This is a genomic window from Streptomyces sp. NPDC006512, from assembly GCF_040611935.1.
GTDB lineage: Bacteria > Actinomycetota > Actinomycetes > Streptomycetales > Streptomycetaceae > Streptomyces.
The window spans coordinates 1-111,779 of the sequence record NZ_JBEXPG010000017.1 but is presented as its reverse complement, the minus strand read 5'-3'; the positions used below and the strand labels follow the sequence as shown (position 1 = coordinate 111,779).

Annotated in this window: 109 protein-coding genes and 1 tRNA gene (1 of these 110 running past the window's edge); 71 read left to right on the top strand and 39 right to left on the bottom strand. The window is 72.1% G+C overall.

Annotated features, from left to right (window positions below):
- The 4 genes from ABZZ17_RS14525 to ABZZ17_RS14510 all read right to left on the bottom strand — a co-directional run.
- Positions 1-2,595, bottom strand: the 5' portion of a protein-coding gene (locus tag ABZZ17_RS14525) for a multifunctional oxoglutarate decarboxylase/oxoglutarate dehydrogenase thiamine pyrophosphate-binding subunit/dihydrolipoyllysine-residue succinyltransferase subunit (protein ID WP_356875694.1). It extends 1,305 nt beyond the left edge of the window; 2,595 of the gene's 3,900 nt are visible here — the first part of the coding sequence; the start codon lies at positions 2,593-2,595; the stop codon falls past the left edge of the window.
- Positions 2,596-2,853: 258 nt separating this feature from the next.
- On the bottom strand, positions 2,854-3,984 hold the full coding sequence (locus ABZZ17_RS14520; protein WP_356875692.1) for a HAMP domain-containing sensor histidine kinase: 1,131 nt from the start codon (positions 3,982-3,984) through the stop codon (positions 2,854-2,856).
- Positions 3,981-4,721: a response regulator transcription factor gene (locus tag ABZZ17_RS14515; RefSeq protein WP_356875690.1), complete on the bottom strand. Its 741-nt coding sequence runs from the start codon at positions 4,719-4,721 to the stop codon at positions 3,981-3,983. Before ABZZ17_RS14515 ends, ABZZ17_RS14520 begins: the two co-directional genes overlap by 4 nt.
- Positions 4,722-4,935: 214 nt before the next feature.
- Positions 4,936-5,556 (bottom strand): hypothetical protein, encoded by a 621-nt coding sequence (locus tag ABZZ17_RS14510; protein WP_356875688.1) that lies wholly within the window; start codon positions 5,554-5,556, stop codon positions 4,936-4,938.
- Between the two features lie 117 nt (positions 5,557-5,673).
- On the opposite strand from ABZZ17_RS14510, the gene ABZZ17_RS14505 reads away from it, so the two are divergent.
- The 5 genes from ABZZ17_RS14505 to ABZZ17_RS14485 all read left to right on the top strand — a co-directional run bounded on the left by ABZZ17_RS14505 (position 5,674) and on the right by ABZZ17_RS14485 (position 12,009).
- The gene (locus tag ABZZ17_RS14505) at positions 5,674-6,993 is read left to right on the top strand and encodes a hypothetical protein (protein ID WP_356875686.1); all 1,320 of its coding nucleotides are present in this window, start codon (positions 5,674-5,676) and stop codon (positions 6,991-6,993) included.
- A gap of 138 nt (positions 6,994-7,131) precedes the next feature.
- Positions 7,132-8,034: a sulfurtransferase gene (locus tag ABZZ17_RS14500; RefSeq protein WP_356875684.1), complete on the top strand. Its 903-nt coding sequence runs from the start codon at positions 7,132-7,134 to the stop codon at positions 8,032-8,034.
- A gap of 96 nt (positions 8,035-8,130) precedes the next feature.
- Entirely contained in the window at positions 8,131-8,895 is a 765-nt protein-coding gene (locus tag ABZZ17_RS14495) for a DUF4097 family beta strand repeat-containing protein (protein ID WP_356875682.1), read from the top strand.
- A 138-nt stretch (positions 8,896-9,033) separates the two neighbouring features.
- Positions 9,034-11,430: an endopeptidase La gene (lon, locus tag ABZZ17_RS14490; RefSeq protein WP_356875680.1), complete on the top strand. Its 2,397-nt coding sequence runs from the start codon at positions 9,034-9,036 to the stop codon at positions 11,428-11,430.
- A 138-nt stretch (positions 11,431-11,568) separates the two neighbouring features.
- Entirely contained in the window at positions 11,569-12,009 is a 441-nt protein-coding gene (locus ABZZ17_RS14485) for a MarR family transcriptional regulator (protein ID WP_356875678.1), read from the top strand.
- 55 nt (positions 12,010-12,064) lie between these two features.
- Here ABZZ17_RS14485 and ABZZ17_RS14480 read toward each other — a convergent pair whose 3' ends face one another.
- A complete protein-coding gene (locus ABZZ17_RS14480; RefSeq protein ID WP_356875676.1) occupies positions 12,065-12,838 on the bottom strand; it encodes a protein phosphatase 2C domain-containing protein in 774 nt (257 codons plus the stop codon).
- Between the two features lie 377 nt (positions 12,839-13,215).
- Between ABZZ17_RS14480 and ABZZ17_RS14475 the strand changes: the two genes are divergently transcribed.
- From ABZZ17_RS14475 to ABZZ17_RS14455, 5 genes are all read left to right on the top strand, one after another.
- Positions 13,216-16,422 carry a nitrate- and nitrite sensing domain-containing protein gene (locus tag ABZZ17_RS14475; protein WP_356875674.1) on the top strand — a complete coding sequence of 1,069 codons (3,207 nt, stop codon included), beginning with the start codon at positions 13,216-13,218 and terminating at the stop codon, positions 16,420-16,422.
- Complete coding sequence (locus tag ABZZ17_RS14470) at positions 16,419-16,895, top strand: roadblock/LC7 domain-containing protein (RefSeq protein ID WP_356875672.1); 477 nt, start codon at positions 16,419-16,421, stop codon at positions 16,893-16,895. Before ABZZ17_RS14475 ends, ABZZ17_RS14470 begins: the two co-directional genes overlap by 4 nt.
- Positions 16,892-17,275, top strand: a complete 384-nt coding sequence (locus ABZZ17_RS14465; protein WP_356875670.1) for a DUF742 domain-containing protein — start codon at positions 16,892-16,894, stop codon at positions 17,273-17,275. Before ABZZ17_RS14470 ends, ABZZ17_RS14465 begins: the two co-directional genes overlap by 4 nt.
- Complete coding sequence (locus ABZZ17_RS14460; protein WP_356875668.1) at positions 17,256-17,879, top strand: ATP/GTP-binding protein; 624 nt, start codon at positions 17,256-17,258, stop codon at positions 17,877-17,879. The genes ABZZ17_RS14465 and ABZZ17_RS14460 overlap by 20 nt, the downstream gene beginning before the upstream one ends.
- 104 nt (positions 17,880-17,983) lie before the next feature.
- Entirely contained in the window at positions 17,984-19,228 is a 1,245-nt protein-coding gene (locus ABZZ17_RS14455) for a styrene monooxygenase/indole monooxygenase family protein (RefSeq protein WP_356875666.1), read from the top strand.
- Here ABZZ17_RS14455 and ABZZ17_RS14450 read toward each other — a convergent pair.
- From ABZZ17_RS14450 to ABZZ17_RS14440, 3 genes are all read right to left on the bottom strand, one after another.
- Entirely contained in the window at positions 19,195-20,433 is a 1,239-nt protein-coding gene (locus ABZZ17_RS14450) for an NlpC/P60 family protein (RefSeq protein ID WP_356875664.1), read from the bottom strand. The genes ABZZ17_RS14455 and ABZZ17_RS14450 overlap by 34 nt on opposite strands.
- A gap of 1,195 nt (positions 20,434-21,628) precedes the next feature.
- A complete protein-coding gene (locus tag ABZZ17_RS14445) occupies positions 21,629-22,078 on the bottom strand; it encodes a hypothetical protein (RefSeq protein WP_356875662.1) in 450 nt (149 codons plus the stop codon).
- Complete coding sequence (locus ABZZ17_RS14440) at positions 22,078-22,467, bottom strand: DUF6325 family protein (RefSeq protein ID WP_356875660.1); 390 nt, start codon at positions 22,465-22,467, stop codon at positions 22,078-22,080. The genes ABZZ17_RS14445 and ABZZ17_RS14440 overlap by 1 nt, the downstream gene beginning before the upstream one ends.
- A 113-nt stretch (positions 22,468-22,580) precedes the next feature.
- Here ABZZ17_RS14440 and ABZZ17_RS14435 point away from each other — a divergent pair, with 113 nt between their 5' ends.
- Together ABZZ17_RS14435 and ABZZ17_RS14430 are read left to right on the top strand one after the other, a co-directional pair.
- Positions 22,581-23,948: an FtsW/RodA/SpoVE family cell cycle protein gene (locus ABZZ17_RS14435; RefSeq protein ID WP_356875658.1), complete on the top strand. Its 1,368-nt coding sequence runs from the start codon at positions 22,581-22,583 to the stop codon at positions 23,946-23,948.
- The gene (locus tag ABZZ17_RS14430) at positions 23,945-25,405 is read left to right on the top strand and encodes a penicillin-binding transpeptidase domain-containing protein (RefSeq protein ID WP_356875656.1); all 1,461 of its coding nucleotides are present in this window, start codon (positions 23,945-23,947) and stop codon (positions 25,403-25,405) included. Before ABZZ17_RS14435 ends, ABZZ17_RS14430 begins: the two co-directional genes overlap by 4 nt.
- A 46-nt stretch (positions 25,406-25,451) precedes the next feature.
- Here the strand turns inward: ABZZ17_RS14430 and ABZZ17_RS14425 are convergent, their stop codons facing one another.
- On the bottom strand, positions 25,452-26,558 hold the full coding sequence (locus ABZZ17_RS14425) for a ferritin-like domain-containing protein (protein ID WP_356875654.1): 1,107 nt from the start codon (positions 26,556-26,558) through the stop codon (positions 25,452-25,454).
- A 169-nt stretch (positions 26,559-26,727) separates the two neighbouring features.
- Between ABZZ17_RS14425 and ABZZ17_RS14420 the strand changes: the two genes are divergently transcribed.
- Genes ABZZ17_RS14420 through ABZZ17_RS14410 form a run of 3 tightly spaced genes read left to right on the top strand, consistent with a single transcriptional unit; the run spans position 26,728 to position 28,671 of the window.
- On the top strand, positions 26,728-27,657 hold the full coding sequence (locus ABZZ17_RS14420; RefSeq protein ID WP_356875652.1) for a diiron oxygenase: 930 nt from the start codon (positions 26,728-26,730) through the stop codon (positions 27,655-27,657).
- Positions 27,658-27,680: 23 nt separating this feature from the next.
- The gene (locus tag ABZZ17_RS14415; RefSeq protein ID WP_356875650.1) at positions 27,681-28,394 is read left to right on the top strand and encodes a helix-turn-helix domain-containing protein; all 714 of its coding nucleotides are present in this window, start codon (positions 27,681-27,683) and stop codon (positions 28,392-28,394) included.
- Positions 28,395-28,404: 10 nt separating this feature from the next.
- Positions 28,405-28,671, top strand: coding sequence for a hypothetical protein (locus tag ABZZ17_RS14410; protein ID WP_356875648.1), 267 nt, complete (start codon positions 28,405-28,407; stop codon positions 28,669-28,671).
- Between the two features lie 276 nt (positions 28,672-28,947).
- Here ABZZ17_RS14410 and ABZZ17_RS14405 read toward each other — a convergent pair whose 3' ends face one another.
- The 3 genes from ABZZ17_RS14405 to ABZZ17_RS14395 all read right to left on the bottom strand — a co-directional run bounded on the left by ABZZ17_RS14405 (position 28,948) and on the right by ABZZ17_RS14395 (position 31,665).
- Positions 28,948-30,222 (bottom strand): HAMP domain-containing sensor histidine kinase, encoded by a 1,275-nt coding sequence (locus ABZZ17_RS14405; RefSeq protein WP_356875646.1) that lies wholly within the window; start codon positions 30,220-30,222, stop codon positions 28,948-28,950.
- Positions 30,219-30,935: a hypothetical protein gene (locus tag ABZZ17_RS14400; protein WP_356875644.1), complete on the bottom strand. Its 717-nt coding sequence runs from the start codon at positions 30,933-30,935 to the stop codon at positions 30,219-30,221. Before ABZZ17_RS14400 ends, ABZZ17_RS14405 begins: the two co-directional genes overlap by 4 nt.
- A 106-nt stretch (positions 30,936-31,041) precedes the next feature.
- Complete coding sequence (locus ABZZ17_RS14395) at positions 31,042-31,665, bottom strand: hypothetical protein (protein WP_356875642.1); 624 nt, start codon at positions 31,663-31,665, stop codon at positions 31,042-31,044.
- A gap of 534 nt (positions 31,666-32,199) precedes the next feature.
- Here ABZZ17_RS14395 and ABZZ17_RS14390 point away from each other — a divergent pair.
- Complete coding sequence (locus tag ABZZ17_RS14390; RefSeq protein WP_356875640.1) at positions 32,200-32,691, top strand: nuclease-related domain-containing protein; 492 nt, start codon at positions 32,200-32,202, stop codon at positions 32,689-32,691.
- A 248-nt stretch (positions 32,692-32,939) separates the two neighbouring features.
- Here the strand turns inward: ABZZ17_RS14390 and ABZZ17_RS14385 are convergent, their stop codons facing one another.
- A complete protein-coding gene (locus ABZZ17_RS14385; RefSeq protein WP_356875638.1) occupies positions 32,940-34,088 on the bottom strand; it encodes a Ku protein in 1,149 nt (382 codons plus the stop codon).
- Positions 34,089-34,119: 31 nt separating this feature from the next.
- On the opposite strand from ABZZ17_RS14385, the gene ligD reads away from it, so the two are divergent.
- Complete coding sequence (gene ligD, locus ABZZ17_RS14380; protein ID WP_356875636.1) at positions 34,120-35,004, top strand: non-homologous end-joining DNA ligase; 885 nt, start codon at positions 34,120-34,122, stop codon at positions 35,002-35,004.
- A complete protein-coding gene (locus tag ABZZ17_RS14375) occupies positions 35,001-35,912 on the top strand; it encodes an ATP-dependent DNA ligase (protein WP_356875634.1) in 912 nt (303 codons plus the stop codon). Before ligD ends, ABZZ17_RS14375 begins: the two co-directional genes overlap by 4 nt.
- A 133-nt stretch (positions 35,913-36,045) precedes the next feature.
- Here ABZZ17_RS14375 and ABZZ17_RS14370 read toward each other — a convergent pair whose 3' ends face one another.
- On the bottom strand, positions 36,046-36,441 hold the full coding sequence (locus ABZZ17_RS14370) for a DUF6479 family protein (protein WP_356875632.1): 396 nt from the start codon (positions 36,439-36,441) through the stop codon (positions 36,046-36,048).
- Positions 36,442-36,673: 232 nt separating this feature from the next.
- A complete protein-coding gene (locus tag ABZZ17_RS14365; RefSeq protein ID WP_356875630.1) occupies positions 36,674-37,660 on the bottom strand; it encodes an XdhC family protein in 987 nt (328 codons plus the stop codon).
- A gap of 421 nt (positions 37,661-38,081) precedes the next feature.
- Between ABZZ17_RS14365 and ABZZ17_RS14360 the strand changes: the two genes are divergently transcribed.
- A complete protein-coding gene (locus ABZZ17_RS14360; protein WP_356875628.1) occupies positions 38,082-38,357 on the top strand; it encodes a hypothetical protein in 276 nt (91 codons plus the stop codon).
- Positions 38,358-38,701: 344 nt separating this feature from the next.
- Here the strand turns inward: ABZZ17_RS14360 and ABZZ17_RS14355 are convergent, their stop codons facing one another.
- Positions 38,702-39,295: a DUF3223 domain-containing protein gene (locus ABZZ17_RS14355; RefSeq protein ID WP_356875626.1), complete on the bottom strand. Its 594-nt coding sequence runs from the start codon at positions 39,293-39,295 to the stop codon at positions 38,702-38,704.
- Between the two features lie 529 nt (positions 39,296-39,824).
- On the opposite strand from ABZZ17_RS14355, the gene ABZZ17_RS14350 reads away from it, so the two are divergent.
- On the top strand, positions 39,825-40,613 hold the full coding sequence (locus tag ABZZ17_RS14350) for a hypothetical protein (RefSeq protein ID WP_356875624.1): 789 nt from the start codon (positions 39,825-39,827) through the stop codon (positions 40,611-40,613).
- Between the two features lie 475 nt (positions 40,614-41,088).
- Here the strand turns inward: ABZZ17_RS14350 and ABZZ17_RS14345 are convergent, their stop codons facing one another.
- Complete coding sequence (locus ABZZ17_RS14345; protein WP_356875620.1) at positions 41,089-41,298, bottom strand: e9imm peptide; 210 nt, start codon at positions 41,296-41,298, stop codon at positions 41,089-41,091.
- Positions 41,295-41,759, bottom strand: a complete 465-nt coding sequence (locus ABZZ17_RS14340) for an NUDIX domain-containing protein (RefSeq protein ID WP_356875618.1) — start codon at positions 41,757-41,759, stop codon at positions 41,295-41,297. The genes ABZZ17_RS14345 and ABZZ17_RS14340 overlap by 4 nt, the downstream gene beginning before the upstream one ends.
- Positions 41,760-41,777: 18 nt before the next feature.
- Here ABZZ17_RS14340 and ABZZ17_RS14335 point away from each other — a divergent pair, with 18 nt between their 5' ends.
- From ABZZ17_RS14335 to ABZZ17_RS14275, 13 genes are all read left to right on the top strand, one after another.
- Positions 41,778-42,557: a GntR family transcriptional regulator gene (locus ABZZ17_RS14335; protein WP_356875616.1), complete on the top strand. Its 780-nt coding sequence runs from the start codon at positions 41,778-41,780 to the stop codon at positions 42,555-42,557.
- A 138-nt stretch (positions 42,558-42,695) separates the two neighbouring features.
- Positions 42,696-43,034 carry a hypothetical protein gene (locus ABZZ17_RS14330; RefSeq protein WP_356875614.1) on the top strand — a complete coding sequence of 113 codons (339 nt, stop codon included), beginning with the start codon at positions 42,696-42,698 and terminating at the stop codon, positions 43,032-43,034.
- Between the two features lie 2 nt (positions 43,035-43,036).
- Positions 43,037-44,395, top strand: a complete 1,359-nt coding sequence (locus ABZZ17_RS14325; protein ID WP_356875612.1) for an FtsK/SpoIIIE domain-containing protein — start codon at positions 43,037-43,039, stop codon at positions 44,393-44,395.
- 77 nt (positions 44,396-44,472) lie between these two features.
- Positions 44,473-45,192 carry a DUF2637 domain-containing protein gene (locus ABZZ17_RS14320; protein WP_356875609.1) on the top strand — a complete coding sequence of 240 codons (720 nt, stop codon included), beginning with the start codon at positions 44,473-44,475 and terminating at the stop codon, positions 45,190-45,192.
- Positions 45,159-45,350 carry a mobile element transfer protein gene (locus ABZZ17_RS14315; RefSeq protein WP_356875607.1) on the top strand — a complete coding sequence of 64 codons (192 nt, stop codon included), beginning with the start codon at positions 45,159-45,161 and terminating at the stop codon, positions 45,348-45,350. The genes ABZZ17_RS14320 and ABZZ17_RS14315 overlap by 34 nt, the downstream gene beginning before the upstream one ends.
- 16 nt (positions 45,351-45,366) lie before the next feature.
- The gene (locus tag ABZZ17_RS14310; protein ID WP_319194286.1) at positions 45,367-45,525 is read left to right on the top strand and encodes a hypothetical protein; all 159 of its coding nucleotides are present in this window, start codon (positions 45,367-45,369) and stop codon (positions 45,523-45,525) included.
- Between the two features lie 23 nt (positions 45,526-45,548).
- Positions 45,549-45,854, top strand: a complete 306-nt coding sequence (locus tag ABZZ17_RS14305) for a SpdD protein (RefSeq protein ID WP_356875605.1) — start codon at positions 45,549-45,551, stop codon at positions 45,852-45,854.
- Positions 45,855-45,940: 86 nt separating this feature from the next.
- Positions 45,941-46,471, top strand: coding sequence for a GGDEF domain-containing protein (locus tag ABZZ17_RS14300; RefSeq protein ID WP_356875603.1), 531 nt, complete (start codon positions 45,941-45,943; stop codon positions 46,469-46,471).
- Positions 46,472-46,581: 110 nt separating this feature from the next.
- Positions 46,582-46,764 (top strand): hypothetical protein, encoded by a 183-nt coding sequence (locus ABZZ17_RS14295; RefSeq protein ID WP_356875601.1) that lies wholly within the window; start codon positions 46,582-46,584, stop codon positions 46,762-46,764.
- Positions 46,764-46,991 (top strand): hypothetical protein, encoded by a 228-nt coding sequence (locus ABZZ17_RS14290; protein ID WP_356875599.1) that lies wholly within the window; start codon positions 46,764-46,766, stop codon positions 46,989-46,991. Before ABZZ17_RS14295 ends, ABZZ17_RS14290 begins: the two co-directional genes overlap by 1 nt.
- Before the next feature lie 47 nt (positions 46,992-47,038).
- The gene (locus ABZZ17_RS14285) at positions 47,039-48,469 is read left to right on the top strand and encodes a replication initiator (RefSeq protein ID WP_356875748.1); all 1,431 of its coding nucleotides are present in this window, start codon (positions 47,039-47,041) and stop codon (positions 48,467-48,469) included.
- Positions 48,470-48,480: 11 nt separating this feature from the next.
- Positions 48,481-48,654 carry a helix-turn-helix domain-containing protein gene (locus ABZZ17_RS14280; RefSeq protein ID WP_356875746.1) on the top strand — a complete coding sequence of 58 codons (174 nt, stop codon included), beginning with the start codon at positions 48,481-48,483 and terminating at the stop codon, positions 48,652-48,654.
- A complete protein-coding gene (locus tag ABZZ17_RS14275; RefSeq protein WP_356875597.1) occupies positions 48,651-50,024 on the top strand; it encodes a tyrosine-type recombinase/integrase in 1,374 nt (457 codons plus the stop codon). Before ABZZ17_RS14280 ends, ABZZ17_RS14275 begins: the two co-directional genes overlap by 4 nt.
- Positions 50,025-50,242: 218 nt before the next feature.
- Here ABZZ17_RS14275 and ABZZ17_RS14270 read toward each other — a convergent pair.
- A tRNA-Arg gene (locus ABZZ17_RS14270) sits at positions 50,243-50,314 on the bottom strand.
- A 106-nt stretch (positions 50,315-50,420) separates the two neighbouring features.
- On the opposite strand from ABZZ17_RS14270, the gene ABZZ17_RS14265 reads away from it, so the two are divergent.
- The 25 genes from ABZZ17_RS14265 (at position 50,421) to ABZZ17_RS14145 (ending at position 76,636) form a co-directional block, all read left to right on the top strand.
- Entirely contained in the window at positions 50,421-50,894 is a 474-nt protein-coding gene (locus ABZZ17_RS14265; protein WP_356875595.1) for a response regulator, read from the top strand.
- Positions 50,895-51,006: 112 nt separating this feature from the next.
- Positions 51,007-51,942 carry an ArgS-related anticodon-binding protein NrtL gene (gene nrtL, locus ABZZ17_RS14260; protein WP_356875593.1) on the top strand — a complete coding sequence of 312 codons (936 nt, stop codon included), beginning with the start codon at positions 51,007-51,009 and terminating at the stop codon, positions 51,940-51,942.
- 19 nt (positions 51,943-51,961) lie between these two features.
- Entirely contained in the window at positions 51,962-53,353 is a 1,392-nt protein-coding gene (gene lysA / locus ABZZ17_RS14255; protein ID WP_356875591.1) for a diaminopimelate decarboxylase, read from the top strand.
- A gap of 160 nt (positions 53,354-53,513) precedes the next feature.
- A complete protein-coding gene (locus ABZZ17_RS14250) occupies positions 53,514-54,803 on the top strand; it encodes a homoserine dehydrogenase (RefSeq protein WP_356875744.1) in 1,290 nt (429 codons plus the stop codon).
- A gap of 6 nt (positions 54,804-54,809) precedes the next feature.
- Positions 54,810-55,880, top strand: coding sequence for a threonine synthase (gene thrC, locus ABZZ17_RS14245; protein ID WP_356875589.1), 1,071 nt, complete (start codon positions 54,810-54,812; stop codon positions 55,878-55,880).
- Between the two features lie 307 nt (positions 55,881-56,187).
- Positions 56,188-57,126 (top strand): homoserine kinase, encoded by a 939-nt coding sequence (gene thrB / locus ABZZ17_RS14240; RefSeq protein WP_356875587.1) that lies wholly within the window; start codon positions 56,188-56,190, stop codon positions 57,124-57,126.
- 428 nt (positions 57,127-57,554) lie between these two features.
- Positions 57,555-59,699 carry a transcription termination factor Rho gene (gene rho, locus ABZZ17_RS14235; RefSeq protein ID WP_356875585.1) on the top strand — a complete coding sequence of 715 codons (2,145 nt, stop codon included), beginning with the start codon at positions 57,555-57,557 and terminating at the stop codon, positions 59,697-59,699.
- A gap of 365 nt (positions 59,700-60,064) precedes the next feature.
- On the top strand, positions 60,065-61,165 hold the full coding sequence (locus ABZZ17_RS14230; protein WP_356875583.1) for an LCP family protein: 1,101 nt from the start codon (positions 60,065-60,067) through the stop codon (positions 61,163-61,165).
- 205 nt (positions 61,166-61,370) lie between these two features.
- A complete protein-coding gene (gene rpmE / locus ABZZ17_RS14225) occupies positions 61,371-61,589 on the top strand; it encodes a 50S ribosomal protein L31 (protein WP_007266580.1) in 219 nt (72 codons plus the stop codon).
- Between the two features lie 118 nt (positions 61,590-61,707).
- Positions 61,708-62,787, top strand: a complete 1,080-nt coding sequence (gene prfA / locus ABZZ17_RS14220; RefSeq protein ID WP_356875581.1) for a peptide chain release factor 1 — start codon at positions 61,708-61,710, stop codon at positions 62,785-62,787.
- Between the two features lie 54 nt (positions 62,788-62,841).
- Entirely contained in the window at positions 62,842-63,687 is an 846-nt protein-coding gene (gene prmC / locus ABZZ17_RS14215; RefSeq protein ID WP_356875579.1) for a peptide chain release factor N(5)-glutamine methyltransferase, read from the top strand.
- A 52-nt stretch (positions 63,688-63,739) separates the two neighbouring features.
- Positions 63,740-64,387 (top strand): L-threonylcarbamoyladenylate synthase, encoded by a 648-nt coding sequence (locus tag ABZZ17_RS14210; RefSeq protein ID WP_356875577.1) that lies wholly within the window; start codon positions 63,740-63,742, stop codon positions 64,385-64,387.
- Positions 64,388-64,404: 17 nt separating this feature from the next.
- A complete protein-coding gene (locus ABZZ17_RS14205; protein WP_356875742.1) occupies positions 64,405-65,043 on the top strand; it encodes a protein-tyrosine-phosphatase in 639 nt (212 codons plus the stop codon).
- A gap of 174 nt (positions 65,044-65,217) precedes the next feature.
- Positions 65,218-66,450, top strand: coding sequence for a serine hydroxymethyltransferase (gene glyA, locus ABZZ17_RS14200; RefSeq protein WP_356875575.1), 1,233 nt, complete (start codon positions 65,218-65,220; stop codon positions 66,448-66,450).
- A 101-nt stretch (positions 66,451-66,551) separates the two neighbouring features.
- Positions 66,552-67,898, top strand: a complete 1,347-nt coding sequence (locus ABZZ17_RS14195; protein WP_356875740.1) for an MraY family glycosyltransferase — start codon at positions 66,552-66,554, stop codon at positions 67,896-67,898.
- A gap of 275 nt (positions 67,899-68,173) precedes the next feature.
- Positions 68,174-68,620 (top strand): hypothetical protein, encoded by a 447-nt coding sequence (locus tag ABZZ17_RS14190; RefSeq protein WP_356875573.1) that lies wholly within the window; start codon positions 68,174-68,176, stop codon positions 68,618-68,620.
- A gap of 210 nt (positions 68,621-68,830) precedes the next feature.
- Complete coding sequence (gene atpB / locus ABZZ17_RS14185; protein ID WP_356875738.1) at positions 68,831-69,667, top strand: F0F1 ATP synthase subunit A; 837 nt, start codon at positions 68,831-68,833, stop codon at positions 69,665-69,667.
- A gap of 74 nt (positions 69,668-69,741) precedes the next feature.
- Positions 69,742-69,990, top strand: coding sequence for an ATP synthase subunit C (locus tag ABZZ17_RS14180; protein ID WP_030008695.1), 249 nt, complete (start codon positions 69,742-69,744; stop codon positions 69,988-69,990).
- Positions 69,991-70,030: 40 nt separating this feature from the next.
- On the top strand, positions 70,031-70,576 hold the full coding sequence (locus ABZZ17_RS14175; RefSeq protein ID WP_356875571.1) for a F0F1 ATP synthase subunit B: 546 nt from the start codon (positions 70,031-70,033) through the stop codon (positions 70,574-70,576).
- Entirely contained in the window at positions 70,573-71,388 is an 816-nt protein-coding gene (locus ABZZ17_RS14170; RefSeq protein ID WP_356875569.1) for a F0F1 ATP synthase subunit delta, read from the top strand. Before ABZZ17_RS14175 ends, ABZZ17_RS14170 begins: the two co-directional genes overlap by 4 nt.
- A 129-nt stretch (positions 71,389-71,517) precedes the next feature.
- Positions 71,518-73,113 carry a F0F1 ATP synthase subunit alpha gene (gene atpA, locus ABZZ17_RS14165; protein ID WP_356875567.1) on the top strand — a complete coding sequence of 532 codons (1,596 nt, stop codon included), beginning with the start codon at positions 71,518-71,520 and terminating at the stop codon, positions 73,111-73,113.
- A 20-nt stretch (positions 73,114-73,133) separates the two neighbouring features.
- Positions 73,134-74,051: a F0F1 ATP synthase subunit gamma gene (locus ABZZ17_RS14160; protein ID WP_356875565.1), complete on the top strand. Its 918-nt coding sequence runs from the start codon at positions 73,134-73,136 to the stop codon at positions 74,049-74,051.
- On the top strand, positions 74,051-75,493 hold the full coding sequence (gene atpD / locus ABZZ17_RS14155) for a F0F1 ATP synthase subunit beta (protein WP_356875563.1): 1,443 nt from the start codon (positions 74,051-74,053) through the stop codon (positions 75,491-75,493). Before ABZZ17_RS14160 ends, atpD begins: the two co-directional genes overlap by 1 nt.
- 136 nt (positions 75,494-75,629) lie before the next feature.
- Entirely contained in the window at positions 75,630-76,001 is a 372-nt protein-coding gene (locus tag ABZZ17_RS14150; RefSeq protein ID WP_281209075.1) for a F0F1 ATP synthase subunit epsilon, read from the top strand.
- A gap of 188 nt (positions 76,002-76,189) precedes the next feature.
- Positions 76,190-76,636, top strand: a complete 447-nt coding sequence (locus ABZZ17_RS14145; RefSeq protein WP_136215121.1) for a DUF2550 domain-containing protein — start codon at positions 76,190-76,192, stop codon at positions 76,634-76,636.
- A 94-nt stretch (positions 76,637-76,730) separates the two neighbouring features.
- Here the strand turns inward: ABZZ17_RS14145 and ABZZ17_RS14140 are convergent, their stop codons facing one another.
- From ABZZ17_RS14140 to ABZZ17_RS14130, 3 genes are all read right to left on the bottom strand, one after another.
- Positions 76,731-78,626, bottom strand: a complete 1,896-nt coding sequence (locus ABZZ17_RS14140) for a glycoside hydrolase family 18 chitinase (protein WP_356875560.1) — start codon at positions 78,624-78,626, stop codon at positions 76,731-76,733.
- Positions 78,627-78,762: 136 nt separating this feature from the next.
- A complete protein-coding gene (locus ABZZ17_RS14135; protein WP_356875558.1) occupies positions 78,763-79,428 on the bottom strand; it encodes a response regulator transcription factor in 666 nt (221 codons plus the stop codon).
- Positions 79,425-80,609, bottom strand: coding sequence for a histidine kinase (locus ABZZ17_RS14130; RefSeq protein ID WP_356875556.1), 1,185 nt, complete (start codon positions 80,607-80,609; stop codon positions 79,425-79,427). The genes ABZZ17_RS14135 and ABZZ17_RS14130 overlap by 4 nt, the downstream gene beginning before the upstream one ends.
- A gap of 170 nt (positions 80,610-80,779) precedes the next feature.
- On the opposite strand from ABZZ17_RS14130, the gene ABZZ17_RS14125 reads away from it, so the two are divergent.
- Entirely contained in the window at positions 80,780-81,346 is a 567-nt protein-coding gene (locus ABZZ17_RS14125; RefSeq protein WP_356875554.1) for a hypothetical protein, read from the top strand.
- On the opposite strand, the gene ABZZ17_RS14120 is transcribed toward ABZZ17_RS14125, so the two are convergent.
- Positions 81,343-81,915, bottom strand: a complete 573-nt coding sequence (locus ABZZ17_RS14120) for a cob(I)yrinic acid a,c-diamide adenosyltransferase (protein ID WP_356875552.1) — start codon at positions 81,913-81,915, stop codon at positions 81,343-81,345. The genes ABZZ17_RS14125 and ABZZ17_RS14120 overlap by 4 nt on opposite strands.
- A gap of 237 nt (positions 81,916-82,152) precedes the next feature.
- On the opposite strand from ABZZ17_RS14120, the gene ABZZ17_RS14115 reads away from it, so the two are divergent.
- The 4 genes from ABZZ17_RS14115 (at position 82,153) to ABZZ17_RS14100 (ending at position 87,272) form a co-directional block, all read left to right on the top strand.
- The gene (locus ABZZ17_RS14115; RefSeq protein ID WP_356875550.1) at positions 82,153-83,001 is read left to right on the top strand and encodes a 3-hydroxyacyl-CoA dehydrogenase family protein; all 849 of its coding nucleotides are present in this window, start codon (positions 82,153-82,155) and stop codon (positions 82,999-83,001) included.
- 157 nt (positions 83,002-83,158) lie between these two features.
- The gene (locus tag ABZZ17_RS14110) at positions 83,159-83,482 is read left to right on the top strand and encodes an STAS domain-containing protein (protein WP_281209083.1); all 324 of its coding nucleotides are present in this window, start codon (positions 83,159-83,161) and stop codon (positions 83,480-83,482) included.
- 109 nt (positions 83,483-83,591) lie between these two features.
- A complete protein-coding gene (locus ABZZ17_RS14105; protein WP_356875547.1) occupies positions 83,592-84,233 on the top strand; it encodes a LysE family translocator in 642 nt (213 codons plus the stop codon).
- 258 nt (positions 84,234-84,491) lie between these two features.
- Positions 84,492-87,272, top strand: a complete 2,781-nt coding sequence (locus ABZZ17_RS14100; RefSeq protein WP_356875736.1) for an ATP-binding protein — start codon at positions 84,492-84,494, stop codon at positions 87,270-87,272.
- Between the two features lie 67 nt (positions 87,273-87,339).
- On the opposite strand, the gene nucS is transcribed toward ABZZ17_RS14100, so the two are convergent.
- Positions 87,340-88,011, bottom strand: coding sequence for an endonuclease NucS (nucS, locus tag ABZZ17_RS14095; protein ID WP_356875545.1), 672 nt, complete (start codon positions 88,009-88,011; stop codon positions 87,340-87,342).
- A 220-nt stretch (positions 88,012-88,231) separates the two neighbouring features.
- Between nucS and ABZZ17_RS14090 the strand changes: the two genes are divergently transcribed.
- Positions 88,232-88,624, top strand: a complete 393-nt coding sequence (locus ABZZ17_RS14090; protein WP_356875543.1) for an SCO5389 family protein — start codon at positions 88,232-88,234, stop codon at positions 88,622-88,624.
- Positions 88,625-88,761: 137 nt separating this feature from the next.
- Here ABZZ17_RS14090 and ABZZ17_RS14085 read toward each other — a convergent pair whose 3' ends face one another.
- A complete protein-coding gene (locus ABZZ17_RS14085; RefSeq protein ID WP_356875541.1) occupies positions 88,762-89,805 on the bottom strand; it encodes an LLM class flavin-dependent oxidoreductase in 1,044 nt (347 codons plus the stop codon).
- Between the two features lie 245 nt (positions 89,806-90,050).
- Between ABZZ17_RS14085 and ABZZ17_RS14080 the strand changes: the two genes are divergently transcribed.
- On the top strand, positions 90,051-90,377 hold the full coding sequence (locus ABZZ17_RS14080; RefSeq protein WP_356875539.1) for an ATP/GTP-binding protein: 327 nt from the start codon (positions 90,051-90,053) through the stop codon (positions 90,375-90,377).
- A 12-nt stretch (positions 90,378-90,389) separates the two neighbouring features.
- Here ABZZ17_RS14080 and ABZZ17_RS14075 read toward each other — a convergent pair whose 3' ends face one another.
- The 7 genes from ABZZ17_RS14075 to mce all read right to left on the bottom strand — a co-directional run bounded on the left by ABZZ17_RS14075 (position 90,390) and on the right by mce (position 100,748).
- The gene (locus ABZZ17_RS14075; protein ID WP_356875537.1) at positions 90,390-91,223 is read right to left on the bottom strand and encodes an ABC transporter permease; all 834 of its coding nucleotides are present in this window, start codon (positions 91,221-91,223) and stop codon (positions 90,390-90,392) included.
- Entirely contained in the window at positions 91,220-92,392 is a 1,173-nt protein-coding gene (locus ABZZ17_RS14070; RefSeq protein ID WP_356875535.1) for an ABC transporter ATP-binding protein, read from the bottom strand. Before ABZZ17_RS14070 ends, ABZZ17_RS14075 begins: the two co-directional genes overlap by 4 nt.
- Positions 92,393-92,571: 179 nt before the next feature.
- A complete protein-coding gene (locus tag ABZZ17_RS14065; RefSeq protein WP_356875734.1) occupies positions 92,572-93,351 on the bottom strand; it encodes an ABC transporter permease subunit in 780 nt (259 codons plus the stop codon).
- Positions 93,351-94,355, bottom strand: coding sequence for an ABC transporter ATP-binding protein (locus ABZZ17_RS14060; RefSeq protein WP_356875533.1), 1,005 nt, complete (start codon positions 94,353-94,355; stop codon positions 93,351-93,353). The genes ABZZ17_RS14065 and ABZZ17_RS14060 overlap by 1 nt, the downstream gene beginning before the upstream one ends.
- 113 nt (positions 94,356-94,468) lie before the next feature.
- On the bottom strand, positions 94,469-95,407 hold the full coding sequence (locus tag ABZZ17_RS14055; RefSeq protein WP_267032604.1) for a cellulose-binding protein: 939 nt from the start codon (positions 95,405-95,407) through the stop codon (positions 94,469-94,471).
- Positions 95,408-95,602: 195 nt separating this feature from the next.
- Positions 95,603-100,138 (bottom strand): polarized growth protein Scy, encoded by a 4,536-nt coding sequence (gene scy / locus ABZZ17_RS14050; protein ID WP_356875530.1) that lies wholly within the window; start codon positions 100,136-100,138, stop codon positions 95,603-95,605.
- 181 nt (positions 100,139-100,319) lie between these two features.
- The gene (mce, locus tag ABZZ17_RS14045; RefSeq protein WP_100862853.1) at positions 100,320-100,748 is read right to left on the bottom strand and encodes a methylmalonyl-CoA epimerase; all 429 of its coding nucleotides are present in this window, start codon (positions 100,746-100,748) and stop codon (positions 100,320-100,322) included.
- Positions 100,749-100,883: 135 nt separating this feature from the next.
- On the opposite strand from mce, the gene ABZZ17_RS14040 reads away from it, so the two are divergent.
- Together ABZZ17_RS14040 and meaB are read left to right on the top strand one after the other, a co-directional pair.
- Positions 100,884-102,086: an acetyl-CoA C-acetyltransferase gene (locus ABZZ17_RS14040; protein ID WP_356875528.1), complete on the top strand. Its 1,203-nt coding sequence runs from the start codon at positions 100,884-100,886 to the stop codon at positions 102,084-102,086.
- Between the two features lie 8 nt (positions 102,087-102,094).
- Positions 102,095-103,057 carry a methylmalonyl Co-A mutase-associated GTPase MeaB gene (gene meaB, locus ABZZ17_RS14035; RefSeq protein WP_356875526.1) on the top strand — a complete coding sequence of 321 codons (963 nt, stop codon included), beginning with the start codon at positions 102,095-102,097 and terminating at the stop codon, positions 103,055-103,057.
- Between the two features lie 69 nt (positions 103,058-103,126).
- On the opposite strand, the gene ABZZ17_RS14030 is transcribed toward meaB, so the two are convergent.
- From ABZZ17_RS14030 to ABZZ17_RS14010, 5 genes are all read right to left on the bottom strand, one after another.
- Positions 103,127-103,735 carry a PepSY domain-containing protein gene (locus tag ABZZ17_RS14030; protein WP_356875524.1) on the bottom strand — a complete coding sequence of 203 codons (609 nt, stop codon included), beginning with the start codon at positions 103,733-103,735 and terminating at the stop codon, positions 103,127-103,129.
- Between the two features lie 123 nt (positions 103,736-103,858).
- Positions 103,859-104,335, bottom strand: coding sequence for a MarR family transcriptional regulator (locus ABZZ17_RS14025; RefSeq protein ID WP_356875732.1), 477 nt, complete (start codon positions 104,333-104,335; stop codon positions 103,859-103,861).
- A 67-nt stretch (positions 104,336-104,402) separates the two neighbouring features.
- On the bottom strand, positions 104,403-105,206 hold the full coding sequence (locus tag ABZZ17_RS14020; protein ID WP_356875730.1) for an AIM24 family protein: 804 nt from the start codon (positions 105,204-105,206) through the stop codon (positions 104,403-104,405).
- A gap of 11 nt (positions 105,207-105,217) precedes the next feature.
- Entirely contained in the window at positions 105,218-105,868 is a 651-nt protein-coding gene (locus tag ABZZ17_RS14015) for an AIM24 family protein (protein WP_356875522.1), read from the bottom strand.
- Entirely contained in the window at positions 105,868-106,506 is a 639-nt protein-coding gene (locus ABZZ17_RS14010; protein WP_356875520.1) for an AIM24 family protein, read from the bottom strand. The genes ABZZ17_RS14015 and ABZZ17_RS14010 overlap by 1 nt, the downstream gene beginning before the upstream one ends.
- Positions 106,507-106,659: 153 nt before the next feature.
- On the opposite strand from ABZZ17_RS14010, the gene ABZZ17_RS14005 reads away from it, so the two are divergent.
- Positions 106,660-107,004 carry a DUF3817 domain-containing protein gene (locus ABZZ17_RS14005; protein WP_356875518.1) on the top strand — a complete coding sequence of 115 codons (345 nt, stop codon included), beginning with the start codon at positions 106,660-106,662 and terminating at the stop codon, positions 107,002-107,004.
- Complete coding sequence (locus ABZZ17_RS14000) at positions 107,001-107,297, top strand: MTH1187 family thiamine-binding protein (protein ID WP_266573898.1); 297 nt, start codon at positions 107,001-107,003, stop codon at positions 107,295-107,297. Before ABZZ17_RS14005 ends, ABZZ17_RS14000 begins: the two co-directional genes overlap by 4 nt.
- Before the next feature lie 72 nt (positions 107,298-107,369).
- Here the strand turns inward: ABZZ17_RS14000 and ABZZ17_RS13995 are convergent, their stop codons facing one another.
- The gene (locus tag ABZZ17_RS13995; RefSeq protein ID WP_356875515.1) at positions 107,370-108,392 is read right to left on the bottom strand and encodes a glycoside hydrolase family 6 protein; all 1,023 of its coding nucleotides are present in this window, start codon (positions 108,390-108,392) and stop codon (positions 107,370-107,372) included.
- Positions 108,393-108,790: 398 nt separating this feature from the next.
- Positions 108,791-109,783 (bottom strand): DUF5937 family protein, encoded by a 993-nt coding sequence (locus ABZZ17_RS13990; RefSeq protein ID WP_356875513.1) that lies wholly within the window; start codon positions 109,781-109,783, stop codon positions 108,791-108,793.
- A gap of 129 nt (positions 109,784-109,912) precedes the next feature.
- On the opposite strand from ABZZ17_RS13990, the gene ABZZ17_RS13985 reads away from it, so the two are divergent.
- Together ABZZ17_RS13985 and ABZZ17_RS13980 are read left to right on the top strand one after the other, a co-directional pair.
- Positions 109,913-111,136 (top strand): MFS transporter, encoded by a 1,224-nt coding sequence (locus ABZZ17_RS13985; protein ID WP_356875511.1) that lies wholly within the window; start codon positions 109,913-109,915, stop codon positions 111,134-111,136.
- 43 nt (positions 111,137-111,179) lie between these two features.
- A complete protein-coding gene (locus ABZZ17_RS13980; RefSeq protein ID WP_356875509.1) occupies positions 111,180-111,689 on the top strand; it encodes a MarR family transcriptional regulator in 510 nt (169 codons plus the stop codon).
- Positions 111,690-111,779 lie beyond the last annotated feature (90 nt).

The following is a 111,779-nucleotide window of genomic DNA, read 5'->3' as shown; positions in this document are numbered from 1 at the left end:
CGCCTGCTCGGCCTCTTCCAGCGTGATGTCGCCGCGACCGATGAGGGACTCGGTGTACAGCTTGCGCACCGAGCGCTTCTTGTCGATCAGGTCGTACATCAGCGGCTGCGTGAACGCCGGGTTGTCCGACTCGTTGTGACCGCGGCGGCGGTAGCAGATGAGGTCGATGACGACGTCCTTGTTGAACGCCTGGCGGAACTCGAAGGCGAGCCGCGCGACGCGGACCACGGCCTCCGGGTCGTCACCGTTCACGTGGAAGATCGGCGCCTCGATCATGCGGGCCACGTCGGTCGCGTACATCGACGAACGCGAGGACTCCGGGGCGGCGGTGAAGCCGACCTGGTTGTTGATGACCACGTGCACGGTGCCGCCGGTGCGGTAGCCGCGCAGCTGCGACATGTTCAGCGTCTCGGCGACCACACCCTGGCCCGCGAAGGCCGCGTCACCGTGGAGGGCCAGCGGAAGGACGGTGAAGTCCGTGCCGCCCTTGTTGATGACGTCCTGCTTGGCGCGGGCGACACCCTCCAGGACCGGGTCGACCGCCTCCAGGTGCGAGGGGTTCGCGACGAGCGAGACCTTGATCTGCTCGCCGTCCAGGCCGGTGAAGGTGCCCTCGGCGCCCAGGTGGTACTTGACGTCGCCGGAGCCGTGCATCGACTTCGGGTCGAGGTTGCCCTCGAACTCGCGGAAGATCTGCGCGTACGACTTCCCGACGATGTTCGCCAGCACGTTCAGGCGGCCGCGGTGGGCCATGCCGATGACGACCTCTTCGAGGCGGGCCTCGGCGGCCGAGTCGATGACGGCGTCGAGCAGCGGGATGACGGACTCGCCGCCCTCCAGCGAGAACCGCTTCTGGCCGACGTACTTCGTCTGCAGGAAGGTCTCGAAGGCCTCCGCCGCGTTCAGGCGGCGCAGGATCCGCAGCTGCTCCTCGCGCTCCGGCTTGGAGTGCGGGCGCTCGATGCGGTCCTGGATCCAGCGGCGCTGCTTCGGGTCCTGGATGTGCATGAACTCGACGCCGGTGGTGCGGCAGTACGAGTCGCGCAGCACGCCGAGGATGTCGCGGAGCTTCATCATCGACTTGCCGGAGAAGCCGCCGACCGCGAACTCGCGCTCCAGGTCCCACAGGGTGAGGCCGTGCTCGGTGATGTCGAGGTCGGGGTGCTTGCGCTGCTTGTACTCCAGCGGGTCGGTGTCGGCCATGACGTGGCCGCGGACCCGGTAGGAGTGGATCAGCTCGAAGACGCGGGCGGCCTTCGTGACGTCGTCGTCGTGCGAGGCGTCGATGTCACGGAGCCAGCGGACCGGCTCGTAGGGGATCCGCAGCGCCTCGAAGACGTCGTCGTAGAAGCCGTTCTCGCCGAGCAGCAGGTTCGCGACGATGCGCAGGAACTCGCCGGAGGCCGCGCCCTGGATGACCCGGTGGTCGTAGGTCGAGGTCAGGGTCATGACCTTGGAGATGCCCAGCTTGTTCAGGGTGTCCTGCGAGGTGCCCTGGAACTCGGCGGGGTAGTCCATGGAGCCGACGCCCATGATGACCGACTGTCCGGGCATCAGACGGGGCACGGAGTGCACGGTGCCCAGGCCGCCGGGGTTCGTCAGCGAGACGGTGACGCCGGTGAAGTCGTCCATCGTCAGCTTGCCGACGCGGGCCCGGCGGACGATGTCCTCGTACGCCTGCCAGAACTCGAAGAAGTTGAGGGTCTCGGCCTTCTTGATGCCGGCGACGACGAGCTGGCGGTCGCCGTTGGGCTTCACCAGGTCGATCGCGAGACCGAAGTTGATGTGCTCCGGCTTGACCAGGGTCGGCTTGCCGTCCTTCTCCGCGAAGGAGTGGTTCATGGCCGGCATGGCCTTGATGGCCTGCACCATCGCGTAGCCGATCAGGTGCGTGAAGGAGATCTTCCCGCCCCGGGCGCGCTTGAGGTGGTTGTTGATGACGATGCGGTTGTCGAACAGCAGCTTCACCGGGACGGCGCGGACGGACGTGGCCGTCGGCACTTCCAGGGAGGCGTTCATGTTCTTGGCGACGGCAGCAGCCGGGCCGCGGAGCGTCACCAGTTCGGGGCCCGCGGGGGCCTCGGTGGCGGGCGCGGCCTTCTGGGCGGCTACGGGAGCGGCGGGAGCGGCAGCCGGGGCGGCCGGGGCCTGAGCAGGCGCGGCCGGTGCGGCGGCCGGGGCCTGAGGGGTGACAGTCACAGCAGGGGCACCAGAGGGGGTGGCAGGAGCAGGGGCAGGAGCGGACACAGGCGTGGGCGCGGCGGAGGTCGCGGGCGCGGCGCCCGCCGCCCCCGTGGCGGCGGCGTCGGTGGCCTGCGGGACCCCGGCGGCGGGCGTGGCGGCCTGTGCGGAGGCGCCACCCGTCGTCGCGGGCTTCTCGGGACTGTCCGACTTCACCGGAGCGACAGCGCCCCCCGGCTTGTAGTCGGCGAAGAAGTCCCACCAGGCCCGGTCGACCGAGTTCGGGTCCTGGAGGTACTGCTGATAGATCTCGTCGACGAGCCACTCATTCGCGCCGAAGCCTGAGGCAGGGGTCTTCCCGCCCTCTGCTGCTTCGGTCGTGGTGCTCGGGTTACTGGGGGACTGTGGCGACACGGCGGCAACCGCCCTCTTCCGCTTCACAAGGTATGGACAGCGGGAATAAAGGCTACGCCTCCCTGGCCGCGCAATGCAGGCCGGGCGGGACTTCCGTCGTGCAGGTCACACCGAACGGCGGGTTTCGCCGCCTGGAATGGCGGGAAACAAGCGTGGTTCGGGTAGCCGACAACCAGGTTGCGGCCCCCTTGGCTTCGCACCCCTGACGACCCCGGGCACGTGTGGCCGAGATCATGTCCTTCCCACTCGAACCCTACGTCAAGACGGAGCCGGTGAGCTGCCCGGAAGAGTGACAAGGATTCGGCAACCTCGTGACGATTCGGCCACGCCGATGCCCCCTCCGTGCAGGCCGACGGCCCACTGGGCGATGGCCAGCCCCAGCCCCGTGCCCCCGTCGCCGCCCCGCGCCGCCCCCCGGTTGAACCGCTCGAAGACCCGGTGCCGCTCGGCCTCCGGAATCCCGGGCCCCTCGTCGAGGACCTCCAGCGCCAGGCTCCCGGGAGCCTCCCCGGCCCGGGCCCGCACCGTGACCCGGCCGTGCGGCGGACTGTGCTTGACCGCGTTGTCGATCAGGTTCGCCACCACCTGGTGCAGCCGCTCCGCGTCCGCGTGCGCCGTCAGGTCCGGCGGGAACACGTCCAGGTGGAGGTGCACGTCGTTGCGGGTGTGCCCGCCCGAACCGGTGGTCAGCCCCGGACGCCCGGCCGCCGCCAGCCCCGACTCCTTCAGCACCCCCGACAGGTACGGCCACACCTCGAAGCGGCGCGCCCGCAGCGGCACCACCCCGTTGTCCACCCGGGACAGGTCCAGCAGCGTCTCCACCAGCCGGCCCAGGCGCTCCGTCTGCTTCAGCATCGTCCGCATGGTCTCCGGATCGGCGGCCGACACCCCGTCCACCACGTTCTCCAGCACCGCCCGCAGCGCCGCGATCGGCGTGCGGAGCTCGTGCGAGACGTTCGCGACCAGTTCTTTACGGTGCCTGTCCACCGCCTCCAGGTCGTCCGCCATCAGGTTGATCGTCGAGGCCAGATCGCCCAGCTCGTCCCGGCGCCCCGCCCCGCGCACCCGGCGCGTGTAGTCCCCCTCGGAGATCGCCCGCGCCACCCGCGTCATGTCGTCCAGCGGCGCCGTCAGACCGTGCGCCACGAACTGGGTGATCAGCATCGACGCGATCACCGAGAAGACCGTGATGAACCGCAGCTCGGTGTCCGTGCGCAACGCCACCAGCAGCAGGCCCGTGGTGATGAACACCGAGACCACGACGAGCGTGCCGAGCTTCGTCTTGATCGAGAACGGCGAGTACGGGCGCAGCCCGCCCGCGGGTCGCTGGGCGGGAACCCGCTGACCCGCACGCCGACCCGGCTCGCGCGGCGAGCTGCCCGTGCTCATGCCTGGGCCGGGGTCTCCAGGGCGTACCCGACGCCGTGGACCGTACGGATCCGCTCCGCCCCGATCTTCCGGCGCAGGGCCTTGATGTGGCTGTCGACCGTACGGGTCCCGGACGCGTCGGCCCAGTCCCACACCTCGGCCAGCAGCTGCTCCCGCGAGAGCACCGCGCGCGGCGTCCCCGCCAGGCACACCAGCAGGTCGAACTCGGTCGGCGTCAGGTGCACGTCCTCCGCCTGCACCCGGACCCGGCGCTGCGCGTGGTCGATCTCCAGGTCGCCGAGGCGCAGGGTGGCCCCGCGCGGGGCGTGCGCGGCCAGCGTGGCCCGCTCCACCCGCCGCAGCAGTACGTGGACCCGCGCGGCCAGCTCCCGCATCGAGAACGGCTTCGTCATGTAGTCGTCGGCGCCGACCCCGAGGCCCACCAGCATGTCGGTCTCGTCGTCACGCGCGGTGAGCATCAGCACCGGGACCGGCCGCTGCGCCTGGACCCGGCGGCACACCTCCAGCCCGTCGAAGCCGGGCAGCATGACGTCCAGTACCAGCAGCTCGGGCAGCCAGCTCTCGGCCGCCGCCACGGCGGCGGGACCGTCGTACGCCGCCTGGACCTGGAAGCCCTCGGCGCGCAGCCGGGCCGCGATGGCGTCGGCGATGGTGCGGTCGTCCTCGACCACGAGCACGCGCCGCTGGGCGCCTGGGGTGGCCGCGGCGCCGCTGTGGGTGGTGTGTGTCTGTTCCATGTCCCGCCCCTGAAGATCCCGCGTGATGGGGTGCAGCGTAGAGGAGCCCACGGCCTGCGGCTATGCGGGGTTCGGACAGGGACCGCCGGGTTCCGCGTCCCGGCGCGGCCCGCCGCGGGCGCGCCCGTGCAGCGCACACCGTCCTTCCGCCCTTCCGCGGGGTCCGGCCCGGCGGGCGGGCTCCGGTGACGCACCTCACCGACCTGTCCGTACGTCAGGTCTCCGGGTCGAAGCGGGGGAGGGAGTCCAGGACCCCCGTCAGGCCCGGAGTCAGCGAGGACTGGTCGCAGGCCACCTCGGTGCCGTCGTGCGTGAAGGCGTACACGAAACCGTCGAAAACGGGCCGGTCGGACATCGTGACCCGGGGTAGACGGGGGAGTCCGGCCTCGCGGAGCGCGGTGCGCAGCGCCTCCAGCCCCTCCGCCGGCAGCTTCCCGGAGCCCTCGGGGCGGGCCCCGCCGTCCAGCCGGGTCCAGGAGCCGTCGCCCTTGACGATCAGGGTGTGGGTGCGGCCCGCGTAGCCGCCGGTGCGCGACACCCGGACGAGGGTCTCGCCGTCCGCCGGGGGCGTCGTGGGCGTGGGCGTGGGCGTGCCGGGGGGAAGGGTCCGGGCCGGGCCGGTGGGGGAGGCGGGTCCGGTCGGGGAAGCCGGTCCGGGGGAGGGCGTCGCCGTGGCCGCCGGGACGCCCGGGCCCGGCGCGGGGCCGGCGCCGTCGGGCGGCCGCCCGCCGCCGGAGCCGCACCCGGCCAGGACCACCGCAGCGGCCGCCACGGCCGCCGCGGCCGTCACCGCCGCGCTCGCCCTCGCCGTCGCCGTCGCACGGAACGTTCGCACACCCACCTCCGCGGGGTTCGGGCCGAACCCCGAGTATGGAGTCCCCCGCCCCCCGTCGGAAAGCATCCGGAGGCCGTCATCCGCCGCATCGCCCCCTGGCGCGTCGTCCCCGCGGCCGTGGCCCTGCTCCTCGGTGCGTGGGGCCTGGAACGGGGTCCCGGCGGCGGCAGCATGTGGCGCGACGAATCCGTCACCTGGCAGGTCGCCCACCGTCCCCCGGCCGGGCTGTGGGAACTCCTCGGGCAGGTCGACGCCGTGCACGGCCTCTACTACCTGCTGATGCACGCGGTGTTCGGCCTGTGGGACGGCGGCCTGTGGGCACTGCGGCTCCCCTCCGTCGCCGCGACGGCCCTCGCGGCGGCCGGAGTGGCCGCGGTGGCGCACCGGCTGGCGGGGGAGCGGGCCGCGCTGTGGGCCGGCACCGCCTACGCCGTACTGCCGCCCGTACAGGCGTACGCCCAGGAGGGACGTTCGTACGCACTGGTCGCGGCCGCCGTGGTCTGGGCGACGTACCTGATGCTGCGGGGGCGGTGGGCGGCGTACGCGCCGGTGCTGCTGCTGGGCTGCTGGCTGCACGAGTTCGCCGTACTGGCCCTGCTCGCGCACGCCCCCACCGCGTGGCGCTCGCGCGGCTGGCGGTGGAGCGCCGCGGCGGTCGTGGCCGGGCTGCTGCCGCTCGCGGCGGTGAGCGCCGGGCAGGCGCGGCAGCAACTGGGCTGGCTCGGACGGCCCTCCTGGCAGGACTGGGCGGCCTACGGGGTGGTGGCGGCCGCGGTGCTGCTGCTCGCGCGGCGGCCGCCGGCCGGCGAGCGGGACCTGGTACGGGTCGCCGTGCCGCTCGCCCTGCTGCCGCCCGGGCTGCTGATCGCCGTCTCGCTCGTCCACCCCTGGTACGTCGACCGGTACGTCCTCTACTCCCTCACCGGGCTCGCCCTGCTCGCCGGGGCGCGGCTCGCGCGGGCGCGGGGCCCGTGGCCGTGGCTGCTGGTGGCCGCGCTGCTCGTGCCGTTCGGGACCTGGTCGGCGTGGCTGCGGACCCCGGACAGCCGCAAGGACGACGTGCTCGCGGTGGCCGCCGCCGTCCGGGAGCGGGCCCGGCCCGGGGACGCCGTGCTGTTCATGCCCGCCCGGCGGCGGGAGTGGCTGCTGTCCTCGCCCGAGGTGTACGGGGGCCTGCGCGACGTGGCCCTGGACCGTTCCCCGGCGGCTTCGCGCAGCCTCCAGGGCACCGAGCGCACCGCGGACGCCGTCCGGGCGGCGCTGGCCGCCTCCCCGCGGGTCATCGCCCTGCTGGACCCGGCCGGGCAGCCCCTGGACCCGTACCCGCACGAGGCGGCGAAGCGCGAGACCCTGGCCGCCTCCTTCGAACTGTGCTCGGTGACCCCGCTCCGCGGGGCCCGCGTCGCGCTCTACGCCCGGCCGGGCGGCTGCGGCTGAAACCCCGCCGCCCGGGCGGCCGTTGCGTGCGCGAGGATGACCGGACCACGCCACACCACGCCACACCACACCACGCCACACCGCGCAGCGGGCGCCGTGCCGCGACCCGGCCGCCCCGCCGACCCCCTGGAGCCGCTCATGACCGCGCCGCTCGACCCCCCGCCCGGGCCCTCCGCCGGGCCGGCCGCCCCCGTCGGGCCGCGGCCGCCCGGGCCGCTCGTCGGGGCGGGGTGGGTCGCCGAGCGGCTCGGGACGCCCGGGCTGGTGGTGTTCGACGCCTCCGTCGGGGCGCACCGGGGGGCGGAGCGCCGCATTCCGGGAGCCCGGCCCTTCGACCTCGACGGGGCCCTGTCCGACCACACCGCCGCCGCCCCGCACACCATGCCCGGCGCCGAGGAGTTCGCCGGGGCGATGCGCGCCCTCGGCGTCGACGACACGGACACCGTGGTCGTCTACGACGCCGCCGGGACCTACTCCAGCGCCCGCGCCTGGTGGATGCTCCGCGCGACGGGCTTCGACCGGGTGGCCGTCCTGGACGGCGGCCTGCCCGCCTGGACCGCCGCCGGCCTGCCCGTCGAGGAGGCCGCCCCCGCCTACGGAGGCCCGTACGGCTCCTTCACCGCCCGGCCGCGCCCCGGACTGCTGGTCGACGCCGACACCGTCTCGGCGGCCCTGGCCGACCCGGCCGCCGTCGTACTCGACGCCCGGACCCGGGAACGCTTCGCCGGCACCGCTCCGGAGCCGCGCCCGGGCCTGCGCGGCGGTCACATGCCGGGCGCGGTGAACCTGCCCTTCGGGGACCTCCGGGGCCCCGACGGGCTGATGCGCCCGGCGGACGAACTCCGCGCGGCCTTCGCACCGCTGACCCGGGGCCGGGAGCGGCTCTACTTCAGCTGCGGTTCCGGGGTCACCGCGTGCGTGCTCGCCCTCGGCGCCACCCTGGCCGGGTACCGGGACCTGGCGGTGTACGACGGCTCGTGGAGCGAATGGGGCGACCCCGCCGCCCGCCGCCCGGTGGAGACCGGCCCGGCCGCGGACTGACCGGCCGGCCCGGGCGTGCCCCCGGGGGATAACCCCACCCCGGGCTCGGGTACCGGCCCCAGCGCAGGGCGCGGCCGGGCTCACCAGACTGGCGACATGGCATCCGACACGACCTCAGCCCTGCTCGCCCGTAAGACGGTTGGCGCCACCGCGGCCGCCGTCCTCCTGCTCCTCGCGGGCTGCGCCGTCGACGGGACGGTGACGCGGATGAAGACCGCCACCGCCGACGCCACCGTGACCGAGGCCGTCACGGCGGTCGAGATCGCGGACGGACGGCACGGCTCCGTCGAGGTGACCCCGGGCACCGGCCCCGGGGTCACGATCCACCGGACCGTGCACTTCCGCGGTGACACCGCGCCCACCCCCACCCAGCGGGTGTCCGGCGGCGTCCTCACCTTCACCGCCGGCTGCGCGGACAGCTGCTACACCGACTACCGCCTGGAGGTCCCCGCCTCCGCGAAGGTCACCGTCGGCAACTCCAGCGGCCGCATCCAGGTCACGGGGGTCGCGGCCGCCGAGCTGACCTCGGACTCCGGGGACGTGCGGGCCCGGCGGATCGCCGGCCCGCTGAAGATCCGTACCTCCTCCGGCACGATCACCGCCGAGGCGCTGTCCGGCCCGGAGGCCGACGTCCGCTCCGACTCGGGCGACGCCCGCCTGGCCTTCGTGACGGCCCCGGCCTCGGTCAGCGCCGTCACCACCTCGGGCGACCTCACCCTGCTGGTCCCGCGGGCCCCGTACCGGCTGGACGCGTCGACCCGCTCCGGTGACCGCGACGTCACCGTCCCCCTCACCCCCGACGCGCCCTCCCGGCTGCGCCTCGAAACGACGTCGGGCGACATCGAGGCCGCCCTCTCCTGACGGCCCCTGCGTCCGTCCGCCACCCGTCCGCCACCCGTCCGCCGCCCGTTCGCCCCCGGCGAACGGGCGTTGGGGAACAACAGGGGACTCACGTGCATTGAGTCGGCATAGCTCAAGTTCACTGCCGGAGGGAAGATCATGGCTTCGACGTCCGTATCGCTCACCCTGCCCGTGCTGCCGCTGGACGACGAGGTCGTGCTGCCGGGGATGGTCGTTCCGCTGGACCTGTCCGACGCCGAGGTACGCGCCGCCGTCGAGGCCGCGCAGGCGGCGGCGGGCAGCGGGAAGCCCCGCGTGCTGCTCGTGCCGAGGATCGACGGGACGTACGCGGGCACCGGTGTGCTCGGGACCGTCGAACAGGTCGGCCGGCTCTCCGACGGGGACCCCGGCGCCCTGATCCGCGGCCGCGGCCGTGTCCGCATCGGGGCCGGGACCACCGGCCCCGGCGCCGCCCTGTGGGTGGAGGGCGAGACCGTGGACGAGCACGTGCCCGACCCGCTGCCCGGCGCCGTCGCCGAGCTCGTCACCGAGTACAAGGCGCTGGCCACCAGCTGGCTCAAGAGGCGCGGCGCCTGGCAGGTCGTGGACCGGGTGCAGCAGATCGAGGGCGTCTCCGCGCTCGCCGACAACTCCGGCTACTCCCCCTTCCTGACCGTCGCCCAGAAGGTGGAGCTGCTGGAGACGGCCGACCCCGTCGCCCGGCTCCGCCTCGCCGTCCGCCTCCTCAGCGACCACCTCGCCGAGCAGGACGTCGCCGAGTCCATCGCCAAGGACGTCCAGGACGGGGTCGACAAGCAGCAGCGCGAGTTCCTCCTCAGGCGCCAGCTGGAGGCCGTCCGCAAGGAACTGCGCGAGCTGAACGGAGAGAAGGACGGCGAGGAGTCCGACGACTACCGGGCCCGCGTCGAGGCCGCCGACCTGCCGGAGAAGGTGCGCGAAGCCGCCCTGAAGGAGGTCGAGAAGCTCGAACGGGCCAGCGATCAGAGCCCGGAGGGCTCCTGGATCCGCACCTGGCTGGACACGGTCCTCGAACTGCCCTGGAACGAGCGCACCGAGGACGAGTACGACATCCAGGGCGCCCGGGCGGTCCTCGACGCCGAGCACGCCGGGCTGAGCGACGTGAAGGACCGCATCACGGAGTACCTGGCCGTGCGCAAGCGCCGCGGCGAACGCGGCCTCGGCGTCATCGGCGGCCGCCGCGGCGGCGCCGTACTGGCCCTCGTGGGCCCTCCGGGCGTCGGCAAGACCTCGCTCGGCGAGAGCGTCGCGCACGCCATGGGCCGCAAGTTCGTCCGCGTCGCGCTCGGCGGCGTCCGGGACGAGGCCGAGGTGCGCGGCCACCGCCGCACCTACGTCGGCGCGCTGCCCGGCCGGATCGTCCGCGCCATCAAGGAGGCGGGGTCCATGAACCCGGTCGTCCTCCTCGACGAGATCGACAAGGTCGGCTCCGACTTCCGCGGGGACCCGGCCGCCGCCCTCCTGGAAGTCCTCGACCCGGCGCAGAACCACACCTTCCGGGACCACTACCTGGAGGTCGAACTGGACCTCAGCGACGTGGTCTTCCTGGCCACCGCCAACGTCCTGGAAGCCATCCCCGAGGCCCTGGCCGACCGGATGGAACTGGTCCGCCTCGACGGCTACACCGAGGACGAGAAGGTCGTCATCGCCCGGGACCACCTCCTGCCCCGCCAGCTGGAGCGGACCGGCCTCGGCGCCGACGAGGTCGTCCTGGAAGAAGAGGCCCTGCGCAAGCTCGCGGGCGAGTACACCCGCGAGGCGGGCGTGCGCACCCTGGAGCGGTCCCTCGCCCGGCTGCTGCGCAAGGTGGCCGCCCAGCACGAACTGGGGGAGCGGGAGCTGCCGCTGACCATCGGCCCCGACGACCTGCGGACGTTCATCGGCAGGCCGCACCACGTCCCGGAGTCCGCACAGGACCCGGCCGAGCGGCGCACCGCCGTGCCCGGCGTGGCCACCGGCCTGGCCGTGACCGGAGCCGGCGGGGACGTGCTGTTCGTGGAGGCCTCGCTCGCCGACCCCGAGACCGGGGCCGCCGGACTCACCCTCACGGGCCAGCTCGGCGACGTCATGAAGGAATCGGCGCAGATCGCCCTCAGCTTCCTGCGCTCGCACGGAGCGGAACTGGAACTCCCCGTCGCCGACCTCAAGGACCGGGGCGTCCACATCCACTTCCCGGCGGGCGCGGTCCCCAAGGACGGCCCCAGCGCCGGCATCACCATGACGACGGCCCTCGCCTCACTGCTCTCCGGGCGCCAGGTCCGCACCGACGTGGCCATGACCGGCGAGGTCTCCCTGACCGGACGGGTCCTGCCCATCGGCGGGGTCAAGCAGAAGCTCCTCGCCGCGCACCGGGCCGGACTCACCACGGTGATCATCCCCAAGCGGAACGAGGCCGACCTGGACGACGTCCCGGCCGAGGTGCTGGAGGGGCTGGAGGTGCACCCGGTGACGGACGTGCGCCAGGTCCTGGAACTGGCCCTCGCCGGGGCGGAGGTCTCCTTCACCAAGGCCGCCTGACCGGCCACGACTCCGCCCGGGGGCCCGGGAACCCGCTTCGGCGGGGCCCCGGGCCCCCGCCGCGCCCGCTGCGAAATACTGGGCCCCCTGAGAGGTGGCCTCGTACAGAGGTGCCACACACCACCGATGGGAGCGGACGTGCACGGAAGTGAAGACCAGGAGTTCCTCGCCCTGGAGCGGGAGCTGTCCGTCTTCCTCCGGCGTGCCCGGGCCTCCTCCGGGGAGATGGCCCGCGCCCTCCACCCCGAGCTGGAGCCCGCCGCGTACGGGCTCCTCGTCCGGCTGGAGGCGGCGGGCCGGCAGCGGGCCACCGAGCTCGCCGCCTACTTCGGCGTCGGCAAGGCCACCATGAGCCGGCAGCTGAGGGCCCTGGAGGTGCTGGGCCTGGTCGCCCGGGAGCCGGACCCGGCCGACGGCCGCGCCTTCCTCGTCGGGCTCACGGAGGAGGGCCGGGAACGGTTCCTGCGCGTCCGCGGGGCCCGCCGCGAGCAGTACATGCGCAAGCTCGCCGACTGGGACCGGGGCGAGGTGGCCGAACTCGCCAGGCTCCTGCACCAGCTGAACTCCGGCGAGGAGTGAGCCGGCGAGCGTGCGGGCCGGCCCGGCCGGGCGGACCTGGCCCGGCCGGCACCCCCTACAGCTCCGCGTAGACCGCCGAGGCGTCGTCGTGCCGCTTGTGGCGGGCCGACGGGCGCAACGGATCCGACTCGATCGCCCGGACCCGCCCGATCAGCCCCTCGGCGCCCTCCTTGCGCAGCACGTCCAGGCAGGCCGCCCAGTCGCCCTCCCCGAACGTGTCCGTCCACCGGCTCGCCCCGTCCGTGAGCGCGGCCACCGCCAGCACTTCCTCGCGCGGGGTGCGCCCGGTGACGGCCCGGGCCGCCACCGCCGGGTCCGCGGCCGCCGTGAAGAAGCCGCCCTCCGCGTTGCGCAGGGCGTCCGTCGCCGCGACCGAGCCCAGCACCTCGCCCGGGATCCGGTCGAGGCGGTCGTCGAGCACCGCCGAGACCCGCCCGTCCGCCCCGCGGAGCAGGAGCACGGAGTCCGACAGCACGAGGTGCTCCACCCAGGACGCGTCCCAGCGCACCAGTACGACCGTCGCTTGCGGGGTCCGCACGTGAGAAAGGTCACAGGTTTCGCGGTGGGCGTCGGCGGTGTCGCCGATGGCCCGCGCCAGGATCCGGTCCAGCGGCATGTCCCGCCGCGATCCGGACAGTTCGGTCAATCGGCCGCCGAGCCGCGCCGAGAACCAGGGCACGCCGTGCCCGCACCCGTCCCCGCCGCGCGGCGGGGTGACCCCGTCCAGCACCACCAGGACGCCGCCGCCCGACGCAGGTGCCGACGCCGACACCCAGTCCTCGTTGGGGCGTTCCGGGTTGCCGGGGGCCGTGGCGAGGTCGATGCGCATGCGGACATTCTGCCCGGTACGCCGCTCCCCGCACCGGTAGGTCCGTACCAATCCCGGGTGGGGTGACGCACCCCCGCACGGCCCGCCCGCCGGACCCCCGCCGGGATGTGGGCGGGCATAGTGCCAAAGCCCGGCTCGATCTTTCAACCACCCGTCCACGAGCGGCCCCTGACACGGGGTGCCCGAGTTGGTCGCCCACTCCTCCGTGATGTTCACTCCTTCGAGTGGCCGGGTGGGCGATGTGCGGCTCTCTTCCCATCACACTGCAAAGGTCTGAGGCGGTACGAGGGGGCAGGGGGCGTTTACTTGTTGACCGGCCGTTACCTCGGCCACACGAGTAGACGAGCACGAGCACACGTACAGGATTGCGAGCACCGGTGCAGAAGAAGCGGTCTCGGAAGAACGGCACCGCCAGCGCCGACGGACCCGCCAACGCAGGACGGCGCGTCCGCGTCCGCCGCAGGCTGGTCATCGGTGTGGCAGTCGCCGGACTCACCGTCCTCGCGGCCGGCGCACCCGCCGTCGTGTCCGCCACGAGGGAACTGAACGACTCACAGCGCCTGGTCACCCTCGCGGAACAGACGCAGCACACCCTCACCCTCACCCACCTCCTCGGCGACGAGCGCGACGCCGTCGTCGAGTACGTGGCCAAGGGCCGGCCCGGAGCCGCCAAGGCCCCCGTCGACGAGCGCACCGCCCGCACCGACCGGCAGATCGCCGAAGTACGGGCCGAAGCCGACGAGGAACTCGCCCGCGCCCTCGCCAAGGTCCAGACGGTCCGCGCCGAGGCCGTCGACGGCAAGGGCACCGCCCTCGCCGCCCACCAGGCCTACGCCGGTGTCCTCGGCGAACTCTTCGCGCCGGGAGACCGGCTCGTCGAACTCACCCCGCCGCGCGCGGAGGCCGCCCTGGCCACCACGCGCCCCCTGGCCCCCCTCGGCCAGGCCGTGGAACAGGCCTCCGCCACCCGCGGACTGCTGCTCGCCGCGCTGGCCGTCCCCCGCGGCGAGCAGCCCCCCAACTCGGCCCTCGCGGACGAACTCACCGCCGCCTCGCAGCGCTCCCGCGTCCGCGAACAGGCCGCCCTCGACGACTTCGCGCGCATCGCCCGGCCCGACGTACGGCAGACCCTCGCCGTCACCGTCACCGGCCCCGAGGTCAAGACCGCCGACGACTTCCTCAAGCGGCTCACCGACCGGCCGACGCTGACCCCGGCCGACCGCAAGGTCGACGCCGGCGCCGTCGGCACCGCCCTCACCGCGCGCATCGACCGCATGCGCTCGGTGGAGTCCACCCTCGCCGGCACCCGCGCCGCCGCCCTCGCCGCCCAGCGCGACGACGACGTCACCCGCCTGGAACTCGTCGTCGCCGGACTCGGGGTGCTCTTCCTCTTCGTCGTCGGCTTCTCCACGGCCGTCGCCCGCTCCCTGACCCGGCCGCTGTCCGTGCTGCGCCGCGGCGCGGAACGGCTGACGACCGCCGAGGGCTCGACCGAGCCCGTGCGCTTCACCGGCCGCAACGACGAGTTCGCCGAGGTCGTCCGCCACCTCAACGCGGTGCGCGACCAGACGGTCTCCCTCCACACCCGGATCGCCGGACTCGACGCCGACCGCCGCCGCCTCATCGGCCGCAACGAGGCCCTCGCCTCCGGCCGCGAGGAACTGGAGAAGGAACTCACCGCGCTGCGCGCCGGCCTCGAAGAACACCGCCGCGTCATGTCGACCACCTCGGTCTCCCTGTCCCTGCGGACCCTCGGCCTCGTCGAGCGCCAGCTCGCGGTCATCGAGGAACTGGAATCCAAGGAAGGCGACCCGGACCGGCTCGCCACCCTCTTCAAGCTGGACCACCTCGCGACGGTCATGCGCCGCCACAACGAGAACCTGCTGGTCCTGGCCGGGCAGGAACACGGGCACGGACAGACCCTGCCCGTCCCGCTCGTCGACGTCATGCGCGCGGCGGTCAGCGAGATCGAACGCTACGAACGCGTCGACCTCGCCACCCTCCCCTCGTACACGCAGATCGCCGGACACGCCGCCGACGACATCTCGCACGTCATCGCCGAACTGCTGGAGAACGCGACGACGTTCTCGCCCCCGGACGCCAAGGTGAAGGTCTCCGGCTGGCTCCAGGACTCCGGCGACGTGGTGCTGTCCGTCGTCGACTCCGGCATCGGGGTCACCGGCGACCGCCTGGAATCCCTCAACGCCCGCCTGTCCACCCCCGAGGCCTACGACGAGGAACCGGAATCCGAGCACGGCCTCGGCCTCGGCCTGTACGTCGCCGGACGGCTCGCCGCCCGCCACGGCGTCACCGCCGAGCTGCGCGCCGCGCGCCACGGCGGTACCGAGGCCCTGGTCGTCGTCCCCGCGACCCTGCTGCCGACCGCCCCGCCGGCCACCCCGGTGCACACCCTGGCCTCGCCGGACCTGCCCGCGTACCAGCTCCCCGGCGCCGTCGCCGAGGCGAACGAGAACACCCTGCCGCCCCGCCTGCGGCCCCAGGCCGAACCGGACGGGGCCGACGCGGTCGACGCGCCCGCCCAGGTGACCGGTGCCGACGCGGTGACCGGTGCCGACACCGTGGCGGGACCCGACGCGGTGGCCGCCGACGAGGCGCCCGCCCGGGTGGTGTCGCTGGCCGAGGCATTCGACACCGAGACCCCGGCCCCCGCCGCCGAACCGGCCACCCCCGACGAGGAACTCCTCGCCCGGGTCGTGCCCGACGCCGACACGATCGAGGGCTTCGAGGGCTTCGACGCCGGTGAACCGCACCCGGCCGATCAGCTCACCACCCCCTCCGCGCCGGAGCCCGACGCGGCCCCCGGGAGCGGGGCCCCGGCCAACGCCGAGTTCGAGCCCGCGACCACCGAGACCGCGTCCGCCGAGCCCGCCCCGGCGTCCGCCGACGGGGACACCCCGGTCCGGGTCGTCCCGCTCGCCGAGGCCTTCGACCCCGACGCCCCCGCGGACCTGCCCCCGGCCGAGCAGGTCTTCACCGTGCCCGCCCCGGCAGCCGAGGCCCCGGACGCGCCCGGAGCCGGCGAGGAGCTCCTCGCCCGCGTCGCCGCCGACGCGGACCCGGACGCCTTCGCCGAGGCGGACCCCGGCCCCGAGGACACCGGGACGGAACCGGACGCCGCCGCGCGGGTCTCCGTACCGGACGAAGGACTGTCGCTCCTCGCACAGCCCTACACCGTCCCCGCCCCCGACACCGAACAGCCCGCCCACCGGCGGGCCGACGCCGACGACCACTTCGTCCCCCGCCAGGGCAGCCACCCCGGACACGACGCCGAGACCGCCCCCCGGCGCCCCGTGACCGAGGCCGTCACCGACAAGGGACTCCCCAAGCGCACCCCGCGCGCCTCGGCCGGCCCCGCCCGCCCCGCGAGCCCCGCCGAGACCCGCCCCGAACCGCGCCGGGTGGACGCCGAGGAACTGCGCCGCCGCCTCGGCGGCTTCTACCAGGGCGCCCAGGACGGGCGGCGCGTCGTCGCCGCCGAACTCGCCCAGGACCAGGACCGGGACCAGGACCGGGGGCAGGGTCACACCGACCAGGGGGACACCGCACAGGAGGCACGCACATGACCGCGCCCAGTACGTACGGACTGAGCACCCAGGCCCGTAACCTGCAGTGGCTGCTGACCGACCTCGTCGAGGAGGTGCCCGGCGTCAACTCCGTCGCCGTCGTCTCCTCGGACGGCCTCCTGCTGCTCTCCTCCGAGCCAGGAACGGACACCGCCCCGCAGGACCGCCCCAAGGGCCCCCGCGGCGCCTCCGCCGACCTCGCCACCATCGTCTCCGGACTCGGCAGCCTCACCACCGGCGCGGCCGCCCTGATGGAGTGCGGCTCCGTCAAGCAGACCATGGTCGCCATGGAGAACGGCTCCGTCTTCGTCATGGCCATCAGCGACGGCTCCCTGCTCGGCGTGCACGCCACACCCGACTGCGACATGAGCGTCGTCGCCTACCACATGGCCCTGTTCGTCGGCCGCGCCGGCCACGTCCTGACCCCCGAAGTCCGCAGCGAGCTGCGCCAGTCGATGGAGAAGACCCCGTGAGGAGTACGGCCTCCGACCGGCTGCCGATACGCGGCGCCGACCGCCGCCCCGCCCGCGTCCGCCCGTACTCCCTCACGGGCGGCCGGACCCGCTTCACGCAGGTCCTGCTCGTAGAGACCTTCGTCGCCGCCCTGGACACCAGCACCCCCCAGACGGCCGACCGCATGCCCGAGATGCGCGCCATCGTCGAGGTGTGCCGCCGCATGCGCACGATCGCCGAGATCTCCGCCCTGCTGAAGCTCCCGCTCGGCGTGGTCCGCGTCCTCGTCAGCGACCTCGCCGACCAGGGCCGGATACGCGTCTACGGCACGGGCCACGGCACCGGCCGCCCCGAACGCGCGCTGCTCGAAAGGGTGCTCAGTGGTCTTCGCCGTCTCTGACCCGGCCGCCCTGGTGGACGACGAACCCGTCCAGCCCTGGCAGTACGACCGCTCCCGCGCGCCCGTCGCCGTCAAGGTGCTCGTCGCCGGCGGCTTCGGCGTCGGCAAGACCACCTTCGTGTCCTCCCTCTCCGAGATCACCCCGCTGCGCACCGAAGCGGTGATGACCCAGGCCGGCGTGCCCACCGACGACCTGACCGGCACCCCGGACAAGAGCACCACGACCGTCGCCATGGACTTCGGCCGCGTCACACTCGCCGACGACCTCGTGCTCTACGTGTACGGGACGCCGGGCCAGGAGCGGTTCTGGTTCATGTGGGACGACCTGGTGCGCGGCGCCATCGGCGGCCTCGTGCTCGCCGACACGCGCCGCCTGCGCGACTGCTTCCCCGCCCTCGACTACTTCGAGAGCTGCGGCCTGCCGTACGCCGTCGCCGTCAACCACTTCGAGGGCTCCCGCTCGTACGAGCCGGAGGACGTCCGCGAGGCGCTCACCATCCCCGACGACGTCCCCGTCGTGATCATGGACGCGCGGCGCCGGGCCACGGTCGTCGAGTCGCTGCTGACCCTGGTGGGCCACGCACTGGACACGACGCCCGCATAGGGCCGCCTGCCCGCCTGCCTGCCCGGTCGGCGTCACCGCCGGTGTCGGCATCACCGTCATGCCGGGGAACCTGCCCTCCGCACAGCACGAATGGAGAACGTGAGATGCGCAAGATACTTGTCGTCGGGGCCGGCCAGTCCGGTCTCCAGCTCGCCCTCGGCCTCCAGGCGAAGGGGTACGAGGTCACCCTCATGTCCAACCGGACCGCGGACGAGATCCGCACCGGACGGGTCATGTCCACGCAGTGCATGTTCGACACCGCCCTCCAGCACGAGCGGGACCTCCAGATCAACTTCTGGGAGCAGCAGGCCCCCAAGATCCGCGGCCTCGGCGTCTCGGTCGCCGCCCCCGACGGCTCCCGCCCCATCGACTGGCTCGGCCGCCTCAAGGGCCACGCCCAGTCCGTCGACCAGCGCGTGAAGATGGCCGGCTGGCTCGACACCTTCACGCAGCGCGGCGGACAGCTGGTCATCCACGGGGCGTCCGTCGCCGACCTCGACTTCTTCTCCCGCACCTACGACCTCGTGCTCGTCGCCGCCGGCAAGGGCGAACTCGTCTCGATGTTCGGGCGGGACGCCGCGCGTTCCCCCTACGACGCCCCGCAGCGCGCCCTCGCCGTCTCCTACGTCCACGGGCTCGGCCCGCGCCCCGAGCACCCGGACACCGAGGCCGTCCGCTGCAACCTGGTCCCGGGCGTCGGCGAACTCTTCGTCATGCCGACCCTCACCACCACCGGCCGCGCCGACATCCTCTTCTGGGAGGGCCTCCCCGGCGGCCCCCTCGACGTCTTCAAGGGCGTCAACGACCCCGGCGAGCACCTGGCACTGACGCTGGAGCTCATGGAGAAGTACACGCCCTGGGAGCACGCCCGGACCAAGGACGTCGAACTGACCGACGCCGGCGGCACCCTCGCCGGACGCTACGCGCCCGTGGTCCGCAACCCGATCGGCCGCCTCCCCGGCGGCGGCCTCGTCCTCGGCGTCGCCGACGTCGTCGTCGCGAACGACCCGATCACCGGCCAGGGCTCCAACTCGGCAGCCAAGTGCGCCGCCTCGTACCTGTCCTCGATCCTCATGCACGGGGACAACCCGTTCGACGAGGCCTGGATGAAGGCGACCTTCGACAAGTACTGGTTCACCACCGGCAAGCCCGTGACCCAGTGGACGAACGCCATGCTGGGCGTCCCGCCGGAGCACGTCCTGAACCTGATCGGCGCGGCCGGGCAGCTCCAGCCCGTGGCGGATCGTTTCGCCAACGGCTTCGACAACCCGGCCGACTTCGACTCCTACTTCTACGACCCCGAGGACACCGCCGACTACCTCGCCGAGGTCACGGCCGCGGCGGTCTGAAGCCCCGGCCCCGAGCCGGGAACGGCGTCCGGTTCGCTGTCGGCGCTCGATTCCGAGTCGGCCTCCGGTTCCGCGTCCGGTTCCGCACCGCGCCCGGCGGCCGGAGCCACGTCGGCCGAGTAACCGGAATCGTCCCCCGCCGTCGCGCCCCCGGGCAGCGGCGGCGGGGTGAACTCCGCCAGCGGACTCCCCTCCGGATCCGGCCGCACCGCCCCCAGCAGCGGGTTCGCCGCGATCGGCGACACCTTCACCCTCGCCCCCGGCCGCGGCGCCTGGATCACCTTGCCGTCCCCGATGTACAAGGCCACGTGCGTCGCCTTCGGGAAGTACACCACCAGGTCCCCGGGCCGCAGCCGGTCCAGCGGCACCCGCGGCAGCTGCGCCCACTGCTCCTGACTGGTCCGGGGGATCGACCGGCCGGCGTGCTCCCACGCCTTCGAAGTCAGCCCGGAACAGTCGAACGACCCCGGCCCCTCGGCCCCCCACACGTACGGCTTCCCGATCTGCGCCGTCGCGTACCCGAGCGCCGCGCCACCCGCCGCCGTCGGCGTACCCGTACGGGCGGGCAGCCGGCCCGAACTGACCAGCTCCCGCTGCGCCCCGGCCGTCACGGCCTCCTCCCGGTCCCCCAACCGGGCCAGCTCCTCGGGCGTGAGCGCCGCCAGCAGCCGCTCCACCTCCTTGAGCCGGCCCGCGACGTCCTCCTGGTGCCGCTTCTGCTCCGCGGCGAGGGCCCGCTGCGCCTCCAGCGCCTTGCGCGCCCCGGCGGCGAGCGCCCCGGCCCGCTGCTCACCCCGCTCCAGCCGCGCCACGACCCCGGCCCGCCGGGCCCCTTCACGGGCGGCGAAGTGCCGCTGGTCGACGGCCTGCTGGGGGTCACCGGAGAGCAGCAGCCGCAGGTACGGGGAGAACTCCCGCGAGCCCTGGTACTGCTCCCGGGCCAGCCGCCCGGCGGCGGCCTTCTCGGCACCGAGGGCGGACCGGGTCCGGCCCAGCTCGGCGGCCAGACGCCGCTCCTCGTCCTGGCGGGCCTTGAGGGCGACCTCGGTGGCGTTGTAGGCCTCGCTGGCCTCCTCGGCCTTCTGGTACAGCCCCTGCAACCGGACCAGCAACTCACCGACGGGCTCGGCCCGAGCCGCGGGCGGAGCGCTCACGGTGGCCAACACGGCACCGACGCACGCGAGACGAAGCAGTCGTTTTGTCATGAAATCACCTCCGAGACCCCCGATGCTGCCATGCCCAGTACGACGAATCCCCCACTGGAGTCGGCCGAGTCCAGGCCGGTCATCCGTTCGGCGGGGGTGGGCGAGTGGGGCTGGTCGGGGTCGGGGGGCGGCGGGGTTCTAGCTGGTCCGTGTCAGGGAGGGTTTGGTGGTTTCCCGTCAGTCTCATCGTCTCTCCGGGCTGGACCGGTCCCTCAAGGGCGCTCCTCCTTCGTCGTCGCGTCGCTTCGCGATGGCCTTCGGCCACCCTTGACCGACCGCCCCACCCCGGAAAGCCGAAGACCGACGGGAACCCCCCAAAAGAACGGTCACGGGGACGGATAAACAGGAGCGGGTCTCTCAGCGATGAGGCGAGGGGCCGGGGGTCGGCATGCCGGGCACACGGCCCCCTCGCGGCCCCTTCCGGGACCAGACCGCCGCCTACCCGCCCGAAATGACGACCAGGACGTCCTGGGGTGCAGTCAGGCGCGCGTGAGATCGCTACGCGCTTCTCTCGGCTTAGCGGCAGCGGCCCGTCTGGGGCTGGACATAGGCCGCAGGAGGCATCTGTGCCCGGTGTTGTCTCAGCGGCTGACGACCGGCCGTGGTCACTTTCAGGGGCAGTCTGGGGTCTTTCCTGCCGGGGGGTGTCACCGCAGGAGGACAGGCGGGCGGTAGCCGCACGTCAAGGGTGATGGGTGGGCCGTGTGGGCGGTCTATGTCCAGCCCCAGACGGTCGTCGGACGCTAAGCCGAGAGGAGCGCGTAGCGATCTGACGCGCCTGACTGCACGCCAGGCTGATGTGGTCGTCATTTCGGGTGGGTAAGGAGTGGGTGTGGTCCCGGAAGGGGCCGCGAGGGGGCCGTGTGCCCGGCATGCCGACCCCCGGCCCCTCGGCTCATCGCTGACGGGGCCGCTCCTGTTTATCCGTCCCCGTGACCGTTCTTTTGGGGGGTTCCCGGCTGTCTTCGGCTTTCCGGGGTGGGGCGGTCGGTCAAGGGTGGCCGAAGGCCATCGCGAAGCGACGCGAACGAAGTGAGCGCCCTTGAGGGACCGGTCCACCCCGGAGAGACGATGAGACTGACGGGAAACCACCAAACCCTCCCTGATCCGGCTGAGGGGAAACCCGGCCCCCTTCACCCCGCCCGGCCTCCTCCGGCCGCCCATGTGGGACCCCGCCCGCCGACCCCGCCCGCCCCTATCCCCTCAGCAGGCGCGACTTCGCCGACGTGAACTCCTCCGGGGTGAGTAGCCCTTCCCGGGTCAGGGCCGCCAGCTGCATGAGTTCCGCCGCCAGGCCCGAGCCCGCTGGGGGGAGTTCGGCCGGGGCCTGCGGGGTGTCCGGGGTGCTGCTCGGGGCCGTCTCCGGGGCCTTGCGCCGCTCCGCTTCCGCAGCCCCCGCCCCCTCCGCAGCCGCCTCCGCTGCCTCCCCCTCTTCCTCCTCCGGCTCCGGCTCCGGCTCCGGTTCCCCCCAGACCCCCCGGTCCTCCTCCTCCATCCATTCGGCGGGGCCTTCCCCCGCCTCCGCCGCCTCGCCCTGGGTCCACTCCGCGGCGCCCGCCGCGCGGCGCAGGAGGCCGCGGAGCAGGGGGTGGCCCGCCGGGCGGGATGCCGCCGACACCTTGACGCCGACCGGTCTGATGAACATCACGCGACCTCCACCCGCTCCGCCGGGATCCGGACCGAGCCGACGATCCGCCCGCCCGCGGCGCGTACGGCCACCGCCGCGTCCTGCGCCCACACGTGCTCGACGACCAGGAGCAGCGCGCAGCTGCCCCGCTCCAGGAGCTCGGCGGCCTCCCGTACGTCCTCGGGCCCGATCAGGCGGGCGACGTCCCGGCCGGCGAGCAGGCCGCGGAGTTCGACGAACTCGTCGAACTCCGCGGCCAGGACCTCTCCCGCGGCCGTCTTCGTCGTGACGAGCCCGTCGATCAGGCGTACGACGCCGGTCTTGCGCAGCCCCGTCACGGCCTCGACGGCGGAGACCCGGAGCTGCTCCTCCGGGAAGGCGAGGACGATGAATTCCACAGGTCCCATGGCGCGGCGGCCCTTCTTCGCTGACTGACGCCGTCCTGACCGTTTCTGACGACTCTTCGGCACACTATGACATAAGCGGACATACCATCCGCTCCCTTGCTACGTTTCCCGGTATGACCGCTCTGACGGCGAAGGTGACGGAGCCCGCTCCGCCCCCGCCCCCCGACGCCCGCGCCCCCAAGGGCCGGGGCATCGAGCTCACCCTCCTCGCCGGCGCGGTCCTGATCTCCGTACTGGGCTACCTCTCCGTCGGCGTCGCGGCCACCGGCCGCCTCCCCCGTCCCGCCGGCCAGTACGCCGCCGGCCTCGGCGGGGCCGCCCTGCTCGCGCACGTCGCCGTCCGGCTCAGGGCCCCGTACGCCGATCCGCTCCTGCTGCCGATTGCCACGCTCCTCAACGGTCTCGGCCTGGTCCTCATCCAGCGGCTCGACCTGAGCACCCCCGGGGAGCAGGCCGCCGGGGACCAGTTGCGCTGGTCGGGGCTCGGAGTGGTGCTGTTCGTGCTGGTGGTCGTGCTGCTCCGCGACCACCGGGTGCTCCAGAGGTACGCGTACCTCTCCGTCGCCGCAGCGCTCGCGCTGATGCTCGTCCCGGTGTTCTTCCCGGCCGTCAACGGCGCCCACATCTGGATCCGGTTCGCGGGACTGTCGTTCCAGCCGGGGGAGTTCGCCAAGATCCTGCTCGCCGTGTTCTTCGCGGCCTACCTCGCCGCGAACCGCACCGCGCTCGCGCTCACCGGCCGCCGCCTCTTCTGGAAGCTGCGCCTGCTGCCCGGGCGGGTGCTCGGGCCGATCCTGGCGATCTGGCTGCTGAGCGTGGGACTGCTGGTGCTGGAGCGGGACCTCGGCACCTCGCTGCTCTTCTTCGGGCTCTTCGTGATCATGCTGTTCACCGCCACCGGGCGGATCGGCTGGATCGCCATCGGCCTGCTCCTGGCCGCCCTCGGCGCCTACGCCGTCGGGACGTTCGAACCGCACGTGCACAGCCGCGTCGACGACTGGCTGAATCCTTTCGCCTCGATCGAACGCGGCGACGGCCCCGGCCAGCTCGCCCAGTCCCTCTTCGCCTTCGGGGCCGGCGGACTGCTCGGCGCGGGCCTCGGGCACGGCCAGTCCTTCCTCATCGGCTTCGCCGCCAAGTCGGACTTCGTCCTCGCCACCGCCGGGGAGGAGCTCGGGCTCGTCGGGCTCACCGCGATCCTGCTCCTGTACGGGCTCCTGGTGTCCCGGGGCTTCCGGACCGGGCTGGCCCTGCGCGACCCCTTCGGCAGGCTGCTCGCGACGGGACTGGCCTCGATCGTCGCCCTCCAGGTGTTCGTCATCGCGGGCGGCGTCACCGGTCTGATCCCGCTCACGGGCATGGCGATGCCCTTCCTGGCGCAGGGCGGCTCCTCCGTCGTCACCAACTGGATCATCGTCGCCCTGCTGGTCCGGCTCAGTGACAGCGCCCGCAGGCCCGAGCCGCAGGAGGCCCCCGCGTGATCCGCTACATCCGCTGGTGCGCGTACTTCTGCGCGCTGCTGCTGGTCGCCCTGCTGGTGAACATCGCCCGGGTGCAGGTCTGGGAAGCCGCCGCCTACGGGGCGAACCCGGCCAACAAGCGCCCCGCCATCGGGCGGTACGCCGAACCGCGCGGGGACATCCTCGTCGACGGCCGCCCCGTCACCGGCTCCCGCGACAGCCGCCAGGTGCTGCGCTACGAGCGGACCTACACCGACGGCCCCCTCTACGCGCCCGTCACCGGCTTCTCCTCCCAGGCGTACGGGACCAGCTTCGTGGAGCGCGCCGAGGACCCCGTCCTGTCGGGCACCGACCCGGCCCTCTCCGCCTTCCCCCTCTGGTACGAGCTCTCGCGCGGGCGCCCCGGCGGCGGGAACGCCGCCACCACCGTCCGGGCCGCCCTCCAGCGGGCGGCGTACCGGGGCCTCGCGGGCAAGCGGGGCGCGGTGGCCGCCCTCGAACCGGCGACGGGGAAGATCCTCGCGCTGGTCAGCAGCCCCTCGTACGATCCGGCGCTGCTCTCGGGCACGGGCCGGCGGGTCGAGGAGGCCTGGGCGCGGCTGAACGGGGACCCGGCCCGGCCGATGCTCAACCGGGCGCTGCGCGAGACGTACCCGCCCGGATCCACCTTCAAGATCGTGACGGCCGCCGCCGCGCTGGACGCGGGGGTGGTCACCGACGTGGACGCGCCGACGCGGACGCCGGACCCGTACCCGCTGCCCGGCACGCACACGCTGCTGCCGAACGCGGGGACGGGCTGTGAGGACGCCTCGATGGCGGAGGCGGTGCAGTGGTCCTGCAACACGGTGATGGCGAAGATCGGGGTCCAGGTGGGGCTGCGCCGGATGGCCGAGGCGGCGGACCGGTTCGGTTTCAACGACGCGGGGCTGCGGGTCCCGTCGTGGGTGTCGCGGTCGAACTTCGACACGGACATGAGCCAGGACCAGCTGGCGCTGTCCTCGATCGGCCAGTTCAACACGAGGGCGACGCCGCTGCAGATGGCGATGGTGGCGGCGGCGGTCGCGAACGGCGGTGAGCTCAAGTCCCCGTACCTGGTGGAGCGTACGACCCAGGACGACGGTTCCCAGGTCAGGCGCGGGGATCCGCGCACGCTGGGGCGGGCGATGAGTCCGGCGACGGCGCTGCGGATGCAGGAGCTGATGGTCAAGGTGGTGGAGGACGGCACGGGCCGCAATGCCGCGATCAAGGGGGCGCGGGTCGGCGGGAAGACCGGTACGGCGCAGCACGGCGTCGGCAACGCGGGTACCCCGTACGCCTGGTTCATCGCCTGGGCCCGGGCCGAGGGCGCGCCGCAGCCGGCGGTGGCGGTCGCGGTGGTGGTCGAGGACGCGGCGGCGGACCGCGGGGGCATCAGCGGCAACGGCGCGGCGGCCCCGATCGCGCGGGCCGTGATGGAGGCGGCGCTGTCCACGGGGTGAACGGTGGCGCGGGGCCGGGAACTCCCGCGCGCCGGACGGGGCGCCCCTACCCTTCGGCGCCCTCCTCGACGGCGGCTTCGACCTCCGCCACCCGCTCGCGTTCCTCGGCCGCGAAGCGCTCGCGGTCGAGGGCTTCGGCGATCTCCTCGTCCTGGTTCATCAGGAGGTCCAGGTTGGAGTCGCCCATGTCGAAGACGCCCATGTCCAGGTAGGCCTTCTGGAGGCGTTCGCCCCACAGCCCGATGTCCTTGACGCAGGGCACGATCCGGCTGAACAGCAGCCTGCGGAAAAGGTGCAGGAACTCCGACTGCTCGCTGAACTCCTCCGCCTCGTGCCGCGGGACGCCGAAGTTCTCCAGTACCTCGACGCCGCGGAGCCGGTCCCGCATCAGGTAGCAGCCCTCGATCACGAACTCCTCGCGCTCGCGCAGTTCGGCGTCGGTGAGCTGCTTGTAGTAGTCGCGCAGGGCCATCCGCCCGAAGGCGACGTGGCGGGCCTCGTCCTGCATGACGTAGGCGAGGATCTGCTTGGGCAGCGGCTTGTCCGTCGTGTCGCGGATCATGCCGAAGGCGGCCAGCGCCAGTCCCTCGATCAGCACTTGCATGCCCAGGTAGGGCATGTCCCAGCGGGAGTCGCGCAGGGTGTCGCCGAGCAACCCCTGGAGGCTGTCGTTGACCGGGTAGAGCATGCCGACCTTCTCGTGCAGGAAGCGTCCGAAGATCTCCGCGTGGCGTGCCTCGTCCATGGTCTGGGTGGCGGAGTAGAACTTCGCGTCGAGGTCGGGCACCGATTCCACGATGCGGGCCGCGCACACCATGGCGCCCTGCTCGCCGTGCAGGAACTGGCTGAAGTTCCAGGCGCTGTAGTGCCGGCGCAGTTCGCCCTTGTCGCGGTCGGTCATCTTGGCCCAGTGGCGGGTTCCGTACAGGGTCAGGACCTCGTCGGGGGTGCCGAGCGGGTCGTACGGGTCCACCTCGACGTCCCAGTCGATGCGCTTGGCGCCGTCCCACTGCTTGTCCTTGCCCTTCTGGTAGAGCGCGAGGAGCCGTTCCCGGCCGCCGTCGTACTCCCAGCTGAAGCGGGCCGAACCGGAGGCGGGGATCTGCCAGACACCCTCGCCCGGGTCCTTCGTGTAGAGCTCGTGCGTCGACACTGACGCCTCCTCGTCTCACGTACTTCCGTACAGGACTGGACGGTTGGAGCGTCACACGTTGGTAGACGCGGGGTCAACAAGTCGTGCGCGAGGGATTGACGACCTTGCTGACAGGCAGTCTCATAAGGGGAGACCGCCGGTAACCCCCGACCACGAGGTGCCCGAAGCCATGACCACCGTGACGCAGCGAGCCGCGCTGAGGGACGCCCTCGGCGAGCTGAAGGACCGCGAGCAGATCGCCGAGCGCCTGCTCGAATCCTCGGCCAAGCACTCCTTCGACCCCGACAAGGAACTCGACTGGGACGCCCCGACGGTCGAGGGCAAGTACTACTGGCCGCCCGAACTGCTCTCCCTCTACGACACCCCGCTGTGGAAGAAGATGGGCGAGGAGCAGCGCATCGAACTCTCCCGGCACGAAGCCGCGGCCCTCGCCTCGCTCGGCATCTGGTTCGAGATCATCCTCATGCAGCTGCTTGTCCGGCACATCTACGACAAGTCGCTGACCAGCAACCACGTCCGCTACGCCCTCACCGAGATAGCCGACGAATGCCGGCACTCGATGATGTTCGCCCGCATGATCCAGAAGGGCGGAGCCCCCGCCTACCCCGTCTCCCGCGCGAACCACAACCTCGCCCGGATCCTCAAGACGGTCTCCACCACCCCCGGTTCCTTCGCCTGCACCCTCCTCGGCGAGGAGATCCTCGACTGGATGCAGCGCCTCACCTTCCCGGACGAGCGCATCCAGCCCCTCGTGCGCGGCGTGACCCGCATCCACGTCATCGAGGAGGCCCGGCACGTCCGTTACGCCCGCGAGGAACTGCGCCGCCAGATGCTCACGGCCCCGCGCTGGGAGCAGGAACTCACCCGCGTCAGCTGCGGCGAGGCCGCCCGCGTCTTCTCCCTCGCCTTCGTCAACCCCGCCGTCTACGACAACATCGGCCTCGACCGCCGCGAAGCCGTCGCCCAGGTCAAGGCCAGCGGCCACCGCAGGGAAGTGATGCAGACCGGCGCCAAGCGCCTCACCGACTTCCTCGACGACATCGGCATCCTGCGCGGAGTCGGCCGGAAACTGTGGAAGAGCTCCGGCCTCCTGGCCTGAGGGGCGTCGTCTACGCTGCGGGCATGACCGTACGCGCCTACCGCAGACTGAGCGTCGAGGAGCGGCGTGCCCAGCTCCTCGACGCGGCCCTGTCGCTGTTCGCGCACCGGGCGCCGGAAGAGATCTCCCTCGACGACGTCGCCGAAGCCGCCGGAGTCTCCCGCCCGCTCGTCTACCGCTACTTCCCCGGCGGCAAGCAGCAGCTCTACGAAGCCGCCCTGCGCTCCGCGGCCGACCTCCTCCAGCTGTGCTTCGCCGAACCCCAGGCCGGCCCGCTGACCCAGCGCCTGTCCCGGGCCCTCGACCGCTACCTCGCCTTCGTCGACGAACACGACGCCGGCTTCGCCGCCCTCCTCCAGGGCGGCAGCGTCGTCGAAACCTCCCGCACCACCGCCACGGTCGACGGCATCCGCCGCGCCGCGGCCGAGCAGATCCTCCTCCACCTCGCGGTCCCCGACCCGGGACCGCGGCTGCGCATGATGGTCCGCACCTGGATCACCGCCGTCGAAGCGGCCTCCCTCATCTGGATCGACGAGGGCAAACAGCCGGAGGTCGCCACCCTCCGCGACTGGCTCGTCGACCAGTTCATCGCCCTGCTCACCGCGACCGCCGCCACCGACCCGGAGACGGCCGCCGCCGCGCGGGCCGCGCTCGCCCTGGAGTCGGCGGACGGCCCGGTCGGGGTCCTCGCCCGCCGCGTGATCCCCGTGGTCTCCGAGGCCGCGCACCTGCTGTGACACTGGAGGGGTGAGAAGCGAACCCACCCCGTTCGAGGGCGGCCCGATGGACGGCCGGGTCCTCCCGATCCTCGTCGGCCCGACCGGCCACCCGCCGAAGTGGTACGAGATCCCCGTCCCCGACGCGGACGGCGGCCCCCCGACGGTCCTGCTCTACGAACGCGTCCCGGCGGGCTACTCCAAGCGCCTGGGCCTCCAGAAGGGCTGGAAGTACGCCTTCACCCCGACAGGCATCAAACCCAAACCCCGCTGGCCCTGGACCAAACCCACCCCTTGACCCCGCACCGTCCAGCCGCCGACGATCTCGGCGGATGCAGGGGCCGGGGCCGGGGTGGGGTGTCGTCCGGGATTAAAACGTGATTTGTTGGCGCCCTGCCCCACCGCCAAGGCACTCCGGACAAGGCGCCATAAATCATGCCCGTCCCGGACGACACCCCACCCCGGCCCCGGCCCCACCGCAGCCCCGCAGCCCCACCGCAGCCCCCGCCGCCCCACCTGAACCCCGCCCCCCGCCGGTGCCGACACCCCGCACCCCCGCCCGGCCAGGGCAAGGTCAGCCCCCCACCCCCACCGCCCCCGGCAAGGTGAGCACCGCCAACGCCCCGCCCCCCTCCGCCCGGCGGAACTCCAGCCGCGCTCCGATCACCTCCGCCTGACCGGCCGCGATCGTCAGCCCCAGCCCGTGCCCCTTGCCGCCGCTGCGGAACCGCTGCGGCCCCCGCTCCAGCAGGTAGTCCGGGTACCCGTCCCCGTGGTCCCGTACGGTCACCACCGGCCCGTCCACGGTCACCACCACCGGCCCCCGCCCGTGCTTGTGCGCGTTCGCGACGAGATTCCCCAGCACCCGCTCCAGCCGCCGCCGGTCCGTTTCCACGTGCGCGTCCCGAAGGACCACCACCTCCGTCGCGCCCCCGGCAGCCGCCCCCGCCCCCGCCGCGGCAGCACCCCGCACCACCCTGCGCACCAGCCGCTCCAGCTGGTGCAGATCCGTCTCGACCACCTCGCTCCGCGAGTCCAGGCGCGAGATCTCCAGCAGGTCCTCCGTCAGCTGCCGCATCGTCCGTACGCGCTCCCGCACCAGCTCCGTCGGCCGCCCCTCCGGCAGGAGTTCCGACGCCGCCTGCAACCCGGTGAGCGGCGTGCGCAGCTCGTGCGCGACGTCCGCCGTGAACCGCTGTTCGCTCAGCAGCTTGTCCTGCAGCGTGCCCGCCATCGTGTCCAGGGCCCCGGCCACCGTCGACACCTCGTCCTGGTGCCGCGCCGGATCCTTCGTACGCGGGTCCCCGACCCGCGCGTCCAGGTCGCCGTGGCTGATCCGCCGCGCGACCGTCGCCGTCTGGTGCAGCCGCCGCGTCACCCGCGTCACCGCGAACGCCCCCACCAGCAGCGTTCCGCCGAGCGCCAGCGCCGACGAGCCGATGATCGCGTTGTCCAGCCCGGTGATGGTCCGCGCGCTCTGGCCGTAGTCGACGGCCGTGGCCAGCGCCCGCCCGTCGGCCGGCGCGGCGGCCCACATCACCGGCCGACCCTGCTGGTCGGCCACCAGCGTGCCCCGCCGCCCGCTCACCGCGAGGGCCCGCAGCTCCGGCGGCAGCCCGGCCGGGTCCAGCCCCGACTCCGGCGGCAGGGCCTCGCCGGCCTCGTACGCCAGGGCGGCTTCGGCCAGCCTGCCCAGGGCCTTGTCCCGGGCCGTCGCCACGGTCTGCCGGGTCACCTCGACGTGCACCAGCACGCCCAGCACCGCCGCCAGCGAGCAGCACATCACCACGATGAAGCACGCCGACTTCCAGGTCAGCGTCGCCGTCCACGCGGGCAGCCGCACCCTCACCGGGCCCCCGCCCCCGGCCGCGCCGAGCCCTGCGGGTTCGCCGGGATCCGGACGATCTGCTCCCGCGTCGGCAGCATCGAGCGCTGCTTCTCGTCCCACGACCAGGCGGTGATCAGCTCGTAGCCGGGGTTGCCGCTCGGCACCCGCAGGACGACGTCCCGCCCGGCCAGTTCCACGGCGACGACGGTCTGCGTGGTCGCCATGATCCGGTTGAGCCGGCCGTCCGGATCCGCCGTGTACACCCGTACGGACATCATCTTGTCGGGGAACTCGATGCCGATCACGAGCTCGTCCTTGCCGTTCCCGGTGAGGTCCCGGTAGTACGGCGCCAGCACCGGGCACTTCCCCGGCTCCGCCCCCTCCGTCCCGCAGGCCAGGATCGCCGCGGCGGTCTCCGGGTACATACCGTCGGGGCCGACGTCGGCGTTCGGATGCGCCCGCAGCTCCGCCTGGACCAGGGCCACGGGATCCACGGTGTGCACGTTCTGGCCGGGAACCCGCGGCAGTCCCGGCACGTACTCCGGCGGCGCGCCCCCCGGATCGGCGGGCGGTACGTCGGCACCCCTGCGCTCCGGCCACAGGTGTACGGGCCCGCTCGCCGTCGGGGTCGGCCCGGCCGACACCAGCCCGCCGGTGTCGCCGCACCCCGCCGTCAGCGCCAGCGCCGCCAGCACCGGGGCCACCAGGAGCGCACGGAAGGAGAACACGGGCACGGCGGCTGGCCCCTCCTCTCGCGGTACACGGCATCGACGGTCGTACCGGCAACCTTATGCGGAGGTACGCCCGTTTTGCCGGTCGGTCCGAGTGCCGGACCCGGGGTCAGCCGTCGGTGCGGCCGCGCCGCAGCATGGCGAACCCCAGCCCGCCCGCGCCGATCGCCGCGATCCCGCCGCCCGCGGCGAGCAGCAGCATCCCCTCGCCGGGCCCGTCGGCCAGGGTGCTGAGCCGCAGCGCCTCGGCGGTCCCGGCCGCGCCGTCGTTCGCGGAACCGCCCGCCGGGTGCCGCACCGACACGGGGACGACCTGCCCGCTGCGCGTCCCGGTCTTGTGCCCGTCCCCGTCCACCGCGTGCGCGCCGTCGCCCGGACCCGCGTCACCGACCCAGGACGTGAGCCGGCCGTCGGGCCGCAGCGCGGCGTGCAGCTCGCCGGTGTTGCCGAAGCCGGTGAAGCCGTCACGGCTGGTCAGCGTGGCCACCGCGACCCCGGAACGCAGGATGTCGGCCTGGTACGCGTCCTGCCCGACGCGGTACACCCTCGCGGTCGACCGGCCGTCGGCCAGGGCGACGCTCCTGACCAGCGTCCGCTGCGTCGCGGAAGCGGCCGGGACCGCGTCGGCGAAGGCGTCGGCGGACGCGGCGGCGCCGGTCAGGACCGGCAGACCGGCGGCGCACGCGGCCACGACGGCGGCGCGGGCGAGGGTGCGGCGGCGGGCGGTGTTCACGGAATTCCTTCGGGCAGGTCGGCGGCGGGCGTGTTCAGGTGGGATAAAAGTAGGCGCCGGCCGTTGCGGTACAGCCGTGTTCTTGTAACAGCGAGGCAGCAGGGACCCGACGGAGTCGTTACACAGCCGAGGGATCGCCCCGCACGCGGCCGGGGGATTGCCCCGCGGCCCACCGCCTGCTCCCATGGACGGCGGGGGTGACGGCGATGCGCGGACTCAGAGTGCTGCCGAGCGGCCGGCCCGGCCGCGGCCGGCTGTACGTCAACGGACCGGACGGCCGGGCGGTGGCCTGGTACGACCGGCAGCCCAACCGGATCAGCCTGCTGGCGGACGACCAGCGCGAGGCCGTACTGGCCGCCTTGCGCCCGTACCTGACCGGCCGACTGGACGCTCGGGCCGCCGCCGGTCCCCACCCCCGCCGAACTGCGCCGCCTCTTCCTCGCGCCGGACGACGACCTGGCCCCGAACCGTCCGGGGGAGACCCTGCTGGGCGAGCTGGCCCACGGTTCGCCGGGCACCAGGGCCCGGCACCGCATGCGCCAGGACCTCCAGGCGCGGCAACGGACCGGCGTGGAGCTGGAGGCGCTGGAAGCCGCGGACTGGCGGGCCGTGCACGACGTACCGCTGCCGGGGCTGGGCCTGCTGGACCACCTGCTCATCGGCCCGCCGGGGGTCTTCGCGATCCGGTCCGTCCCGGGGCGCCGCCAGCGCGTCCAGGCCGGCGACCTGCTCCTCACCGTGGGCCGGGCCGAACCCAGCCCCGACCCCCGCTGGATCCGCCGCGCGGCGGCCCGCGCCGCCCGCGCCCTGTCCGCACCGGTCGTCCCGGTCCTGGCGGTGGCGGACGCCTCGCGCGTGGAGGTGGCCCCGAGCCTGCGCGACGTCCGCGTCCTCCAGCCCCCGACGGCCGCCGCCGACCTCGCCGCGGCGCCCGTCACCCTCAAACTCCCGGACGTCGAAGCCCTCTTCACCACAGCCCGCACCCGCACCACCTGGCACCTACACCCCCCAACCCCCACCCCCTGACCACCCCACCCGCCCCCTGCGCAAGCTGCCGCTCCCGCGCGGGCTGCCCCCCGCCCGGGCTGCCCCCAACCTCCGGGCCGCCGCCCGGGCGCCCCCCCCGCCATCCGCCCCTGCGCGAACTGCCGCTCCCGCGCGGGCTGCCGCCCTGCGCCGCCCGCGCCGGGTGTCGGCCGTGCCAGGGCCGCTGCCCTCGGGGTGCTGCCCGCCCTCCGCCCGGGCGGTGTCCCGGGCGCACCCGCCAGCCGCCGTCAGGCGGAAGCGCGTTTGCGGGGGGCGGCCGGGGTGGTCTTCTTCGCAGCCGCCGCCGTTTTCTTCCCCGTCGTCCCCGAAGCCGCCTTCTTCGCCGTCGACTTGGCGGTCTTCGTGGTCTTCGCCGCCTTCGCCCCGCCCGCCGACCTCGACGCGGCCGTGCCGGTGGTCTTCTTCGCCGCGCCCGCCCCGCTCGCCGACGCCGCCGACGCCGTCTTCTTCGCCGCCGACGTCGACTTCTTCCCGCCCACCGCCTTCGGCGCGGCCGCGGCAGACCGGCCCGCAGCCGCCTTCCGCCGGATCGGCGTCACCTCGGCCGGAGCCTGCGCCCGCGCCCCCTCGGCCGGCCCGGCCTGCGGGCTGCCCTCCCCCCGGGACTCCTTGGCCGCCCGTACGCTCTTCTCCAGCGCGGCCATCAGGTCGATCACCTGGCCCCCGGCCGGTTCCACCACCGCCTCGGACGGCTCGAACGCCCCACCCGCCTTCGCCGTGATCATCGCCTCCACGGCCTCCCGGTAGTCGTCGTGCAGCGAGGCCATCTCCACCTCCCCGAGCGTCGCCATCAGCGCGTCCGCCAGGTCGAGTTCGGCCTCCCGCACGGAGACGTCCACCTCCGGAGCCACCCCCTCCGGCGCCCGGATCTCGTCCGGCCACAACAGCCCGTGCATCGCGATCACGTCGTCGACGACCCGCAGCATCCCGAGCCGCTCCCGCCCCCGCAGCGCGTACTTCGCGATCGCCACCTTCCGGCTCCGCTTCAGCGCCTCCCGCAGCAGCGTGTACGGCTTCGCGGCCGTCGGCCCGTTCGCCGCGAGGTAGTACGCGGCGTCCAGCTGGAGCGGATCGATCTCCTCCGACGGTACGAACGACATGATCTCGATCGTCCTCGCGGTGGCGATCGGCAGCTGCGCCAGATCCTCGTCGGTGATCGGGATGACGGACCCGTCCGCCTCCTCGTACCCCTTGCCGATCTCGGCGCCCGACACCTCCTCGCCGTCCAGCTCGCACACCTTGCGGTAGCGGATCCGCCCGCCGTCGGCGAGGTGGATCTGACGGAAGGAGATCGAGTGGCTCTCGGTGGCGTTGACCAGCTTGATCGGAATGCTGACCAAGCCGAAGGAGATCGCCCCGTTCCAAATGGATCGCACGGTTCCTCCTGATTCGTGGCAATCTCATCGTATGACGCCGATCACCATGGTGGAGGGGCGTCGCATCGCGCTCAGCAACCTGGACAAGATCCTGTACCCGGGTTCCGGCTACACCAAGGGCGAGGTGCTGCACTACTACGCCACCGTCGCGGGCTCCCTCCTCGCGCACGTCCGGAACCGGCCGGTCTCCTTCCTGCGCTATCCCGACGGCCCGGACGGCCAGCTCTTCTTCACGAAGAACCCGCCGCCCGGCACGCCCGACTGGGTGAGGACCGCCCGCGTCCCCCGCTCCGAGGACGAATCCGCCGAACAGGTGATCGTCGACGACCTGCCCACCCTCATGTGGGCGGCCAACCTCGTCGTCGAGTTCCACACCCCCCAGTGGACCGCCGACCGCCCCGCCGTCGCCGACCGGATCGTCTTCGACCTCGACCCCGGCCCGCCCGCCACCGTCGTCGAATGCTGCGCCGCCGCCCTCTGGCTGCGCGAGCGCCTCGCCGCCGACGGACTGCGCTCCTACGCCAAGACCTCCGGCTCCAAGGGCCTCCACCTGGCCGTTCCCCTGGAGCCCACCCCCTCCGAGCAGGTGTCCGCGTACGCCAAGACCCTCGCCCAGGAGGCCGAACGCGAACTCCCCGACCTGGTCGTCCACCGGATGGCCAAGGCGCTGCGCCCCGGCAAGGTCTTCGTCGACCACAGCCAGAACGCCGCCGCCAAGACCACCGCCGCCCCCTACACGCTCCGCGCCCGGCAGCTGCCCACCGTCTCCGCGCCCGTCTCCTGGGAAGAGGTCGGCGCCTGCCGGACCGCCTCCGACCTGGTGTTCCTCGCCGACGACATCCCGCCCCGACTCGCCCGGGACGGCGATCTCCTCGCCCCGCTGCTCGATCCCGGCCTGGCCGGGAGGCTGCCGTGAGCGCGGGTACCGGGCCCGTACGGGTCGCGCTCGCCTCCTCCGTACGGACCCTGCCGCGCGGGGCGGGCCTCGCGTACGAGCCGAAGTTCGACGGACACCGCCTGGTCGTCGTGCGGACGGCGCAGGACGTCGTGCTCCAGGCCCGCTCCGGCCGGATCGTCACCGCGGCCTTCCCCGATCTCGCGGCGGCCGCCCGGCAGTTGCCCGCCGGGACCGTCCTGGACGGGGAGGTGGTGGTCTGGCACGCGGGCCGCACGGACTTCGCGCTCGTGCAGCGGCGTGCCGCGGCCGCGACGGCCGCCCGGGCCGCCGTCCTCGCACAGACCCTGCCCGCCTCGTACGCCGCCTTCGACGTACTGGAACTGGCCGGGCTGGACGTCCGCGCCCGCCCCTACGAACGCCGCCGCGCCCTGCTCGTCGACCTCCTGCTGCCGCTCGGACCGCCCCTCCAGCCGGTGCCGATGACGACCGACCCGGAGCTGGCCGAGACCTGGTACGAGACCCTGCCGGCCAGCGGCATCGAGGGCCTGGTCGTCAAACGGCTCGACCAGGCCTACCCGGCCGGCCGGCGCGGCTGGCGCAAGCTCCGCCACACCGACGTCCGGGACGCGGCGGCCGTCGGCTACACCGGCACCCCGCGCCGTCCCGTGGCGCTGGTGCTGGTGTTGCCGGGGGAGGAGGACGAGCCGCCGCTGGTGTCGAGCCCGCTGGCGGCCGCGCTGCGCGCCGAGCTGGCGAACGCGGTGGCCGCCCGTACGGAGACCGCCCCCGGCGGGGGCACGGTCACCGCGATCGGGTTCGGCGAAGTGCCGTTCCGTCCCCTCGACCCGCCGCTCGCCGCGGAGGTCCGCCACAGCTCGGCCCGCCACCCGCCGCCGGAGGTGCTCCGGCTGCGGACGGACCTCTGAGGAGCCGTCGTGACACGGCCGGGCCGCGCGGGGAGACCGCCGGCAGACCTCCGGCCCGCGCGGGAGGCGCGGGCCGGAGGCCGTGGGGCAGGGCGGGGGGTCGGGGAGGGGCGGGTGTGGGCGGGCGTGGGCGTCAGGCGTGAGCGCCGCGTCCCGCGTCGGGCGGGGCTCCGGGCTGGACGTGGGGGTCAGGGCCTTCCACGTGCTCGTAGCCGGACTCCCGCTCGGCGCGGGCCTCGTCCTGGTGGCTGTGGGTGGTGGAGCCGAAGTTGCCGTAGCCCTGCATCTCGTGGGGCCTCAGGCCGCCCTCCGGGATCTCCACGGACTCCCGCTCCTCGCGGACCTCGTAGACGGCACCGCCGTCGGGCAGGTGCGGCTGGCTCTCGGCGGTCGGCGGTGGCGGCTCGTGCTCCCGCACGCGCCGGCCGAGGATGAACCCGCCGAGCAGGAAGCCGGCCACGACGATGCCGACGACCAGGAACCAGGCGATGTCGGTCAGGGTCGAGTCGACGCTCAGGATCATGTCCATACATCCTATTTTCCCGCTTTCGCACCGAATGCACGCTCTCGCTGCGACGAATCTCCCCGCCCGTCTCCCCGCCCCCGGACCGCCGACCCCCTCACCGGCCCCTCCCCGGCCCTTCACCGGCCGCCGGAGCCACCCCTCGGCCGCCCGCGCACCGGACCCGGCCCGTGTACTCCGAACGGATGAGACGGGGGTACCGGCCCGCCGTCGGAGCGGGCCGGTACCCCCGTCCCGGTCACCTCAAGGGACCGTCGGAATCCCGCAGCCCCCGAGCGCCCCGCCCCCCGAGCACCCCGAGGATCTCGGCGCAGATCGCGAGGGCCGTCTCCGCCGGGGTCTTGGCGCCGAGGTCCAGCCCGATCGGCCCGTGCACCAGCGCCAGCCGGTCCTCGCCGACCCCCGCGGCGAGCAGCCCCTCCCGGCGCCGGGCCGTGGTCCGCCGCGAGCCGAGCGCACCGACGTACGGGATCCCGAGCGAGAGGGCCGTCCGCAGGGTCGGCACGTCGAAGTCGGGCTCGTGGCTGAGCAGCACCAGACAGGCCGCGTCCCGGTGGTCGGCGAGCACCTTCCCGGCCTCGGCCGCCGTGTGCACCACGACCGACTCCCAGCCCAGCAGCGCGGCCTGCCGTCCGATGACGTCGGCGAGCTCCCCGCCACCCCCGATCACCACGTGCGGAGCGGACGGGTACGCCTCGACGAGCACCAGCCCGGACCCCGGCCCCCCGTACAGCGCGTCCCGCCCGGGCCGCCGGGTCCCCAGCAGCTCACCGGCCCGCCGCTCGGCGTCGTCGGCCGGGGTGCCGCCCGCCCGCACGACCCGGCTCACCGCACTGTCGGCCGTCTCGTCCAGCCGCGTCACGAGGGCCACCCCGGCACCCGTCCCGAGCAGCTCCCACCACTGCGCCGGGATCTCCGCCAGCGGCTGGAGCAGTACCTCGGCCTGCCCGCCACAGGTCAGCCGGGCCTCGACGGCCTCGCCCGCGCCGACCGACACCTCGCACACCCGCGCGCTCCGCCCCGGGGCCATCGCCGCGGCCTCGGCGACGAGTTCGGCGTCGAACACCCCCCGGTACAGGGCCCCGACGCACTCACCGCGCGCGTCCACGAGCACCGCCCCGGAGGGATCCCGGGGCCCGAACCCCTGCTCCGTCACGGGCCGCGCCAGGAACCCGGCCCGTCCCTCGGCCACCCACCGCAGTGCCGTCTCCGCCAGCTCACGCATGCTCGTCGCCCCATCCTCTACGCGCCGTATCCCGCAAAGCACCTGGTCAGCGGCACAAAGCGGCCTCACCGCCCACCCTATGCACGCCCCCGGCCCGCCCCCACCCCCCAAATCCCACAGACCGCACCCCGCCCCCTCGTACGGACCACCGGAAGGCCCGCACCGGCCACCGGCCGGCGTTCCGTCGCCCCCGTGTCCCGTCGCCGGGACACCGCCGGGACCCGCTCACGGCGGCAGCGGGCGCCCTTTACCCGACGGCGCGGCCCCCTGTCACCCCCTCACGGGCCGGCCCCCGCGCTTTCGGCGGCACAGGCCGTCCTCGTCTGGACATCGAGCGCTTCCGGTTCGTTGACTGATCGCCGAGGACGCTTCACGGAAGGCCGCGGGGCCGGCAGCACCACGGCCGAGAGAGGGGAACAACATGCGCATGCGCCACGCACTGACCGGTCTGACCCTGGGGAGTGCGCTCGCCCTGGGAGGTACGGCCGTGGCGGCCCATGCGGCCGAGCCCGCGCGATCAGCGGAGGCGTCGGCCCGCGAAACGAACGCGGTCCCGTCGGAGAAGCACCACCACGGCACCTACTGGACCCTGGCGCAGTGCCAGGCGGCCGGAGCATCCCAGAGCCTCCCCTACACCTGCGAACCGTTCATCTTCGGAGCCCCCACCGTGCAGTGGGCCCTGTACCTCCGCTACTGACCGGCCCCGCGGCGGGCGGAGGTTCGGACGACGAGCCTCTCCGACCCCCAGCGGACGACGAGTTCCAGCGCACGGCGGCCACCCCCAAGGTGCCCCCACCCCCGGCTCCGCCGGATCCCCCGCCACAGCAGGGCAGTTGGCCGCACATACGCGAAGACCCCGTCTCAGCGTTGCCGCTGATGGCGGGGTCTTTGGGCACTCCTTGCGAAGTGCCCCCGGCAGGATTCGAACCTGCGCACACGGCTCCGGAGGCCCCGTGCGGTTCACGCGTTTCAGCAGGTCAAGGGGGTGAAACGACGGTCGGTTCCCGTCCTGAGTCCACGAATAGGCCGCAGCCCGGGGGCTTACTCGCTGCGGATCTTCTTCCGGAGGATGGAGCGGTTTGCATGCCTGGTGATCACGCGCAGCTTGGCGTGCTTGCGGTGATACGCCTGCCAGTCCGTGACGAGTGCCGCGTCCTCCAGCTCGGCGACCGAGAAGCCGGCCGCCTTGTCGGGGGCGATGGCGAATGCTTCCAGGCCGCCGTGTGCCTGGATGAAGCTCTCAGCGAGTTCCTCGAATACGGGCTGGTAGTGGTCCACGTCCGCTTGGTCGGTCGAGGCGATGCTGTCGCCCGTTACGGCGCATACCACCGGCCCGTGCCGGAACGCCTCGGTGACATGTGTGATGACCTGTTCCTTGACCGCACGCCGCAGACACCCGCGTACCTGCTGAGCATGAGGGGTAGCCCTGAGGCACTCCTGCCAGGAGATGTCGATATCTGAGCCGTCGATCCGGACCAGCATTAGCCCACGGTTGTTCCACTCTGTCCGCACCACCACGAACCCGCCGACTCCCGCCCCCGCCTTCTCTTCGTAGTCCGGGTGGCGAGTGATCAGGTCCCGCAAGAACTCCTCGTCGGTCTCGCCGACCACCTCGTCGTAGCGGTAGGTGTTCATGATCCCCTGTATCCGCTCCCTTAGGGTCTTCTGAGTCCGGAAATGCTCACCGTTGATCAGATACTCCAGCCGTGCCACGTGCCCGCCCATCGTCGCTGATAGCCGTACCGGCCCTACCTGGGGGCAGTCTGCTATCTGACCCCAGCGAGCGAGGCGTGCACGACTGAACTGGACAGGGGCGCGCAGGATTCCCGCCACTTCCGCCGAGGTCGAGACCGACGCTGCTCCACCGCGGTCCGCCCGAGCACTGGCCCTGCTCGGCACCCGTCGACATCCGTGGTTCCCTGCCCTACCTGGCACGGGTAGGGCGCGCTCGCCTTCCGATCCGTAGCTCTAGCCAGACCGGTCAGCGACGGTCATACCGGCCGTTTCCAGGCTTTGCCGGGGCACTGATGGCCGGGAGCGGTTGGGGTGGTTGCGGTATGCCGCTGCTGTATCGCCGCCCTTTGCGGATGTGTCCAACCAGTAGCGCAGTCCTGATTTCGTGAACCGCTGGACGGGACCCCGAAGACGGATGATGCTGATGACCATGGCTGAAAACCAGCAAGTCAGGAGGCCGTGGTCAAAACGACGCAAGGTCGTCACATTTGCTGTCGCGGCTCTGCTTCTCGCAGAGACATTGATCATCGTTCGAGCCGTGCAGGGAGTCGAGATCAGATCGCTCCTGGGGGGCGGCGTCGTCATTTTCCTTGCGCTTTGGATGTCCAGCCTGGTGGCCCTGATCAGTCAGCCCGGCTTGGAGGTTGAATCGATCTCTCAGACCCGCGAGCTGGTGCGGCAGGCGGAAGTAAACCTCGAGGAAGGTTTGCGATCTGACCGCACAGTTGATGCGATGGAGGATGGAGGCGAGTCAAGTCGGCTGCTTGGGCTCTCGGACTTGTGGACTGTGACCCACCGTCGCCTCGACCACTACCACGGCATTGCGCTGGAACAGGCAGCAAAGTCGTTCCGCAATGCGCAGGTAGCGATGGTGCTTGGCTTCGTGCTGCTTGTAGCTTTCGCCGTTGCAGGTCTCACGGCTGCTACGACGGCGGGCGCGGTAGTTGCTGGCACGCTGGGCGCGGTTTCCGCGGCTCTTGCGGGCTATGTCAGCAAGACTTTCATCCGGTCGCAGGAGAGTGCGGCGGAGCACCTCAGGGCCTATTTCGCCCAGCCCCTCGAGTTCTCTCGCTATCTGGCTGCCGAACGGCTGGTCGCTGATGCTCACCTTGAGGGACCTGACCGTGCTCAGATCATCAGCTCTCTGGTGCAGGGCATGATCGCTGGTTCTCCGCAGAACCAGCCACCCCCCGAAGCCGCAGGCACGCAACCGAGCTGATCGTGAACCGAATGCTGAACCCACCACCTACCCAACTCCCATCCCGTCTGCCGTCGGCCCATGACACGTTGAGCGGGCGCGGTGCCGGGCGTCCAGGTGGAGCGCCCAACTGGACGAACGACCTGGACGCCCGGTGCCGTGTCTGCTCGGCTTGTCCTGGGTCGATGGCAGACGGGATGGGAGTTCCCCGCCTCAACCCTCCACGGGCCGGCACCCGCCAATGGCGCCCCCGCCATCCCGGAGCCGGAGGCCCCCGCCGGAGGCATGTCGGTGAGTGGTGGCACCGCCGGCCCGTAGGGCTCGACTCATGCCGATAGGCCTATCCCGCCTCGCAGGGGCGGGCGTCGGCGCAGCGCGCGCGGAGCGGGCCGAAGGCAGGAGCGTCGCGCGGAGCGGAGCCGGGAAGCCCGCCCGGCGGAGCGGAGCGCAGCCGGGTGCTTGATGAAGTAGGGAAACTCTTACCGCGCCGCTCGGCTCAGAGCGCGAAGGGCTCGTAGGTCATGGCGCGGTCCACGATTGTCTCGGCGCTCAGTTCGGGATCAAAGTCCCAGTAGATGTAGTCGCCGATGTGGGGACAGCGCAGTTCGACTCTGAGGGTCTCCAAGGCTGCGTCGACTTCGGCCTCGTCGGTGAGGCTGCCGTCCATGAGGCGTGCGACTAGGGCCACGGCTTCGTCCCTTGTCATGCCGTGAGGAGTTGCCGGCCGTCGTGACTGCGGACATGGGGCCCGGTGTTGTCGAGCGCGTCCAGGAGGCGGATCGCGAAGACTTCGGACATCCGCTCGGAGACCTCCTCCGGGGTCAGCCAGGCAACTTCGGTCGACTCCTCCGAGGTCCGCTCGGTCCCGCCGGACGGCTTGCAGCGGAAGACCAGGGCGACCACACCGCGGACGGTGTTCTTGTAGACCCCGGTGAGTTCGTCCACCTCCACCTCGATGCCCGTCTCTTCCAGGACCTCGCGGCGTGCGCCGGCCTCCGGGGACTCGGCAAGTTCGAGGACACCGCCCGGAAGCTCCCAAGTTCCGTTGTCCGCACGACGGATCGCCAGGAGTCGACCGTCCTCACGCAGCACTGCCCCGGCTACGGACACGGAGTGCAGTGGCGTTGACTTGTCCTGCGGGGAACCCGTACTCATGTACAGGAGCATAGGAGGAAGAGAAAGACTATGGGAACTACGGTGGGAGGTGGCAGGGCCACACCTCGGTACGTGCAGATCGCCGACGACATCGTCCAGCAGATCCGCGTGGGGGTGCTGAGCCCCGGCGACATGGTGCCGAGCGAGTCTGAGCTGGTAGAGCGCTACGGCGTGGCCGGCGGGACGATCCGCAAAGCCATGGTGGAAGTACGGGCGAGTGGCCTGGTCGAGACCCGACACGGGAAGGGCTCGATCGTGAAGGCCCGGCCGCCTGTTCATCGCCGGTCTTCGGACCGTTTCAGGCGTACCCATCGACGGGAAGGCATGGCGGCCTACCTTGCCGAGGCCGCTCAGTCCGGGGCCGAAGCCAAGGTGAGTGTGCTGTTCATCGGGCCCGTAGAGGCGCCGGAAGAGATCGCGGGGCGGCTCGGGGTGTCCGCGGGAACACAGGTGCTGTCTCGGCGGCGGTTGTACTTCCGGAACGGGGCGCCCGTGGAGACGGCCACTTCGTACCTGCCGTGGGACGTCGTGAAGGACATTCCGGAGCTCTTCGCCGAGAACCCGGGGCCCGGCGGCATCTACGCGCGGCTGGAGGACCAGGGCCACGTCTTCGCCGAGTACGTGGAGACGCTCCAGGCCCGACCAGCCGCCAAGGCTGAGGCGACTGAACTGTCGCTGACCCCTGGCGCCCCCGTGGTGCATCTGCTGCGGGACGCGGTCACGGAGGAAGGCCGCGTGGTTGAGGTGTGCGACACCCTCATGGCCGCTGACCAGTTCGTCTTTGAGTACCGGATCCCCGCGCGCGACTGACGCCAACTCAACTCCCCACAACCCGCTACGAGTTTCTCCTCCTAGCGGGTTGACTCATGTATAGGAGTTGGGCACTCTTCTTCATGTCACTCCTATACATGAGTGATGGAGTTCGACCCTTGTAGAGGAGTGACCGCTGTGCGTCAGATCCCCGTCGACACCACCGGCGCGACCGTGATGGTCGCCCAGTCCCCGCAGCTCAAGATGCGGGACAAGAAGACCGGTCAGGTCGCCGTCGACACCGAGACCGGCAACAACCTCATGACCGTCGACGTGCTCTTCGTGTTGAACGGCAACGCCGATGTCGTGTCCGTGACCGTGGCGGAGCCCGACATCTCCGGCGAGCTGGTCACCGGTACCCCGGTGGCGCTGACCGGGCTGGTCGCCCGTCCGTGGGAGAACGAGTTCAACGGCCAGAAGCGGCACGGTCTCAGCTTCCGCGCCGTCGCCGTCACCTCGCTGGCCCAGGCGGGCTGACCATGAATGCTTTATGGATCACGCTGCTGGTGGTCCTGGCCGCCGCGCTCGTTCTGCGCAAGCTGCGACCCACCTGGTACTGGATGACCTTCGGGGTCACCTTCGCGACGATCCGCGTCCTGATCCGCTACCGCTCGGTCATGGACGCCTGCGGGCTCACCGTCCCGCCCGCCCGCTGGCAACTGGCCCTCGCCCGGGTCACCAACCGCCCGGTTCCCGAAGCCCGCTCGCCCCGCATCCTGCGGCTTCGGCCCACCTCGACCGGCCTGGTCCTACGGGTGAAAATCCGGCCCGGACAGGACGCGTTCGACTTCTCCGCCTCCACCGACCGGCTGAGGCACTCCTTCACCCTCCAGAACGTCATCGCCCGGGAGATCCGCTCCGGCGTCGTAGAGCTTCGGATGACCGGCTACGACGTACTCAAGAAGGTACGGATGCCCGCGGCTCCGCCCGCCGGAGTCCTTCGGGTCCCGGTGGCCATGAGGGAAGACGGGGAGGTCCACTACCGGGACTATCGTCAGGTTCCGCACGCCCTGAACGTCGGGGCGACCAAGTCCGGGAAGTCCGTCTACCAGCGCACATTGGTCGCCGGGCTCGCGCCGCAGAACGTTGCCCTCATCGGTATCGACTGCAAGAACGGGGTGGAACTCGCCCCGATGGCGCAGCGGTTCACCGCCCTGGCAGACAACCCTGTCGATGCCGCGGAGCTCCTGGCCGCGCTCGTCCAGTACATGGGCGGCGTCTACCAGGTCATCCGAGCCGAACAGCGCATCAGCGTCGCCCTGCCGGATGAGGAGATCACCGCCGACATCTGGGATCTGCCGGCACACCTTCGGCCCGTCCCCGTCGTGCTCTTCGTCGACGAGGTCGCAGAACTGGCCCTCGCCGCGAACAAGGCCGAGGAGATCCGCCGGGACCGGATCGTCACCGATCTCGTGCGTCTCGCCCAGCTCGGCCGCGCCGCGGGCATCCACCTGGAGATCTGCGGCCAGCGCTTCGGCTCCGAACTCGGCAAGGGCATCACCATGCTCCGCGCGCAGCTCACCGGCCGCACGGCCCACCGCGTGAACGACGAGACCTCGGCGAACATGGCCTTCGGGGACATCTCCCCGGACGCCGTCCTCGCCGCCGTACAGATCGACCGGGAACGCCCCGGCACCGCTGTCGCCGGCGACTCCTCCGGCGGCTGGTCCCGCATCCGGGCCCCCCACACCACGCTCCGCAAAGCCGTGGACATCTGCAACGCCCACGCGTACCGCAGCCCGGAGATCCCGGAGCTGGACGCCTTCCGGCCCGCGCCGCAGGCCCGCGTCCTCGTCGGCAAGGTCCAGCCGAAGACCACCACGGCAGGTTCCGTCTAAGCACCAACCCCACCGGTCGGCGCGGCCCTATCGCGCCAGGTCCCTACCCCACCCATGCCTGAAAGGAGGTGAACACCATGACCCGCCTGGTCCGCCCGGACGCCGTCCTCGTTCAGGCCGTCATCGCCGGAGCCCTCTCCTTCGCCCACCTGCACGACCTCGCCGAAGCCGCCGGACAACACGGCTGGAAGGCCTGGGCCTACCCCGTGAGCGTGGACCTGCTCCTCGTCGCCGCCTGGCACCGCCTCCGCACACTGCGGGACGCGGGCGAACCCTCGCGCTCGGCCTGGTCCTGGTTCGCCGTCGCCCTGGCGGCCTCACTCGGCGCGAACGTCGCCACCGCCGGCCTGCTCGACCTGAACGACGTCCCGGACTGGCTCCGGATCCTCGTCGCCGGATGGCCCGCGCTCGCCTTCCTCGGCGGCACGCTCCTGGTCCACCGGCCCACGGCGTCACCCGGCGCCCCGGATCCCGAGCCCAAGCCCGCCGCCGCGGAACCCCTGCCCGTGGTCGAACGGGAACCGCAGGGCGAACCCGAACACCCGGTCCCCGCCCTGCCCGCCCCGGAACCCATGGCCGTAGCCGTGCCCGCGCCGACGGTCACCGCTCCACCCGCGCTCGTCGCCCACGCCCAGAAGATCGCCACCGACTACCGCACCCGTACCGGCTCGGACATCGACACCGAGACCCTGCGCGCCCGGCTCGGCGTCCCATCCCCGCTCGCACAGGCCATCGCCGCCCAGCTCAGCTGTCAGGAGGAGCCATGCCCGCCCGGATCAACTTCCGCTCGCTCATGAAGATCGGCCCCGTCCAGATAGGCACCTACCGCGACCGCCACGGCCGTCTCAAGGACGCCGCCGTCTGCACCAACGACGGCTGCGGCTGGTCCTCCGACTACAGCTCCTCGACCGCCGCCCAGCTCGCCGCCCGCTCCCACCGCTGCCGCGTCAGCTGACCGAAGGGCCACCGACATGGACGTCCCGCTCTGGATCGCCCTCCTCGTCGTCGGGGTCCTCGGCTACAAGCTCATCCGCCCGCCGCTATGGCTGGTCGCCGTGATCCTCCTCGGCGGCTTCCTCCTCGCGGACAGCTTCCTCGCCCCGGCCATCGACACCGCGATCAACAAGTAGCCCACCCCGGAAGGAGAACGGCCGTGTTCAAGCCCCAGTACCCGACCCCCGACACCTACACCCCGGCGACCATCCGCCCTACCCCGGTGCCCGCCGAACAGATCCCGGCTCCCGCGAAGACCCCGAGCGCCCTCGGCGGCCTGCTCCAGCAGTCGCCCGGTACCGCGCTCGCCCTCGCCGCCGGCGGAGTCGCCGGAGTCCTCGCCCTGGCCTCCGTCGCCGTCTCGCTGCTCCTGGCCGTGGCCGTCACCGCGGTCGCCCTCTCCGTCAGCAGCGTCGTTGTGCTCTTCCTCGTCCGCGCCCTCCGCCAGGAGTTCACGGGCCGCTGACCGCCGGTCCCCGGGGCGTCACAAGCCACCAAGCATCGCCGCCCCGGGGCCCGACACCACCACTTCCGACCGCACGAAGGAGCATCGTGGACACCCAATCGCTCGCCTTATGCCTGCCGCTCATCGGCTGGGCCTCCCACTCCGGCGTCCTGGCCCACCGCCTCGCCGCCGCCCGTCGTGACCCGTTGACCGGGCTGAGGACCCGCGCGGGATGGACCGTACGAGCGGAGCGGTTCATCCGCCGACACCGGGATGCCGTCGTCCTCCTCCTCGACCTGGACGACTTCAAGACCCTGAACGACACCCACGGACACGCCGCCGGGGACGCCGCCCTCGTCGCGACCGCCGAGCGTCTCGCCGGCTGGATCGACCGCCATGGATACGCCGGCCGCCTCGGCGGAGACGAGTTCGTCGCCGTGCACCGGCTCCCGCACCTGGACGGCCTGGACACGGCCCTCAACACTCCGCTGGCCTACGACGGCGGCCTTCTGCCGGTTTCCGTCTCCGTCGGCTCCTGCCGCCTCACGGACCTGCCCCACCGCGGACTCCCCGAGGCTCTCGCCGCCGCCGACGCCGCCATGTACGCGGCCAAGGGCACCACAGGCCGCCGCGGATAACCGCGCAATTCCACTCACTGACCGGCATCCGGGCGGCGCACAAGCCACCAAGCATCGCCGCCGCCCGGACGGACCGGCCCCTCCCGACCGCAATCGAAAGGACGACCATCATGGCCCAGTCCGGCCACACCCCGCCCAGGATCTGCCCGAACTGCGACGGCTTCCCCGCCGTCGCCATCACCCTCGGCGGCCGCGACCGATCCGGTGCCCGTCGCACCATCACCGCTCACTGCTCGGCCTGCCACGGCACCGGAACCGCGGCCCGCATCAAGCGCGTGGGGGTGACCGCGTAATGGGGATCTTCAGCCGCAAGAGCTACGGCGACGACCCGTACGACCGGGACATGGACCAGGTCTACGACAACATGACCGGCGAAGAGCGCCACCAGGAACGCATCCGCGACGCCCACGCCCAACACGACTCGCACCGCTCGTCCAGCGCACGGAACAGCCGGCGCGAGAACAGTTCCGGCCCGTCGACCAGCGACGCCAACACCCCCAAGAGGGGGCGACGCTGGTGACTCACTCCGCGCCCCTCGCGGACCTGGACCCCGGCCTCCTCAGCGACATGCTGAAGGTGGCCGGGGCTCCCGGTTACGCCCGATGGGAAGACCAGGTCCGCCGCACCGGCGGGTGCTCCGACCCGATCCACATCACCGGCTGGACCGTCGCCAAGGACAAGGCCTCCGGCGAGGTCCTGCACCGCTACTCCACCGCGGACGAACCCGGTGCCCGCCTCCGCATCGCCTGTGGCAACCGCCGCGCGTCCCGCTGCCCCGCCTGCGCCTGGACGTACTCCGGTGACACCTACCACCTGATCCGGGCCGGACTCGCGGGCGACGACCGCCGCGACATCCCGGCCACCGTCCGCGAGCACCCGCGCGTCTTCGCCACCCTCACGGCTCCCTCCTTCGGCCCGGTCCACAACCGCCCGGCCGGCCGCCCCTGCCGCTGCGGCAAGCACCACCAGGAGGACGCCGCCGAACTCGGCACTGCCCTCGACCCGACCACCTACGACTACGCCGGCGCGGTCCTCTTCAACAACCACGCCGGACAGCTATGGCAGCGCTTCACGACCCGCCTCCGGCGCGAGATCGCCGCCTACGCCGGACTGACCCAACGGGAGCTCAAAGAGGAAGCCCGGATCTCCTACGGCAAGGTCGCCGAGTTCCAGAAGCGGGGCGCCATCCACTTCCACGCCGTGATCCGCATCGACGGCCCCCGCGGTCCTCTCGACCCGCCCCCGTCGTGGGCCGGCACAGAACTTCTCGACCGCGCGATACGGGCGGCCGTCGCGCACACCTACACCTCGGCGTCCGTACCGGCCGCAGCCGACCAGCCCGCCAGGACCTTCCAATGGGGCACGCAGCTGGACGTGCGCCCCATCAAGGCCTTCGGGGACGGCTCCGACATCACGGAGCAGGCCGTCGCCTCTTACGTCGCCAAGTACGCCACCAAAGCCGCCGAGACGACGGGAGCCTCCGACACAGCTGTGCACTGCCGAATGTGCGGTGGATCGGGCCGCTCCCAGCGGTACAGCCACTCCGGCTCTGCCCTGAGCCGCTGCGCCCGCTGCCAGGGCACCGGCCTGAACGAAGACCTCGCCCGAATGTCCGTCCCGGACCACGTCCGCCGCCTCATGGCCGCCTGTGCAGCGCTGCAACCCCTCTACCCGGACCGTCCCATCACCCGCTGGGCCCACATGCTTGGCTTCCGCGGCCACTTCTCCACCAAGTCCCGCCAGTACTCCACCACCCTCGGCGCCCTCCGCCAGACCCGCGCCGACTACCGCGCCGCCCAAGAGCGCGAAGCCCACAGCCTCGCCGACACCAAGCCGGACACCGTTCTCGTCCTCGCCTCCTGGCAGTACGCCGGCCACGGCCACACCCCCGGCGAATCCGTCCTCGCCGCCACCATCGCCCGCGGCATCCAGCTCAACCGCCAGACAGCCCGCGAAGCCCTGCGCGACCAACTTGCCTCGGAAGGAGACGTGACGTGAAAGATGAGCTGATGACCACGGCGGAGATCCTTTCCGAGCTGAAAGGGATCTCACGGCGGACCTTCTACCGGTGGCGCGAACTCGGGAAGGCTCCCAAGGCATTCACGCTGCCGAACGGAGAGCTGAGGGTCTGGCGGAGTGACTTTCTCGCGTGGCTGCGAAGCCAGGAAGGTGCGGCCGCGTGAAGTCGCTCGACGTCAAGATCTGGAGCGTCCGGAAGCGGGATACGAAGCGCCCTTCCTATGACGTCCGGTGGTCCGTGGCTGGGCAGGTCTTTTCCGAGTCGTTCAGGACGAAGGGGCTCGCCGACAATTTCCGATCCAAGCTGATGCGGGCCACCCGTGACGGTGAGGAGTTCGACACCGCCAGTGGTCTGCCCGCGTCGATGGTGGAACAGAAGGTGACGCTGAGCTGGTACGCCTTCTCGCTCAAGTACATCGCGATGAAGTGGCCTCACGCAGCTCCGAACACCAGGGACGGGATCAACGAGTCCCTGACCTCGGTCACGCTGGCGCTTCTGGGTGAACGTGCGGGTCGGCCGGCAGACGCCGAACTAAGGAAAGCGCTTCGGAACTGGGCTTATGTTCTGCCCGGTCCAGACGACAGGGAATCACCTCCGGAGATCGGGAACGTCCTGCACTGGATCTCGAAGGCTTCGCGTCCGTTGTCCGATCTGACGGATCCGGCCTTGGGTCGAGCGGTTCTCGATTCCCTGAAGGTCAAGCTGGACGGGACTGCGGCCGCTGCCGAGACGGTTCGGCGGAAGCGGCGCACCCTGGTCAATGCCCTTCACTACGCGGTGGACCTCGGCGAATTTAGGGAGAACCCTCTCGCCGCGGTTCGCTGGCAGAAGCCCAAGGTGTCGAATGACGTCGATCCTCGGGTCGTGGCTAATCCGGAGCAGGCCCGGGCGCTGCTGACCGCCGTCTCCTACGTCGGGGGCTACCGCCGAGCCCGGGGCCGGCGCCTCGTGGGGCTCTTCGCCGGGATGTACTTCGGGGGCTTCCGGCCCGCCGAGGTGGTGGGGCTGGCGGAGTCCGATCTGACGCTTCCGAAATCCGGCTGGGGAACCGCTGTGCTCCACCGGACCCGGCCGAGCGCGGGCAAGAAGTGGACCGATTCGGGGGAGAGCCACGACGACCGCGGGCTGAAGAACCGGCCCACAGAAGACGTGCGCCAGGTGCCGTTGCCTCCGCAGCTCGTGATGATCCTCCGGGAGCACCTCGACACCTTCGGGACCGCTGCGGACGGCAGGCTGTTCTTCAGCGAGACCGGGGGAGTGGTGTCTTCCTCGACGTACTACCGGGCGTGGCAGGAGGCCCGTCTCCTGGCCCTGCCGCCGGCCGCGGCTGCCTCACCCCTGGCGAGCCGGCCCTATGACCTCCGGCACTCGGCTCTGTCCACGTGGCTCAACGCCGGCGTCGACCCGACCGAGGTCGCGGAGCGCGCGGGCAACAGCGTGGAGGTGCTGCTCAGTCGGTACGCGAAGTGCCTCGATGGCCGTCAGGAGGTGGCCAACCGCCGGATCGAAGATCTGCTGCGCGAATACGAGTGATCGCGAGTGACTGGCGATAGTCCGCGAGGCCCCTGGACCTGTCCGGGGGCCTTCCGCGTTCCCACGGCTGACCTGGAGCGATGCCCCAAGATCTTGTCCACGAATAGTCCACAGGGTCTGGCATACGGCTGCCTACGGCGGCAGTTGGCTGCGCATACGCGAAGACCCCGTCTCAGCGTTGCCGCTGATGGCGGGGTCTTTGGGCACTCCTTGCGAAGTGCCCCCGGCAGGATTCGAACCTGCGCACACGGCTCCGGAGGCCGTTGCTCTATCCCCTGAGCTACGGGGGCGTGTCGTTCGCGTTGCGGCGACGGGTTGAACACTACCAGCTCCCGCGGGGTGATCAGGAACCGATTTGGGCGGGAGAGGGAGGTCCGTCGCCCGGAGGGGGTGGAAGTGGCGAAAACCCGGACGCGGGGGCCGGGGCGGACCTACTCTCGAGTTGTGCCAGGCGCCTCGGGCCGGGTGCTTGTTGTCGACGACAACAAGGTCATCCGGCAGCTGATCAAGGTCAATCTCGAGCTGGAGGGCTTCGAGGTCGTGACCGCGAACGATGGTGCCGAGTGCCTGGACGTCGTCCACCGCGTGAACCCCGACGCGATCACCCTTGATGTGGTCATGCCCCGGCTGGACGGGTTCGGGGCGGCCGCGCAGCTGCGGGCCGATCCGCGGACCCGGCACCTGCCCGTCGCCATCGTGAGCGCCTGCACGCAGTACGAGGTGGAGGCCGGGATCGCCGCCGGGGTCGACGCGTTCATCGCCAAGCCCTTCGAGCCCGCCGAGCTGGTGCGCGTCGTCCGCAGGCTCGTCGAGCGCCGGGACCGCCGCGAGCGGAAGGGCACGCCCGCAGGGAGAGGGGGGAGGGGCTGACCCCGCTGACCCCACCGTCGGCAACCCCTCTTCACAGGCCCCCGGCCAGCCCCCTGTTCACATGGCGAAACCCGATGCATGGCGACCGGGCTTCTCCCCTAGGCTGGGTGGCGTGATCCCCGCCGACCTCTCTCGTGCCGTCGTACGTGCCGTACGCCGTGCCGTCGAGGACGGGGAACTGGCCGGCCCCGTGCCCGCCCGCGCGGTCGTCGAACGGACGCGGCCCGGCGGACTGGGGGAGTACGCGTCCCCCGTCGCGTTCCAGGTCGCCAAGGGCGCCGGAGCGGCCCCCGCAGACGTCGCCCGGATCCTCGCCGGCCGGCTCGCCGCCGAGCCCGGCATCGCGAACGTCGAGGTCACCGGCGCCGGTTTCCTGAACTTCACCCTCGCCTCCCGCTCCGCCGAGGCGCTCGTACGGGACATCCGCGCGCGCGGCACCCGGTACGGCCACGCCCCCGACGGCGAGCCGCGCGAGCGCGTCGTCCGCGAGGCCGTCGCCCGGATCCGCCGGAGCCAGGCGGCCGACCCCCACGACCCGCAGGCCGGTGCCGCCGTCGCTCCCGTGGCCCGCCGCGACGGAGACGTGGTCGCGGCCTACGGGGCCGACGCCGCGGCCTGGGCCATGCTCAGCGTTCCCGCGCGGGAGGCCCCCTCGTTCACCGCCGGACTCCTCGTCCAGGACGAGTCGAGCGAGCTGTTCCGGATCCGGTACGCCCACGCGCGCGCCCGCGCGCTCCGCAGGAACGCCGAGCACCTCGGATTCGCGGCGGAGGCGGGCGACACCGACGCCCCCGCGCTGCTGGCCGCGCTCGCCGAATACCCCCTGGTCCTGGAAGCCGCCGCGCACCACCGGGCGCCCGAACGGCTCGCCCGGCACCTCGTCACCGTCGCCGACGCGCTGCTCGACTTCCAGCACCACGTCCTGCCCCGGGGCGACGAGAAACCCTCGGCCGCCCACCGCGCCCGGCTGGCCCTCGCCGAAGCCGCCGGGACGGTGCTGGCCGGTGGCCTCGCCCTGCTCGGCATCGACGCCCCCGACTTCCTGTGACCCCCGAAGAGAGATTCCGATGAGCCGTTCCGCGCACCCCGCCGGGCCCCGCCACGCCGACGTCCTGCCCGAGGGCCACTACTCGCCGCCGCCCGCCGACCTGAACGTGCTGGACGAGAAGGTCTGGGCCCGCACCGTCACGCGGAACGACGAGGGCGTCGCGTGCGTCGGCGGCATCGAAGTGACCCGTCTCGCCGAGGAGTTCGGCACCCCCGCCTACTTCCTCGACGAGGAGGACTTCCGCGAGCGCTGCCGGGCCTGGGCGCACGCCTTCGGCAAGGACGCGGACGTCTTCTACGCGGGCAAGGCGTTCCTGTCCAAGGCCGTCGTGAAGTGGCTGAAGGAAGAAGGGCTGAACCTCGACGTCTGCTCGGGCGGCGAGCTGTCCACGGCGCTGGCCGGCGGCATGCCCGCCGACCGGATCGCCTACCACGGCAACAACAAGTCCGAGGCCGAGATCCGGCGGGCCGTCGAGGCGGGCGTCGGGCGCATCGTCCTCGACTCCTTCCAGGAGATCGCCCGCGTCGCGCACGTCGCCCGCGACCTGGGCGTACGCCAGCCCGTGCAGATCCGCGTCACGGTCGGCGTCGAGGCGCACACCCACGAGTTCATCGCGACCGCCCACGAGGACCAGAAGTTCGGCATCGCCGTCGCCGACGGCAGCGCCGCCGAGGCGGTCCGCCGTGCCCTCGGTCACGACAGCCTCGACCTGCTCGGCGTGCACTCCCACATCGGCTCGCAGATCTTCGACATGGCCGGCTTCGAGGTGTCCGCCAAGCGGGTGATCCGGCTCCTGGCCGCCGTACGCGACGAGCACGGCGTCGAGCTCCCCGAGATCGACCTCGGCGGCGGCCTCGGCATCGCCTACACCTCCTCCGACGACCCGCGCGAGCCCCACGAGATCGCCAAGGCCCTCACCGAGATCGTCGCCCGCGAATGCGAGAGCGCCGGACTGCGGGCACCGCGGATCTCCGTCGAGCCGGGCCGCGCCATCGTCGGCCCGACCGCCTTCACCCTGTACGAGGTCGGCACGATCAAGCCGCTCGAAGGACTGCGGACGTACGTCAGCGTCGACGGCGGCATGTCCGACAACATCCGCACCGCGCTCTACGACGCCGAGTACTCCGTCAACCTCGTCTCCCGCGTCTCCGACGCCGAGCCCATGCTCGTCCGTGTCGTCGGCAAGCACTGCGAGAGCGGTGACATCGTGGTCAAGGACGCGTTCCTGCCGGCCGACCTGGCGCCCGGCGACCTCCTCGCGGTGCCGGCCACCGGCGCCTACTGCCGGTCCATGGCCAGCAACTACAACCACGCGCTCCGCCCGCCCGTCGTCGCCGTGCGCGACGGACAGGCGCGGGTGATCGTCCGGCGCGAGACGGAGGACGATCTCCTGCGGCTCGACCTCGGATGATCCGCATGTTTCCGGGAGAGGCCCGCAAACCCTGAAAATGGGTGTCTCACTCAATGGACCGAGGATGGAAACTGATGTCCATTGAGTGAGACTGGTTCACACCTGACGCGCAAACCGCGCGCCGGGGAGCGAAGAAAGATCGAAAGGCGTAGGTCGAATGATGCGTACGCGTCCGCTGAAGGTGGCGCTGCTGGGCTGTGGAGTGGTCGGCTCAGAGGTGGCGCGCATCATGACGACGCACGCCGACGACCTCACAGCCAGGATCGGTGCGCCGGTCGAGCTCGCCGGTGTCGCCGTGCGCCGCCCCTCCAAGGTCCGTGAGGGCATCGACCCCGCGCTCGTCACCACCGATGCGACCGCCCTCCTCAAACGGGGCGACATCGACGTGGTCATCGAGGTCATCGGCGGGATCGAGCCGGCCCGCACCCTGATCACCACCGCCTTCGAGAACGGCGCGTCCGTCGTGTCCGCGAACAAGGCGCTGCTCGCCCAGGACGGCGCCGCGCTGCACGCCGCCGCCGAGGCGCACGGACTGGACCTCTACTACGAGGCGGCCGTCGCCGGCGCCATCCCGCTGGTCCGCCCGATGCGCGAATCGCTCGCCGGCGACAAGATCAACCGGGTGATGGGCATCGTCAACGGCACGACGAACTTCATCCTCGACAAGATGGACTCGACCGGCGCCGGCTACCAGGAGGCCCTGGACGAGGCCACCGCCCTCGGGTACGCCGAGGCCGACCCGACCGCCGACGTCGAGGGCTACGACGCCGCCGCCAAGGCCGCGATCCTGGCCGGCATCGCCTTCCACACCCGGGTGCGCCTCGACGACGTGTACCGCGAGGGAATGACCGAGGTCAGCGCCGCGGACTTCGCCTCCGCCAAGCGCATGGGCTGCACCATCAAGCTCCTCGCCATCCTGGAGCGCGCCGCCGACGGCCAGTCCGTGACGGCCCGCGTGCACCCGGCGATGATCCCGCTGACCCATCCGCTGTCCTCCGTCCGCGAGGCGTACAACGCCGTCTTCGTGGAGGCGGAGGCCGCCGGCCGGCTCATGTTCTACGGCCCCGGCGCGGGTGGTTCGCCGACCGCGTCCGCGGTCCTCGGCGACCTCGTCGCGGTCTGCCGCAACAAGCTCGCCGAGGCAACGGGGCCCGGCGAGTCCGCTTATACCCAGCTGCCGGTCAGCACCATGGGCGACGTCGTCACCCGCTACCACATCAGCCTCGATGTGGCGGACAAGCCGGGCGTCCTCGCCCAGGTGGCGACGACCTTCGCGGAGCACGGCGTGTCGATCGACACGGTCCGCCAGCAGGGCAAGGACGGCGAGGCCTCCCTCGTCGTCGTCACTCACCGTGCGCCCGACGCCGCCCTTTCCGGGACCGTCGAGGCTCTGCGGAAGCTGGACACCGTCCGCGGTGTCGCCAGCATCATGCGCGTTGAAGGGGAGTAAGGACCCATGAGCAGCAATCGCACCCACCAGTGGCGCGGCATCATCGAGGAGTACCGGGACCGTCTGCCGGTGACGGCCACGACCCCCGTGGTCACGCTCCGCGAGGGGGGGACCCCGCTCGTCCCCGCCCAGGTGCTCTCCGAGCGCACCGGCTGTGAGGTCCACCTCAAGGTAGAGGGCGCGAACCCCACGGGGTCCTTCAAGGACCGCGGCATGACGATGGCGATCACCAAGGCCAAGGAGGACGGCGCCAAGGCCGTCATCTGCGCCTCCACGGGCAACACCTCCGCCTCGGCCGCCGCCTACGCGGTGCGCGCCGGGATGGTCTGCGCGGTGCTCGTTCCCCGCGGCAAGATCGCGCTGGGCAAGATGGGCCAGGCCCTCGTGCACGGCGCCAAGATCCTGCAGGTCGACGGCAACTTCGACGACTGCCTGGACCTGGCCCGCGCGCTGTCCGACAACTACCCGGTGGCGCTGGTCAATTCCGTCAACCCGGTGCGCATCGAGGGCCAGAAGACGGCCGCGTTCGAGATCGTGGACGCGCTCGGCGACGCCCCCGACATCCACGTGCTGCCCGTCGGCAACGCCGGCAACATCACCGCGTACTGGAAGGGCTTCAAGGAGTACAGGGCCGACGGCCTGGCCTCCCGTACGCCCCGCGTGTGGGGTTTCCAGGCCTCGGGTTCCGCGCCCATCGTGCGCGGCGAGATCGTCAAGGAGCCGCACACCATCGCCACCGCGATCCGGATCGGCAACCCGGCCTCCTGGGACTACGCGCTCGCCGCGCGGGACGAGTCGGGTGGCTTCATCGACGAGGTGACGGACCGCCAGATCCTGGCCGCCTACCGGCTGTTGGCCGCGCAGGAGGGCGTCTTCGTCGAGCCCGCCTCGGCCGCGTCCGTGGCCGGCCTGCTGAAGGCCGCCGAGGCCGGTCTCGTCGACCCGGGCCAGAAGATCGTGTGCACCGTCACCGGCAACGGCCTGAAGGACCCCGACTGGGCGGTCGCCGGCGCTCCGCAGCCGGTCACCATTCCGGTGGACGCCGAGGCCGCGGCCGGCCGTCTCGGCCTGATCTGACCCGAGCTCCGGCTCGACCCCGAGTTGCCGGATTCCGGAAGCCTCCGGAATCCGGCAACTCGGCCCGTACGGCACCAAAAGTCAACGGAATTCAGCGGAAGAACGCGACACGCATCGTGCGCCTCCTGTGCGCCCTATGTCGCGAGAGAACCTTCCTTCGATACGCTGTACTTACATCCGCCACCGCGCATATGACCGCGGTGCTGCCCCGAGGGCCTTCGGGTGTCGTAGGTTCTCCAGTACATTCGCAGCGAAGATCCCGCACCGTCACCAGATCTCGCACAGTCACAAGGAGTGTCATCGACCGATGGCAGGTCCAGCGTTCCGCGCCGCCGCCGTACGAGTGCGCGTCCCCGCCAGCAGTGCCAACCTCGGCCCCGGCTTCGATGCCCTCGGCCTGGCCCTGGGGCTCTACGACGACGTGGTCGTCCGCGTCGCCGACTCCGGCCTGAACATCGACATCGCGGGTGAGGGCGCCGACACCCTCCCGCGGGACGAGAGCCACCTCCTCGTACGCTCCATGCGCACCGCCTTCGACCTGCTGGGCGGCCAGCCGCGCGGCCTGGAGGTCGTCTGCGCGAACCGCATCCCGCACGGCCGCGGCCTCGGTTCCTCCTCCGCCGCGATCTGCGCCGGCATCGTCGCGGCCCGCGCCGTGACCATAGGCGGCGAGGCGAAGCTCGACGACGCCGCGCTGCTGGAGCTCGCCACGGAGATCGAGGGGCACCCCGACAACGTCGCCGCCTGTCTCCTCGGCGGTTTCACCCTCGCCTGGATGGACGGCGGCAGCGCCAGGGCGATCCGTATGGACCCTGCGGATTCCATCGTTCCGGTGGTCTTCGTCCCGTCCAAGCCGGTCCTGACCGAGACCGCGCGAGGACTCCTGCCGCGCACCGTCCCGCACGTGGACGCGGCCGTGAACGCGGGCCGGGCCGGCCTGCTCGTGGAGGCCCTGACCAGGCGTCCCGAGTTCCTGCTGCCCGCCACCGAGGACCGGCTGCACCAGGAGTACCGCTCCCCGGCGATGCCGGAGAGCGTGGCACTCGTGAACCGGCTGCGGGCGGACGGCATCCCCGCGGTCATCTCCGGCGCGGGCCCCACGGTCCTCGCGCTGGTCGACAACGACGCGGCCGACAAGGTCGCGCGGCTCGCCGGCGAGGGGTGGGCGGCCAACCGGCTCGCACTCGACTCCGCGGGCGCGAGCGTCCTTCCGCTGGGCACCCAGGGCGGCCAGTCCGTGTCCTAGCGACACGGCCCACCGGGCGGGCGGCCAGGGCAGGCCGCCCGCTGCCGGAAGGGCCGATTGCCGGTGATTGAGAGGGGGAATATCTGTTGGATCCGGTAGTGTTAGTCTCAAGTGCGCATCCGAAGCCGCCATGGCTCGGTGCTCAGTGTCCCCATCCGGGACCACCTTTCTTCCGGGAGCCTCCCCGACTGCTTTGATCGCTGCCAGCAGTTTCGAGCACGCTCCGGAATCGGCGTGACATTCCCACGCTTCCAGCTCGGGGGCTTCTCGCCGGAACCACCCACGCACGTTTCTCTCCGCCGTATCTCTATCGGCGGACCACCGCCCCGGCCGCGGTCCATGACCCATCAAGTCGTGGTCCGTTGTCGGACAGCACAACCGGTCGCCGAGCCAGACAGGCCGACGTCCGCTCCAGGGAAGGACCCTTCGTGAGCGACACCACCGATCTGATGGGCGCTGCCGACACCAACGTCGACACCAGTGCCCCCGCCGCGGGCGCCGCGCCCAAGCGTCGCCGCTCCGGCACCGGCCTCGAGGGCATGGTCCTGGCCGAGCTCCAGCAGGTCGCGTCGGGCCTCGGAATCAGGGGCACCGCGCGGATGCGCAAGAGCCAGCTGATCGAGGTCATCAAGGAGGCCCAGGGCGGCGGCAGCGCCCCCAAGGCCGCGGCCCCCGCCGCCGACGCCGCCGAGGCCAAGCCGAAGCGCCGCGCCACCAGCAAGGCCCGCACGGGCGAGGCCGCCGCACAGGCGCCCGCCGAGAAGGCGGCCGACAAGCCCGCCGACAAGCCCGCCGTACAGGCGCAGATCGACATCCCGGGCCAGCCCGCAGGAGGCCCCTCCCGCGCCGGCGAAGCCGAGCGGGGAGAGGACGCACCGGCCGGCGAGCGCCGCCGCCGTCGCGCCACCGCCCCCTCCGGCAGCCCGGAGTCCGCGGCCCCCGCCGCCGTGCAGGTCGAACAGAAGACCGAGGCCGCCCCGGCCGAGGCCACCACCGTCGCCGCCCAGGGCCAGTCCCCGGAGGCCACGGAGGGCCGTACCCGCCGTGACCGCCGCGACCGTGCCGACCGCGGTGACCGTGCCGAGCGCGGCGACCGCGGTGACCGTGCCGAGCGCGGTGACCGTCAGCAGGGCCGTCGCGAGCGCGGCGCCAAGGCCGACGAGCAGGGCCAGGGCCAGGGTCAGAACCAGGGTCAGGGTCAGAGCCAGGGCCAGGGTGGTCAGGGCGGCGGCCGTCAGGACCGCGCCGACCGTCAGCAGCAGGGCGGCCGCGGCCAGGGCCAGCAGGGCCGTCAGGACCGTCAGGACAACGGCCCCCAGGACGACTTCGACGGTGAGGACGGCCGTCGCGGCCGTCGCGGACGCTACCGCGACCGCCGTGGCCGTCGCGGCCGCGACGAGTTCGCGCCGAACGAGCCGCAGGTCGCCGACGACGACGTGCTGATCCCCGTCGCGGGCATCCTCGACATCCTCGACAACTACGCGTTCATCCGGACCTCGGGCTACCTGCCCGGCCCCAACGACGTGTACGTCTCCCTCGCCCAGGTCCGCAAGGCCGGTCTGCGCAAGGGTGACCACACCACCGGTGCCGTGCGCCAGCCCAAGGACGGCGAGCGCCGCGAGAAGTTCAACGCCCTCGTGCGCCTGGACTCGGTCAACGGCATGGCGCCCGAATCCGGCCGCGGCCGCCCGGAGTTCCAGAAGCTGACCCCGCTGTACCCGCAGGACCGGCTCCGTCTGGAGACCGACCCGGGCGTGCTGACCACCCGCATCATCGACCTCGTGTCGCCGATCGGCAAGGGTCAGCGAGGCCTGATCGTGGCCCCGCCGAAGACCGGCAAGACCATGATCATGCAGGCGATCGCCAACGCGATCACCACCAACAACCCCGAGTGCCACCTGATGGTCGTCCTGGTCGACGAGCGTCCGGAAGAGGTCACCGACATGCAGCGGTCGGTCAAGGGCGAGGTCATCTCCTCGACCTTCGACCGCCCGGCCGAGGACCACACCACCGTCGCCGAGCTGGCCATCGAGCGCGCCAAGCGCCTCGTCGAGCTGGGTCACGACGTGGTCGTCCTGCTGGACTCCATCACCCGTCTGGGCCGCGCGTACAACCTCGCCGCCCCCGCCTCCGGCCGCATCCTGTCCGGTGGTGTCGACTCGACCGCGCTGTACCCGCCGAAGCGCTTCTTCGGTGCCGCGCGCAACATCGAGGACGGCGGCTCGCTGACCATCCTGGCCACCGCGCTGGTCGACACCGGCTCGCGCATGGACGAGGTGATCTTCGAGGAGTTCAAGGGCACCGGCAACATGGAGCTCAAGCTCGACCGCAAGCTCGCCGACAAGCGCATCTTCCCGGCCGTCGACGTCGACCCGTCGGGCACCCGCAAGGAGGAGATCCTCCTCAACGCGGAGGAGCTCGCCATCGTCTGGAAGCTGCGCCGGGTGCTGCACGCGCTCGACTCGCAGCAGGCGATCGAGCTGCTGCTCGACAAGATGAAGCAGACGAAGTCGAACGCCGAGTTCCTGATGCAGATCGCCAAGACCACGCCGGCGGGCAAGAACGACGACTGACCGCCGCCGCCTCGGCACCGCACCACCGGGACCGCCCCCACCGCAGCCGCGGCGGGGGCGGTCCCGCGTTCGTACGGCGTCCCGTACGTCACCCCGTGCGACCTTCACCACATGCGTGCCCCCGGCCGGGCGCACCCGGCGGTGTGCCCGCATCCCCGGGAAACCCCAGGTAAGGGCGGCGCCGCGGCCCGCCCGCCCGAGGGGCCGCGAGAGGCCCCCGGGAAGGCTCCGGAGCTCCGGCGGGGAGAGGCGGGGGAAAGGCCCCGTACGGGCCGTGGAACCCTGGGAGCCGCTCCGCCGTCTGAGTGAGAGGACAGCGGGCAGACGTTCCGTACGGGCGGGCCTGAGCCAGGACTGAGGAGAGCATGAGCGAGGACAGCAGGGCCGGCGGCCGCCGGGCCGCGAGCCGGCGCCGACGTAAGCCGCCGCAGCGCCGCAAGGGCCTCACCGTGGCCGCGTGGACCGCCGCCGGCGTGGTCCTGCTCGGCGGCACGGGCCTCGGGTACTTCTACTTCAAGCTCAACGGCAACCTGAAGACCGTCGACATCGACCAGGCCCTCGGCAAGGACCGCCCGGCCAACGTGGACAACGGCTCCATGGACATCCTCGTCCTCGGCTCCGACTCCCGCGGCGGCGCCAACGGCGAGTACGGCCGGGACGACGGCGGCTCGGCCCGCTCGGACACCGCGATGATCGTCCACCTCTACGAGGGCCACCAGAAGGCCAGCGTCATATCGATACCGCGCGACACGATGGGCCCGCGTCCCGCCTGCGCCACCGGCAAGGGGAAGACCGACCCGGGCAGGCAGCGCGCCCAGTTCAACGAGGCGTTCACCATCGGCGGGGCCGCCTGCGCGGTCAAGACCGTCGAGAAGATGTCGGGGATCCGCATGGACCACTACATCGAGGTCGACTTCACCGGTTTCAAGAAGATCATCGACAACCTCGGCGGTGTCGAGGTGACGACGACCAAGCCCATCAAGGACGCCGACAGCCACCTCGACCTCGCGGCGGGCACGAACAAGCTCAACGGGGAACAGGCCCTCGGCCTCGTCCGTACCCGCAAGAGCGTCGGCGACGGCACCGACCTGGGCCGAATACAGCTCCAGCAGGCCTTCATCAAGGCACTGATCAAGCAGGTCAAGGGCATCGGGATCTTCGACAACCCCAAGCGGCTCCTCGACCTCGCCGACTCCGCCACCAAGGCGATCACCACCGACAAGGCGCTCGGCGACGTGAAGTCCCTCATGGGCTTCGCCCAGGGACTCCAGGGCATCGACTCCCAGGACATGCACATGATCACCCTGCCGGTGGTCACGGACCCGCGGGACGAGAACCGCGTCGTGCCCCTGACGAAGGAGTCCAAGATGGTCTGGGACGCCCTGCTGGCCGACCAGCCGGTACCCGCCGAGGCCACGGCGACGTCCGTCGGGGACAAGAGCCCCGCCGCCGGGATCGTGCAGTAGCGGGACGGGGAGCGGGCGGCGGCCGGGCGGGGGAGCGCGCGGCCCCGGCCGGGAGGAATAGACCCCGGCCCCCCGCCGTTGAGGGGAGCGTCCTCAGAATTTTGACAGGCGGCCCGGTCCTGGCAGACTGGTCTGTCGGCCCCGGTTCACGCAGTGCGCAATTCGGCTCCTGCGACCCGGCGCCCTCCCGAATCTAGGAGACACCTTGAAGCGCGATGTTCACCCCGAGTACGTCGAGACCCAGGTCAGCTGCACCTGTGGCGCGTCGTTCACCACCCGTAGCACCCTGACCGAGGGCACCATCCGTGCCGAGGTCTGCTCCGAGTGCCACCCGTTCTACACGGGCAAGCAGAAGATCCTCGACACCGGTGGCCGCGTGGCCCGCTTCGAGGCCCGCTTCGGCAAGGGTGCGGCCAAGAAGTAGCGCGACCCAGGCGCCGGTCACCGGCCGCCCCCTGACCACGCGGGGGCGGCCGGACCGGCGCCTTTGTCGTCGTGTCGCCCACCCAGCCCTTTTTTGACTTTCACCACAGGAGCACCCGATGTTCGAGGCGGTCGAGGAACTGATCGGCGAGCATGCCGATCTTGAGAAGAAGCTCGCCGACCCTTCGGTCCACTCCGATCAGGCCAACGCGCGCAAGCTGAACAAGCGCTACGCGGAGCTGACCCCGATCGTCGCGACCTTCCGTGCCTGGAAGCAGTCGGCCGAGGACATCGAGACGGCCAAGGAGTTCGCGGCCGACGACCCCGACTTCCACGCCGAGGTCAAGGAACTGACCGCACAGCGCGAAGAGCTCACCGAGAAGCTCCGCCTGCTGCTCGTTCCGCGCGACCCCAGCGACGACAAGGACGTGCTCCTGGAGGTCAAGGCCGGAGCCGGCGGCGACGAGTCCGCCCTCTTCGCCGGCGACCTGCTGCGCATGTACCTGCGCTACGCCGAGCGCGTGGGCTGGAAGACCGAGATCATCGACGCCACCGAGTCCGAGCTCGGCGGCTACAAGGACGTCCAGGTCTCCGTCCGCACCAAGGGCGGCAACGGCGCCACCGAGCCCGGCCAGGGCGTGTGGGCCCGCCTGAAGTACGAGGGCGGCGTGCACCGCGTCCAGCGCGTTCCGGCCACCGAGTCCCAGGGCCGCATCCACACCTCCGCCGCCGGCGTGCTCGTCACCCCGGAGGCCGAGGAGGTCGAGGTCGAGATCAACATGAACGACCTGCGCATCGACGTGTACCGCTCCTCGGGCCCCGGCGGCCAGTCCGTCAACACCACCGACTCCGCGGTGCGCATCACCCACCTGCCGACCGGCGTGGTCGCCTCCTGCCAGAACGAGAAGAGCCAGCTCCAGAACAAGGAGCAGGCCATGCGCATCCTGCGGTCGCGCCTGCTGGCCGCCGCGCAGGAAGCCGCCGAGCAGGAGGCCTCCGACGTGCGCCGCAGCCAGGTGCGCAGCGTGGACCGTTCCGAGAAGATCCGTACGTACAACTACCCGGAAAACCGGATCTCGGACCACCGGACCGGTTTCAAGGCGTACAACTTGGACCAGGTGCTCGACGGCGACCTCGACGCGGTCATCCAGGCCTGCGTCGACACGGATTCCGCGGCCAAGCTCGCCGCCGCACACTGATTCCTGCCTGATCCCCGCACCACCCCCCGTACGACAGCAGCCCGGAGGAACAGCGTGAACTTGCTGCTTGCCGAGGTGGCCCAGGCTACCCAGCGGCTGGCCGCCGCCGGCGTGCCCTCACCGCGCTTCGACGCGGAGGAGCTCGCGGCCTTCGTGCACGGCGTCAAGCGGGGGGAACTGCACCACGTCAAGGACGCGGACTTCGACGCCCGCTACTGGGAGGCCGTCGCCCGCCGCGAGGCGCGCGAGCCGCTCCAGCACATCACCGGCCGCGCCTTCTTCCGCTACCTGGAGCTCCAGGTCGGACCCGGGGTGTTCGTGCCCCGGCCCGAGACCGAGTCGGTCGTGGACTGGGCCATACAGGCCGTCCGGGCGATGGACGTCGTCGAGCCGCTGATCGTGGACCTGTGCACCGGCTCCGGCGCGATCGCGCTGGCCATGGCCCAGGAGGTGCCGCGCTCGCGCGTGCACGCGGTGGAGCTGTCCGAGGAAGCGCTGCGGTGGACCCGCAAGAACGCCGAGGGCTCCCGCGTCACCGTCCACCAGGGCGACGCGCTCAGCGCGCTGCCCGAGCTGGACGGACAGGTCGACCTGGTCATCTCCAACCCGCCGTACATCCCGCTCACCGAGTGGGAGTACGTCGCCCCCGAGGCCAGGGACCACGATCCCGAGATGGCGCTCTTCTCCGGGGAGGACGGCCTCGACACCATCCGCGGCATCGAGCGCACCGCCCACCGGCTGCTGCGCCCGGGCGGCATCGTCGTGATCGAGCACGCCGACACCCAGGGCGGCCAGGTGCCGTGGATCTTCGCCGACGAGCGCGGATGGGCCGACTCCGCCGACCACCCCGACCTCAACAACCGTCCGCGCTTCGCGACCGCCCGCAAGGCCCTGCCGTGACCCGCGCGACCCCCGCCCCCGACACCACCCCGCTGCACGAGGAGGCCCGCTGATGGCCCGGCGATACGACTGCAACGACGCGACGGACCGCAAGACGGGCCTGCGCGAAGCCGCATCCGCCGTGCGCCGCGGCGAGCTCGTCGTGCTGCCCACCGACACCCTGTACGGGATCGGCGCGGACGCCTTCAGTGCCGAGGCCGTCGGCGACCTGCTCGCCGCCAAGGGCCGGGGCCGCAACATGCCCACTCCCGTCCTCATCGGGTCCCCGAACACCCTGCACGGTCTGGTCACCGACTTCTCCGAGCAGGCGTGGGAGCTCGTCGACGCGTTCTGGCCGGGCGGCCTGACCCTCGTCGCCAAGCACCAGCCGTCGCTGGCGTGGGACCTCGGCGAGACCCGCGGCACCGTCGCCGTGCGCATGCCCCTGCACCCCGTCGCGATCGAGCTGCTGACCGAGGTCGGCCCGATGGCGGTGTCCTCGGCGAACCTGTCCGGGCACCCGGCGCCGGAGGACTGCGACGCGGCCCGCGAGATGCTCGGCGACTCGGTGTCCGTGTACCTGGACGGCGGTCCGACGCCGAGCACGCTGCCGTCGTCGATCGTCGACGTCACCGGGAAGGTACCCGTCCTGCTGCGCGAGGGGGCGCTGACCGCCGAGCAGCTGCGGGAGGTCGTACCCGACCTCGAGGTGGCCCCGTGAGCCCTGAGGGGCGTGGCATAGCCAGGGGCCATCTTTCTCCGGCGGCGGCCGGGGGAGGATCCTTCCGCATACTCCACGTCAGCACGGGCAACGTGTGCCGCTCGCCGATCACCGAGCGGCTGACGCGGCACGCCCTGTCGCACCGGCTGGGCGGCATCCCGGCGGGGGACCTGATCGTGGAGAGCGCCGGCACGTGGGGCCACGAGGGCGCGCCGATGGAGGCGAACGCCGCGGCGGTCCTCGCGGACTTCGGGGCCGACGCGTCCGGTTTCACCGGGCGCGAGCTGCTGGACGAGCACGTCATACGCGCCGACCTGGTGCTGACCGCCACCCGCGACCACCGGGCGCAGGTCATCTCGATGGGCCACTCGGCGGGACTGCGGACCTTCACGCTGAAGGAGTTCACCCGGCTGGTGCGGGCGATAGACCCGGCCACCCTGCCGCCGCTCGACGACGGCATGGCGGAGCGGGCCCGGGCCCTGGTACGGGCGGCCGCCGCGCTGCGCGGCTGGCTGCTGGCGCCGTCCCCCGACGCGGACGAGGTCTACGACCCGTACGGTGCGCCGATCACCTTCTTCCGCTCGATCGGCGACGAGATCAACCAGGCGCTGGACCCGGTGGTCACGGCCCTGACGGGCGTCACCGCTTCGCGCTGAGCGCGCCCGGCCGAGTGGTGCGCGGGGCGCATCGGGGCCGGGGTTCGACCCGGCGCCGGACCCGGTGGTCACGGCCCTGACGGGTGTCACGGCTCCGCGCCGCGTGCGCGAGGGGCGCGTCGGGCGGGGCGGGCCTACAGTGGCTTGTACCCCGGTACCCCCTGGAGTCGTGCCATGAGCGTCATCACGCAGCCGACGGACCTGCTCAGGCAGCAGGACCCGCAGATGGCCGACGTACTGGCGGGGGAGGCCCGGCGCCAGGCCGTGACGCTCCAGCTGAGCGCCGCCGAGAACTTCACCTCCACCGCCGTGCTCGCCGCCCTCGGCTCCGCGCTCGCCAACAAGTACGCCGAGGGCTACCCGGGCGCCCGGCACCACGGCGGCTGCGAGTACGCCGATCTGGCGGAACGGGTCGCGGTGGACCGGGCCAAGGCGCTGTTCGGGGTCGAGCACGCGAACGTGCAGCCCCACTCCGGGTCCTCCGCCGTCCTGGCCGCCTACGCCGCGCTGCTGCGGCCCGGCGACACGGTCCTCGCGATGGGCCTGCCGTACGGCGGCCACCTCACCCACGGCTCGCCCGCGAACTTCTCCGGGCGCTGGTTCGACTTCGTCGGGTACGGGGTGGACGCGGAGACCGGGCTCATCGACTACGAGCAGGTGCAGGAGCTCGCCCGCACCCACCGGCCCAAGGCCATCGTCTGCGGCTCGATCTGCTACCCCCGTCACCCCGAGTACTCGGCCTTCCGCGAGATCGCCGACGAGGTGGGGGCCTTCCTCATCGCGGACGCCGCGCATCCGATCGGGCTGGTCGCCGGCGGGGCGGCGCCGAGCCCCGTCCCGTACGCCGACCTCGTCTGCGCGACCACGCACAAGGTGCTCCGCGGGCCCCGGGGCGGGATGATCCTGTGCGGCGCTGAGTTCGCCGAGCGCGTCGACCGGGCGGTGTTCCCCTTCACCCAGGGCGGCGCCCAGATGCACACCATCGCCGCCAAGGCGGTGGCGTTCGGGGAGGCGGCGGGGCCCGCCTTCGCCGGCTACGCGCACCGGGTCGTCGCCAACGCGCGGACCCTCGCCCGGGCCCTGGAGGACCGCGGTTTCGCGGTGACGACCGGCGGTACGGACACCCACCTGATCAGCGCCGACCCGGCATCGCTCGGCATCGACGGACCGACGGCGCGCGGCCGCCTCGCCGCCGCCGGGATCGTGCTGGACACCTGCGCCCTGCCGTACGGGGACCAGCGCGGCATCCGCCTCGGCACCGCGGCGGTGACCACGCAGGGCATGGGGGAGTCCGAGATGACCCGGATCGCGGACCTGTTCGCGGCCGCGCTGCGCGGGGAGGCCGCGGGGACCCGTACGGAGGTCGCCGACCTGACCGGGGGATTTCCCCCGTACGGGGTGCAATAGGGGCAAGCAGGGTGTACCGCAACCGCCAAGGGGTATGCGCGCGTCCTCTTCATCGGTGACATCGAGGCTAATGTGTGGGGCTGAGATGGCCGGCGATACATCTGGGGCAGCCCGTGCGTGAATATCTGCTGACGCTTTGCGTCACGGTCGCGGTGACCTACCTGCTGACCGGGCCCGTGCGGAAGTTCGCGATCGCGGCCGGGGCCATGCCGGAGATCCGCGCCCGTGACGTGCACCGCGAGCCCACGCCCCGCCTGGGCGGGATCGCCATGTTCGGCGGTCTGTGCGCGGGCCTGCTGGTCGCCGACCACCTGCGGAACCTCAACGGGGTCTTCGAGCTGTCGAACGAACCGCGGGCGCTGCTCTCCGGGGCCGCGCTGATCTGGCTGGTCGGCGTCCTGGACGACAAGTTCGAGATCGACGCCCTGATCAAGCTGGGCGCGCAGATGATCGCCGCGGGCGTGATGGTCATCCAGGGTCTGACGATCCTGTGGATCCCCGTTCCGGGCATCGGCACGGTCGCGCTCACCCAGTGGCAGGGCAACCTGCTGACCGTCGCCCTCGTCGTGATCACCATCAACGCGGTGAACTTCGTGGACGGCCTCGACGGACTGGCCGCGGGCATGGTCTGCATCGCCGCCACCGCGTTCTTCCTCTACGGGTACCGCATCTGGTTCGGCTACGGCATCGAGGCGGCCGCCCCGGCGACGCTGTTCGCGGCGATCCTGATGGGCATGTGCATCGGTTTCCTGCCGCACAACATGCATCCCGCCCGGATCTTCATGGGGGACTCCGGCTCGATGCTGATCGGCCTGGTGCTGGCCGCCGCGGCCATCTCGATGACGGGCCAGGTGGACCCGGACGCGATGGCCCTCTTCGCGGGCGGCGAGCGCAACGCGACGCACGCGATGCTCCCGGTGTTCATGCCGCTGGTGCTGCCGCTCACGATCATCGCGATCCCGATGGCGGACCTGGTCCTGGCCATCGTGCGGCGCACCTGGAACGGCCAGTCCCCCTTCGCGGCCGACCGCGGGCACCTGCACCACCGGCTGCTGGAACTCGGGCATTCCCACAGCCGCGCCGTACTGATCATGTACTTCTGGTCGGGCCTGATCGCCTTCGGCGCGGTGGCCTACTCGGTGCACTCCACCTCGATGTGGATCGTGCTCGCCATCTCGGCGCTGAGCGCCCTGGGCCTCGTACTGCTCCTCCTGCCGCGGTTCACCCCGCGGGCCCCGCGCTGGGCGGAGGGGCTGGTCCCGCCGCGCTACCGGCACGCGGCGCGGGCCGCGGAGGCGGCGGCGGAGGCGGCCGTGCGCGAGGACGAGGGCGCGGAGCCGGAGGCTCCGCGGCCCGTTGCGGTGGGTGTGTCCGGCGTCAACGGGGCGACCGCCGTAGGCCCCCGTTCGCGCCTTCCCGACCGGCGTAAGGCCGGATCCGCGCGCTGACGGCGCTGGAGCATGTCCGACATGGAAGCCCTTTAGCAGACAAGCCACCCGCCTGTCCTGCACACACGCGCATGGTCACTCTCATGTGTGACAGTCAGCACACCGGACAGGTAAAGCTCTCATCAAATAGTTTGTGATACCGTTCACTAAACCCGGCGACAGAGCCGAAGGACCGTAGTGCGACGGTCCATTGGCCCGAGGCTCTCACTCGGGCCGGGCTTACGCTCGTCCCGTACGAGTCCCGTTACCCCCACCATCACGCGGAGCCATGCGCCATGCTGTCCGATGACGCCCGATCCCTTCTGCAAACCGTCGTACCCACTGCTGCCGTCGGCCTCGTGGCCGCAGTCGTCAGCGGCGTGGTCGCGGGCGGTAAGGGGGCCATCGGGGCGGTCGCGGCCACGGTCGTCGTGATCCTGTTCATGGGTATCGGATTCGTCATCCTGCAGCGGACGGCCCGATCACTGCCGCATCTGTTCCAGATGATGGGTCTGGCGCTCTACACGACCCAGATCCTGCTGCTCTTCGTCTTCGTCGCCGTGTTCAAGAACACGACGCTGTTCAATCCCAGGGCATTCGCGATCACCATCGTCGCGGCGACCCTTGCTTGGATCGCTGCGCAGACGCGCGCGCACATGAAGGCCAAGATCCTTTACGTCGAACCCGAGTCCGCGAAGCGTGACAAGGGTGAGAAGCCCGAAAACACGGGGTCCTCTTCGTGAACGGTAGGGGCGGAATAAGTGCGCGTTCGAGAAGCTGCTATCGTCCGGTGCCAACTGCGGCATCGCGGGCGCGGGCATCTGAGCTGACGCCTGCTCAATCGCGAGGCTCACTGCCTACAAGCCGCCCCCACATCCGTAAGACCAGTCCCGTGCCGAACCGCGGCTGTGCGCCGCGCCGACACAACGAGGTTGCCGTACCTATGCGCCACGCTGAAGGAGCCCGCGGTGAGTGCTGACCCGACGCAGGTGCTCGCCTTCGAGACCGATTGCCACATCTTCGACGGCTGTGGTTTCCCGGCTCCTGGCCTGCACTCGTTCCTGTTCGAGCCGATCTTCGGCGACATGGACGGAGCCGTCTACTTCAACAAGACGATGCTCCTGGCCCTGCTCGGAACCGTCATCATCGTCGGATTCTTCTGGGCTGCCTTCGCCAAGCCGAAGCTGGTTCCGGGGAAGCTCCAGATGGTCGCCGAAGCCGGCTACGACTTCGTGCGCCGCGGCATCGTCTACGAGACGATGGGCAAGAAGGAAGGCGAGAAGTACGTCCCCTTCATGGTCGCGACGTTCTTCTTCGTCTGGATCCTGAACCTCTGGTCGATCATCCCGCTCGCCCAGTTCCCGGTGACCTCCGTCATCGCGTACCCGGCGGCCCTGGCCCTGGTCATCTACGTCATGTGGATGTCGGTCACCTTCAAGCGCCACGGGTTCGTCGGCGGTCTGAAGAACCTCACGGGCTACGACAAGTCGCTCGGCGGGATCCTGCCGCTGGTCATGCTGATCGAGTTCTTCTCGAACGTGATCGTCCGCCCCTTCACGCACGCGGTCCGTCTCTTCGCGAACATGTTCGCCGGTCACACGCTGCTTCTCCTCTTCACGATCGCCAGCTGGTACCTGCTGAACGGCATCGGCATCGCCTACGCCGGCGTGTCCTTCGTGATGGTCATCGTGATGACCGCGTTCGAGCTCTTCATCCAGGCTGTCCAGGCCTACGTCTTCGTGCTGCTGGCCTGCAGCTTCCTCCAGGGCGCCGTCGCCGAGCACCACTGACCGCCCCACCCCCAAACCACCAGTCGTCCGGTGGCCAACCCCCACCGGTCCATGAAAGAGAAGGAAGAACCGGCATGTCCGCTCTCCAGACCCTCGCTGCTGGCGTCGAAATCAAGGGCAACCTCGGCTCCATCGGTTACGGCCTCGCGGCCATCGGCCCCGGCGTCGGCGTCGGCATCATCTTCGGTAACGGCACCCAGGCCCTGGCCCGCCAGCCCGAGGCCGCCGGCCTGATCCGCGCCAACCAGATCCTCGGCTTCGCCTTCTGTGAGGCGCTCGCCCTCATCGGTCTGGTCATGCCGTTCGTCTACCCGACCTCCTGATCCCGGTAGCGAACAGACCCTTTAGACGGAAGGCACTGATGTGAACCCTCTGGTTCAGCTCGCGGCCACTGAGGCGGAAAACCCCCTCATCCCGCCGATCCCCGAGCTCGTCATCGGCCTGATCGCCTTTGTCATCGTCTTCGGTTTCCTCGCGAAGAAGCTCCTCCCGAACATCAACAAGGTTCTGGACGAGCGTCGCGAGGCCATCGAGGGTGGCATCGAGAAGGCTGAAGCAGCCCAGACCGAGGCCCAGAGCGTGCTGGAGCAGTACAAGGCCCAGCTCGCCGAGGCCCGGCACGAGGCCGCGCGCCTGCGCCAGGACGCGCTGGAGCAGGGCACTGCGCTCAAGGAAGAACTGCGCGCAGAGGGCCAGCGGCAGCGTGAGGAGATCATCGCTGCCGGTCACGCCCAGATCGCCGCGGACCGCAAGGCCGCCTCTCAGGCGCTGCGCCAGGACGTGGGCAAGCTCGCCACCGACCTGGCCGGAAAGCTCGTCGGCGAGTCCCTCGAGGACCACGCCCGGCAGAGCCGCACCATCGACCGCTTCCTCAGCGAGCTCGAGGAGAAGGCCGAGGCCGCCCGATGAACGGAGCGAGCCGCGAGGCGCTGGCCTCCGCACGCGAGCGTCTCGACGCGCTGACGGACAACACGTCCGTCGACGCGACGAAGCTCGCCGGTGAGCTGGCAGCCGTCACCGCGCTGCTCGACCGTGAGGTCTCGCTGCGTCGGGTCATCACGGACCCGGCGCAGTCCGGCGAGGCCAAGGCCGAGCTGGTCGGCCGTCTGCTGTCCGGCCAGGTGGGCGGGGAAACCCTCGACCTGGTGTCCGGCATGGCACGGTCGCGCTGGTCGCAGTCCCGTGACCTGGTGGACGCCCTGGAGGCTCTGGCGGCCACCGCCGACCTCACGGCGGCCCAGCAGGCCGGCGCGCTCGACAACGTCGAGGACGAGGTCTTCCGGTTCGGCCGGATCGTCGCCTCGAACACCGAGCTGCGCGCCGCACTGACCGATCGTGCGGCCACCGCCGCCGCCAAGAGCGAGCTGCTGCGCAGCCTGCTCGGCGGCAAGGCGAACGCCGTCACCGAGCGGCTGGTCGTCCGTCTTGTCACGCACCCGCGTGGACGTAGCCTGGAAGCGGGACTCGAGTCCCTTTCCACGCTCGCCGCCGAGCGCCGCAGCCGCATGGTCGCCACCGTGACCAGCGCGGTTCCGCTCAGCGACGTGCAGAAGCAGCGTCTCGGCGCGGTGCTGGCCAAGCTGTACGGCCGCCAGATGCACCTGAACCTCGACGTGGACCCCTCGGTCCTCGGCGGGATCACGGTGCGGGTCGGCGACGAGGTCATCGACGGCACCATCGCGGACCGCCTCGCAGAGGCGTCCCGCCGCATGGCCGGCTGACCAGCCACCAATAGAACAAAGCATTCCTAGCGGCCCGGTTGGGCCGTGCAGAACTTGCAGAAGATTCCTGGGGGTCGCCCCCAGACCCCTAAGAAGCTTCAGGCCCAACAAGGAGAGCAGGGAACCCAGATGGCGGAGCTCACGATCCGGCCGGAGGAGATCCGGGACGCACTGGAGAACTTTGTCCAGTCGTACCAGCCGGACGCGGCCTCGCGCGAGGAGGTCGGAACGGTCAGCGTTGCCGGCGACGGCATCGCGAAGGTGGAGGGCCTGCCCTCCGCCATGGCGAACGAGCTGCTGAAGTTCGAGGACGGCACCCTCGGTCTCGCCCTCAACCTCGACGAGCGCGAGATCGGCGCCGTCGTCCTCGGCGAGTTCAGCGGAATCGAGGAGGGCCAGCCGGTGCAGCGCACCGGCGAGGTGCTCTCCGTCGGCGTCGGCGAGGGCTACCTCGGCCGCGTCGTCGACCCGCTCGGCAACCCGATCGACGGTCTCGGCGAGATCGCGACCGAAGGCCGTCGCGCCCTCGAGCTGCAGGCCCCGGGCGTCATGGTCCGCAAGTCGGTCCACGAGCCCATGCAGACCGGCTACAAGGCCATCGACGCGATGGTCCCCGTCGGCCGTGGCCAGCGACAGCTGATCATCGGCGACCGCCAGACCGGCAAGACCGCCCTGGCCGTCGACACGATCATCAACCAGCGCGACAACTGGCGCTCGGGCGACGTGAACAAGCAGGTCCGCTGCATCTACGTCGCCATCGGCCAGAAGGGCTCGACCATCGCGTCCGTTCGCGGCGCCCTGGAAGACGCCGGCGCGCTCGAGTACACGACGATCGTCGCCGCCCCGGCGTCCGACCCGGCCGGCTTCAAGTACCTGGCGCCGTACACCGGTTCCGCCATCGGCCAGCACTGGATGTACGCCGGCAAGCACGTCCTGATCATCTTCGACGACCTGTCGAAGCAGGCCGACGCCTACCGCGCCGTGTCGCTGCTGCTGCGCCGCCCGCCGGGCCGTGAGGCCTACCCGGGTGACGTCTTCTACCTGCACTCCCGTCTGCTGGAGCGCTGCGCGAAGCTCTCCGACGACATGGGTGCCGGCTCGATGACCGGTCTGCCGATCGTCGAGACCAAGGCGAACGACGTGTCGGCGTTCATCCCGACCAACGTCATCTCCATCACCGACGGCCAGTGCTTCCTGGAGTCCGACCTGTTCAACGCGGGCCAGCGCCCGGCGCTGAACGTCGGTATCTCGGTCTCCCGCGTCGGTGGCTCCGCCCAGCACAAGGCCATGAAGCAGGTTTCCGGCCGTCTGCGCCTGGACCTCGCCCAGTACCGTGAGCTGGAGGCGTTCGCCGCCTTCGGTTCCGACCTGGACGCCGCGTCGAAGGCCTCGCTGGAGCGCGGCAAGCGTCTGGTCGAGCTGCTGAAGCAGGGCCAGTACCAGCCGATGCCCGTCGAGGAGCAGGTCGTCTCCGTCTGGGCCGGCACCACCGGCAAGATGGACGACGTTCCGGTGGGCGACATCCGTCGCTTCGAGTCGGAGCTGCTGGAGCACCTGCGCCGTGAGCGCAAGGACCTCCTCACCTCCATCGCCGACGGCGGCAAGATGTCGGACGACACCCTGACGTCGATCGCCGACGCCATCGCCGGCTTCAAGCAGCAGTTCGAGACCTCGGACGGCAAGCTCCTGGGCGAGGACGCGCCGGCCGTCAACGTCTCCAAGTGACGACGGAAGGGACCTGACTCATGGGAGCGCAGCTCCGGGTCTACAAGCGTCGCATCCGTGCCGTCACGGCGACCAAGAAGATCACCAAGGCGATGGAAATGATCGCCGCCTCGCGCATCGTCAAGGCGCAGCGCAAGGTGGCGGCATCGATGCCGTACGCGACCGAGCTCACCCGTGCGGTGACCGCGGTGGCGACCGGTTCGAACACCAAGCACGCCCTGACCACCGAGGTCGAGGCGCCGGTGCGCGCCGCGGTCCTGCTCGTCACGAGCGACCGCGGTCTGGCCGGCGGCTACTCCTCGAACGCCATCAAGCAGGCGGAGCGGCTCACCGAGCGGCTCCGCGGCGAGGGCAAGGAGGTCGACACGTACATCGTCGGCCGCAAGGGTCTGGCCTACTTCGGTTTCCGTGAGCGCAAGGTCGCGGATTCGTGGACCGGCTTCACCGACAGCCCGGCGTACGCCGACGCCAAGCGCGTCGCGGGGCCGCTGATCGAAGCCATCGAGAAGGACACGGCCGAGGGCGGCGTCGACGAGCTGCACATCGTCTACACGGAATTCGTGTCGATGATGACGCAGAACGCGGTCGACGGCCGGATGCTGCCGCTCAGCCTCGACAAGGGCGAAGAAGAGTCCGGCGCGAAGGGCGAGATCCTTCCGCTGTTCGACTTCGAGCCGTCGGCGGAGGACGTCCTCGACGCCCTGCTGCCGCGCTACGTCGAGAGCCGCATCTACAACGCACTGCTGCAGTCGGCCGCTTCCGAGCACGCCGCCCGCCGCCGCGCGATGAAGTCGGCGACCGACAACGCCGGAGACCTCATCAAGAGCCTCTCCCGGCTTGCCAACGCGGCCCGCCAGGCCGAAATCACCCAGGAAATCAGCGAGATCGTCGGTGGCGCGAGCGCCATGGCTGACGCGACCGCGGGGAGTGACAAGTAATGACGACCACTGTTGAGACGGCCGCCGCCACGGGCCGCGTCGCCCGGGTCATCGGCCCGGTCGTCGACGTGGAGTTCCCCGTCGACGCCATGCCCGACATCTACAACGCCCTCAAGGTCCAGGTCGCAGACCCGGCCGAGGACGGCAAGCTCAAGACCCTGACCCTCGAGGTCGCGCAGCACCTGGGTGACGGCGTCGTCCGTACCATCTCGATGCAGCCGACCGACGGCCTGGTCCGCCAGGCCCCGGTGACCGACACGGGCGAGGGCATCACCGTCCCCGTCGGTGACTTCACCAAGGGCAAGGTGTTCAACACCCTCGGTGAGGTGCTGAACTACCCGGAGGAGAACGCCAACGTCACCGAGCGCTGGCCGATCCACCGCAAGGCGCCCCGCTTCGACGAGCTCGAGTCGAAGACCGAGATGTTCGAGACCGGCGTCAAGGTCATCGACCTTCTCACCCCGTACGTCAAGGGTGGAAAGATCGGTCTGTTCGGTGGTGCCGGTGTCGGCAAGACCGTTCTGATCCAGGAAATGATCTACCGCGTCGCCAACAACCACGACGGTGTGTCGGTCTTCGCGGGCGTCGGTGAGCGTACCCGTGAGGGCAACGACCTCATCGAGGAAATGGCCGACTCCGGCGTCATCGACAAGACGGCGCTCGTCTTCGGCCAGATGGACGAGCCCCCGGGCACCCGTCTGCGCGTCGCCCTGGCCGGTCTGACCATGGCGGAGTACTTCCGCGATGTGCAGAAGCAGGACGTTCTGTTCTTCATCGACAACATCTTCCGGTACACCCAGGCGGGTTCCGAGGTGTCGACCCTGCTCGGCCGCATGCCCTCCGCGGTGGGTTACCAGCCGAACCTGGCCGACGAGATGGGTCTCCTCCAGGAGCGCATCACCTCGACCCGTGGTCACTCGATCACCTCGATGCAGGCGATCTACGTCCCCGCGGACGACCTGACCGACCCGGCGCCGGCGACCACCTTCGCCCACCTCGACGCGACGACGGTTCTTTCCCGTCCGATCTCCGAGAAGGGCATCTACCCGGCCGTGGACCCGCTGGACTCGACGTCCCGCATCCTCGACCCGCGGTACATCGCGGCGGACCACTACGCCACGGCGATGCGCGTCAAGGGGATCCTCCAGAAGTACAAGGACCTCCAGGACATCATCGCGATCCTCGGTATCGACGAGCTGGGCGAGGAGGACAAGCTCGTTGTCCACCGTGCCCGTCGCGTCGAGCGCTTCCTGTCGCAGAACACCCACGTGGCGAAGCAGTTCACCGGTGTGGACGGTTCGGACGTTCCGCTCGACGAGTCGATCACCGCGTTCAACGCGATCTGCGACGGTGACTACGACCACTTCCCCGAGCAGGCGTTCTTCCTGTGCGGTGGCATCGAGGACCTGAAGGCCAACGCCAAGGAGCTGGGCGTCTCCTAGTCGGCCGCGTTCTGCGGAACGCAGTCTTCGAAGAACGAAGGAGAGGGGCGGGGTACGTCCCGTCCCTCTCCCCACGCCCATTAGAATTTGACCCAACACCCGGCTGACCCGCCGGGTGGTGACCCGAGGAGCCACCTTGGCTGCTGAGCTGCACGTCGAGCTGGTCGCGGCGGACCGCAATGTCTGGTCCGGCGAGGCCACCCTTGTTGTCGCCCGCACCACGTCCGGCGACATCGGCGTCATGCCCGGTCACCAGCCGCTTCTCGGTGTGCTGGAATCGGGCCCGGTGACCATCCGTACCAGCGAGGGCGGCACTGTCGTCGCCGCGGTGCACGGCGGATTCATCTCGTTCGCGGACAACAAGCTGTCCCTGCTGGCCGAGATCGCCGAGCTCGCGGACGAGATCGACGTCCAGCGGGCGGAGCGGGCACTGGAGCGCGCGAAGTCGGAGGCCGACGCGGCCGCCGAACGTCGCGCCGATGTCCGGCTGCGCGCCGTAACGGGCTGACAGCCCGTCGGAGTTCCACCGCCGGCCCCCGGAGGGCGACCTCCGGGGGCCGGCAGACCTCAGCCGCGGTCCGTTCTGGAATTTTCCAGACCGGGTCGCGGCTGAGGCGATGTACGTCCGTCCTCGGACTTGTCCGGTGATGGGCACGGTCGTGTGCGGTGTTTCGATGAGCGAGGAGGTCGGTGAAGATGCTCCTCGCTCTGCTTGTGAGCGGCCTGGTCGTAGCCCTGGTGGTGATCGGGCTGTTTGTGTTCGGCCTGCGCCGCAGACTGATCCAGCGGTCCGGCGGGACCTTCGACTGCAGCCTGCGCTGGGGCGTGGCGGACGAGCCCGACGTCTCCGGCAAGGGCTGGGTGTACGGGGTGGCCCGCTACAGCGGTGACCGGATCGAGTGGTTCAGGGTGTTCTCGTACTCCCCGCGGCCGCGCCGGCTCCTGGAGCGCTCCTCCATCGAGGTGCTCGCCCGGCGTGCCCCCGAGGGCGAGGAGGAGCTGGCCCTGCTGTCCGACGCCGTCGTGCTCGGCTGTTCCCACCGGGGGACCCGCCTGGAGCTCGCGATGAGCGAGGACGCGCTGACTGGTTTCCTGGCCTGGCTGGAGGCGGCGCCTCCGGGGCAGCGGGTGAACGTGGCCTGAGGGCCGCGGCTCCTGGTACACGTGGAGAAGCCGGGGAGACGGGGGCGGACCCGTCTCCCCGGCTTCGTCTTTCACCGGGTCCGGCAGCCGGGGGTCACTGGAGGCCGGTGTGGATGGCGTTGGCGAGTTCACCGTTCGTGGTGTCGCCGCTGAACTCCCAGAAGAAGGCTCCCTTGAGGCCCTGCTGCTTGGCCCAGGTCATCTTCGAGGCCACCGTGGCGGGGGTGTCGTAGCTCCACCAGTTGCTGCCGCACTTGGCGTAGGCCGTGCCGGCGATGGTGCCGGTGCTGGGGCAGCTGGCCTTGAGCACCTTGTAGTCCTCGATGCCCTGCTCGTACGTGCCCGGCGCCGGGCCGGTGGCGGTGCCGCCGGGGGTCGCCTGGGTGACGCCGGTCCAGCCGCGGCCGTAGAAGCCGATGCCGAGGTTGAGCTTGGATCCGGCGATGCCCTTGCCCTTGAGCTTGGTGATCGCGGCCTCGGAGTTGAAGCCGTCCTGGGGGATGCCCGGGTAGGCGGTGAGCGGGGAGTGCGGGGCGGTCGGGCCCTGCGCCGCCCAGGCGCCGAAGAAGTCGTAGGTCATGACGTTGTAGAAGTCGACGTACTGGGCCGCGCCGCCGTAGTCGGCGGCGTCCAGCTTGCCCCCGTTGGAGCCGTCGGCGGAGATGGCGGCGGTGACCAGGTTGTTCGTGCCGAACTTGGCGCGCATGGCCTGCATCATGTTCTTCAGGGAGGCGGCGCCGCTGGTGTCGCAGGTCAGGCCGCAGGCGTTCGGGTACTCCCAGTCGAGGTCGATGCCGTCGAAGACGTCGGCCCAGCGCGGGTCCTCGACGAGGTCGTAGCAGGACTGGGCGAAGGCGGCCGGGTTCGCGGCGGCCTGGCCGAATCCGCCGGACCAGGTCCAGCCGCCGAAGGACCACAGGATCTTGATGTGGGGGTACTGGGCCTTCAGCTTGCGGAGCTGGTTGAAGTTGCCGCGCAGCGGCTGGTCCCAGGTGTCGGCCTTGCCGTCGACGCTCTGGTCGGCGGTGTACGCCTTGTCGTAGTCCGCGTAGGAGTCGCCGATGGTGCACTTGCCGCCCTGGACGTTGCCGAAGGCGTAGTTGATGTGGGTGATCTTCGCGGCGGAGCCGGAGGTGACCAGGTTCTTCACGTGGTAGTTGCGCTGGTAGACGCCCCAGTTCGTGAAGTAGCCCAGCTTGACCTTGGAGCCGGCGCCCGGGTCCGTGCCGCCGCCGCCCGGGGTGGTGACGGAGAGCTCGCCGGAGGGGGGTCCGGTCTGGTCGGCGGTGTCGCGGGCGGTGACCGCGTAGGCGTACGTGGTGCCCTTGGTCAGGCCGGAGTCGCCGTAGGTGGTGCCCGTGACCGTGGCGAGCTTGGCGCCGTTGCGGTACACGTCGTAGTTCTTGACGCCCTTGTCGTCGGTGGCCGCCGGCCAGGAAAGGGTCAGCGCGGTCTCGGTGACGGCGGAGGCGGTGGGGGTGCCGGGGGCCGAGGGCGGGGCGTCGCCGGGCTGGGTGCCGCCGTCACAGGAACCGCCGTTGATCTTGCAGCCGGCGGGGGCGCCGGTGCCGGTGCCGTTGAACCCGAAGGTGACGCTCTGGCCGGGGGTGAGGGTGCCGTTCCAGCCGACGTTCTTGGCGGTCCAGTGGTTGCCCGCGCTGGTGACCGTCGCGTCCCAGGCGGAGGTGACCCTGGTGCCGGCGGGGTAGTCCCACTCCACGGTCCAGCTGGTCAGCGTGGTGGTGCCGGTGTTCTTCACCGTCCACTTGCCCTCGAAGCCGGAGCCCCAGTCGGAGGCCTTGGTGTAGGTCGCCGTCGCGGAGGTGGCCGCCTGTGCGGGTCCGGCCAGGCCGACGAGGCCGGCGATGGGCAGGGCGAAGGCGGCCACCGTGGCGGCCAGCCTTCTGAACAGACGGGTGCGTTGCGGGGGTGCTGTGCTCAAGGGTGCTCCTCCGTAGGTCCGTACCGGTCGTGGGGCCGACCGGTACATGGGGGTGGGACCTGCGCCGCCCGTGAGCACGCCTCTTCACGACGATTGTCATGGCACGCTCACCACAGTGTTTCGGTGAGACTAGAAAGGTCTGGACCAACCGTCAAGAGGTCCAGACCTCACCTCCAGCAGCCGTCTAGATCCCCAACTCCTGCGCCAGTACGGCTGCTTGGACCCGGCTGCGCAGCTCCAGCTTCCCCAGCAGCCGACTGACGTGCGTCTTCACCGTCGCCTCCGCCATCTCCAGGCGTACGGCGATCTCGGCGTTCGACAGACCCGCGCCCAGGGCGCCGAGCACCTCCCGCTCGCGCCGCGTCAGCGACTCCACCGCCGCGGCCGTCTCCGGCCGTACCGAGCGCTCCGGTGCGCGCGGCGCCGCGAACTCGGCGATCAGGCGCCGGGTCACCGCGGGTGCGATCAGCCCCTCCCCGCGCGCCACCGTACGGACCGCCCCGATCAGTTCCGCCGCGTCGGCGTCCTTCAGCAGGAAACCGGCGGCACCCGCCCGCAGCGCGCCGAAGACGTACTCGTCCAGATCGAAGGTGGTCAGTACGAGCACGTCCGCCAGCCCCTCCTCGACCACCTGCCGGGTGGCCGAAACCCCGTCCAGGCGGGGCATCTGCACGTCCATGAGGACCAGATCCGGACGGATGTCACGGGCGAGGCGCACGGCCTCCTCACCGTCGGCGGCCTCGCCCACCACCTCGATGTCGCCCGCGCTGCGCAGGATCAGCACGAGGCCCGCCCGCACCGCGCTCTGGTCCTCGGCGACCAGTACCCGGATCTTCTGCCGCTGGTTCATGCCGGTACGACCCTCTCCTCGGCGGGCAGCGTCGCCCGCACCTGCCAGACGGACCCCGCCGGGCCCGCCGTGAACGTTCCGCCGAGCAGGTCGGCCCGCTCGCGCATGCCGATCAGACCCGCCCCGGACCCGGGGGCGCGGGGGCCGTGGCGGCCCTCGTACGGGGAGTCGACCGCCACGGACAGCAGTCCGTCGGCCGAGGCCACCCGGAGGGTGACGGTGCCGGGGGCGGCGTGCTTGAGGGCATTGGTCAGCGACTCCTGCACGATCCGGTACGCCGCCAGCTCCACCGGGGCGGGCAGCGACTGCCCGGCCGGGCGGGCGTCGTGGAGGACGAAGTCCAGCCCGCTCGCGGCGCCGTTCGTCCGGGCCTGGGCCAGCAGCGCCTCCAGCCCGTCGAGGGTGGGCACCGCGACGGCCTCCTTCCCGGCGCCCGCGTCGCGCAGCAGCCCGATGAGCCGGCGCATCTCGGACAGCCCCTGCACGCTGTTCTCGCGGATCACCCCGAGGGCCTCGCGGCTCGTCGCGGGGGAGTCGATGGACAGCGCGGCGGTGGAGTGGATGGCGATCGCCGAGAGGTGGTTGGCCACCATGTCGTGCAGCTCGCGGGCCATCCGGGCGCGCTCGGCGGCCACCGCCTGCGACCGGTCCATTTCGGCCAGCAGCGCCGTCTGCTCGGCGCGCAGCCGGGCCGCGTTCGCCGCGTCGCGGTGGTTGCGCAGGGTGGCGCCGGTCATGGCCGGGCCGAAGCTGACGATGCCCGCGACCACGCCGATCAGCAGGGCCTGCGGGGTGCGCAGCCAGGCGACGGAGCCGATGGTCAGGGCGACGGTGACCAGGCCGGTGCTGACCGGGAGCCTGCGGGCCAGGGCGGGTGGCCCGTAGAGGGCGGCCGCGTACATCAGGTCCGTGTACATGAGGACCGTGGCCAGGTTCCCTACCGTGAACTGGTCCGCGACGAGCGCGGCCGTGCCGACGGTCAGGGTCACCCCGGGGTTCGTACGGCGCAGCAGCTCCATCGAGCCCATGGCCAGCAGCGGGACCAGGGCCGCCCACTCGGGGAAGCCGTGCCGGCTGTTGTTGCTGTGTACGCCGAGGGACCAGAGCAGCAGGCCCGCGAGCACGCTGACCAGCGCGATCAGGACGTCGTCGCGGTGGGGGCGGGGCAGCTTCGGGGGCACGGTCCCATCCAACACGCTGGAACGGCCGCGGGCCTCGCCACCGGGTCGTAACCCGGACTACATCGAAGGGTGCAGCGGCCTTTCGTCACTGGAGACGACGCGTCCGGCCCGGACGGACGACAGGCTGGAAAGGCACCGGAGATCCCGGACACGAACGAACGGAGAGCCCCGTGATCGTCGCGCTGATCATCGCCTGTGAGGTCGGCTTCTGGGTCCTGCTGGCAGCCGGTCTGGGCCTGCGGTACCTGGCGAAGATGCCCCGGCTGGGGGCGGCGGTCCTGCTCTGCGAGCCGCTGCTGGAGCTGGTCCTGCTGGTCGTCACCACCCTCGACCTGAAGAACGGCGCCGCCCCCGACTGGAAGCACGGCGTGGCCGCCCTGTACATCGGCTACACGGTCGCCTACGGCCACTACACGGTGAAGTGGCTCGACGGCCACGCCGCGTACCGGCTGGCCGGCGGACCGAAGCCGGCCGGCGCCGGCCACGGCATGGCACGGGCCCGCCACGAATGGAAGCTGTGGGTCCGTACGGTCCTCGCGGCGGCCGTGGCCCTCTGCCTGCTCCAGGCCGCCGTCTGGTACGTCGGCGACGCGGGCGACACCAGCTCGCTCACGGGCTACCAGGGCGCCGCCCTGCGCATCGTCTTCATCCACGGCCTGGTCGCCGCCTGCTACACGATCTGGCCGAAGAAGGCCCCGGCGGGCGCCGGGACCGACCTCGTGAAGAGCGAGCGCTAGCGCTCGCCGCCCGGGACCCAGAGCACGTCCCCGACCTCCTTGTTGGCCACGCGGGCCAGGATGAACAGGAGGTCGGAGAGACGGTTCAGGTAGGTGGCCGTCAGGGGGTTCATCACCTCGCCGTGCACCTCCAGCGCCGCCCACGTCGAGCGCTCGGCGCGCCGGACCACCGTGCAGGCCTGGTGCAGCAGGGCCGCGCCGGGAGTGCCGCCGGGGAGGATGAAGCTGCGCAGCTTCTCCACCTGCTCCAGGAACAGGTCGCAGTCCGCCTCCAGCTTGTCGACGTAGAACTGCTCCACCCGCAGCGGCGGGTACTCCGGCTCCTCGACGACCGGCGTGCACAGGTCCGCGCCCACGTCGAACAGGTCGTTCTGCACCCGGACCAGGACCTTCACGACCTCCTCGGGGAGCGCGCCCAGCGCGATCGCCGTCCCGATGGCCGCGTTGGCCTCGTTCGCGTCGGCGTACGCGGAGATCCGCAGGTCGGTCTTGGCCGTACGGCTCATGTCGCCCAGGGCCGTCGTGCCCTTGTCGCCGGTACGGGTGTAGATGCGCGTGAGGTTCACCATGCGGCCAGGGTAGACGGGCCGGGGCGCAGGGGCCCGGCGCAGGCCACGGGGCGGTGCTCCCGGGCGGACCGCGCCTGAACTGGGGGGCTGTGCAGGGGTGCTGGGCCGTACCAGTGTGATGTCCGTCATCTGAGACGTGACGCGTGTTACTTCGCGGTCACACCGCCCCTCACGGACGCTAGTCTCCGCCGGAGAGGCTACGAGACTGGGCCGTAGTGAGAGAACGAGGGGTGTGCAGTGGCTGGGAAGCTCGCCGTCATCGGTGCCGGACTGATGGGTTCCGGGATCGCTCAGGTCTCCGCTCAGGCGGGTTGGGACGTCGTCCTGCGTGACGTCACCGACGCCGCCCTGACCCGCGGAACGGACGGGATCAAGGCCTCGTACGACCGGTTCGTGGCCAAGGGCAAGCTGACGGCGGAGGACGCCGAGGCCGCCCTGGGCCGGATCACCACGACCACCGACCTCGGCGCGGTCGCCGACGCCGACATCGTCGTCGAGGCCGTCTTCGAGAAGCTCGAGGTCAAGCACGACATCTTCCGCGCCCTCGACGAGCTGGTCCGCGACGACGCGGTGCTCGCCTCCAACACCTCCGCCATCCCGATCACCAAGATCGCGGCCGTGACGAAGCGTCCGGAGCGGGTCGTCGGCGCGCACTTCTTCTCGCCCGTCCCGATGATGCAGCTATGCGAGCTGGTGCGCGGCTACAAGACGAGCGACGAGACCCTCGCCACCACCCGGGCCTTCGCCGAATCCGTCGGAAAGACCTGCATCGTCGTCAACCGCGACGTCGCCGGCTTCGTGACGACCCGTCTGATCTCCGCGCTGGTCGTCGAGGCCGCGAAGCTCTACGAATCGGGCGTCGCCTCCGCCGAGGACATCGACATCGCCTGCAAGCTCGGCTTCGGCCACGCCATGGGCCCGCTCGCGACCGCCGACCTCACGGGCGTCGACATCCTGCTGCACGCCACCAGCAACATCTACACCGAGTCCCAGGACGAGAAGTTCGCGCCGCCGGAGCTGATGCGCCGCATGGTGGACGCGGGCGACTTCGGCCGCAAGAGCGGCCAGGGTTTCTACAAGCACTGAGCACCACCGTTCGAATGCCTTCACCCTCCGGGGTGAATTAGGTATCGGTTCGCTCACGGTCGGCAACTTCCCTGCCCGCGCGGCAGTCAGTTGCAGTGAGAGTTGCCGACCACGGGTCAGTCGGACCACACGTACGCAGTACAGCCGGGGAGTACACATGCACATCAGGGGCGACCACGCCGAACTCGCAGTCGGGGGACGCCTCGACGTGCGCAGCGCGGCGGACGCCCGTACGGCCCTGCACAGTGCCCTCGACGACGGCCACGGCGACCTCGTGCTCGACCTGACCGGACTCGACTCCTGGGACGCGACCGGACTCGGCGTGATCATGGGGGCGCACCGGAGGGCCGGCCGGACCGGGCGGCGCCTCGTGCTGCGCGGGGTCCCGGCCCAGATGCAGCGGCTCCTCGTGGCGACCCGGCTGCACCGCATCCTCGCGATCGAGGGCGGGCTGGAAGCGGAGTCCCTGCCCCGGGTGTGACGGTGCCCGGGGCGTGACCCCGCCCCGGGGCCCGTTCCGTGCGGGCGCCCGGCCGCCGGCGCCGGAGAAATGGGCTGCGCGTTCCGGCCGGCTCCGCTTTCATGGCCGCATGGTGTCCACCGACCGCTTGCTGGCCTTCGCGGCCATGTCCTTCCTGCTGATCGTGATCCCCGGGCCCAGCGTCCTGTTCGTCATCGGCCGGGCCCTGGCCCAGGGCCGGCGCGCCGCGCTCACCACGGTCCTCGGCAACACGCTCGGCGCGTACGTGCTCGTCGTGGCCGTGGCCCTGGGCGTCGGCGCGGTCGTCGAACGTTCGGTGCTGATCTTCACGGGGCTCAAGCTGATCGGCGCCGCCTACCTCGTGTACCTCGGGGTCAAGGCCTGGAGGCAGCGCGGCGCACTGCACGCGGCCGTCACCGGCGACGCACCCGCGGCGCACGGCAGCCTGCGGACCCTGGGAGAGGGGTTCGTCGTCGGCGTGGCCAACCCCAAGACGATGGTGTTCTTCGCCGCGGTGCTGCCCCAGTTCGTGGACCGCGCCGCCGGACACGTGCCGGCGCAGATGCTGGTCCTCGGCCTGGTCTTCAACCTGATCGCGATCGTCTCCGACAGCGGGTGGGGGCTGGTCGCGGCCACCACCCGGGACTGGTTCGCGGGCTCACCGCGACGCCTCTCCCTGGTCGGCGGGACCGGCGGACTCACCATGATCGGCCTCGGCGTCACCGTGGCCGTGACCGGGCGGACGGACTGAGACACGGGCGGCGGCCGGCCGCCGCCCGACGGCCGGAAAATCGTAACGGTCCGGTGGTGAAGGCACCCCGGCGGTTCCCGCGCGACCGGCCACGGTCTAGGGTTCGGGCGGAAACCGGACCAGTAGCGACAGCGGCGTGAGCGAAGGCCGGACGTAATGACGGCGGCGGCGCGCGCGACGCGATCGGGGGACTTGGTCATGGACCGTACACAGGGGCAGTCCGATCGGGACGAACAGCCCACGGGGCAGACCCGGGCACTGCCGGCAGGCCCGCCGGCAGCACAGTCGCCGACAGGGCAGACGCCGACAGCACAGTCGCCGGCAGCACAGCCGGCGGCAGGGCAGCCGGAGGGCGGGCCGGGCGGCCGGGCCGCCACGGCGCCCGCACGCGTCGTCACACTGACCGCCGGCCCCTTCACCCTCACCGTGAACCCGGTCGACGGCAGCGAGATCGAGCCCCGTCGCCCCGGCACGCCGAAGGGCCGCCCCGCCAAGCGCGCCGCGGCCGCCCGCGCCGCCCGCGACGCCGCCGCACGGCCGCCCGTACTGCCCGGACCGCCCCTGCCCGCCCGGCCCCTCATGGAGCGCGCCGAGGAGCGGGAGCGCCTGGTCCGGCTGCTGGGCCGCGGGCGCTCCGTACGGCTCACCGGGCCCGCCGGCTCGGGCCGTACCGCGCTCCTCGACTCCGTCGCCGAAGCCTGCGCGGGCCTCGCCCCGGACGGCGTCGTCCGGCTCAGCGGCCACGGGCAGCACCAGCCCGGCGAACTGCTGTACGCGCTGTACGCGGCCGTCCACGACGCGGCCGACGAACGGCCCGACCGCACGGAACTCCTCGCCCGGGTCGGGGAGATCGGCGCCATCGTGCTCCTCGACGACCTGGAACTCGGCGGCACCGCCCTCGACGAGCTGCTTCGCGCCACCCCCGAATGCGCCTACCTGCTCGCCGCCACCCCCGACACCAAGGCGCCCTCCGACGACTCGCACCTGGAGGAGGTCTTCCTCGGCGGGCTCGGCAAGGCCGACTGCGTCCTGCTGCTGGAGGCCGCCACCGGACGGGCGCTGACGGAGGAGGAGACCGCCTGGGCCGCGGACCTGCGCTTCGCCTCCGAAGGGCTGCCGCTGCGCTTCGTCCAGGCGGCCGCGCTGCTGCGCCAGCGCGACGAGCTGAACCGGCCCACCGCCGAGGACGACGACGAGGAACCGGGGGTCTTCGAGGAGCGCCCCCGCGACCCCGCCCACGTGCCGCTGCCCACCCTGGCCGAGGCCGCCGCCCCCGCCGAACTGCTGGCCTCCCGGGTCAGCGAGTCCGCCCGGGCCGCCCTGCGGATCGCCTGCGCCCTCGGCGGGGAACTCCCGCACCACGCCCACCTGCCCGCGCTGGTCGGGGACACGCACGCCGACTCCGCCGTCGCGGAACTCCTCGGCTGCGGGCTGATCACCCCGGTCGGGCCCCGGTACCGGCTCGCCGAGGGGGTCGCACGGCAGCTGGAGGAGGCCGGGTACGGGGAGACCGCCACCGAGGAGGCCAGGACCGCCGCCCGGCACTACGCCTGGTGGACCGGCCACGCCTCGGTGACCCCGGAGCGGGTCGCGGCCGAGGCCGACGCCGTGCTGGCAGCCCTGGCGGGCGCCGACGTGGTGGCCGCCGTACTCCTGGCCCGGACGGCCGCCCCGGCCTTCGCGGCGTCGCTGCACTGGGAGGCCTGGGAGCGGGTGCTGCGCTCGGGCGCCGAAGCCGCCCGCAAGGCCGGGGAGGTCGCCGAGCAGGCGTACTTCCACCACGAGCTGGGCGTGCTCGCGCTGTGCGAGGGACGTCTCGACCGGGCGCGCGCGGAGCTGGAGGCCTCCATCGGGCTGCGTGGCGCGCTCGCGGACAAGCGCGGAACGGTGGCCGGACGCCGGGCGCTGGCCCTGGTCACCGACCGGGAGGCGACGGGGGCCCTGGCCTCCCCGCCGCTGCGTCTGGAGCCCCCGGCGGCCGCGCCGGGCGCCGTCCCCCCGGCCCTGCCCACCGCCGGACCGGGCTCCGCCGTACCCCCTGCCCTGCCCGCCGCCGGACCGAGCGCGGCCACCCGGCCGCTGCCCGCGGCCGGACCCGTCCCGCCGTCCGCCGCGATAACCAAGGCGCTGCCGGCGACCAGACCGGCGCCCGGCGCCGCACCGGCCGCCGCCCTGACGCCGTTCCCGAGCCTCGCCCCGCCCCGCGGGCCGTCCGGCAGCTCCGGTACCACCGGCACCTCCGGCACCTCCGGCCCCTTTGGCCCCGCCGGCTCCACCGGTCTTCCGGCCCTTTCCGGGGCGTCCGGCTCTCCGGTCCCCTCCGGCCCTGCCCGCCCCTCCGGCCCCTCCGGTACGGACGCCGTCACACAGGTCACTCCCGTGATCCGCAGCGTCGGCCCCGGCTCCGCCCCCTCGGCCCCCACGACCCTGTCGGCGGTCTTCGAGGACGCGTTCCCGCCGCTCACCAAGCCCGCCCCCGCCCCCGCCCCCGCGCCCCAGCCGGCCCCGGCCGCCGGCCCGGAGTCCCGCCGCAAGACCGTGCTGCTGGCCGCGGCCGGGGTGCTGACGGTGGCGGCGCTCGGCACCGTGATCGGCCTGGCCCTGACCTCGGGGGAGGAGGAGGCGCCCGCGAAGCCCGCGGTGTCCTCGACGCCGACCCCCGTGGTGCCGGATCCGCCGGCGGTCCCGGGCACGACGGGCAGCGACCCCGCCCCCGAGCCGGGCACGACGCCCCCGCCCGCAGACCCCGCCGACCCCGAGCCCGCCCCGAGCGGCGCCGCACCCGGCCAGGCCCCGACCTCCCGGGCGACCCCGCCGCGCCGCCCGGAGACCTCCCCGAACAAGCCGAACCCGCCGCAGCCGCCGACGAAGCCGACGCCCACCCCGACCCCGACGCCCCCCGACCCGGGCACCCCGACACCCAGCCAGAGCGCGACGGAACCGCTGCCGCCGACCGGGACGGCGGAGCCCCCGGCGACGACCCCCGCGAGCGTCAGCGCCCCGGCGGCCGGCAACTCCCCGACGGCCACGACGACGTAGCCGCCCGAGAACGCCGACGGCCCCCGAGCCAGGGCTCGGGGGCCGAACGGCAGACGCGTCGGAAGGGTCAGAACAGGCGGAGCTTGTCGTCCTCGATGCCGCGCATGGCGTTGTAGTCGAGCACCACGCAGTCCATGCCCCGGTCGTTCGCGAGCACGCGCGCCTGCGGCTTGATCTCCTGGGCCGCGAACACGCCCCGGACGGGGGCCAGGTGCGGATCCCGGTTCAGCAGCTCCAGGTAGCGGGTGAGCTGTTCGACGCCGTCGATCTCCCCGCGGCGCTTGATCTCCACGGCCACCGTCGCGCCGGAGGCGTCCCGGCACAGGATGTCGACCGGGCCGATCGCCGTCATGTACTCGCGCCGGATCAGGGTGTAGCCCTCGCCCAGGGTGTCGATGCGGTCGGCGAGCAGCTCCTGGAGGTGCGCCTCGACGCCGTCCTTGATCAGCCCGGGGTCGGTGCCCAGCTCGTGGGAGGAGTCGTGGAGGACTTCCTCCATGGTGATGATGAGCTTCTCGCCCGCCTTGTTGACGACGGTCCAGACGCCCGCGTCGTCACCGCTCCCCTCCTTGAGGGTGCACGGAGGCGACATCCAGTTGAGCGGTTTGTACGCCCGGTCGTCCGCGTGGATCGAGACACTGCCGTCGGCCTTCACGAGGATCAGACGGGGTGCCGAGGGCAGATGGGCGGTGAGCCGGCCCGCGTAGTCGACGGAGCAGCGGGCAATGACGAGACGCATGGTCGGCAACGCTACTCGACGGATGCGCCTCCACGCGATTCGCCCCTGAAAGCCCCGTTCGCCGATGGCGCGTTGTATGCGCATTCTCCTGGTGCGGTACCCGGTGGGCGCCTACCGTGGTGAGCGGGAGGTTGTCGAACGTGCACACTGCGTCGCGATCTCCTTCCCTGCCCGTAAGACTCCGGCAACCCAAACGGCCGGGGTCACGAGAGGAGAACCCATGTCGCTCGACGTCTCACCGGCCCTACTCGAACAGGCCGAGCGAGGCGAGGTCGACGAAGCCGCCTTCGTCGACTGCGTCCGGACCTCCCTGCCTTACGCATGGGAGATGATCAGCTCGTTGACGGCCCAGCTGGAGGTTGAGGGCGGAGAGTTCGCCGACAACCAGACGCCGCCGCCGGACGAGCAGGCGCGCGGGCAGCTGCTGCGCGCGCTGGCGAGTGACGCGATACGTGGTGCGCTGCAGCGGCACTTCGGGGTGCGCCTGGCATTCCAGAACTGTCACCGTGTGGCGGTGTTCCCGCTGGATTCCTCGTCGGATGAGAGGCACGCCCGGTTCACCTCGATCCGCGGCCAGCTGCTCAACCAGTCTCCGGAGCTGCGGGACTGCTAGGTACTTCGCTGCCGCTCCGTGTCGCGGGAGGTGCGACTGACACCGGAGCGGCAGCCCGGACCCGGCCCTTGCGGTACCCGGGCAGGTGTCCCTGACCGGTGCCTCTGACGGGTGCCTCTGACCGGTGCCCCGGTGCCTCAGGCTCCGGCGGCCTCCAGCCGCGGCAGTACCTCGGCGCCGAGCCGCCGTACGTTCTCCTCCGTGGCGGCGAGGTCGCCGGAACCCTCCGTCAGCAGGGCGAAACGCGTGATCCCGGTCCGCTCCGAGGTCGCGGCCAGCCGGTCCGCCGCCAGCCGCGGGGTGCCGACGGGATGCAGCTCGCAGAGCAGCTCCGTGTACGCGACGGGGTCCCGCATCGCGCGCTGCCGGCCGTCGACCGTGACGTGCGCGTCCAGGCCCTGGCGCAACCATCCCGGCATCGCCTTCACCAGGGTCTCGCGGGCGTCCGCCGTACGGTCCGCGAGCTGGACGACCCCCGCCGAGACGTGCCCGGCGGCCCGTACCGCCTCCGGCGCGTGCCCCGCCGCCAGCGCGGTCCGCCGCCACAGCGCGACCATCGCCGCCTTGTCCTCGTCGCCGCAGTGCATGCCCAGCAGCATCGGCAGTCCGCGCTCCGCGGCCGTGCGCACCGACGCCGGGGAGGTGCAGGCGACGATCACTTCCGGCCCACTCCCGTCCCCGTCCAGCGCCTCGTCCGGACGCGGTACGACGGCCACCTCGCGGAAGGCGTGCCGCTCGCCGGCCGCCCCCACGCGCGGCTCGGACAGCCACCGCCGCAGCAGGTCGAGGTCCTCCGGGAAGCCGTTCTCGTACGCCTCCAGGCCGCCCCCGAACACCTCCAGGTCCACCCACGGCCCGCCCCGGCCCACCCCGAGGGTGAACCGGCCCCCCGAGGTGACGTGCAGCAGGGCGGCCTGCTCCCCGAGGGCCACCGGATGCGTGCTCGGCAGCACGCTCACCGCCGTCCCCACCCGCAGCCGCCGGGTCCGCCCCAGCAGCAGCGCCGCCAGGGTCACCGCCGACGGGCACACGCCGTACGGCACGAAATGGTGCTCGGCCAGCCAGACCGAGTCCAGCCCGGCCTCCTCGGCGACCTCGGCGGTCCGCACCGCCCGGTGCAGCGCCTCCCCCTGCCCCTGACCCGGGAACTGGGCCCCCAGTACGAACGCTCCTACGCGCATCGCCCTCATCCTCCTCGCGGCTGACGCGGCCTCCCCCAGGCGGACCGACTCGTTGATGGCATCAACGTCTGCTGGCAACAACGTCTGACACGTGCCAAAGGCACGGCCTGACGGGAAAGTTATTGAGATTGTCGGGTCGGTCCGCCGATGCCGGTCGGCCTTCCTCGGACACCCTGCGGGTACCCCGGCTCGCTGCGCGTAGTCTGGGAGAAAGTCACTGCCGCCCGCCCTTTCGTGAGGTATACGTGTCACCGCGCCACAACCGCCCCAGGGGCGGCGAGACTCCGGACGAACGACCCCACACCGGCCTCGACCGGTACGGGCTGGAGCGGACCGAGGAGTACCAGGGCGAGGAGTGGAAGGTCCGGCACGTCGCGGGCGCCCGCGCGGCGGGGAAGCGCTACCGCTGCCCCGGCTGCGACCAGGAGATCCCCTCGGGCACCCCGCACCTCGTGGCCTGGCCCGAGTACGGCGGGGTGGACGACCGGCGGCACTGGCACAAGGCCTGCTGGAACGCGAAGGACCGCCGCACCTCCAAGGTGCAGCGGTCCCGGAACGCCCCCAAGTACTGACGGGACGCGGTGTCAGACGTCCCGGCGCCGCACCACGACGTACGAGGCGGCCACGGCGATCGCCGTCACCGTGACGAGCAGCAGCAGCTGCGCCCAGTCGCCGGGCATCGCCGAGCCCTCCACGGTCGCGTCGTCCGCCACCCCGAAGAGCTGGACGAGCGCGACGGGTGCGTTGAAGCGGGTGACGGCCCGGCCGATGGCCTCGGTGGCGGGCCAGACGCTCAGTATCGTGCCGAGCACGGGCGGCAGGGTGACCACGCCCAGCATGACGGCGATGCCGCCCGCGGAGTGCCGCACCAGGGCCCCGACGGCCAGGGACAGCACGCCCAGCAGCATGACGTAGAAACAGCCGGCCAGTGCGCCCGCCCACTCCGCGGCGTAGTGGGGTCCGGCGGCCTGCCCGTTGTGCAGGAGGGCGGCGGAGAAGCCGACCACGGCCACCGAGCCGACGGTGACGCCGAAGGACACGGCGCCGAAGACGAGGTACTTCGCGGTCAGCACCCGCAGCCGTTCGGGGGCGGCGGTGAAGGTGGTGCGGACCAGTCCGGTGCCGTACTCGGAGGTGATCGTCAGCACGCCGAGCACGATCACGGCGACCTGGCCGACCATCAGGCCGAAGAGCGCCGGCCCCGTGTACGGGATCGTCATGTAGTCCGCGGACCGGGTCTGGACGATGGCCAGCAGGCCGACGCCGACCACCAGGGCCACCAGCGAGCCGAGCGTCCACAGCGTGGAGCGCACGGAGGTCAGCTTGGTCCACTCCGAGGCCAGCGCGTGGCCCAGGTGCGGCCGCGGCGTGGGCATCGGCGAGGTGTAGGTCGCGGTCGGTGCGGGGCGGCCGGTCATCTGGGGTCCTCGGAGGTGCTCTCGGTGCTCGCGGTCTGCTCGGTGTTCCCGGCGGGGTCCGTCCCGGTCCGCCGTGCGGCGGGGGCGAGGTCGGCGGCGCTGCCGGGCATCAGGAAGGGCCGGGCGCCCGCCGCGGGCGGCGGGGGAGCGAAGAAGCTCGCCGCGGTCTCCGTCGGGACCTCGGGGGCCGCCTCCTCCTCCCAGTCCGGGACGGTCAGCGGTTCGGGCTCCCACAGCTCGGCGCGGGGGTCGTCGGTGGAGGTGTACTCCAGCGAGGACTGGGTCATCCGCATGTAGGCCTCCTCCAGCGAGGCCCGGTGCGGGGACAGCTCCCACAGCCGTACCCCGGCCTCGTGGGCGAGGTCGCTGATGCGGGGGAGGTCCAGGCCGGTGACCCGCAGGGTCCCGCCGTTCTCCTGGAGGACCCGGCCGCCCGCCTTGGCGAGGGCGGCGGCGAGGACGACGCGGCCGTCGGGCCGGTCCCCGGCGGGACGGACCCGTGCGAATCCGGCCGAGTTGTGCGTGATGAAGTCCTGGGTGCTCATGTCGGCCAGCAGCCGGCCCCGGCCGATCACGATCAGGTGGTCGGCGGTCAGCGCCATCTCGCTCATGAGGTGCGAGGAGACGAAGACGGTGCGGCCCTCCGCGGCGAGCTGCCGCATCAGGTTGCGGACCCAGAGGATGCCCTCGGGGTCGAGGCCGTTGACCGGCTCGTCGAAGAGCAGCACCTGGGGGTCGCCCAGGAGGGCGGTCGCGATGCCGAGCCGCTGGCCCATGCCGAGGGAGAAGCCCTTGGTGCGCTGCCGGGCCACGTCCTGGAGGCCGACCACGCCCAGTACCTCGTCGACCCGCTTCTCGGGGATCCCGGAGAGCTGGGCGACGGACAGCAGGTGGGTGCGGGCCTTGCGGCCGCCGTGCACGGCCTTGGCGTCGAGGAGGGCGCCGACGTGCCGCTGGGCGTTCGGCAGCTGCCGGAAGGGCATGCCGTTGATCGTGACGTGGCCCGAGGTGGGCCGGTCGAGACCGACGATCATGCGCATGGTGGTGGACTTCCCGGAGCCGTTGGGCCCCAGGAAACCGGTGACGTGACCCGGCCTGACCTGGAAGGACAGCTGGTCGACGGCGGTCTTCGCGCCGAAGCGCTTGGTCAGGCCGACTGCCTCGATCATCGTGCTGCCCCTTGCCAGGCCCGGAAGGCTCTCGTCCGTATAACCCTTAAGAGGATATCGAGCGTACGTCGGTTCCCACCCGGGCCGGATCCCTGAGCTGCCCCTGAGATCCGACCCGGGGATGACCCGTAGTACCTGGGGCGTCCGTCCTGCGACGGACGCCCCGTCTCACCCCTCCGTCACGCGTCGCGCTTCTTCAGCACCAGGTAGCCGCCGAGTACCGCTGCCAGCACCCACAGGAGCATGATCCCGAGGCCGCCCCACGGGCCGTACGGCGTTTCGGCGCTGTCCATGGCGCCCGGCACGACCTGCATGATCTTGGAGCCGGCCTGGTCCGGGAAGTACTGGGCCACCTTCCGGGTGGTCTCGACGGCCCCGAGGATGGTCGAGACCAGGAAGAAGAACGGCATCAGGATGCCGAGCGCCAGCATCTGGCTGCGCAGGATCGTGGTCACGCCCATCGAGAAGAGCGCGATCAGCGCCATGTAGAGGCCGGCGCCGATCACCGCCCGCAGGACGTTGTCCTCGCCGATGCCGATGCTGCGGTCGCCCAGGATGGCCTGGCCCAGGAAGAACGAGAGGAAGCTGGTCAGCAGGCCCACGACCAGCGCGAGCGCCGTCGCGACGGTGAGCTTGCCGAACAGGAAGCCCGCCCGGCCCGGCACGGCGGCCAGCGAGGTGCGGATCATGCCCGAGCTGTACTCGCTGCCGACCACCAGGACGCCGAACACGATCATCGCGAGCTGCCCGAGGGTCATGCCCGCGAAGCTCGCGAGGGTGGGGTCGAAGGTGATCTGCTGTTCCTTCGGCATGTCGTCGAAGGTGGAGTTGAACAGCGCGCACAGCGCGGCGCTGATGCCCACCGTGACGACGAGCGCGGAGGCCAGGGTCCACGTGGTGGAGGCGACCGTACGGATCTTGGTCCACTCGGAGCGGAGGACTGCGGAGAAAGCCATGATCACTCGCCGTCCTTGCGCATCGCGTCGTAGCCGGCGCCCCAGGCGGGGGCGTCCGCCGGGCCCACGGCGTGGCCGGCCGGCGGACCGGGCACCCCCGGAGCGTGGGCGTGGTACTCGACGGAGTCCGCCGTCATGCGCATGAACGCTTCCTCCAGTGAAGCCCGTTGCGGGCTGAGTTCGTGCAGCACGATCTGGTGCTGGGCGGCCAGTTCGCCGAGCCGCTCCGGCCCCACGCCGTCGATCTCCAGCGCGCCGGTGGCCGGCACGCTGACCGCGGTGATCCCGGCCTCGTGCAGGACGTCCTTGAGCCGTTCCTGCTGCGGAGAGCGCAGCCGTACGAAACTCCGCGAGTTCTGCTGGATGAAATCGGCCATCGACAAGTCGGCGAGCAGCTTTCCCTGCCCGATGACCACCAAATGGTCTGCGGTCAGGGCCATTTCGCTCATCAGGTGAGAGGAGACGAAGATCGTCCGGCCTTCGGCGGCCAGACCCTTCATGAGATTGCGGATCCAGAGAATTCCCTCCGGGTCCAGACCATTGACGGGTTCGTCGAACATGAGGATCTCCGGATCCCCGAGCAGTGCGGAGGCGATTCCCAGCCTCTGCCCCATCCCGAGCGAAAATCCTTTCGACTTCTTCTTGGCCACGGCCGTCAGTCCGACCAGGTCCAGCACCTCGGCCACCCGGCTCTCCGGGATCCGGTTCGACTGGGCGAGGCAGAGAAGGTTGTTGTACGCGCTGCGCGCGCCGTTCATGGCTTTCGCGTCCAGCAGCGCTCCGATGTACTTCAGCGGCTCCGGCAGGTCCCGGTAGTGCTTGCCGTCGATCCTGACCGTCCCGCTGGTCGGGTTGTCGAGGTCGAGCATCATGCGCATGGTCGTGGACTTCCCGGCCCCGTTGGGGCCGAGGAAGCCGGTCACCACCCCCGGTTTGACCTGGAAGCTGAGGTGGTCCACGGCGGTCTTCGCGCCGAATCGTTTGGTAAGGCCCTCGAGCTCGATCATGCCGACACGCTAGAACGCCGAAGGGCCGTGCGCCACCTCGAAAGGGTGACGCACGGCCCACGGAATCATACTTTCGCTACCAGCGAGTACCAGGCGCCCTTCGGCGGACCGCCCTACCGGCTCTGCTGGGCCGGGACACCACGGGTCACCGGCTCGTCGTCGATCGGGGAACCCGCGGCCGCGACGGCCGCTCCCGTCAGCGTCGCCAGCATCTCGCGGACGTTGGTCAGCTGCGCGTTGATGGAGTCACGGCGGTTGGTGAGCGCCGCCAGCTCGCGCTCGGACTCGCTGCGGATCCGGTCGGCCTTGGCGTTGGCGTCGGCGACGATGTCCTCGGCCTGGCGCTGCGCGGTCTCCACGGTCTGGCGGGCCCGGCGTTCGGCGTCCGTACGGAGCTTCTCGGCTTCCAGGCGCAGCTGCTCCGCGCGGTGCTCGATCTCCGCCAGACGCTTTTCGGCCTTCTGCTGACGCGAAGCCAGGTCGCGCTCCGACTGCTCGCGGCGCTTGGCCAGGTTGGTCTCGAAGTCCGCGGCGGCCTGGGCGGCCTTGGCGCGGGTCTCCTCGAACAGCGCGTCGGCCTCCTCGCGCTTGGAGGCCGCGTCCTTCTGCGCCTCCGCACGCAGGGTGGAGGCGTCGCCCTTGGCCTTCTCGACGATGCGGACGCCCTCGTCCTCCGCCTTCGACTTGCGGTCCGCCGCGAAGGACTCGGCGTCGTTGCGCACCTGCTGGGCCGCCGACTCGGCCAGCTCCCGGTGCTGCTCCGCCGCGCGACGGGCCTCCTCGCGCAGGTCCTTCGCCTCCTCCTCGGCCAGCCGCAGGATCTTCTCGACCCGGGCGCCGAGGCCGGCGTACGACGGCTCGGCGTCGCTCACCTGGGCCTGGGCGTTCTGCGTCTCGAGGTGCAGCTCCTCGATCCGCTTTTCCAGAGAGTTGATACGTCCCAGTGCGCTGTCGCGGTCGGAGACCAGCTTGGTAATGCGGTCGTCCACCTGACCGCGGTCGTAACCACGCCGCACGAGCTCGAAGCCGAAGGGGGAGGAAGTGTCGCTCATGGGGTTCCTGTCGAATGAGACCGATGAGGTGCTACGTGAGGTGTTAAGGGGAATCCTAGGCGCCCGGGCGGCGTGTCATCGAGTCAATCCGCGTTTGCCCTGGACAATGACACCCCTTTTGAGTGGCAAGGCGGCAGAATGCTTGTCACTCGTCCGCCTGAACCTTCATCAGAAGCACACATCCATACGTTCCGACTAGCCCTCTGACGCCTTACCACCCGAACGAGTGGAACCCGCTGTTGCGCCGGCCTTCACGCCCCCCGCGCCCTGGCCGCCGATCAGGGGCTTTCCGCCACCCGAAGGCGCCTCGAATGATTCCAACGCCTCAAGAACGTCCTGGACACGGGAGATCTCCGCCTGAATGTCCTCGCGCCTGCGCACCAGGACCTCCAGCTCGCGGCGGCCCTCCTCGACCAGCCGCTCCGCCTCCGCACGCGCCTCGGCGAGGGTCTTCTCGGCCTCCCGCGTGAGCTCGGCCTTCTTCGTCTCGGCCTCCTTGAGCAGCGCCTCCGCCTTGCGCACCGCCGCGATCCGGACCTTGCCGGCCTCGCTGCTCGCGTCCGACACCATGGCCTTGGCCTTCGCCTCGGCCTCGACGCTCTGCTCGGTCGCCGCCCGCACCAGCTTGTCGACGCGCTCGCCGGCCGACTTCATCTGCTCCGCCGACTCCCGGCGGGCCCGCTCGTGCAGTTCCTCGACCTCGGACTCGACCCGGGAGCGCAGCTCCTCCGCCCGCTCCCTTATGGCGGCGGCGTCCGTACGCGCCCCCACCAGCAGCTCGTTCGCGTCCGTACGGGCCTTCTCCACCGTGGAGTTGCCCTCGACGGTCGCCTCCGAGGTGATCCGCGCCGCCTCCTTGCGCGCCGCGTCGACCATCGCGTCCGCCTGCTCCTCGGCCGCCGTGGTGGCGGCCAGGGCCTGCCGGCCGGCGTCGGAGGTGAGCTTCTCCGCCTCCGCCGAGGCCTCCGTGATGAGCCGGTCGACCTGCTCCGCGGCCTCGCTGCGCCGCTTGTTGGCCGCCTCCCGGGCCTCGTCCAGCAGCCGCTCGGACTCCGTACGGGCCTCCGCGCGGGTGCGCTCGGCCGCGGCCGCGGCCTCCGCCTTGACCCGCTCGGCCTCCGCCCGGGTACGGGTCGCGTGCTCCTGCGCCGAGGACAGCGCCTCCGCCGCCTCCGCGCGCAGCCGCTCCGCTTCGGTCTGCGCCTCGCCGACGGTGCGTTCGTTGTCCTTGCGGGTCCGCTCCGTGAGCTTCTCCGCCTCCGACGCCGCCTCGGTGATGAGCCGGTCCGCCTGCTCGGCGGCCTCCGTGCGGAGCCGTCCCGCCTCGGTACGGGCCTCGTCGAGCGTCTGCTCGGCGTCCCGCTCCGCGCCGGCCAGGGTCTCGTTCGCCGCGACCGTGACGCGGTCGGCCTCCGCGGTGGCCTCGCCGATGATCCGGCCGCCCTCCGCGCGGGCCTCGTCCAGGGCCGACGCCGCCTCGGCGCGCAGCCGCTCGGCCTCGGCCGCGGCCTCGCCGACGGTGGCCTCGTTGGCCGCGCGGGTCTCCCCGACCAGCCGGTCGCCCTCGGCGCGGGCGTCCACCAGGATCCGCGTCGAATCCCGCTCGGCCGCCGCCAGGGTCTCGGCCGCCTGGGCGGTGAGCCGCTCCGCCTTCGCGGTGGCCTCGCCGACCGTGGCCTCGTTGGCGGCGCGGACCTCCTCGGTGAGGCGCTCGGCCTCCGCCGTCGCCCCGGTGATGAGGTGGTCCGCCTGCTCGGCGGCCTCGGTACGCAGCCGGCCGGCCTCGGTACGGGCCTCGTCCAGCGTGTTCGCCGCCTCGGCGCGGGTCGCCTCCGCGGCGGCCAGCGCCTCCGCGGTCAGCCGCTCGGCCTCCGCCGTGGCCTCGCCGACCGTGAGGGCGTTCGCCGCCAGGGTCTCCTCGGTGAGGCGCTCGGCCTCCGCGGTCGCCTCGGCGACGATCCGGGCGCTCTCGGTGCGGGACGCCTCCAGGGACTCCGCCGCCTCGCCGCGGATCCGGTTCGCGTCGTCCCGGGCGTCCGCCCGGGTGCGTGCCGCGTCGCGCTCCGACGCCGCCAGGGCGTCCGTCGCCTCGGTGCGCACCCGCTGCGCGTACTCCGCGGTGTCCGTGCGCAGCTGCTCCGCCTCGGCGATCGCGTCGCCGACCGTGCGCTCCGCGAGGGCCTTCGCCGCGTCCGTCTCCACGCGGGCCTCGCTGCGGACGCGGGCCGCGTCCTCGGCGGCGCGCTCGCGCTCCGCCCGGGCGTCGGCGCGGACCCGGTCCGACTCCTCCTCCGCCTCGGTGCGCGTACGCTCCGCCGCGTGCTCGGCGGCGCTGCGCAGCCCGGCGATCTCCTCCTCGGCCTGCTCGTGCAGCCCGGCCACGGAGTCCCGTACCTGCTGGGCGGTGGCCTCGGCCGCCGCGACCACCTCGGACGCGCGCCGCTCGGCCTCCTCCGTCAGCCAGACCGCCTCGGCGGTGGCCTCCTCGGAGCGCTTGCGGGCCTGCGCGAGGAGTTCCTCGCTCTGCTCACGGGCCTGGGCCCGCTCGTTGCCGGCGTCCGTACGGGCCGCCGACAGGGTCTCCTCGGCCTCCCGGCGCCGCCGGGCGGCCTCCTCCTGGGCGGCGGACAGGGCCTCCGCGGCCTCCGCCGCGACCCGCTCCGCGGCCGCCTTGGCCTCGGCGCGCAGCCGGTCCGCGGTCTCCTGCGCCTCGCCGCGCACCCGCTCGGCCTCGGCCTCGGCCTCGCCGCGCAGCCGTACCGAGACCTGCTCGGCCTCCGCGCGGACCCGCCCGGCGTCCTCCGCCGCGTCCGTGCGCAGCTGGTCGGCCTCCGCCTGGGACTGGGCCTGGAGGGTGCGGATCCGCTCCGCCGACTCGGCGCGCAGCCGGTCGTTCTCCTCGGTGGTCTCCTTGCGGATGTTCTCCGCCGCGGCGCGGGCGTCGCGCAGCGTCTGCTCCGACGCGGTGAGGCGGGCCTCGGCGTCCGTGTGGAGCCGGACGAGCTCCTCGTCCGCCTCCGCGCGCTTCGCGGCGATGGCCTGCTCGGTCTCCTCGCGCCGGGCACGGGCCGCCGCGTCCGCCTCGGCGGCCAGGGCCTGGGCCTGCTCCTCGGCCTCGGCGCGCAGCCGCTCGGCCTCGGCGCGGGTGCGCTCCAGGGTCTCCTCGGCCTGTCGGCGCAGGGTGGTGGCGCGCTCCACGGCCTCGGCGCGGACCCGCTCGCTCTCGGCGGTGGCCCCGCCGCGCAGTTCGTCCGCGTCCGACTTGGCCTTGCCGAGGAGTTCCTCGGCGGTGCGGGCCGCCTCCTCGATCTGCTGGACCGCCTCGCGGCGGGCCTCCCCGCGGATCCGTTCGCCCTCGGCGACGGCCTCCGCGCGCAGCTGCTCGGCCTCGCCGCGCAGCCGGCGGGCCTCTTCCTGGAGCTCGACCGTACGGGCCCGGTACTCCTCGGTGTCGTCCTTGGCGGCGCCCTTGAGCTCGTCGGCCGTGGCCGCCGCCTGGAGGCGCAGCCGGTCGGCCTCGGACTCCGCCTCGCGGCGGATCCGTTCGGCCTCCTCGGAGGCGGCACGGGTGGTGGCCCGGGCGTCCTCCGAGGCCTTGTTCAGTACGTCCTCGGCGGTGCGCGCGGCCTTCGCCAGCTGCGCCGCGGTGTCCTCGGCGGCGGCCGTACGGGCCTGCTCGCCGGCCTCGGTGCGCAGCCGCTCCGCCTCGGCGCGGGCGTCGGCCAGTGCCTGCTCGGCCTCGGCCTTGAGGACCTCGGCCTCCTTGGTGGCCTCGCCGACCAGCCGGGCGACCTGCTCCTTGGCGGTCCGGGTGCGCTGCTCGTTGACGGACTCGGCCGAGGCGAGCTGCCGGGCGGCGCTCTCCTTGGCGTCGGCGAGGAGGGTCTCCGCCTCCGCGCGGGCCGTGCGCAGCGCCCCGTCGGCCTCCTGCACCCGGGCCTCGGCCACCCGGCCGAGGTCCATGGTCTGCTGCCGGGTCTGCTCGGCCTCGGCGGTGGTGCTGCTCCGGAGCCGTTCCGCGTGCTCGGTGGCCTCCTGGGCCTGTGCGGAGGCGGCGGCCAGCAGCCGCTCGGCCTCCTTGCGGGCGCGCAGCAGGGTCGACTCGGCCTCGCCGCGGGCGGCCTCGGCGTCGGAGGCGAGCCGGCGGCGGGCCTCCTCGACGGTGCGGGCGGCCTCGGCGCGGGCGGCGTTCAGCGCCTGCTCGGCCTCGGCGCGGGACTCGTCCATGAGCCGGCGGGCCTGGGACTCCGTACGGGCGCGCAGCTGCTCGGCCCAGGCGACGTTCTCGTTGACGTGCGCCTCGACGGTCTGGCGGCGCTCGTTGAGCTCCTGGTCCAGGCGCTGGCGGCGGTTGACGGCCTCGGAGTGCAGCTCGGCCTGGAGGCGCGCCTGGTGCTCGGCGTGTTCCTGGAGGATCCGCTGGGTCTGCGCCCGGGCGTCGCGCAGCTCGCGCTCGGCGTCGGAGCGCATCTGGTCGGCCTGGATCTGGGCATTGCGGAGCAGCTGCTCCGCCTGGTAGCCCATGTCCGCGCCGTCGTAGGCAGGGCGGGACGCGAGATTGCGGCGTACCTCATGGAGCTTGGCGCGCAGCACCTCGACCTGGTAGCCCAGGTCTTCCGCGTGCTGGACGGCCTTCCCGCGTTCCTTCTTCAGCCGCTCCATCTCGGCCTCGAAGCGCGAGAGGTGATCGGCCTCGGCCTGATGGCTCTCCTGGCTTTCGTAGCCCCGCACAGCGCGGTCCCATCCGTCCCCTGGTCGCAAGCTCATGTCCAAATGAGCATCGCTCGCCCGCTGAACGACGCCCCCGGGGAATGGTGTCAGATACCGGGGCAGGGGTCACAGGCCCCGACCCCGTCTCCGCACCGAACCCCGGCCGAGCCATGGCCACTCTACCGGCCGGGGAATCGGGGCATCAGTGCTCCGGGTTGGAGGTGACCAGTTCGGTGAGGACTCCGTGGCAGTCCTTGGGGTGGAGGAAGGTGATCCGGGAGCCCATGGAGCCGATGCGGGGCTGGTCGTAGAGGACGCGGACGCCCTTGCCGCGGATGGCTTCGGCGTCGCCGTCGACGTCGGCGGTGCCGAAGGCGATGTGGTGGACGCCCTCGCCGTTCTTGGCCAGCCACTTGCCGACCGCGGAGTCCTCGCGGGTGGGCTCCAGGAGCTGGAGGTAGGAGGCCCCGCCGTCGGAGGTCTCGTTGATCTTGAGCATGGCCTCGCGGACGCCCTGTTCCTCGTTGACCTCGGTGTGGAACACCTCGAATCCGTACGTGGCGCGGTAGAACTCGACGGTCTTGTCGAGGTCGAAGCAGGCGATCCCGATGTGGTCGATCCTTGTCAGCATGGGACCAGTGCACCGCCGCGGAGGGTGGTTACGCAACGTGCCAGCGATCACACCGACTGCCGGGTGACTGCGCGGGTACTGCTCAGTACATTCAGGTAAACCCTCGTTCACTCCTCATCCAAGGGGCTGTGCCTCATGTCCGGAACGAACAACACCACTTCAGTGATCGTCGCCGGGGCCCGCACGCCCATGGGGCGTCTGCTCGGCTCGCTGAAGTCCTTCTCGGGCGCCGACCTCGGCGGATTCGCCATCAAGTCCGCGCTGGAACGGGCCGGGATCTCCGGTGACCAGGTCCAGTACGTGATCATGGGCCAGGTGCTCCAGGCCGGCGCGGGCCAGATCCCCGCCCGCCAGGCCGCCGTCAAGGCGGGCATCCCCATGAACGTCCCGGCGCTGACGATCAACAAGGTCTGCCTGTCGGGTCTCGACGCCATCGCGCTCGCCGACCAGCTCATCCGCGCCGGTGAGTTCGACGTCGTGGTCGCGGGCGGCCAGGAGTCGATGACCAACGCCCCGCACCTGCTGCCGAAGTCCCGCGAGGGCTTCAAGTACGGCGCCATCGAGATGCTCGACGCGATGGCCTACGACGGCCTCACCGACGCCTTCGAGAACATCGCGATGGGCGAGTCCACCGAGAAGCACAACACCCGCCTGGGCATCGAGCGGGCCCCGCAGGACGAGTTCGCGGCCGCCTCCCACCAGCGCGCCGCCGCCGCGCAGAAGAACGGGATCTTCGAGGCCGAGATCACCCCGGTCGAGATCCCGCAGCGCAAGGGCGACCCGGTGCTGTTCTCCGCCGACGAGGGCATCCGCCCCGAGACCACGGCGGAGTCCCTCGGCAAGCTGCGCCCGGCGTTCGCGAAGGACGGCACCATCACCGCCGGCACCTCCTCGCAGATCAGCGACGGGGCCGCCGCCGTGGTCGTGATGAGCAAGGCCAAGGCGGAGGAGCTCGGCCTGGAGTGGATCGCCGAGATCGGCGCCCACGGCAACGTGGCCGGTCCGGACAACTCGCTCCAGTCGCAGCCGTCGAACGCGATCGCCCACGCCCTGAAGAAGGAGGGCCTGGAGGTCGCCGACCTGGACCTGATCGAGATCAACGAGGCCTTCGCGGCGGTCGCCGTGCAGTCAATGAAGGACCTCGGCGTGACCCCGGAAAAGGTGAACGTCAACGGTGGCGCCATTGCCCTGGGGCACCCGATCGGCATGTCCGGCGCCCGCGTGGTGCTGCACCTGGCGCTGGAGCTCAAGCGGCGCGGCGGCGGTGTCGGCGCCGCAGCGCTGTGCGGCGGCGGCGGGCAGGGCGACGCCCTCGTGATCCGCGTCCCGAAGGCGTAGGTGCCCGGATGACGACGGTGGACGTCCCCACGCTGGTGGCACAGGCCCGCGAGGGCCGGCCGCGGGCGGTGGCCCGGCTGATCTCACTGGTCGAGGGGGCGTCCCCGCACCTGCGCGAGGTCATGGCCGCCCTGGCCCCGCTGACCGGCGGAGCGTACGTGGTCGGCCTGACCGGTTCGCCCGGCGTCGGCAAGTCGACGTCGACCTCGGCCCTCGTGTCGGCCTACCGCAAGGCCGGCAAGCGGGTCGGGGTGCTCGCCGTGGACCCGTCCTCGCCCTTCTCGGGCGGGGCGCTGCTCGGCGACCGGGTCAGGATGTCGGACCACGCCTCCGACCCGGGCGTGTACATCCGCTCCATGGCCACCCGGGGGCACCTGGGGGGCCTGGCCTGGGCCGCCCCGCAGGCGATCCGGGTGCTGGACGCGGCCGGCTGCGAGGTGATCCTGGTCGAGACGGTCGGGGTCGGGCAGTCGGAGGTGGAGATCGCCTCGCAGGCCGACACCTCGGTGGTGCTGCTCGCGCCCGGCATGGGCGACGGGATCCAGGCCGCGAAGGCCGGGATCCTGGAGATCGGCGACGTGTACGTGGTGAACAAGGCCGACCGGGACGGCGCGGACGCGACGGCCCGGGAGCTGAACCACATGCTGGGCCTGGGCGAGGCCCGCGGCCGGGACGACTGGCGGCCGCCGATCGTCAAGACGGTCGCGGCCCGCGGCCAGGGCATCGACGAACTCGTCGAGGCCCTGGAGAAGCACCGGGCGTGGATGGACGAGCGCGGGGTGCTGGCCGAGCGCCGGGCCGCGCGGGCGGCCCGGGAGGTCGAGACGATCGCGATCACCGCGCTGCGGGCCCGGCTGGCCGACCTGCACGGTGACGCCCGGCTCGACGCGCTGGCCCGCAAGGTGGCGGAGGGCGAGCTGGATCCGTACGCGGCCGCCGACGCGCTCCTCGACAGCCTCACGGAGGGCTGAGCGGCCGGCGGGGCGGGTGGGGGTGCCGTGCGGGCGCCCTCACCCGCCCCGCGGCCGTGCTGCGGGGCCTCAGTTGTTCCCGTAGCCGTCGCCGTCGTTGTCGCCCTGGCCGTCGTCGCTGTCGTTGTCGTTGTCGCCGTCGTCCGACGAGGCCGTGACCTTGCCGTTCGTGGCGTTCACGTCGAAGTTCGCGGTCTTGCCGTCCTTGGTCTTGACCTCGACGTTCCAGTGCGGGGCGGCCCCGTTGTTGTCGTCGTCCCAGTCGACGGACAGGACCGTGCCCGGGTGCGCGGCGAGGGCGGCCTTGACCGCCGCGGCGGCGGTGACCTTCGCCCCGCTCAGGCGCGCGTTCTCGGAGCTGTTGTCGTCCCGGTCCTTGTCGCGTTCCTTGACCGCGCCGGTGGCGGAGACCTCCAGCTCGGCGTTGGTGACGCCGTCCTTCCCGATCACGTTGACGTGCCAGATCGCGCCGTCCTTGTCGAGGGACTCGACGACGCCCGGGAAGTGCTTGAGGGCGGCCGCGGCGGCCCCTTCCGCGTCGACGTCCGCGCGGGCGGCGGCGGTGGACGCGGGAACGGATCTCGACGTGTCGGCGGACGCCGCCGAGGCGGCCGCCACCGGACCTCCCGCCATCAGGACGACGGACGCGGCCGCGGAAACGTACAGGTTGCGCTTCATGGGCTGGACCTCCTCGGGCCGGCCGAGGCGCTTACGGCTGCTCGGCGGACGGCCGGCGGTGAGCGAACACCGCCCATTGTCCGGCCGTCCGCCGGGCACGGCGCGCCGGGGCGCGCCCGCGGCTCAGATCTTGCCGCGGGTGCCCCGCAGGTGTTCCGCGACCGGGCCCAGCGACTCGCGCAGGGCCGCGAGGGCGGCCGGGGACAGCAGGTCGATGAAGTGCTCGCGCACGGACGCCACGTGGTGCGGGGCGACCTTGCGCATCGTCTCCATGCCCTCGTCCGTCAGGACCGCGTACAGGCCCCGGCGGTCGGACTCGCAGTTCACCCGGCGGACCAGGCCGGCCGCCTCCATTCGGGTGATCTGGTGCGACAGCCGGCTCTTCGACTGGAGCGTGGCGGTGGCCAGGTCGCTCATCCGCATCCGGTGGGCGTCCGACTCCGAGAGGTTCACCAGGATCTCGTAGTCGTTGTTGGTGAGTCCGAAGGGCTGGAGATCCTTTTCCAGCTGGTGCATCAGCAGTCTGCTGACGTCCAGGTGGGTGCGCCAGGCGCACTGTTCGGCATCGGTTAGCCAGCGGGTGGCCGTCTCGGTCTCCATGGTCTCCATGAATGAACTCTACCTAAGAAGTTGAATTACGTACAAAAATAGGAAGATCTGCGGAAGGTCACAGCCCGAAGCGTCGCTGCAGATCACCCAGCTGTCCCGGCATACGGGGCATGCCCACCTGGCCCTGCGCACCGTGCCCGGCGCCCGGAACGCCCTGAGCGCCGCCGGTGGCCGCGCCGGCGCCGACCGTGCCGACCGCCTGCTCCGCCATCAGCATCTCCGAGGACTGCAACAGCACCGTTCCCGCCCCCACGAACTCGAACTGGTGCTCCTCGCCCGACGCGCCGCCGAGGCCCGTCAGCGAGCGGATCCCGCCCATCACGCCCGACATGTAGCCGTGGTCGTAGTGGTGGCACGGAGAGGGGCAGTCGGCCCACCCCACCAGCGCCTGCGGATCCACACGCAGCGGCGGTTCCATGAACACCACCGGTCCGTTGGACGCCGCCACGAACTTCCCGGTTCCGATCAAGGTCAGGAACCCCGGCACGATCGACTGCTTCAGCGCGAGCGTGGGCTGGTACGCCAGCAGGTTCCCCGAGCGGATCGTCAGGTTGCCGTTCTCCAGGTCGTACGAGTTCACGTCGAAGGCCCGGTCGGCGAGCAGCATCTTGCCCTGCCCCTCGGCCACCACCCAGTCGCTCGCGTGCAGCGGCGAGTGGAAGCTCGTGCGCAGCAGCCGGTCGAAACGGCCGTGGCCGATGCCGTTGAACTCGATGCTCCCGTAGTACGAGATCATCTTGCCCTTCTGCAGGAACCACTGGCTGCCCTTGAGCTCCACGCAGAAGGTGTACGCGTTCACGTTGTCGTCGGAGGGCAGGGTGTACGGGTCGAAGACCGTCGGGCCGCCCGGTCCGCCGGTCACGGGACCAAAGTTCACAGCTTCTCCTCCGAGGCCTGTACGTACACCGCGCCCTGGCCGGACAGCTCCAGCTGGAACGCCTCGCCCGAGCCGCGCCCCACCATGTCCCGCCAGCCCAGCGCGGTGGAGAGCTTGTTCCTGACGTCCCCGTGGTGGGCCACGTACGCCTGCGGGTCGACGTGGACCGGCCGGTTCGGGGCGATGGGGAGCTCGATGACCCCGCCGTGGGCCATCACGGCGACCGCGCCGTGGCCCTTCAGGGTGGTCGTGAACAGGCCCTGGCCGGTCACCTGGCCGCGCACCATGCCCATGACCCCGCCCTGCGAGCCCATGAACATCGTGCCCTGCTGGAGGGTGCCGTCGAACGCGAGCAGCCGGTCGGCCTCCACGTGCAGGGTCTCGCCGGACAGGTTGATCACCTGGATGTGGTGGCCGCCGTGGCCGAACATCACGGTGCCGCTGCCCTCGACCGTCATCAGCGGGGTCTGCTCGTTCGCTACCCGGCGTCCGATCATGCCCATCACGCCGCCCTGACCCCCGGTCAGGCTGGGCGTGAAGGACACCTCGCCGCGGTAGGCCAGCATGGCGCCGCGCTGGCTGTACATCTTCTGGCCCGGGACCACCTGGGCCTCGACCATCTTCGAGTTGATCTCGCGGAACGGCATCAGACGTCGCCCCCGATGGTGTTGCGCTCGCTGGGCTGCACGTAGACCAGGCCCTCGCCCTCGAAGCGGATCTGGAAGGCCTCGCCGGAGCCCTCGCCGATCAGGGTGCGGAAGTTCACCCCGGACTGGAAGGACTGCCGCAGGTTCCCGGTGTGCGCGATGTACGCGCCCGGGTCCACCGAGAGCGGGTACTGGGCGCTGACGCGCAGCACCACCGCCGGGCCGTCGGACACGATCGCCGCCTGGCCGGAGCCCTCGACGGTCGTGGTGAAGAGCCCGTTGCCCGTCGAGGCGCCGCGCAGGCCCGTGAACGTCGTACCGGTGCGCAGGCCCGCGTCGGTGCACAGCAGGTTGCTGGACTCGACGTAGAGCTTGTCGCCGCGCAGGTCGACGAGGTTGATCTCGCTCGCGCGGTCCGCGAAGTAGCAGGTGCCGTGCCCCTGCACCTCCATCACCGTCATCTGTTCGCCGGTCAGCCGGCGCGTCACCATCCCGCGGAGGCCTTCGCCGCCGCCGGTCATCTTCTTGAAGGCCATCTGGCCGTCGTACGCGACCATGGCGCCGTTCTTCGCTTTCACGGCGTCACCGGTCAGGTCGACGGCGAGCACCTTGCTGCCTTGGAGTCGGAACTGAGCCACGGAAAAGAAGGTATCCGCAGCGGGCGGGGGCGAACAGGGCCCTGTGGCCGATATACGCCACACTCCGGCACGGCCCGGGGACCCGCGGGAAGATCCTCCGCAGCGGCTGAGACACTGGAACGGACCCCCGGCCGCCAGCCCCGAAGGTTCCACGTGGACATCAAGACCGCTTCCGCCCTGCACCGACTGCGCCTCATCTCCGTCCCGGAGGCCCTGTCGTTCCCGGCCCTGCTGATCTTCGGCTCGCTGCTGAGCCGGATCTCGGACATCGACTTCCTGATGATGCCGCTCGGCATCCTGCACGGCATCCTGTTCGTGATCTACGCGGTGTTCCTGCTCGACGTGTGGAACAAGGCGAAGTGGCCCGTGAAGAAGGTCGCCCTGTTCTTCGTCCTCGCGCTGCTGCCCTTCGGCGGGCTGTACGGCGACAAGCTGCTCAAGCGCGACGAGGCCGACAGCGTCGTGGCCGCCCGCGCCCGCCAGGCGGCCCAGGCATGATCGTCGCGTTCTCGGTGACCCCGCTGGGGGTCGGCGAAGAGGTCGGGGAGTACGTCGCCGACGCGGTCCGCGTCGTGCGCGAGTCCGGGCTGCCCAACCGCACCGACGCGATGTTCACCACCGTCGAGGGCGAGTGGGACGAGGTGATGGACGTGGTCCGGCGCGCGGTGGCCGCGGTGGAGGCACGGGCGCCCCGGGTCTCCTTCATCCTCAAGGCCGACATCCGGCCCGGCGTCAGCGACGGCATGACCTCCAAGGTGGAGACGGTGGAACGGCACCTCGCCGAGGGCTGACCGCGCCACCCCCTCACGTCGAGGAGCGCCCCCGGCCGAGCGGCCGGGGGCGTTCGCGCGTCTGCGCGCGGTTCACTGCCGGGCGCGGCGGGCCAGGCCGAGGGCGTAGTCCGGCCACCACTCGCCGGCGTGCGGGCCGCCGCGGCAGGTGCCGTCGGACTCGCCGGGCCGCTTGATCCACAGGTACGCGTCCACGAGCGGGTCGCCCGTCCGGTCGCCCGGCGGCCTGCCCAGGGCCCGGCCGGGCGGGTTGCACCAGGCCTGGTGCCGGTCGCCCGGGAGCGGGCCCTCGCCGTTGCGGCCGGTGTCGATGACGAAGTGCTTGCCGCGGGTGGCCTTGGAGAGCCGGGCGCCGTACGCGCGGCTCGGGACGTCGGGCTGGAAGCCGGAGACGTTCAGGGCGAAGCCGTCGGCGCGGGCGAGACCGGCCTTGAGGAGGGGCCCGACGAGGTCCGCCGGGTGCGGGATCCACGCCGGGTTGCCGGCGTCCAGGTAGACCTTGGTGTTCTTGTTCCGCTTGAGCCGGTCGACGGCCTCGGAGAGCAGGCGGTAGCGCTCGGCGTGGTGCGCGGCGGGGGTGCAGCCGGCGATGAGGTGCGGGACGGCCTCCGGCTCCAGGATGACGAGGGCCCTGTCCCCGGCGACGGCGTCGGCGAAGGCGCCGATCCAGGCGCGGTACGCGCGGGCGTCGGGGGCGCCGCCGGTCGCGTGCGGACCGCAGCCGCGGTGCGGGAGGTTGTGCGCGACGAGCACCAGGGTCCGCCCGCCGGCCGCCTTCGCACCCGCCCGGGCCCGGCGGATCTCCGGGCCCGGCTCACCGCCCGGCACCCACAGGGCCGCCGGGCGGTCGGCGATCCGGCGCAGCACCTCGGCGTCGCCGTTGCGTCCCTGCGCCTCCCAGGCGGCGACCTGCCGGGCGGCGGCGCTCTGCGGATCGACCCAGAACGCGGACTCGGACGCCGACCCGGGCGCGGCGGGCGCGCCGGATCCGCGGGACGCGCCCGGGGCGGAGCCGGAGGTACAGGCGGAGGCGGCCGCGAGGAACAGGGCGAGCCCGAGGGCGGCGACGGAACGGCGTCTGGCGGCGGCGGACATCCGGCTCCTCGGGGGACGGGGGCGCGGGGCGCGTGGGGGAGTGCGCGCGGCGGGCCCGGCAGGCCGGGCCATCGTGACATAACGGACAGTCATCCCCCGCACGACACCGCGCACCCGCCCCGGTGACGACCCACCGTCCGCCACCCGACCGGCCGTCCGGCACGCTTCCCGCGTCCGGCCCGTGCGCCGTGCGCCGTGCGCCGGGCCTCGTGGGCGGCCCGCGTCCGCTTCCGGTCCTGCGTCCCGTGTCCCGCGTCCTGCCCGCGTGCGCCGGGCGTCGGGCCCGCCTTCGGACCCTGCCGGGTACCCGCGTTCGGCCCGCGCCGGAAGCCGCGGCCGGCCAGGTGCCCGCCCTGCGTCGGGCTTCGTGGTCGGCCCGTGGCCTGGTGGGGCCGGGGTCAGGGAGTGCCGCCCGCCGTCAGTGCTATGGCCAGGGGGGTGCGTTCGTAGAGGACGTGGTGGCCGTGGCGGGAGGGGATCAGGAGGCCCGCCGCGCTGAGGGCCTTCAGGTGGGCCGAGACCGTCGAGGGGGCCAGGCCCAGCCGCCGGGCGAGGGCCGTCGTCGAGGCGGGCTCGTGCAGGGCGCACAGCACTTCGGCGCGGCCGCGCCCCAGCAGCCCGGCCAGCGCGCGCGGGGCCGGCCCGGCCGGAGCCGTCCACAGGGCGCCGATCCCGCGCGCCGGGTACACGAGGGTCGGCTGCCAGGGCGGGTCGTAGCCGCCCACCACCTCGGGCCACACGAACGCGCTCGGCATCAGCAGCAGCCCCTGGCCGCCCGCCTCGCGGTCGTGGTGGCCGGGGCGCTCGATGGTCAGGGTCGAACTCCCGCCGTGCCAGCGCAGGTCCGGGTGCAGGCCGTCGAACAGGGCCTCCAGCCCGCCCGCCGCCAGCCGCCGCGAGTGGAACAGGACGTCCGCCTCCAGCAGGGCCCGCAGCCGCGGCCAGTGCGGGGCGACCAGCGCCTCCCACGCCCGCTCCGTCAGATCGGCGAGCTCCCGCACCGCCCGCGCCGGATCGGCCATCATCCGCTGCCCGATGTCGCTCTCCAGCGCGCCCGGGGTGCAGACCAGCGAGCGGCGCAGGTCCTCCCGGGCCGCCTCCGGATCGGCCGCCCGGACCCGGGTGAGCTCCTCCTCGAACGTCACCGACGGGCCGAGCGGCGGCGGGCTCAGCAGGTCCGGATGGTGCCCCGCACGCGGCATCAGCAGCCACAGCGGCCGCAGGTCCAGCCCGGCCGCGGCGTTCCGGATCCGGCTCAGCCAGGGCAGGTGGTATGCCTGCCGGGCCGGCCGCATCAGGACCCGCACCGCCTCCTGCGTCTCCCAGCGCGGAGAGATCGCGAACCGGCAGCGGAGCAGGTCCGCCGCCCCGAACCGGAAGTGGTACCCCATGACCGCCCCTTGCCGTCCTCTCCCGCACCCGGGACGCGGCTCCCGGGCCCGGCTCCCGCCCCGCCCCCCGGATTCGCTCCCGGACGAATCGCTTCGGGCCAGCGTAGGTTCCGGCTCAAGGTGGCCGCCATGACATCCACGTCCCTCACGAAGGGCAGCGCCCCACCCGTCGGCTACCGCTCCGTCTTCCGGGTCCGGGAGTTCCGTACGGTCTTCGCCGCGCACCTGCTGTCCCTGCTCGGCGTCGTCGTCGCCGAGATCGCCCTCACCGTCCTCGTCTACCGCGCCACCGGCTCACCCCTGATGAGCGCCCTCACCTTCGCCCTCGGCTTCCTGCCCTACGCCCTCGGCGGCAGCCTGCTCGCCCCGCTCGCCGACCGGTACCCCGCCCGGCGGCTGCTCGTCGGCTGCGACCTGCTGTGCGCCGCCTGCGCGGCGGCCATGGTCTGGCCGGGCACGCCCGTGGCGGGCCTCCTCGCCCTGCGCTGCGCGACGGCGTTCGTCGCCCCGCTCTTCCAGGGCGTCCGCAGTGCCTCCCTCGCCGACGTACTCGGCCCCGGCGAGGCCTTCGTCCTCGGCCGCTCCCTGCTGCGCATGGTCTCCCAGAGCGCGCAGCTCGCCGGATTCGGCCTCGGCGGGCTGCTGCTCACCGTCCTCGCGCCGCGCGGGGCCATCGCCCTGACCGCCGCCGGGTTCCTGGCCTCCGCGCTGCTGCTGCGCCTCGGCACCCGCAGCCGGCCCGCCCGCGCCGCGGGACGGGCCGCGTCCCCGGGCAGCGGGCTGCGGGCGCTGTTCGGGGACCGGCGGCTGCGGGCGCTCACCCTGCTCTGCTGGCTGCCGCCCGCCTTCGTCGTCGTGCCCGAGGCGCTGCTCACCCCGTACGCCGACGGCATCGGCGCCGGGACCGTCACCCTCGGGCTCCTCATGTGCGCGCTGCCCGTCGGCACCGTCGCGGGCGAGCTCTGGGCCGGCTCCGCGCTCACCGCCCGAACGCGTTCGCGGATCGTGGCGCCCCTCGCCGTCCTCGCCCCGCTGCCGCTGCTCGCGTACGCCGTCCGGCCCGCCGCCCCCGTCGTCCTCGGGGCGCTGCTCCTCACCGGACTCGCCCACGCCTACACCCTCGGCCTCGACCGGATGTTCGTCGACGCCGTCCCCGAGGAGCTGCGCGGCCGCGCGATGACCCTGCTCGGCACGGGCCTGATGACCTTCCAGGGCGTCGGCATGGCCTTGGCGGGCCTCGCCGCCGAGTTCTTCCCGGTGCACGCCGTCGTCACCGGCGCCGCCGTCCTCGCGGCGGCCGTGGTCCTGCTCCTCCTCGCCGGTCTGCGGGCCGCGTCCGCGGCCGAGGAGTGAGACGGGGAGGGACGTCAAATGACCGCCCGGTAGGGTCTGGTGGATGCCGAAGCCGCTCAGTCTCCCCTTCGACCCCATCGCCCGCGCCGACGAGCTCTGGCAGCAGCGCTGGGGGCCGGTGCCGTCCATGGCCGCGATCACCTCCATCATGCGTGCGCACCAGATCCTGCTCGGCGAGGTCGACGCGGTCGTGAAGCCGTACGGACTGACCTTCGCCCGGTACGAAGCCCTCGTGCTCCTCACGTTCTCCCAGGCCGGCGAGCTGCCGATGTCGAAGATCGGCGAGCGCCTGATGGTCCACCCGACCTCGGTGACGAACACCGTCGACCGGCTGGTGCGGTCCGGGCTGGTGGCCAAGCGCCCCAACCCGCAGGACGGCCGCGGCACGCTCGCGTCCATCACGGAGAAGGGCCGCGAGGTCGTCGAGGCGGCCACCAAGGACCTGATGGAGATCGAGTTCGGGCTCGGCGCCTACGACGCGGAGGAGTGCGCGGAGATCTTCGCGCTGCTGCGCCCGCTGCGGGTGGCCGCCGCCGACTTCGACGAGAACTAGGGCCTGTCGTCAAACTCCCGTCTGCCCCGCGACGCCTGGCACGCGCTCTCGCCGCACCGGGCGAAAGCCAAGTACGTCCAGTACGCGGGC

Excerpts from the sequence above, each read along its gene's own strand:
- ABZZ17_RS14520 (WP_356875692.1), bottom strand. The coding sequence starts at position 3,984 with ATGAGCACGGGCAGCTCGCCGCGCGAGCCGGGTCGGCGTGCGGGTCAG.
- ABZZ17_RS14515 (WP_356875690.1), bottom strand. The coding sequence starts at position 4,721 with ATGGAACAGACACACACCACCCACAGCGGCGCCGCGGCCACCCCAGGC.
- ABZZ17_RS14500 (WP_356875684.1), top strand. The coding sequence starts at position 7,132 with ATGACCGCGCCGCTCGACCCCCCGCCCGGGCCCTCCGCCGGGCCGGCC.
- ABZZ17_RS14495 (WP_356875682.1), top strand. The coding sequence starts at position 8,131 with ATGGCATCCGACACGACCTCAGCCCTGCTCGCCCGTAAGACGGTTGGC.
- lon (WP_356875680.1), top strand. The coding sequence starts at position 9,034 with ATGGCTTCGACGTCCGTATCGCTCACCCTGCCCGTGCTGCCGCTGGAC.
- ABZZ17_RS14480 (WP_356875676.1), bottom strand. The coding sequence starts at position 12,838 with ATGCGCATCGACCTCGCCACGGCCCCCGGCAACCCGGAACGCCCCAAC.
- ABZZ17_RS14470 (WP_356875672.1), top strand. The coding sequence starts at position 16,419 with ATGACCGCGCCCAGTACGTACGGACTGAGCACCCAGGCCCGTAACCTG.
- ABZZ17_RS14455 (WP_356875666.1), top strand. The coding sequence starts at position 17,984 with ATGCGCAAGATACTTGTCGTCGGGGCCGGCCAGTCCGGTCTCCAGCTC.
- ABZZ17_RS14450 (WP_356875664.1), bottom strand. The coding sequence starts at position 20,433 with ATGACAAAACGACTGCTTCGTCTCGCGTGCGTCGGTGCCGTGTTGGCC.
- ABZZ17_RS14445 (WP_356875662.1), bottom strand. The coding sequence starts at position 22,078 with ATGTTCATCAGACCGGTCGGCGTCAAGGTGTCGGCGGCATCCCGCCCG.
- ABZZ17_RS14440 (WP_356875660.1), bottom strand. The coding sequence starts at position 22,467 with ATGGGACCTGTGGAATTCATCGTCCTCGCCTTCCCGGAGGAGCAGCTC.
- ABZZ17_RS14435 (WP_356875658.1), top strand. The coding sequence starts at position 22,581 with ATGACCGCTCTGACGGCGAAGGTGACGGAGCCCGCTCCGCCCCCGCCC.
- ABZZ17_RS14420 (WP_356875652.1), top strand. The coding sequence starts at position 26,728 with ATGACCACCGTGACGCAGCGAGCCGCGCTGAGGGACGCCCTCGGCGAG.
- ABZZ17_RS14415 (WP_356875650.1), top strand. The coding sequence starts at position 27,681 with ATGACCGTACGCGCCTACCGCAGACTGAGCGTCGAGGAGCGGCGTGCC.
- ABZZ17_RS14390 (WP_356875640.1), top strand. The coding sequence starts at position 32,200 with ATGCGCCAGGACCTCCAGGCGCGGCAACGGACCGGCGTGGAGCTGGAG.
- ligD (WP_356875636.1), top strand. The coding sequence starts at position 34,120 with ATGACGCCGATCACCATGGTGGAGGGGCGTCGCATCGCGCTCAGCAAC.
- ABZZ17_RS14370 (WP_356875632.1), bottom strand. The coding sequence starts at position 36,441 with ATGGACATGATCCTGAGCGTCGACTCGACCCTGACCGACATCGCCTGG.
- ABZZ17_RS14365 (WP_356875630.1), bottom strand. The coding sequence starts at position 37,660 with ATGCGTGAGCTGGCGGAGACGGCACTGCGGTGGGTGGCCGAGGGACGG.
- ABZZ17_RS14360 (WP_356875628.1), top strand. The coding sequence starts at position 38,082 with ATGCGCATGCGCCACGCACTGACCGGTCTGACCCTGGGGAGTGCGCTC.
- ABZZ17_RS14355 (WP_356875626.1), bottom strand. The coding sequence starts at position 39,295 with ATGAACACCTACCGCTACGACGAGGTGGTCGGCGAGACCGACGAGGAG.
- ABZZ17_RS14350 (WP_356875624.1), top strand. The coding sequence starts at position 39,825 with ATGGCTGAAAACCAGCAAGTCAGGAGGCCGTGGTCAAAACGACGCAAG.
- ABZZ17_RS14345 (WP_356875620.1), bottom strand. The coding sequence starts at position 41,298 with ATGACAAGGGACGAAGCCGTGGCCCTAGTCGCACGCCTCATGGACGGC.
- ABZZ17_RS14340 (WP_356875618.1), bottom strand. The coding sequence starts at position 41,759 with ATGCTCCTGTACATGAGTACGGGTTCCCCGCAGGACAAGTCAACGCCA.
- ABZZ17_RS14335 (WP_356875616.1), top strand. The coding sequence starts at position 41,778 with ATGGGAACTACGGTGGGAGGTGGCAGGGCCACACCTCGGTACGTGCAG.
- ABZZ17_RS14325 (WP_356875612.1), top strand. The coding sequence starts at position 43,037 with ATGAATGCTTTATGGATCACGCTGCTGGTGGTCCTGGCCGCCGCGCTC.
- ABZZ17_RS14320 (WP_356875609.1), top strand. The coding sequence starts at position 44,473 with ATGACCCGCCTGGTCCGCCCGGACGCCGTCCTCGTTCAGGCCGTCATC.
- ABZZ17_RS14315 (WP_356875607.1), top strand. The coding sequence starts at position 45,159 with ATGCCCGCCCGGATCAACTTCCGCTCGCTCATGAAGATCGGCCCCGTC.
- ABZZ17_RS14310 (WP_319194286.1), top strand. The coding sequence starts at position 45,367 with ATGGACGTCCCGCTCTGGATCGCCCTCCTCGTCGTCGGGGTCCTCGGC.
- ABZZ17_RS14295 (WP_356875601.1), top strand. The coding sequence starts at position 46,582 with ATGGCCCAGTCCGGCCACACCCCGCCCAGGATCTGCCCGAACTGCGAC.
- ABZZ17_RS14290 (WP_356875599.1), top strand. The coding sequence starts at position 46,764 with ATGGGGATCTTCAGCCGCAAGAGCTACGGCGACGACCCGTACGACCGG.
- ABZZ17_RS14285 (WP_356875748.1), top strand. The coding sequence starts at position 47,039 with ATGCTGAAGGTGGCCGGGGCTCCCGGTTACGCCCGATGGGAAGACCAG.
- ABZZ17_RS14280 (WP_356875746.1), top strand. The coding sequence starts at position 48,481 with ATGACCACGGCGGAGATCCTTTCCGAGCTGAAAGGGATCTCACGGCGG.
- lysA (WP_356875591.1), top strand. The coding sequence starts at position 51,962 with ATGAGCCGTTCCGCGCACCCCGCCGGGCCCCGCCACGCCGACGTCCTG.
- ABZZ17_RS14250 (WP_356875744.1), top strand. The coding sequence starts at position 53,514 with ATGCGTACGCGTCCGCTGAAGGTGGCGCTGCTGGGCTGTGGAGTGGTC.
- thrC (WP_356875589.1), top strand. The coding sequence starts at position 54,810 with ATGAGCAGCAATCGCACCCACCAGTGGCGCGGCATCATCGAGGAGTAC.
- thrB (WP_356875587.1), top strand. The coding sequence starts at position 56,188 with ATGGCAGGTCCAGCGTTCCGCGCCGCCGCCGTACGAGTGCGCGTCCCC.
- ABZZ17_RS14230 (WP_356875583.1), top strand. The coding sequence starts at position 60,065 with ATGAGCGAGGACAGCAGGGCCGGCGGCCGCCGGGCCGCGAGCCGGCGC.
- prfA (WP_356875581.1), top strand. The coding sequence starts at position 61,708 with ATGTTCGAGGCGGTCGAGGAACTGATCGGCGAGCATGCCGATCTTGAG.
- ABZZ17_RS14210 (WP_356875577.1), top strand. The coding sequence starts at position 63,740 with ATGGCCCGGCGATACGACTGCAACGACGCGACGGACCGCAAGACGGGC.
- glyA (WP_356875575.1), top strand. The coding sequence starts at position 65,218 with ATGAGCGTCATCACGCAGCCGACGGACCTGCTCAGGCAGCAGGACCCG.
- ABZZ17_RS14190 (WP_356875573.1), top strand. The coding sequence starts at position 68,174 with ATGCTGTCCGATGACGCCCGATCCCTTCTGCAAACCGTCGTACCCACT.
- ABZZ17_RS14180 (WP_030008695.1), top strand. The coding sequence starts at position 69,742 with ATGTCCGCTCTCCAGACCCTCGCTGCTGGCGTCGAAATCAAGGGCAAC.
- ABZZ17_RS14170 (WP_356875569.1), top strand. The coding sequence starts at position 70,573 with ATGAACGGAGCGAGCCGCGAGGCGCTGGCCTCCGCACGCGAGCGTCTC.
- atpA (WP_356875567.1), top strand. The coding sequence starts at position 71,518 with ATGGCGGAGCTCACGATCCGGCCGGAGGAGATCCGGGACGCACTGGAG.
- ABZZ17_RS14160 (WP_356875565.1), top strand. The coding sequence starts at position 73,134 with ATGGGAGCGCAGCTCCGGGTCTACAAGCGTCGCATCCGTGCCGTCACG.
- atpD (WP_356875563.1), top strand. The coding sequence starts at position 74,051 with ATGACGACCACTGTTGAGACGGCCGCCGCCACGGGCCGCGTCGCCCGG.
- ABZZ17_RS14145 (WP_136215121.1), top strand. The coding sequence starts at position 76,190 with ATGCTCCTCGCTCTGCTTGTGAGCGGCCTGGTCGTAGCCCTGGTGGTG.
- ABZZ17_RS14140 (WP_356875560.1), bottom strand. The coding sequence starts at position 78,626 with ATGTACCGGTCGGCCCCACGACCGGTACGGACCTACGGAGGAGCACCC.
- ABZZ17_RS14135 (WP_356875558.1), bottom strand. The coding sequence starts at position 79,428 with ATGAACCAGCGGCAGAAGATCCGGGTACTGGTCGCCGAGGACCAGAGC.
- ABZZ17_RS14120 (WP_356875552.1), bottom strand. The coding sequence starts at position 81,915 with ATGGTGAACCTCACGCGCATCTACACCCGTACCGGCGACAAGGGCACG.
- ABZZ17_RS14110 (WP_281209083.1), top strand. The coding sequence starts at position 83,159 with ATGCACATCAGGGGCGACCACGCCGAACTCGCAGTCGGGGGACGCCTC.
- ABZZ17_RS14105 (WP_356875547.1), top strand. The coding sequence starts at position 83,592 with ATGGTGTCCACCGACCGCTTGCTGGCCTTCGCGGCCATGTCCTTCCTG.
- nucS (WP_356875545.1), bottom strand. The coding sequence starts at position 88,011 with ATGCGTCTCGTCATTGCCCGCTGCTCCGTCGACTACGCGGGCCGGCTC.
- ABZZ17_RS14090 (WP_356875543.1), top strand. The coding sequence starts at position 88,232 with ATGTCGCTCGACGTCTCACCGGCCCTACTCGAACAGGCCGAGCGAGGC.
- ABZZ17_RS14085 (WP_356875541.1), bottom strand. The coding sequence starts at position 89,805 with ATGCGCGTAGGAGCGTTCGTACTGGGGGCCCAGTTCCCGGGTCAGGGG.
- ABZZ17_RS14075 (WP_356875537.1), bottom strand. The coding sequence starts at position 91,223 with ATGACCGGCCGCCCCGCACCGACCGCGACCTACACCTCGCCGATGCCC.
- ABZZ17_RS14070 (WP_356875535.1), bottom strand. The coding sequence starts at position 92,392 with ATGATCGAGGCAGTCGGCCTGACCAAGCGCTTCGGCGCGAAGACCGCC.
- ABZZ17_RS14060 (WP_356875533.1), bottom strand. The coding sequence starts at position 94,355 with ATGATCGAGCTCGAGGGCCTTACCAAACGATTCGGCGCGAAGACCGCC.
- ABZZ17_RS14055 (WP_267032604.1), bottom strand. The coding sequence starts at position 95,407 with ATGAGCGACACTTCCTCCCCCTTCGGCTTCGAGCTCGTGCGGCGTGGT.
- mce (WP_100862853.1), bottom strand. The coding sequence starts at position 100,748 with ATGCTGACAAGGATCGACCACATCGGGATCGCCTGCTTCGACCTCGAC.
- ABZZ17_RS14040 (WP_356875528.1), top strand. The coding sequence starts at position 100,884 with ATGTCCGGAACGAACAACACCACTTCAGTGATCGTCGCCGGGGCCCGC.
- meaB (WP_356875526.1), top strand. The coding sequence starts at position 102,095 with ATGACGACGGTGGACGTCCCCACGCTGGTGGCACAGGCCCGCGAGGGC.
- ABZZ17_RS14030 (WP_356875524.1), bottom strand. The coding sequence starts at position 103,735 with ATGAAGCGCAACCTGTACGTTTCCGCGGCCGCGTCCGTCGTCCTGATG.
- ABZZ17_RS14025 (WP_356875732.1), bottom strand. The coding sequence starts at position 104,335 with ATGGAGACCGAGACGGCCACCCGCTGGCTAACCGATGCCGAACAGTGC.
- ABZZ17_RS14015 (WP_356875522.1), bottom strand. The coding sequence starts at position 105,868 with ATGCCGTTCCGCGAGATCAACTCGAAGATGGTCGAGGCCCAGGTGGTC.
- ABZZ17_RS14000 (WP_266573898.1), top strand. The coding sequence starts at position 107,001 with ATGATCGTCGCGTTCTCGGTGACCCCGCTGGGGGTCGGCGAAGAGGTC.
- ABZZ17_RS13995 (WP_356875515.1), bottom strand. The coding sequence starts at position 108,392 with ATGTCCGCCGCCGCCAGACGCCGTTCCGTCGCCGCCCTCGGGCTCGCC.
- ABZZ17_RS13990 (WP_356875513.1), bottom strand. The coding sequence starts at position 109,783 with ATGGGGTACCACTTCCGGTTCGGGGCGGCGGACCTGCTCCGCTGCCGG.
- ABZZ17_RS13985 (WP_356875511.1), top strand. The coding sequence starts at position 109,913 with ATGACATCCACGTCCCTCACGAAGGGCAGCGCCCCACCCGTCGGCTAC.
- ABZZ17_RS13980 (WP_356875509.1), top strand. The coding sequence starts at position 111,180 with ATGCCGAAGCCGCTCAGTCTCCCCTTCGACCCCATCGCCCGCGCCGAC.